The 115,343-nt window shown below is 62.6% G+C and carries 97 protein-coding genes, 1 tRNA gene, 4 pseudogenes and 1 riboswitch (2 of these 103 only partly in view); of the genes and pseudogenes, 65 read left to right on the forward strand and 37 right to left on the reverse strand.

Going from position 1 to position 115,343, the window contains the following annotated elements; all coding sequences use genetic code 11:
• The 26 genes from B0G57_RS15785 to B0G57_RS15905 all read left to right on the forward strand — a co-directional run.
• Window positions 1–666 carry the final stretch of a GMC family oxidoreductase gene (locus B0G57_RS15785; protein ID WP_018441359.1) on the forward strand. Its footprint begins 1,035 nt before the window's first position, so only the last 666 of its 1,701 coding nucleotides appear in the window; its start codon lies off the left edge, out of view; the stop codon is at window positions 664–666.
• Window positions 667–870: 204 nt separating this feature from the next.
• Window positions 871–1,650 carry an ABC transporter ATP-binding protein gene (locus B0G57_RS15790; RefSeq protein WP_020566259.1) on the forward strand — a complete coding sequence of 260 codons (780 nt, stop codon included), beginning with the start codon at window positions 871–873 and terminating at the stop codon, window positions 1,648–1,650.
• Window positions 1,647–2,414 carry an ABC transporter ATP-binding protein gene (locus tag B0G57_RS15795; RefSeq protein ID WP_018441361.1) on the forward strand — a complete coding sequence of 256 codons (768 nt, stop codon included), beginning with the start codon at window positions 1,647–1,649 and terminating at the stop codon, window positions 2,412–2,414. The genes B0G57_RS15790 and B0G57_RS15795 overlap by 4 nt, the downstream gene beginning before the upstream one ends.
• 192 nt (window positions 2,415–2,606) lie before the next feature.
• Entirely contained in the window at window positions 2,607–3,785 is a 1,179-nt protein-coding gene (locus tag B0G57_RS15800) for an ABC transporter substrate-binding protein (RefSeq protein WP_223258589.1), read from the forward strand.
• Window positions 3,786–3,888: 103 nt separating this feature from the next.
• The gene (locus B0G57_RS15805) at window positions 3,889–4,773 is read left to right on the forward strand and encodes a branched-chain amino acid ABC transporter permease (protein WP_018441363.1); all 885 of its coding nucleotides are present in this window, start codon (window positions 3,889–3,891) and stop codon (window positions 4,771–4,773) included.
• The gene (locus tag B0G57_RS15810) at window positions 4,773–5,744 is read left to right on the forward strand and encodes a branched-chain amino acid ABC transporter permease (RefSeq protein WP_018441364.1); all 972 of its coding nucleotides are present in this window, start codon (window positions 4,773–4,775) and stop codon (window positions 5,742–5,744) included. Before B0G57_RS15805 ends, B0G57_RS15810 begins: the two co-directional genes overlap by 1 nt.
• A gap of 45 nt (window positions 5,745–5,789) precedes the next feature.
• The gene (locus B0G57_RS31380; RefSeq protein WP_189595312.1) at window positions 5,790–6,209 is read left to right on the forward strand and encodes a hypothetical protein; all 420 of its coding nucleotides are present in this window, start codon (window positions 5,790–5,792) and stop codon (window positions 6,207–6,209) included.
• A gap of 32 nt (window positions 6,210–6,241) precedes the next feature.
• Window positions 6,242–7,399, forward strand: a complete 1,158-nt coding sequence (locus B0G57_RS15815) for an ABC transporter substrate-binding protein (RefSeq protein ID WP_018441366.1) — start codon at window positions 6,242–6,244, stop codon at window positions 7,397–7,399.
• Between the two features lie 2 nt (window positions 7,400–7,401).
• A complete protein-coding gene (locus tag B0G57_RS15820) occupies window positions 7,402–8,460 on the forward strand; it encodes a branched-chain amino acid ABC transporter permease (RefSeq protein WP_018441367.1) in 1,059 nt (352 codons plus the stop codon).
• Window positions 8,457–10,259, forward strand: a complete 1,803-nt coding sequence (locus B0G57_RS15825; protein ID WP_018441368.1) for a branched-chain amino acid ABC transporter ATP-binding protein/permease — start codon at window positions 8,457–8,459, stop codon at window positions 10,257–10,259. The genes B0G57_RS15820 and B0G57_RS15825 overlap by 4 nt, the downstream gene beginning before the upstream one ends.
• 2 nt (window positions 10,260–10,261) lie before the next feature.
• The gene (locus tag B0G57_RS15830) at window positions 10,262–11,020 is read left to right on the forward strand and encodes an ABC transporter ATP-binding protein (protein WP_018441369.1); all 759 of its coding nucleotides are present in this window, start codon (window positions 10,262–10,264) and stop codon (window positions 11,018–11,020) included.
• 235 nt (window positions 11,021–11,255) lie between these two features.
• Window positions 11,256–13,220 carry a tRNA uridine-5-carboxymethylaminomethyl(34) synthesis enzyme MnmG gene (mnmG, locus tag B0G57_RS15835; protein WP_018441370.1) on the forward strand — a complete coding sequence of 655 codons (1,965 nt, stop codon included), beginning with the start codon at window positions 11,256–11,258 and terminating at the stop codon, window positions 13,218–13,220.
• Window positions 13,217–13,927 carry a 16S rRNA (guanine(527)-N(7))-methyltransferase RsmG gene (gene rsmG, locus B0G57_RS15840; protein ID WP_018441371.1) on the forward strand — a complete coding sequence of 237 codons (711 nt, stop codon included), beginning with the start codon at window positions 13,217–13,219 and terminating at the stop codon, window positions 13,925–13,927. The genes mnmG and rsmG overlap by 4 nt, the downstream gene beginning before the upstream one ends.
• Window positions 13,928–13,999: 72 nt before the next feature.
• Window positions 14,000–14,770 carry a ParA family protein gene (locus B0G57_RS15845; protein ID WP_018441372.1) on the forward strand — a complete coding sequence of 257 codons (771 nt, stop codon included), beginning with the start codon at window positions 14,000–14,002 and terminating at the stop codon, window positions 14,768–14,770.
• Between the two features lie 40 nt (window positions 14,771–14,810).
• Entirely contained in the window at window positions 14,811–15,701 is an 891-nt protein-coding gene (locus B0G57_RS15850; protein WP_026229792.1) for a ParB/RepB/Spo0J family partition protein, read from the forward strand.
• Window positions 15,702–15,777: 76 nt separating this feature from the next.
• Window positions 15,778–16,884 (forward strand): SLC13 family permease, encoded by a 1,107-nt coding sequence (locus B0G57_RS15855; protein WP_026229793.1) that lies wholly within the window; start codon window positions 15,778–15,780, stop codon window positions 16,882–16,884.
• 215 nt (window positions 16,885–17,099) lie between these two features.
• Window positions 17,100–17,633 carry an ATP synthase subunit I gene (locus B0G57_RS15860; RefSeq protein WP_181321766.1) on the forward strand — a complete coding sequence of 178 codons (534 nt, stop codon included), beginning with the start codon at window positions 17,100–17,102 and terminating at the stop codon, window positions 17,631–17,633.
• A 143-nt stretch (window positions 17,634–17,776) separates the two neighbouring features.
• On the forward strand, window positions 17,777–18,625 hold the full coding sequence (atpB, locus tag B0G57_RS15865) for a F0F1 ATP synthase subunit A (protein WP_018441376.1): 849 nt from the start codon (window positions 17,777–17,779) through the stop codon (window positions 18,623–18,625).
• 74 nt (window positions 18,626–18,699) lie between these two features.
• Window positions 18,700–18,969 (forward strand): F0F1 ATP synthase subunit C, encoded by a 270-nt coding sequence (gene atpE, locus B0G57_RS15870; protein WP_007180033.1) that lies wholly within the window; start codon window positions 18,700–18,702, stop codon window positions 18,967–18,969.
• A 140-nt stretch (window positions 18,970–19,109) separates the two neighbouring features.
• Window positions 19,110–19,580, forward strand: coding sequence for a F0F1 ATP synthase subunit B (locus tag B0G57_RS15875; protein WP_018441377.1), 471 nt, complete (start codon window positions 19,110–19,112; stop codon window positions 19,578–19,580).
• A 2-nt stretch (window positions 19,581–19,582) separates the two neighbouring features.
• Complete coding sequence (locus B0G57_RS15880; RefSeq protein WP_018441378.1) at window positions 19,583–20,122, forward strand: F0F1 ATP synthase subunit delta; 540 nt, start codon at window positions 19,583–19,585, stop codon at window positions 20,120–20,122.
• 136 nt (window positions 20,123–20,258) lie between these two features.
• On the forward strand, window positions 20,259–21,800 hold the full coding sequence (atpA, locus tag B0G57_RS15885; protein ID WP_018441379.1) for a F0F1 ATP synthase subunit alpha: 1,542 nt from the start codon (window positions 20,259–20,261) through the stop codon (window positions 21,798–21,800).
• A gap of 73 nt (window positions 21,801–21,873) precedes the next feature.
• Window positions 21,874–22,749 carry a F0F1 ATP synthase subunit gamma gene (atpG, locus tag B0G57_RS15890; RefSeq protein WP_026229794.1) on the forward strand — a complete coding sequence of 292 codons (876 nt, stop codon included), beginning with the start codon at window positions 21,874–21,876 and terminating at the stop codon, window positions 22,747–22,749.
• Window positions 22,750–22,842: 93 nt separating this feature from the next.
• Window positions 22,843–24,237, forward strand: a complete 1,395-nt coding sequence (gene atpD / locus B0G57_RS15895) for a F0F1 ATP synthase subunit beta (RefSeq protein ID WP_026229795.1) — start codon at window positions 22,843–22,845, stop codon at window positions 24,235–24,237.
• 66 nt (window positions 24,238–24,303) lie between these two features.
• Window positions 24,304–24,732: a F0F1 ATP synthase subunit epsilon gene (locus tag B0G57_RS15900; protein ID WP_018441382.1), complete on the forward strand. Its 429-nt coding sequence runs from the start codon at window positions 24,304–24,306 to the stop codon at window positions 24,730–24,732.
• Between the two features lie 195 nt (window positions 24,733–24,927).
• Window positions 24,928–26,658 (forward strand): AMP-binding protein, encoded by a 1,731-nt coding sequence (locus B0G57_RS15905; protein WP_018441383.1) that lies wholly within the window; start codon window positions 24,928–24,930, stop codon window positions 26,656–26,658.
• A gap of 646 nt (window positions 26,659–27,304) precedes the next feature.
• Here B0G57_RS15905 and B0G57_RS15910 read toward each other — a convergent pair.
• Complete coding sequence (locus B0G57_RS15910) at window positions 27,305–28,030, reverse strand: transporter substrate-binding domain-containing protein (RefSeq protein ID WP_083925656.1); 726 nt, start codon at window positions 28,028–28,030, stop codon at window positions 27,305–27,307.
• Between the two features lie 345 nt (window positions 28,031–28,375).
• On the opposite strand from B0G57_RS15910, the gene hemE reads away from it, so the two are divergent.
• A complete protein-coding gene (gene hemE, locus B0G57_RS15915; RefSeq protein ID WP_018441386.1) occupies window positions 28,376–29,482 on the forward strand; it encodes a uroporphyrinogen decarboxylase in 1,107 nt (368 codons plus the stop codon).
• 440 nt (window positions 29,483–29,922) lie between these two features.
• Window positions 29,923–32,145: a primosomal protein N' gene (locus B0G57_RS15920; RefSeq protein ID WP_018441387.1), complete on the forward strand. Its 2,223-nt coding sequence runs from the start codon at window positions 29,923–29,925 to the stop codon at window positions 32,143–32,145.
• A 292-nt stretch (window positions 32,146–32,437) separates the two neighbouring features.
• Here the strand turns inward: B0G57_RS15920 and B0G57_RS15925 are convergent, their stop codons facing one another.
• On the reverse strand, window positions 32,438–32,620 hold the full coding sequence (locus B0G57_RS15925; RefSeq protein ID WP_018441388.1) for a hypothetical protein: 183 nt from the start codon (window positions 32,618–32,620) through the stop codon (window positions 32,438–32,440).
• 490 nt (window positions 32,621–33,110) lie between these two features.
• Between B0G57_RS15925 and putA the strand changes: the two genes are divergently transcribed.
• The 3 genes from putA (at window position 33,111) to B0G57_RS15940 (ending at window position 40,995) form a co-directional block, all read left to right on the forward strand.
• Window positions 33,111–37,082, forward strand: coding sequence for a trifunctional transcriptional regulator/proline dehydrogenase/L-glutamate gamma-semialdehyde dehydrogenase (putA, locus tag B0G57_RS15930; RefSeq protein WP_018441389.1), 3,972 nt, complete (start codon window positions 33,111–33,113; stop codon window positions 37,080–37,082).
• Window positions 37,083–37,167: 85 nt separating this feature from the next.
• Window positions 37,168–38,316, forward strand: a complete 1,149-nt coding sequence (locus tag B0G57_RS15935) for a branched-chain amino acid ABC transporter substrate-binding protein (protein WP_018441390.1) — start codon at window positions 37,168–37,170, stop codon at window positions 38,314–38,316.
• 459 nt (window positions 38,317–38,775) lie between these two features.
• Window positions 38,776–40,995, forward strand: a complete 2,220-nt coding sequence (locus B0G57_RS15940; protein ID WP_018441391.1) for a LamG-like jellyroll fold domain-containing protein — start codon at window positions 38,776–38,778, stop codon at window positions 40,993–40,995.
• Between the two features lie 130 nt (window positions 40,996–41,125).
• On the opposite strand, the gene B0G57_RS15945 is transcribed toward B0G57_RS15940, so the two are convergent.
• From B0G57_RS15945 to B0G57_RS15955, 4 genes are all read right to left on the reverse strand, one after another.
• Window positions 41,126–41,848, reverse strand: a complete 723-nt coding sequence (locus B0G57_RS15945; RefSeq protein WP_018441392.1) for a GlcG/HbpS family heme-binding protein — start codon at window positions 41,846–41,848, stop codon at window positions 41,126–41,128.
• A gap of 607 nt (window positions 41,849–42,455) precedes the next feature.
• Entirely contained in the window at window positions 42,456–42,548 is a 93-nt protein-coding gene (locus tag B0G57_RS32130; protein WP_223258584.1) for a PIN-like domain-containing protein, read from the reverse strand.
• On the reverse strand, window positions 42,545–43,231 hold the full coding sequence (locus B0G57_RS15950) for a DUF433 domain-containing protein (protein WP_020566262.1): 687 nt from the start codon (window positions 43,229–43,231) through the stop codon (window positions 42,545–42,547). Before B0G57_RS15950 ends, B0G57_RS32130 begins: the two co-directional genes overlap by 4 nt.
• A 174-nt stretch (window positions 43,232–43,405) precedes the next feature.
• Window positions 43,406–43,837 carry a VOC family protein gene (locus B0G57_RS15955; RefSeq protein WP_018441395.1) on the reverse strand — a complete coding sequence of 144 codons (432 nt, stop codon included), beginning with the start codon at window positions 43,835–43,837 and terminating at the stop codon, window positions 43,406–43,408.
• Between the two features lie 179 nt (window positions 43,838–44,016).
• Between B0G57_RS15955 and B0G57_RS15960 the strand changes: the two genes are divergently transcribed.
• A complete protein-coding gene (locus B0G57_RS15960; protein WP_020566263.1) occupies window positions 44,017–44,895 on the forward strand; it encodes a LysR family transcriptional regulator in 879 nt (292 codons plus the stop codon).
• Window positions 44,896–45,187: 292 nt separating this feature from the next.
• Complete coding sequence (locus tag B0G57_RS15965) at window positions 45,188–46,147, forward strand: glycosyltransferase (protein WP_018441397.1); 960 nt, start codon at window positions 45,188–45,190, stop codon at window positions 46,145–46,147.
• A gap of 123 nt (window positions 46,148–46,270) precedes the next feature.
• Here B0G57_RS15965 and mnmE read toward each other — a convergent pair whose 3' ends face one another.
• Window positions 46,271–47,674, reverse strand: a complete 1,404-nt coding sequence (gene mnmE / locus B0G57_RS15970) for a tRNA uridine-5-carboxymethylaminomethyl(34) synthesis GTPase MnmE (protein ID WP_026229797.1) — start codon at window positions 47,672–47,674, stop codon at window positions 46,271–46,273.
• Between mnmE and B0G57_RS30900 the strand changes: the two genes are divergently transcribed.
• Together B0G57_RS30900 and B0G57_RS15975 are read left to right on the forward strand one after the other, a co-directional pair.
• Window positions 47,664–47,936 (forward strand): hypothetical protein, encoded by a 273-nt coding sequence (locus tag B0G57_RS30900; RefSeq protein ID WP_146013335.1) that lies wholly within the window; start codon window positions 47,664–47,666, stop codon window positions 47,934–47,936. The genes mnmE and B0G57_RS30900 overlap by 11 nt on opposite strands.
• 148 nt (window positions 47,937–48,084) lie before the next feature.
• A complete protein-coding gene (locus tag B0G57_RS15975; RefSeq protein WP_026229798.1) occupies window positions 48,085–48,507 on the forward strand; it encodes a transcriptional regulator in 423 nt (140 codons plus the stop codon).
• 307 nt (window positions 48,508–48,814) lie between these two features.
• Here the strand turns inward: B0G57_RS15975 and yidC are convergent, their stop codons facing one another.
• The 4 genes from yidC to rpmH form a co-directional block, all read right to left on the reverse strand.
• Window positions 48,815–50,503 carry a membrane protein insertase YidC gene (gene yidC / locus B0G57_RS15980; protein WP_018441400.1) on the reverse strand — a complete coding sequence of 563 codons (1,689 nt, stop codon included), beginning with the start codon at window positions 50,501–50,503 and terminating at the stop codon, window positions 48,815–48,817.
• Between the two features lie 30 nt (window positions 50,504–50,533).
• Window positions 50,534–50,764 (reverse strand): membrane protein insertion efficiency factor YidD, encoded by a 231-nt coding sequence (gene yidD, locus B0G57_RS15985; protein WP_018441401.1) that lies wholly within the window; start codon window positions 50,762–50,764, stop codon window positions 50,534–50,536.
• 32 nt (window positions 50,765–50,796) lie between these two features.
• Entirely contained in the window at window positions 50,797–51,234 is a 438-nt protein-coding gene (gene rnpA / locus B0G57_RS15990; RefSeq protein ID WP_051090050.1) for a ribonuclease P protein component, read from the reverse strand.
• A 74-nt stretch (window positions 51,235–51,308) separates the two neighbouring features.
• On the reverse strand, window positions 51,309–51,443 hold the full coding sequence (gene rpmH, locus B0G57_RS15995) for a 50S ribosomal protein L34 (protein WP_004198824.1): 135 nt from the start codon (window positions 51,441–51,443) through the stop codon (window positions 51,309–51,311).
• A gap of 400 nt (window positions 51,444–51,843) precedes the next feature.
• On the opposite strand from rpmH, the gene dnaA reads away from it, so the two are divergent.
• From dnaA to gyrB, 3 genes are all read left to right on the forward strand, one after another.
• Complete coding sequence (dnaA, locus tag B0G57_RS16000) at window positions 51,844–53,403, forward strand: chromosomal replication initiator protein DnaA (protein ID WP_018441403.1); 1,560 nt, start codon at window positions 51,844–51,846, stop codon at window positions 53,401–53,403.
• A 237-nt stretch (window positions 53,404–53,640) separates the two neighbouring features.
• The gene (gene dnaN, locus B0G57_RS16005; RefSeq protein WP_018441404.1) at window positions 53,641–54,744 is read left to right on the forward strand and encodes a DNA polymerase III subunit beta; all 1,104 of its coding nucleotides are present in this window, start codon (window positions 53,641–53,643) and stop codon (window positions 54,742–54,744) included.
• A 141-nt stretch (window positions 54,745–54,885) separates the two neighbouring features.
• Entirely contained in the window at window positions 54,886–57,357 is a 2,472-nt protein-coding gene (gene gyrB / locus B0G57_RS16010) for a DNA topoisomerase (ATP-hydrolyzing) subunit B (RefSeq protein WP_018441405.1), read from the forward strand.
• A 503-nt stretch (window positions 57,358–57,860) separates the two neighbouring features.
• On the opposite strand, the gene B0G57_RS30905 is transcribed toward gyrB, so the two are convergent.
• Window positions 57,861–58,220: a helix-turn-helix transcriptional regulator gene (locus B0G57_RS30905; protein ID WP_146013334.1), complete on the reverse strand. Its 360-nt coding sequence runs from the start codon at window positions 58,218–58,220 to the stop codon at window positions 57,861–57,863.
• Window positions 58,221–58,382: 162 nt separating this feature from the next.
• Between B0G57_RS30905 and B0G57_RS16015 the strand changes: the two genes are divergently transcribed.
• On the forward strand, window positions 58,383–59,024 hold the full coding sequence (locus B0G57_RS16015) for a hypothetical protein (RefSeq protein WP_018441407.1): 642 nt from the start codon (window positions 58,383–58,385) through the stop codon (window positions 59,022–59,024).
• Here B0G57_RS16015 and B0G57_RS16020 read toward each other — a convergent pair.
• From B0G57_RS16020 to B0G57_RS16040, 6 genes and pseudogenes are all read right to left on the reverse strand, one after another.
• Window positions 59,018–60,154 carry a helix-turn-helix domain-containing protein gene (locus B0G57_RS16020; RefSeq protein ID WP_018441408.1) on the reverse strand — a complete coding sequence of 379 codons (1,137 nt, stop codon included), beginning with the start codon at window positions 60,152–60,154 and terminating at the stop codon, window positions 59,018–59,020. The genes B0G57_RS16015 and B0G57_RS16020 overlap by 7 nt on opposite strands.
• 161 nt (window positions 60,155–60,315) lie before the next feature.
• A pseudogene (locus B0G57_RS32355) lies at window positions 60,316–60,563 on the reverse strand (hypothetical protein); the annotation flags it as partial.
• A 264-nt stretch (window positions 60,564–60,827) separates the two neighbouring features.
• A complete protein-coding gene (locus B0G57_RS16025) occupies window positions 60,828–61,052 on the reverse strand; it encodes a hypothetical protein (RefSeq protein ID WP_102606774.1) in 225 nt (74 codons plus the stop codon).
• A 15-nt stretch (window positions 61,053–61,067) separates the two neighbouring features.
• The gene (locus tag B0G57_RS16030) at window positions 61,068–61,865 is read right to left on the reverse strand and encodes a hypothetical protein (RefSeq protein ID WP_018441410.1); all 798 of its coding nucleotides are present in this window, start codon (window positions 61,863–61,865) and stop codon (window positions 61,068–61,070) included.
• Between the two features lie 4 nt (window positions 61,866–61,869).
• Window positions 61,870–62,451, reverse strand: coding sequence for a PAAR domain-containing protein (locus B0G57_RS16035; RefSeq protein WP_083925650.1), 582 nt, complete (start codon window positions 62,449–62,451; stop codon window positions 61,870–61,872).
• A 198-nt stretch (window positions 62,452–62,649) separates the two neighbouring features.
• Window positions 62,650–63,390: an SDR family NAD(P)-dependent oxidoreductase gene (locus B0G57_RS16040; protein WP_026229799.1), complete on the reverse strand. Its 741-nt coding sequence runs from the start codon at window positions 63,388–63,390 to the stop codon at window positions 62,650–62,652.
• A 121-nt stretch (window positions 63,391–63,511) separates the two neighbouring features.
• On the opposite strand from B0G57_RS16040, the gene B0G57_RS16045 reads away from it, so the two are divergent.
• Window positions 63,512–64,402 carry a LysR family transcriptional regulator gene (locus B0G57_RS16045; protein ID WP_018441413.1) on the forward strand — a complete coding sequence of 297 codons (891 nt, stop codon included), beginning with the start codon at window positions 63,512–63,514 and terminating at the stop codon, window positions 64,400–64,402.
• A gap of 110 nt (window positions 64,403–64,512) precedes the next feature.
• Here the strand turns inward: B0G57_RS16045 and B0G57_RS16050 are convergent, their stop codons facing one another.
• Both B0G57_RS16050 and B0G57_RS16055 read right to left on the reverse strand, forming a co-directional pair.
• Window positions 64,513–66,342 (reverse strand): RecQ family ATP-dependent DNA helicase, encoded by a 1,830-nt coding sequence (locus tag B0G57_RS16050; RefSeq protein WP_018441414.1) that lies wholly within the window; start codon window positions 66,340–66,342, stop codon window positions 64,513–64,515.
• Window positions 66,343–66,519: 177 nt separating this feature from the next.
• Window positions 66,520–67,110: a ParB/Srx family N-terminal domain-containing protein gene (locus B0G57_RS16055; protein WP_018441415.1), complete on the reverse strand. Its 591-nt coding sequence runs from the start codon at window positions 67,108–67,110 to the stop codon at window positions 66,520–66,522.
• A gap of 210 nt (window positions 67,111–67,320) precedes the next feature.
• Here B0G57_RS16055 and B0G57_RS16060 point away from each other — a divergent pair, with 210 nt between their 5' ends.
• From B0G57_RS16060 to B0G57_RS16075, 4 genes are all read left to right on the forward strand, one after another.
• On the forward strand, window positions 67,321–68,205 hold the full coding sequence (locus tag B0G57_RS16060) for a YihY/virulence factor BrkB family protein (protein ID WP_223258588.1): 885 nt from the start codon (window positions 67,321–67,323) through the stop codon (window positions 68,203–68,205).
• A 166-nt stretch (window positions 68,206–68,371) separates the two neighbouring features.
• Window positions 68,372–69,328, forward strand: a complete 957-nt coding sequence (locus B0G57_RS16065) for an alpha/beta hydrolase family protein (RefSeq protein WP_026229802.1) — start codon at window positions 68,372–68,374, stop codon at window positions 69,326–69,328.
• A 420-nt stretch (window positions 69,329–69,748) separates the two neighbouring features.
• The gene (locus tag B0G57_RS16070; protein ID WP_026229803.1) at window positions 69,749–70,219 is read left to right on the forward strand and encodes an excisionase family DNA-binding protein; all 471 of its coding nucleotides are present in this window, start codon (window positions 69,749–69,751) and stop codon (window positions 70,217–70,219) included.
• Window positions 70,220–70,291: 72 nt separating this feature from the next.
• Entirely contained in the window at window positions 70,292–70,798 is a 507-nt protein-coding gene (locus B0G57_RS16075; protein WP_233215982.1) for a PIN domain-containing protein, read from the forward strand.
• Between the two features lie 174 nt (window positions 70,799–70,972).
• On the opposite strand, the gene ilvD is transcribed toward B0G57_RS16075, so the two are convergent.
• Window positions 70,973–72,835, reverse strand: a complete 1,863-nt coding sequence (gene ilvD / locus B0G57_RS16080) for a dihydroxy-acid dehydratase (RefSeq protein WP_018441421.1) — start codon at window positions 72,833–72,835, stop codon at window positions 70,973–70,975.
• 350 nt (window positions 72,836–73,185) lie between these two features.
• Between ilvD and B0G57_RS31750 the strand changes: the two are divergent.
• Window positions 73,186–73,338 (forward strand): annotated as a pseudogene (locus B0G57_RS31750) (DUF4172 domain-containing protein); the annotation flags it as partial.
• Window positions 73,339–73,416: 78 nt separating this feature from the next.
• Window positions 73,417–74,448 (forward strand): histone deacetylase family protein, encoded by a 1,032-nt coding sequence (locus B0G57_RS16090; RefSeq protein WP_018441422.1) that lies wholly within the window; start codon window positions 73,417–73,419, stop codon window positions 74,446–74,448.
• 8 nt (window positions 74,449–74,456) lie between these two features.
• Here B0G57_RS16090 and B0G57_RS16095 read toward each other — a convergent pair whose 3' ends face one another.
• The gene (locus tag B0G57_RS16095) at window positions 74,457–75,047 is read right to left on the reverse strand and encodes a BPSL1445 family SYLF domain-containing lipoprotein (RefSeq protein WP_018441423.1); all 591 of its coding nucleotides are present in this window, start codon (window positions 75,045–75,047) and stop codon (window positions 74,457–74,459) included.
• Window positions 75,048–75,495: 448 nt separating this feature from the next.
• On the opposite strand from B0G57_RS16095, the gene poxB reads away from it, so the two are divergent.
• The 9 genes from poxB (at window position 75,496) to B0G57_RS16140 (ending at window position 88,131) form a co-directional block, all read left to right on the forward strand.
• On the forward strand, window positions 75,496–77,220 hold the full coding sequence (poxB, locus tag B0G57_RS16105; protein ID WP_018441425.1) for a ubiquinone-dependent pyruvate dehydrogenase: 1,725 nt from the start codon (window positions 75,496–75,498) through the stop codon (window positions 77,218–77,220).
• Window positions 77,221–77,367: 147 nt separating this feature from the next.
• Window positions 77,368–77,685, forward strand: coding sequence for a hypothetical protein (locus tag B0G57_RS16110; protein WP_020566268.1), 318 nt, complete (start codon window positions 77,368–77,370; stop codon window positions 77,683–77,685).
• A gap of 386 nt (window positions 77,686–78,071) precedes the next feature.
• Complete coding sequence (locus B0G57_RS32360; protein WP_108912771.1) at window positions 78,072–78,362, forward strand: GNAT family N-acetyltransferase; 291 nt, start codon at window positions 78,072–78,074, stop codon at window positions 78,360–78,362.
• A 146-nt stretch (window positions 78,363–78,508) separates the two neighbouring features.
• Window positions 78,509–78,613: riboswitch (glycine riboswitch) on the forward strand.
• A gap of 318 nt (window positions 78,614–78,931) precedes the next feature.
• Window positions 78,932–80,050, forward strand: a complete 1,119-nt coding sequence (gcvT, locus tag B0G57_RS16115; protein WP_026229805.1) for a glycine cleavage system aminomethyltransferase GcvT — start codon at window positions 78,932–78,934, stop codon at window positions 80,048–80,050.
• 73 nt (window positions 80,051–80,123) lie between these two features.
• Window positions 80,124–80,504, forward strand: coding sequence for a glycine cleavage system protein GcvH (gene gcvH, locus B0G57_RS16120; RefSeq protein WP_018441428.1), 381 nt, complete (start codon window positions 80,124–80,126; stop codon window positions 80,502–80,504).
• Window positions 80,505–80,626: 122 nt separating this feature from the next.
• Complete coding sequence (gene gcvP / locus B0G57_RS16125) at window positions 80,627–83,602, forward strand: aminomethyl-transferring glycine dehydrogenase (RefSeq protein WP_020566270.1); 2,976 nt, start codon at window positions 80,627–80,629, stop codon at window positions 83,600–83,602.
• Window positions 83,603–83,750: 148 nt separating this feature from the next.
• Window positions 83,751–84,899, forward strand: coding sequence for an alginate lyase family protein (locus B0G57_RS16130; protein ID WP_020566271.1), 1,149 nt, complete (start codon window positions 83,751–83,753; stop codon window positions 84,897–84,899).
• Between the two features lie 105 nt (window positions 84,900–85,004).
• Window positions 85,005–86,393 (forward strand): L-serine ammonia-lyase, encoded by a 1,389-nt coding sequence (locus B0G57_RS16135; protein ID WP_018441431.1) that lies wholly within the window; start codon window positions 85,005–85,007, stop codon window positions 86,391–86,393.
• Window positions 86,394–86,433: 40 nt separating this feature from the next.
• A complete protein-coding gene (locus B0G57_RS16140) occupies window positions 86,434–88,131 on the forward strand; it encodes a thiamine pyrophosphate-binding protein (protein ID WP_018441432.1) in 1,698 nt (565 codons plus the stop codon).
• Between the two features lie 99 nt (window positions 88,132–88,230).
• On the opposite strand, the gene B0G57_RS16145 is transcribed toward B0G57_RS16140, so the two are convergent.
• Window positions 88,231–88,632, reverse strand: a complete 402-nt coding sequence (locus B0G57_RS16145) for a type II toxin-antitoxin system VapC family toxin (protein ID WP_018441433.1) — start codon at window positions 88,630–88,632, stop codon at window positions 88,231–88,233.
• Complete coding sequence (locus tag B0G57_RS16150; protein WP_018441434.1) at window positions 88,632–88,871, reverse strand: antitoxin; 240 nt, start codon at window positions 88,869–88,871, stop codon at window positions 88,632–88,634. Before B0G57_RS16150 ends, B0G57_RS16145 begins: the two co-directional genes overlap by 1 nt.
• A 2,574-nt stretch (window positions 88,872–91,445) precedes the next feature.
• On the opposite strand from B0G57_RS16150, the gene B0G57_RS16160 reads away from it, so the two are divergent.
• Window positions 91,446–93,032, forward strand: a complete 1,587-nt coding sequence (locus tag B0G57_RS16160) for a tetratricopeptide repeat protein (protein ID WP_223258586.1) — start codon at window positions 91,446–91,448, stop codon at window positions 93,030–93,032.
• Window positions 93,033–93,057: 25 nt separating this feature from the next.
• Here B0G57_RS16160 and B0G57_RS16165 read toward each other — a convergent pair whose 3' ends face one another.
• Entirely contained in the window at window positions 93,058–93,432 is a 375-nt protein-coding gene (locus B0G57_RS16165; RefSeq protein WP_018441437.1) for a DUF2784 domain-containing protein, read from the reverse strand.
• A gap of 110 nt (window positions 93,433–93,542) precedes the next feature.
• Here B0G57_RS16165 and B0G57_RS16170 point away from each other — a divergent pair, with 110 nt between their 5' ends.
• Window positions 93,543–94,634 (forward strand): phytoene/squalene synthase family protein, encoded by a 1,092-nt coding sequence (locus B0G57_RS16170; protein WP_018441439.1) that lies wholly within the window; start codon window positions 93,543–93,545, stop codon window positions 94,632–94,634.
• Between the two features lie 40 nt (window positions 94,635–94,674).
• On the forward strand, window positions 94,675–95,304 hold the full coding sequence (locus B0G57_RS16175) for a LysE family translocator (protein WP_018441440.1): 630 nt from the start codon (window positions 94,675–94,677) through the stop codon (window positions 95,302–95,304).
• Window positions 95,305–95,592: 288 nt separating this feature from the next.
• Here the strand turns inward: B0G57_RS16175 and B0G57_RS16180 are convergent, their stop codons facing one another.
• Together B0G57_RS16180 and B0G57_RS16185 are read right to left on the reverse strand one after the other, a co-directional pair.
• On the reverse strand, window positions 95,593–95,958 hold the full coding sequence (locus tag B0G57_RS16180; RefSeq protein ID WP_020566272.1) for a hypothetical protein: 366 nt from the start codon (window positions 95,956–95,958) through the stop codon (window positions 95,593–95,595).
• 195 nt (window positions 95,959–96,153) lie between these two features.
• Window positions 96,154–97,233, reverse strand: coding sequence for an oxidoreductase (locus B0G57_RS16185; protein ID WP_020566273.1), 1,080 nt, complete (start codon window positions 97,231–97,233; stop codon window positions 96,154–96,156).
• Between the two features lie 234 nt (window positions 97,234–97,467).
• On the opposite strand from B0G57_RS16185, the gene B0G57_RS16190 reads away from it, so the two are divergent.
• Window positions 97,468–99,558 (forward strand): UvrD-helicase domain-containing protein, encoded by a 2,091-nt coding sequence (locus tag B0G57_RS16190; RefSeq protein WP_026229806.1) that lies wholly within the window; start codon window positions 97,468–97,470, stop codon window positions 99,556–99,558.
• 32 nt (window positions 99,559–99,590) lie between these two features.
• Here the strand turns inward: B0G57_RS16190 and B0G57_RS16195 are convergent, their stop codons facing one another.
• Entirely contained in the window at window positions 99,591–100,523 is a 933-nt protein-coding gene (locus B0G57_RS16195; protein WP_018441444.1) for a c-type cytochrome, read from the reverse strand.
• A 355-nt stretch (window positions 100,524–100,878) separates the two neighbouring features.
• On the opposite strand from B0G57_RS16195, the gene B0G57_RS16200 reads away from it, so the two are divergent.
• The 3 genes and pseudogenes from B0G57_RS16200 to B0G57_RS31755 form a co-directional block, all read left to right on the forward strand.
• Window positions 100,879–100,954: transfer RNA gene (locus tag B0G57_RS16200), tRNA-Arg, on the forward strand.
• 180 nt (window positions 100,955–101,134) lie between these two features.
• Window positions 101,135–101,275: pseudogene (locus B0G57_RS31385) on the forward strand (Arm DNA-binding domain-containing protein); the annotation flags it as partial.
• Between the two features lie 15 nt (window positions 101,276–101,290).
• A pseudogene (locus B0G57_RS31755) lies at window positions 101,291–101,518 on the forward strand (integrase); the annotation flags it as partial.
• Between the two features lie 327 nt (window positions 101,519–101,845).
• Here the strand turns inward: B0G57_RS31755 and B0G57_RS16210 are convergent.
• The 9 genes from B0G57_RS16210 to B0G57_RS16250 all read right to left on the reverse strand — a co-directional run bounded on the left by B0G57_RS16210 (window position 101,846) and on the right by B0G57_RS16250 (window position 111,381).
• Entirely contained in the window at window positions 101,846–102,118 is a 273-nt protein-coding gene (locus B0G57_RS16210; protein ID WP_020566275.1) for a BrnA antitoxin family protein, read from the reverse strand.
• Window positions 102,105–102,383, reverse strand: coding sequence for a BrnT family toxin (locus tag B0G57_RS16215; protein ID WP_018441448.1), 279 nt, complete (start codon window positions 102,381–102,383; stop codon window positions 102,105–102,107). The genes B0G57_RS16210 and B0G57_RS16215 overlap by 14 nt, the downstream gene beginning before the upstream one ends.
• Before the next feature lie 198 nt (window positions 102,384–102,581).
• Entirely contained in the window at window positions 102,582–103,067 is a 486-nt protein-coding gene (locus tag B0G57_RS16220; RefSeq protein ID WP_020566276.1) for a hypothetical protein, read from the reverse strand.
• Window positions 103,068–103,129: 62 nt separating this feature from the next.
• Window positions 103,130–103,330 (reverse strand): hypothetical protein, encoded by a 201-nt coding sequence (locus tag B0G57_RS16225; protein ID WP_018441450.1) that lies wholly within the window; start codon window positions 103,328–103,330, stop codon window positions 103,130–103,132.
• A 198-nt stretch (window positions 103,331–103,528) separates the two neighbouring features.
• Window positions 103,529–103,822, reverse strand: coding sequence for a GYD domain-containing protein (locus tag B0G57_RS16230; RefSeq protein WP_018441451.1), 294 nt, complete (start codon window positions 103,820–103,822; stop codon window positions 103,529–103,531).
• Between the two features lie 196 nt (window positions 103,823–104,018).
• Complete coding sequence (locus B0G57_RS16235; RefSeq protein WP_018441452.1) at window positions 104,019–105,575, reverse strand: methyl-accepting chemotaxis protein; 1,557 nt, start codon at window positions 105,573–105,575, stop codon at window positions 104,019–104,021.
• 103 nt (window positions 105,576–105,678) lie between these two features.
• Window positions 105,679–106,968, reverse strand: a complete 1,290-nt coding sequence (locus tag B0G57_RS16240) for an MFS transporter (RefSeq protein WP_020566277.1) — start codon at window positions 106,966–106,968, stop codon at window positions 105,679–105,681.
• Between the two features lie 107 nt (window positions 106,969–107,075).
• Entirely contained in the window at window positions 107,076–110,108 is a 3,033-nt protein-coding gene (locus B0G57_RS16245) for an FAD-binding and (Fe-S)-binding domain-containing protein (RefSeq protein ID WP_018441454.1), read from the reverse strand.
• A gap of 52 nt (window positions 110,109–110,160) precedes the next feature.
• A complete protein-coding gene (locus B0G57_RS16250) occupies window positions 110,161–111,381 on the reverse strand; it encodes a pyridoxal-phosphate-dependent aminotransferase family protein (protein WP_018441455.1) in 1,221 nt (406 codons plus the stop codon).
• Between the two features lie 149 nt (window positions 111,382–111,530).
• Here B0G57_RS16250 and B0G57_RS16255 point away from each other — a divergent pair, with 149 nt between their 5' ends.
• The 3 genes from B0G57_RS16255 to B0G57_RS16265 form a co-directional block, all read left to right on the forward strand.
• A complete protein-coding gene (locus B0G57_RS16255) occupies window positions 111,531–112,253 on the forward strand; it encodes a GntR family transcriptional regulator (RefSeq protein ID WP_018441456.1) in 723 nt (240 codons plus the stop codon).
• A 247-nt stretch (window positions 112,254–112,500) separates the two neighbouring features.
• Entirely contained in the window at window positions 112,501–113,199 is a 699-nt protein-coding gene (locus tag B0G57_RS16260) for a class I SAM-dependent methyltransferase (protein WP_223258583.1), read from the forward strand.
• Window positions 113,200–113,568: 369 nt separating this feature from the next.
• Window positions 113,569–115,343, forward strand: partial view of a tetratricopeptide repeat protein gene (locus tag B0G57_RS16265; RefSeq protein WP_018441460.1) — the 5' portion only. Its footprint extends 325 nt past the window's final position; 1,775 of the gene's 2,100 nt are visible here — the first part of the coding sequence; the start codon lies at window positions 113,569–113,571; the stop codon falls past the right edge of the window.

The raw sequence follows: 115,343 nt of genomic DNA on the forward strand, positions 1-115,343 counted from the left end.
ATGTCGCCGTCGCAGCTCGGTGCGTTCGCGAAATCTTCGGCCGACGACGAATCGATTACGCGTCCCGATATCGAATATCACGTGCAGCCGCTCTCGCTCGATCGTTTCGGCGAGCCGCTCCATCGTTTCAATGCATTCACGGCATCGGCCTGCCCCTTGAGGCCGACCTCGCGCGGCAGCATTCATATCGAATCGCCGGATCCGCACGCGCCGCCGGCCATTGCGCCGAACTATCTCTCGACCGATTACGACCGGCGCGTGGCGGCCAACGCCTTGCGCCTCACGCGACGCATCGTGGCCTCGCCCGCGCTCGCGCGCTATGCGCCAACCGAGATTCTGCCCGGCATCGAGTTCGAAACGGAAGACGAACTTGTGAGGGCGGCCGGCGCGATCGGCACGACGATCTTCCACCCGGTCGGCACATGCCGGATGGGTACGGCCGACGATCCCGGCGCCGTAGTCGACGCGCGGCTCGTCGTCATCGGCATGGAGGGTTTGCGCGTGGTCGATGCGTCTGTCATGCCGACGATCACATCGGGCAATACCAATTCGCCGACGCTGATGATCGCCGAGCGCGCAAGCGAGATGATTCGCGCGGATCGGCTCGCTCGGACGGGGACTGTCGGAGCGAGCGCGCCAGATGCAATTTCCGCGCCGATTACGTAAAGAAACCTAAGTGCAAATCCCAATGATTGCGCTGCATCAATGGCGAGACAATTCGCGGTGCCGCATGGTGCGGGGCCGACCTTCCCGAAATGATGCACCATGCCAAAGAAAGGGGCGATCCTATCGAAGCCTCGCAACGAATGGCGACGCCGACCGGGCGCGCTCCAACAATGGCATGCTTCGTCACTTCGCATGGAAGGGGACATGATTCTGGGCGACACGATTCTCGAAACGCGCGGCCTTACGAAAGAGTTCAAGGGATTCACCGCCGTCAACGGTGTGAATCTGCGCGTGCGACGCGGTTCGATCCATGCATTGATCGGCCCCAACGGCGCCGGCAAGACGACTTGCTTCAATTTGCTTACGAAATTTCTCGAGCCCACGGCCGGGCAAATTGTTTTCAACCATATCGACATCACGCGTGAAAAGCCGGCGCAAATTGCGCGGCGCGGTATTATTCGCTCGTTTCAGATTTCAGCTGTCTTTCCGCATTTGACGGTTTTGCAAAATGTGCGCGTCGGCCTGCAGCGCACGCTTGGCACGGCCTATCACTTCTGGCGCAGCGACCGTTTGCTGCGGCAGCTCGACGAGCGCGCGAGAGAATTGCTGGGACAGGTCGGCCTGACGGATTTTGCCGATACGCTGACGGTCGAGCTCTCATACGGCCGCAAGCGCGCGCTCGAGATCGCGACGACGCTTGCCATGGAGCCCGAGCTGATGCTGCTCGATGAGCCGACGCAGGGGATGGGCCACGAAGATGTCGATCGTGTGACAGCGCTGATCAAGAAGGTCTCCGCGGGTCGCACGATTCTGATGGTCGAGCACAACATGAACGTCATCGCGGGGATCTCCGATACGATCACGGTCTTGCAGCGCGGCGAAGTGCTCGCCGAAGGCAGCTATGCCGAAGTATCGAAGAACCCGCTCGTGATGCAAGCCTACATGGGCAGCGCCGACGCCGCGTTGACGGGGACGCACGGATGAACGATACGCAACGTGAAAACATCGAGGCGGGCGGCGTGATCGAGGAAGCGCGGCAGGGCACGCCGGCGCTGACGATCGCGGGGTTGCAGGCCTGGTACGGCGAATCCCACATTCTGCACGGCGTCGATCTGACCGTGAACCGCGGCGAGGTCGTGACGCTGCTCGGGCGCAATGGGGCGGGGCGCACGACGACGCTGCGCGCGATCATGGGGCTCACCGGCCGCCGCACGGGTTCGGTGAAGATCGGCGAGCGCGAGACCATCGGGCTGCCCACGCACCGCATCGCGCACTGCGGCGTGGGCTTTTGCCCCGAGGAGCGCGGCATCTTTTCGAGCCTCTCGTGCGAGGAGAACCTGATTCTTCCGCCGATGGTCGGCAGCGCGAAGGATGCCATGTCGATCGACGAGATCTACGAGATGTTTCCGAATCTGAAGGAACGCCGCGCGAGCCAGGGCACGCGTCTTTCCGGCGGTGAGCAGCAGATGCTCGCCGTCGCGCGGATCCTGCGCACGGGCGCGAATCTGCTCTTGCTCGACGAGATTTCCGAAGGCCTTGCCCCCGTGATCGTCCAGACGCTCGCGCGCATGATCCTGACGCTGAAGGCGCGCGGCTACACGATCGTGATGGTCGAGCAGAACTTTCGCTTCGCCGCGCCGCTCGCGGATCGTTTCTACGTAATGGAGCACGGCCGCATCGTCGAGCGCTTCGTCGCGAGTGAGCTCGAAAGCAAAATGCCGGTGCTGCACGATCTGCTCGGCGTTTGAGCAGCATCGGAGGGCACACGCACGAAACGTGCGCTTCGCACGCTGCTCGTACAGGCTGCTGCCTCGCGGCATCTTGCGAGGATTGGCACGTCACCTGTCTTACGTCTCACGTTGCACGCTAGAACCAATAACGCAAAGAAGGAGATACGAATGAAGACGAAGTTCCTCGCACGCGTGGTACGCACTCTCGCAATGACAAGCGCGGCTTGCGCCGTTGCCTTGCCCGTGCAACATGCCGCGGCCGACGAGAACGCAGTCACGATCGGTTTCATCACCGACATGTCGGGCCTCTATGCCGATATCGACGGCAAGGGCGGCGCGACCGCCATTCAGATGGCCATCGACGATTTCGGCGGGAAAGTGAACGGCAAGCCGATCAAGCTGCTGACGGCCGATCACCAGAACAAGGCCGATATCGCCGCCACGACGGCGCGCAAGTGGATCGACACGGAAGGCCTCGACATGCTGATCGGCGGGACGAACTCGGCGACGGGGCTTTCGATGAACGATGTCGTCAAGGACAAGAAGCGGCCGTTCTATGTGATCGGCGCGGGTACCGACGCCCTCACCAACAAGCAGTGCACGCCTTACACCGTTCACTACGCGTATGACACCACGGCGCTGGCCAGGGGCACCGGTTCCGCGATCGTGAAGCAAGGCTTCAAGACCTGGTACTTCCTGACCGCCGACTACGCATTCGGCAAGTCGCTCGACAAGAACACGACCGAGGTCGTCGAGAAGAACGGCGGCAAGGTGCTCGGTCATGCGTTCCATCCGCTCTCAGCTTCCGACTTTTCGTCGTTCCTGCTGCAGGCGCAAGCGTCGAAGGCCCAGGTGCTCGGTCTCGCGAATGCGGGCAACGATACGGTGAACTCGCTGAAGGCGGCGAAGGAATTCGGCATCACGAAGACGATGAAGATCGCCGCGCTGCTGATGTTCATCGACGACGTGCACAGTGTCGGCCTGCCGACGGCTCAGGGTCTGCTGCTGACGGATAGCTGGTACTGGGATCAGAACGACAAGGCGCGTGCGTGGGCGGAAAAGTACATGAAGAAGACGGGCAAGATGCCGTCGAGCTTGCAGGCCGCCGACTACTCGGCAACGATGAACTACCTGAACGCGGTGAAGGCGGCCGGCACGACCGATCCCGACAAGGTGATGGAGCAGGTCAGGAAGACGAAGGTCGACGACTTCTATGCGAAGGGCGAGATTCGTCCCGATGGTGTCATGCTGCACGACATGTACCTCTATCAAGTGAAGACGCCGGCCGAGTCGAAGAAGCCGTGGGATTACTACACGCTGAAAGCGACGATTCCGGGCGATCAGGCGTTCGGGACGAAGGCCGAGACTCAGTGCGACCTTTGGAAGTGATTCGGGGTTGAGGCTTGATGTGCGATCGGAGTCGGCGCGCTTTGGCGTCAGCGCATACTCCGATCCACGCTACATGGTTTGACTTTGACGGCAGGCAGGTTCAATGGATATCTTCGGCATTCCGTTGCAGGCGTTGTTGAGCCAGCTCCTGCTCGGGCTCGTCAACGGATCGTTCTACGCGATCCTGAGCCTCGGGCTGGCGGTGATCTTCGGCATGCTCAACGTGATCAACTTTGCCCATGGCGCCTTGTTCATGCTCGGCGCGATGCTCGCCTGGATGGGGCTCAACTATCTGGGTCTGCCTTATTGGGCGATGATCGTGCTTGCGCCGCTCGTCATCGGCGCATTCGGCATCGTGATCGAACGCTCGATGCTGCGCTGGCTCTACCGGCTCGATCACCTCTACGGGCTTTTGCTGACCTTCGGCCTGACGCTCGTGATTGAAGGCGTCTTCCGCTCAGTCTACGGATCGTCGGGTCAGCCTTACGATGTGCCCGATTTGCTTGCGGGCGCAACGAATCTCGGCTTCATGTACTTGCCGAACTATCGCGCGTGGGTCGTCGTCGCGTCGCTCGTCGTCTGCTTCGCGACCTGGTTCGTGATCGAGAAGACACGCATCGGCTCGTATCTTCGCGCGGGCACCGAAAATCCAAAGCTCGTCGAGGCGTTCGGCGTCAACGTGCCCGTCATGATCACGCTCACCTACGGTTTCGGCGTCGCGCTCGCCGCGTTCGCGGGTGTGCTCGCCGCACCGGTGATCCAGGTTTCGCCGCTGATGGGCCAGTCGATGATCATCACCGTTTTCGCCGTCGTCGTAATCGGCGGAATGGGCTCGATCATGGGCTCGATCGTCACGGGCCTTATGCTCGGGGTCATCGAAGGCTTCACACGCGTCTTTTATCCGCAGGCGTCGGCCACCGTCGTCTTCGTCATCATGGCGATCGTGCTGCTCGTGCGGCCGGCGGGTCTTTTCGGCAAGGAACGGTGATGCAGAGAAAAGCGCTCTACGGCCTTTTGTTCTTGGGCCTTCTCATCGCGCCGTGGGCCGGCGTCTATCCGATCTTCGTCATGAAGGTGCTCTGCTTCGCGCTCTTTGCGGCCGCCTTCAATCTGCTCATCGGGTACACAGGATTGCTCTCGTTCGGTCACGCGATGTTTCTCGCGACGGCCGGCTACGTCACGGGCTTCACGATGCAGTCGCTCGGTCTTGCGCCTATTCTCGGCGTGCTGGCCGGCACGGCGAGCGCGACGCTGCTCGGTCTCGTCGTCGGCCTCTTCGCGATCAGACGGCAGGGCATCTACTTCGCGATGGTGACGCTCGCGTTCGCGCAGATGATCTACTTCATCTATCTGCAGGTGCCTTTCACGCATGGCGAGGACGGCCTGCAAGGCGTGCCGCGCGGGACGCTCTTCGGCCTCGTCAACCTCTCGTCGGACCTCGCGCTCTACTACGTCGTGCTCGTCGTGATCGCGCTCGCGTTCCTGCTCATCGTGCGCATCGTCCATTCGCCGTTCGGCGAGCTCATGACGGCGATCCGCGAAAACGAGCCGCGCGCCACTTCGCTCGGTTACGACACCGATCGTTTCAAGCTGCTCGCGTTCGTGCTGTCCGCGGGGCTCGCCGGTCTCGCGGGTGCGATGAAAGTACTCGTGCTCGGCTTCGAAACGCTCAGCGACGCGCATTGGACGATGTCGGGCCTCGTCATCCTGATGACGCTCGTGGGAGGCATGGGTACGCTGTTCGGGCCGCTGCTCGGGGCCGCGCTCATCGTGACGCTCGAGGACCGGCTCGGCGACATCGGCTCGTTCATCGCATCGATCACGGGCATCACGTGGTTCGGCACGCTCGGCGAATCGACGACGATCGTCATCGGCTTCATCTTCATCGCTTGCGTGCTCGCATTCAGGCGCGGCATCGTGGGCGAAGTCGTCGCACGCGTGCGAACGTTGCGGGCCTGATGCGCTAATTCCGTGCGGGCTTGCACCACTAGGGAAAGTGCTAGGTTGTCGCATCAGACGGGGGCGTTTAATCTTCGTTCCAGTTCTGATGCACCGAATTTGCAGGTGGAGAACGAGGAGACAGTCGAGGCACGAAGTGCCCGCGAGAAAGCGCTGTTGGACGGAATCCAACAGCGCTTTTCTTTTATGCCTTCGATTCGTGCATCCGCCTTTCCCTCCCTCGTATTGCCCATTCTCGAGCGTATCCGGCCCAGCGCTCGTGCGCCGTACAATCCCGGCGATGCTTCCCACGGCTGCACGCGTTCCCGCATTCAGCTTCGTCATTCGCCCGATGAAGCGGCCCATGCTTCGCCTTTTCCAGTGATTTTTTATCCGACCATTGCTGCAAGCAAGGTCGCCTCACGATACGATCTTTCGTTCGGAATCCGAAATAAGTCGGCCGGCATGCTGGCCGGCTACGTTTAACGCTCTGAAAAAAAGCATCTGGAGAATCGAGAATGACGGTAAAACGATGGGTGCGCGGCGGCTTTGCGCTCACTTTGATTTGCGGCGCCGGCGCAGCGTTCGCTCAAGTGAAGATCGGTGTGGTGCTCTCGACGACAGGGCCCGCCGCTTCGCTCGGCATCCCGGAAAAGAACACGATCGAACTGTTGCCGAAAGAGATCGGCGGCAAGCGCGTCGATTACATCGTGCTCGACGATGCGACCGATACGACGAAGGCCGTGCAGGATACGCACAAGCTCGTCGACGAAGACCATGTCGATGCGATTATCGGCTCGACTGTCACGCCGAACTCGCTCGCAATGATCGATGTTGTCGCGCCAGCCAAGACGCCGATGATCTCGCTTGCCGCGTCCGCGAAAATCGTCGAGCCGATGGACGACAAGCGCAAGTGGGTTTTCAAGACGCCGCAAAACGATAGTCTGATGGCTGATGCGATCGCCGAACACATGGCGAAAGCGGGTGTGAAGACGGTCGGCTTCATCGGCTTTGCCGACGGCTACGGCCAGAGCTGGCTCACCGAGTTCAAGCATGCGGCGAGCGTGCATGGACTGAAGGTCGTCGACGACGAGAAGTACAACCGCACCGATACGTCGACGACGGGACAGGTGCTGAAGCTCGTCGCCGCGCGCCCCGACGCGGTGCTGATTGCGGCGTCGGGCACACCCGCCGCGTTGCCGGCGAAAGAGCTGAAAGAGCGGGGCTACAAGGGCAAGGTGTATCAGACGCACGGCGTTGCGAACAACGACTTCCTGCGCGTATGCGGCAAGGATTGCGACGGCGAGATTCTGCCGGCCGGTCCAATTCTCGTCGCCGATCAGCTCCCCGACTCGAATCCCGTCAAGAAGTCCGCGCTCGCGTACGAGACGGCCTATGAAGCGGAGTACGGCAAGGGCTCTGTCGTCACGTTCGGCGGCCATGCCTGGGACGCGGGCCAGATGCTGCAAAAGGCGATTCCTGTCGCGTTGCAGACGGCGCAGCCGGGCACCGAAGCGTTCCGCACGGCGCTGCGCGGCGCGCTCGAAAATCTCAAGGATCTGCCCGTCTCGCACGGAATCATGACGATCACGCCCACCGATCACAACGGCCTCGACAAACGCGCGCGCGTCTACGTGCAGATCGTCGACGGCAAATGGAAGGTCATCGGCGAATAAGCATGGATTTATCGATCGCGGCCATCCTCGCGCAAGACGGCATCACGACGGGCGCCATTTACGCGCTGCTCGCGCTGGCGCTCGTGCTCGTCTTCTCGGTCACGCGCGTCATCTTCATTCCGCAAGGCGAGTTCGTCTCCTATGGCGCGCTGACGCTCGCGATGCTGCAAGCGAACAAGGCCCCGCCGACGGCACTGCTGTTGATCGCGCTCGGCGTGGCCTGCTTCGTCGTCGAGACGATCGGCGTGGTGCGGCGGCCGGAGCGGCGTCGGCATTGGCCGCGAACGCTTGCGCTCAGCGCCGGCCGCTATCTGCTCTTTCCGCTCGCGGTCTACGCGTTGACGGCGCATTTGGCCGCGCTCGCGCTGCCGATGATCGTCCAGGTCACGTTGACGCTTGCCATCATCGTGCCGATGGGGCCATTCATTTATCGGCTGGCTTACGAGCCCATCGCCGAGGCGACGACGCTGTTGCTCTTGATCGTCGCGGTGGCCGTTCATTTTGCGATGGTCGGTCTCGGGCTGCTCATGTTCGGCGCCGAAGGCTCACGTACGACGCCGTTTTCCGATGCGTCGTTCAGCGTGGGCACCCTCTTGGTGGCCGCGCAGAGCCTGTGGGTCGTCGTGACCGCGCTGGTGCTCATCGTCGCGCTCTACGTCTATTTCGACCGGTCGATTTCGGGCAAGGCACTGCGTGCGACGTCGATCAACCGCCTCGGTGCGCGGCTCGTCGGCATCGGGACGGCGCAGGCCGGGCGGCTCGCGTTCACGCTCGCGGCCGGGCTCGGTGCACTCTCGGGCGTGCTCGTCGCGCCGTTGACGACGATCTACTACGACTCCGGCTTTCTGATCGGCTTGAAAGGCTTCGTCGGCGCGATCATCGGGGGGCTCGTGAGCTATCCGCTGGCTGCAGCGGGGTCGCTGCTCGTCGGTCTGCTCGAATCGTATTCGTCGTTCTGGGCGAGCGCCTACAAGGAGATCATCGTCTTCACGCTGATCATCCCGGTGCTGCTGTGGCTCAGCGTTACGCGGCCCCGCGTGGAAGAAGAGGAGGAGGAGTGAAGCGTTTGAGCGCGAACCGTCTCCCATCGCTCAAGAAGCCGTTCTGGCTTTTTCTCGTCGTCATTTTCCTGCTGCCCGTTCTGCCGGCGCCCGTGCGCGTCCCGGAGTACTGGATCACGCTTTTCAACTACATCGGGCTCTACTCGATCGTCGCCATTGGTCTCGTGCTGTTGACGGGCATCGGCGGCATGACGAGTTTCGGGCAGGCGGCGTTCGTGGGTATCGGCGCCTATGCCACGGCCTATCTGACGACGAATTTTGCCCTCTCGCCGTGGCTCGCGCTCATCGCCGGTATCGTGCTGACGGCTGCCATTGCTCTCGTCATCGGCGGCGTGACGATGCGCCTTTCCGGGCATTTTCTGCCGCTCGGCACCATCGCCTGGGGCCTGTCGCTCTATTACATCTTTGGCAACGTAGACTGGCTCGGCAAGTACGACGGCATCAACGGCATCCCGGCACTGTCCTTCTTCAGCCTCTCGCTGGCGTCGGGCCGCGGCATCTACTACCTGATCTGGGCCGTGGCGCTCATGTCGGTCATCTCCGTGCAGAACCTGCTCGACAGCCGGCCCGGTCGCGCCATTCGCGCGCTACGCGGCGCCAGCGTCATGGCGGAGGCGATGGGCGTCGATACGGTATGGATGCGCATCGTCATCTTCGTCTATTCGGCCGTGCTCGCCGCCATTTCCGGATTCCTCTACGCGCACCTGCAGCGAGCCGTCAATCCGACGCCGTTCGGCCTAAATCACGGAATCGAATATCTATTCATGGCCGTCGTGGGAGGCGTCGCGCATGTTTGGGGTGCGATTCTCGGCGCGGCGATTCTCACCGTCCTGCAGGACTACCTGCAGAGCGTGTTGCCGACGCTGTTGGGCCAGAGCGGCAATTTCGAGATCATCGTCTTCGGCGTGCTCATGGTTGTGCTTCTGCAATATGCGAGGCAGGGCGTTTGGCCGTTCGTCGCGCGTTGGTTTCCGCGCGACCCGTCGGCTCGCGCTCCCGCATCCGCCGCGGCTTTGCCGCAGCGCACAAAACCGTCGACGGGCGGAGCCTTGCTTGTTGTCGACAGGGTTCGCAAAACGTTCGGAGGGCTCGTCGCGGTCAACGACGTCAGCTTCGAAGTCGCGGCGGGCGAAATCGTTGCGCTGATCGGACCCAACGGTGCGGGCAAGTCGACGACGTTCAATCTTGTGACGGGCGTCCTGCGCGCGACGAGCGGCACGATTCGCTTCGCCGGCGAGCGCATCGACACGCTCCGTTCACGTGAAATCGTGCGGCGCGGGATCGCCCGGACGTTTCAGCATGTCAAGCTGGTGCCCGGCATGACGGTGCTCGAGAACGTCACACTCGGCGCTCACCTGCGCGGATCGACTGGCATCTCGCGCAGCATCGCTCGGCTGAACGCGGCCGAGGAGGGTCGCTTGCTGGCCGAAGCCGCCAGCCAGCTCCGGCGCGTCGGGCTCGAGCAGCATATGGACGACGAGGCGGGCAGCCTCGCCCTTGGGCAGCAGCGAATCCTCGAGATCGCCCGTGCGCTTTGCTGCGATCCGGTGTTGCTGCTGCTCGACGAGCCCGCCGCGGGGCTTCGGTACCAGGAAAAGCAGCGGCTTGGCGAGTTGCTGCGTAGGCTCAAGGCCGAGGGTATGAGCATTTTGCTCGTCGAGCACGATATGGATTTCGTCATGAACCTGGCCGATAGAGTCGTCGTCATGGAGTTCGGCACACGCATCGCGCACGGTTTGCCGCGGGAAGTTCAAAACGACCCGGCCGTGCTGGAAGCCTATCTCGGCGGAGTGGAGTAGCCATGCACGAAACTGCGACAACGCCGATTCTCGCCGCGTCGGAACTCTCCGTGCGCTACGGGAAGGTCGAGGCGCTGCACGGCGTCTCGCTCGAAGTCTGCCGTGGGCAGATCGTCAGCGTGATCGGGCCGAACGGCGCGGGCAAGTCCACACTGCTCAATGCGGTCATGGGCGCGCTGCCGCCGGCAGGGCTTGCGGTCGGGCATATCCGGTACGGCGGTGAGGACATCGCCGCGCTGCCCATCGAGAAGCGCGTGGCACGTGGGATGTGCCTGGTACCAGAAAAACGTGAATTGTTCGCGTCGATGACGGTCGAGGACAACCTGGTGCTGGGCGCCTATCGCCGCAAGCGCGCAGGCGACCGTAATTTCCTGGATCAGCTCGACACCGTCCTGGAGCTGTTCCCGCGCCTCGCCGAGCGCCGGAAGCAAGCTGCCGCGACGCTGTCGGGCGGGGAGCGGCAAATGCTCGCGCTCGGGCGCGCGCTGATGGGCAAGCCCGACCTCCTGATGCTCGACGAGCCGAGCCTCGGGTTGGCGCCGCTCATCGTCAAAGAGATTTTCCATATCATCAGCGCGTTGCGGCGGACGGGCGTGGCGATACTCCTCATCGAACAGAACGCGCGCGCGGCGTTGCAGATTTCCGACTACGGCTACGTGCTGGAAACGGGGGAAGTGGCGCTGTCGGGCAACGCCGACGCGCTCGCGCATAACCCTCGGGTGGTCGAGACATATCTCGGGCTTGCGAAGAAGACGGCGTGAGCCGGCCGGTAGTTCGCGCGGCACGGATTGGGATAATGCGCACCCACGCTATTGTCCCGCTCGCCCGCGATGCCTGTGTCGCGGAGCGCCCGCTTCGCCAGCGGAAGACGGTTGTTTCACGTGAAACCTCCGTTAGCTGTTTAACGTAGAACACGGCTCCTCCGACGAACCCGCTATAATTTCGCGCATATCCTTTCTCGACAGGCCCGCGCGTATTCTCGTCGCGGGATCCGCAATGCTTTATCCCACAGAATTTGACGTCATCGTCGTCGGCGGTGGCCACGCCGGCACGGAGGCCGCTTTGGCCTCCGCGCGCATGGGCGCGAAGGCGCTGCTGCTGACACACAATATCGAAACGCTCGGACAAATGAGCTGCAACCCGTCAATCGGCGGTATCGGCAAGGGCCACTTGGTCAAGGAAGTCGATGCGCTGGGCGGTGCGATGGCAGCCGCAACGGACGAGGCCGGCATCCAGTTCCGAATTCTCAATTCGTCGAAAGGGCCCGCAGTCCGCGCCACGCGCGCACAGGCGGATCGCGTGCTCTATAAGAAGGCGATTCGTCATCGGCTCGAAAACCAGCCGAATCTTTGGCTGTTCCAGCAGGCCGTCGAGGATTTAATGGTCGAAGGGGATCGTGTCGTCGGTGCCGTGACGCAGGTTGGCATCCGTTTTCGCTCGCGCGCCGTCGTGCTGACGGCTGGCACATTCCTCGATGGAAAGATTCACGTCGGCCTCAACAACTACACGGGGGGCCGCGCCGGCGATCCGGCCGCCGTTTCGCTGTCGGCGCGCTTGAAGGAACTGAAGCTGCCGCAAGGTCGGCTGAAGACGGGTACGCCGCCGCGGATCGACGGTCGCTCGATCGATTTTTCGAAGCTCGAAGAGCAACCGGGCGACCTCGATCCGATCCCCGTATTCTCCTTCCTTGGCCATGTGGAGCAGCATCCGCGCCAATTGCCGTGCTGGGTGACGCATACGAACGAGGCGACGCACGACATCATCCGCGGCGGGCTCGACCGGTCGCCGATGTATACGGGCGTCATCGAAGGGGTGGGGCCGCGCTACTGCCCGTCGATCGAGGACAAGATTCACCGATTCGCGTCGAAGACGTCGCACCAGATTTTCCTCGAGCCCGAAGGTTTGACGACGAACGAGTTCTACCCGAACGGGATCTCGACGAGCCTGCCGTTCGACGTCCAGCTCGCGCTCGTGCACTCCATGCGCGGACTCGAGAATGCACACATCCTGCGTCCTGGCTATGCGATCGAGTACGACTACTTCGATCCCCGTGCGCTGAAGGCCTCGTTGGAGACGAAGGCGATCAAAGGGCTCTTCTTTGCGGGGCAGATCAACGGCACGACCGGCTACGAGGAGGCCGCCGCGCAAGGTTTGCTCGCCGGCATCAACGCGGGTTGCTTCGTGCTCGACAAGGCACCGTGGTCCCCACGGCGCGACCAAGCCTACCTCGGTGTGCTCGTCGACGATCTCGTGACGCGCGGCGTTTCGGAGCCGTATCGTATGTTCACGAGCCGCGCCGAGTACCGTCTCAGCCTCCGCGAGGACAACGCCGACATGCGGCTGACGGAGATCGGGCGCGAGCTTGGCGTCGTCGATGATGTCCGCTGGGACGCGTTTTCGCGCAAGCGCGATGCTGTTTCACGTGAAACAGAGCGCCTGCGGGCGACGTGGGTGAACCCGAAGACCCTTTCTGCCGAGGAAGCGACGGCGTTGCTCGGCAAGCCGATCGATCACGAATACAGTCTCGCGGATCTGCTGCGTCGCCCCGGCGTGACGTATGACGGGATCTGTGGCCTGCGCGGCGGCGAGTGTGGCCCGGCCGAGCCGCTCGCGGACGATCCGGTATTGCTGGCTCAGATCAAGGAGCAGATCGAGATCGGCGTGAAGTACCAAGGCTACATCGAGCGCCAGGCCGACGAGATCGAGCGCAACGAGGCCAACGAGAACACGCGCCTGCCGGAGGGCATCGATTACATGGCGGTGCGTGGACTGTCGTTCGAAGCGCGGCAAAAGCTCAATCAGTTCCGTCCGGAAACGATCGGGCAAGCATCGCGCATTTCGGGCATCACACCGGCGACGATCTCGCTGCTGATGGTTCATCTGAAGAAAGGGCTCGGTCGGCGCGCCGCGCCTCTCACGAACGACGATCATGGCGCGGACGCCGCTTCGGTTGCGCAATGACGGCGCCGCGTCCGAATTCGCGGCAAGCGATCGACCGAAATACGCTCGATGAGCTGTTGCGGGGCGGGGCGGTCGCGCTCGGCATCGCTCTGAGCGACGAGCAGGTGGAGCGGCTCCTCGATTACGTGGCGTTGCTCGCGAAGTGGAACACCGTCTACAACCTGACGGCGATTCGCGATCCGCGCCAGATGCTCGTCCAGCACATTCTCGATTCGCTTTCGATCGTGCCGCATCTCGCGGCGCGCGAGGGGGCGACGATTCTCGACGTCGGATCGGGTGGCGGGCTGCCCGGGATCGTGCTGGCCATCGCGTTTCCCGAGCGGGCGATCACGCTCAACGACATCGTGCAGAAAAAGACGGCTTTTCAGGCGCAGGCCAAAGCCGAATTGAAGCTGGCCAACGTTTCGGTGGTGACAGGGCGCGTCGAAACGCTGCGTCCCGGCATCGAAGTGTCGGGAAAATTCGACGCCATCGTCTCGCGCGCATTCGCAGAGCTCGCCGATTTCGTTACACTTTCGCGGCACTTGGTCAGCGCGCGAGGATCGATCTGGGCGATGAAAGGCGTGCGCCCCGATGCGGAGATTTCACGCCTGCCGACCGATGCGCGCGCGATGCAAGTCGTCCGATTGGCGGTGCCGTCGCTCGACGCGGAGCGGCATCTGGTCGAGGTGATGATCGAACATGGCGAGCCGATCGGCTCGCGCTAACGGCATGCGGCAAGGGCTCACGGCAGAAAAGCGCGGTGAAGAACTGAAGTAGCTCCGAGGATCCAGGAAACGATGGCAAAAATCTTCTGCGTCGCGAATCAGAAGGGCGGTGTGGGTAAGACGACGACGGCGGTCAACCTCGCCGCGAGTCTCGTATCGCAGGAGCAGCGCGTCTTGCTGATCGATCTCGATCCGCAGGGCAATGCGACGATGGGTAGCGGCATCAACAAGGCCGAGTGCGAAAACACCGTTTATGAAGTGCTCGTCGACGGTGTCTCTGTCGCCGATGCGCGCAAGAAGCCGGACGCAGTCGGTTACGACGTTCTGCCGGCGAACCGCGAACTCGCGGGTGCGGAGATCGAGCTCGTCGACGTGGAAAACCGCGAGCGACAATTGAAGGAAGCGATCGCACACGTCGCGAGCGACTACGACTTCATTTTGATCGACTGCCCGCCCGCGCTTTCGCTTTTGACGCTGAACGGACTCTGCGCGGCGCACGGCGTCGTCATTCCGATGCAGTGCGAGTACTTCGCGCTCGAAGGGCTCTCGGACCTCGTCAACACCATCAAGCAGGTGCATGCGAATCTCAATCGCGATCTGAAGATCATCGGCCTTTTGCGCGTGATGTTCGATCCTCGCATCACGCTGCAGCAACAGGTTTCCGACCAGCTCAAGGAGCACTTCGGCGACAAGGTGTTCGACGCGGTGATTCCGCGCAACGTGCGGCTTGCGGAGGCGCCGAGCTACGGCTTGCCGGGCGTGGTATTCGACAGGGCGTCGCGCGGTGCGCAAGCCTATGTGCAGTTCGGCGCGGAGATGATTGAACGCGTGCGCGCGCTCTGACGCGCCGCGCGAGACGAAAAAGCGGAAACGCGAGGAAAGCATGAATGCGGTAGCGAAGAAGAAGGGATTGGGACGCGGTCTCGAGGCTCTGCTCGGTGGTAGCACCGATATCACGGCCGCCGCGAAAAGCGAAGGGGCGCCGAACGTGCTGCCGCTCGCGAGGCTGCAGGCCGGCAAGTATCAGCCGCGCACGCGCATGGATGAAGGCAGCTTGCAGGAGCTCGCCGCGAGCATCCGTGCGCAAGGCTTGATGCAGCCGATACTCGTTCGCCCGGTATCGGCCGAGAAGTACGAAATCATCGCGGGGGAGCGGCGCTTTCGCGCGGCGCATCTCGCGGGCCTCGAGGAAGTGCCGGTGCTCGTCAAGGACGTGCCCGACCAGGCCGCCGCCGCGATGGCGCTGATCGAGAACATTCAGCGCGAGGACTTGAATCCGCTCGAAGAGGCGCAGGGCATCCAGCGGCTGCTCGACGAGTTCCAGTTCACGCACGAGCAGGCCGCTGAATCGGTCGGGCGCTCGCGCAGCGCCGTCTCGAATCTGCTGCGCCTGCTCAACCTTGCGGCGCCCGTGCAGACCATGCTGCTCGCCGGCGATCTCGACATGGGACACGCGCGCGCGCTGCTCGCCGTGGATGCCGCTTCGCAAATCACGCTCGCGAACCAGGTCGTGAACAAGGGGATGTCGGTGCGCGAGACCGAGCGCCTCGTCGCGGCGACGACGAAGGCCGAGCCGGCCGTGAAGGCGCGCGTCAACCATCATGACGGCGGGCGCGACACGCGGCGCCTCGAAGAGGAGCTTTCCGATCTGCTCGCGGCTTCCGTGAAGATCAAGCTCGGCCGCCGCGGGCGCGGTCAGCTCCAGATCGATTTCGGCGATCTCGACGCGCTCGAGGGGATCCTCGCGCGCTTGCGCGGCGGGCCCGCGGCGTGAGCCGCGGCGCACGTCGCCCTCGATCATGACGGCAGCCGACAAGGCGCGGCCCGCCCGCGCGAGCTGGCCGCTTCGCATGCGGCAATGCATTTCGTTCGTGGCGAAGGAGCCGATCCTGTCCGTGCTCGTCGTCGCGCTCGCCGCATTGCAGTGGCGGCATCCACAAGCATGGGGCGAATTGCCGCACCTCGTCGACTGGCCGACCGTCACGACGCTCGCGGGGCTCTTGATATTGACGAAAGCGGTCGAGCTGTCGGGCTTCCTGATGTGGCTCGCGCATCGCGTCGTGCATCGCGTGCATTCGGAACGCGCGCTCGCGTTCTTGTTGATCGGGCTCGCCGCCGTGCTGTCGATGCTCGTCACGAACGATGTCGCGCTCTTCGTCGTCGTGCCGCTCGTGCTGTCGCTGAACCGCCTGACCCCATTGCCCATCAAGCGGCTCACGATCTTCGCGGCGCTCTCCGTCAACGCGGGCTCGATCCTGACACCGCTCGGCAACCCGCAGAACCTGTTTCTCTGGCAGACGAGCGGCGTTTCGTTCGGACGCTTCGTGCTTGCGCTCGCTCCGCTTTGCGCCGTATTGATGGCGATGCTGTACGGCCTTGCGGCGTGCACCTTCGCGGGCCGGCCGCTCGACCTCTCGCGCGATGCGCCGACCGAGCGCGTCGACCGCGCCTATGCGGCAACGGCGGCGCTGCTCTTCGTCGCGTTCGTGCTGCTCGCCGATTCGCACCATCCGGGCATCGGCCTTGCCGGCATCGCGCTCGGCTTTCTCGTCTGGCGGCGCGATGCCGTGCTGAAGATCGACTGGGTGCTGCTCCTCGTTTTCGTGCTCATGTTCATCGTGCTTCGCAGCGTTGCGGCGTTGCCGCCGATACGCGAGACGATCGCGACGTTCGAGCTCGGCAAGCCGCTTTCGGCCTATCTCTCGGCGGCCGTGCTTTCCCAGGGCATCAGCAACGTCCCCGCGGCGATCATGCTGGCCGAGTTCACGAAGGATTGGCGAGCGCTCGCGTTCGGTGTGAGCGTCGGCGGTTTCGGCATTGCCATCGGATCGCTCGCGAATCTGATCGCCGTGAGGCTCGCCCGTGAGCGTGGGATCTGGCTTGGATTCCATCTCGTCTCGATCCCGTTCTGGGTCATCGGCGGGGCACTCGGCGCGTGGTTGCTGACCCTGCGTTGAAAGCCGATCGACAGCTGCGCGGCCCCCGTCGAAAGGACGCTTTCCGGCTCATTTTCGTCGCGGCTAAAGTCTTGAATCGCCTGCAACTATCGCTTACAATCCCCCGGATTTATCAGCTAGGCACCCCGTAAGCACGACGAAAGGCGGCGTGACGGAAGAGTCCGTGCGCGCGATGTAAGCGGCGGGTAGGAAAGGGTCTTTGCAGGATGACGGCGATGGCGGATCAACAGCCGAAAAAGAGGCAGGAGACACGCTCGCCCGACACCGCGCCCACCACCGCGAACGTCGGTCATGCTCGAACTTTCGACGATGCGTGGGATGCCGAGCAGCAAGACATAAATACCGTTCCGCTCACGCGGGCCGAAGCCGAGAAGTTGTTCGGCCCGACCGTGAGCCGTCCATCGCGCGTCACGCCGTTCAAGGTCGTGATGGCGCAAATGGTTTTGTCCCTGGTCGCGACGTTGTGTTGGTGGCTGTTTTACGAGCCGCCGGGCGCTGCTGCGCTGTCGGCGTTCCTGGGTGGGGCGGTTTGTTGGGTGCCGAGCGCGTTGTTCGCGGCACGTCTCAAGAAGGCAGGCGCGTCCGCATCGATCCTCACTTGGATGATCGGCGAAGCGCTGAAGATGGGGGTGACGGTTGCGATGTTCGTCGCGATCGGCTTGTGGTACCACGACGTGCGGTGGCTTCCGCTCATCGTCACCTATCTCATCGCGCTGAAGACGTACTGGATCGCGCTCGCCTGGCATTGAAGCGGTACCGGAAGGATTGAAGGCAGGTTGAAGTCGGCCGTCGCCGCTCCCGAGCGAGCGCGAGGCCGGCCTCTCCAGCGGGGTCGGCCTGTGCCGGCGCTCCGCCCCGAACGATTTTCGACAATTTGGGTGGCATTAACGATATGGCAGCGAACGAAGGCACGCACTTGGATCCGTCCGAGTACATTGCGCACCACTTGCAGAACCTGTCCACCGGACATCAGACGTCGATCATCGACTTCCACGTCTGGAATCTCGACACGCTTTTCTGGTCGATCGTCTGTGGTCTCGTCACGATCGTCTTGCTGAGGCTCGCGGCGCGCAAGGCGACGCCGGGCGTGCCGGGGCGCTTTCAATGCGCGGTCGAGATGCTCGTCGAGATGGTCGAGGACCAGTCGAAGTCGATCATCCACGGCAACCGCACCTTCATCGCGCCGCTCGCGCTGACCGTCTTCATCTGGGTCGCGCTGATGAACTCGCTCGACTTCATTCCCGTCGATCTGCCCGGGCGCATCATCGGCTGGCTCGGCTTGTCGAACGTGATCTCGCATCATCGCATCGTGCCGACGGCGGACCTCAACGGCACCTTCGGCATCGCGCTCGGCGTATTCGTGCTGATGCTCTACTACAACTTCAAGATCAAGGGTCCCGGCGGATTCGCCCATGAGCTGCTCTCCGCACCGTTCGGCGGACATCCGCTGCTCTGGATTCCCAACCTCGCGCTGAACATCATCGAATACGTCGCCAAGACGGTTTCGCTGGCGCTGCGGCTCTTCGGCAACATGTACGCGGGCGAGCTGCTCTTCCTGCTCATTGCGTTGCTCGGCAGCCTCTGGACGTTCGGCGCCGACACCAGCGTGCTCGGCTTCATCGGACACGTGATCGCGGGCAGCGTCTGGGCGATCTTCCACATCCTGATCGTCTTGCTGCAAGCGTTCATCTTCATGATGCTGACGCTCGTGTATATCGGCCAGGCGCACGACAAGCACTAAGCGAAGGCGTGCAAAGCGGATTCTTTTCGTTTCCCTAAATCCAGTTCTAAAAAGTCTTTTACAAAGGAGTGATCATGCAAGCTTTCATCGCCAACATCCAAGGTCTGACCGCCATCGGTATCGGCATCATCATCGGCCTGGGTGCAATCGGCGCCTGTATCGGTATCGGTCTCATGGGCGGCAAGTACATCGAAGCCTGCGCCCGTCAGCCTGAACTGATGAACCCGCTCCAGACCAAGATGTTCCTGCTCGCTGGTCTGATCGACGCGGCGTTCCTGATCGGCGTCGGTGTGGCAATGCTGTTTGCGTTCGCGAACCCGCTGCTCTCGAAGCTCGCGGGCTGACGTTTCCGGGGGGAGTTTGCGCCGCGTCGATTGGGAGCGCGGCGCAGGGGCGAAACGGAATGAGAGGCGCTGATCGATCGCGATATCGATGAGCGCCTTACCGTTTCACTTTCCGTATCAGCAACATTTGAGGAAACACCGTGAATCTGAACGCAACCCTGTTTGCGCAAATGGTCGTCTTCCTGATCCTCGCGTGGTTCACGATGAAGTTCGTGTGGCCGCCGCTGGTCAACGCGCTCGACGAGCGCGCGAAGAAGATCGCAGACGGCCTCGCGGCGGCCGAAAAGGGCAAGACGGAGCTCGAAGCCGCGCACAAGCGCGTCGACCAGGAGCTTGCCTCCGCGCGCAACGAAGGCCAGCAGCGCATCGCCGACGCCGAGAAGCGCGCGCTTGCCGTGGCCGACGAGATCAAGGCCAACGCGCAGGCCGAGGCGGCCCGCATCGTCGCGCAGGCGAAAGCCGATGCCGAGCAGCAAGTCGTCAAGGCTCGTGAAGCGTTGCGCGCCGAAGTCGCCGCGCTGGCCGTCAAAGGTGCCGAGCAAATCCTGAAGCGCGAGATCGATCAGGCGGCCCATGCCGAATTGCTCAATCAACTGAAGACCGAGCTCTGATCATGGCCGAACTTGCAACCATCGCTCGCCCGTACGCGGAAGCGCTCTTCGATGTCGCCGAGCGCGGCGACGTCGCCGCCTGGTCCGCTCTCCTGCAGGAGCTGGCACAGGTTGCGCGTCTGCCCGAAGTGCTGTCGGTCGCCACGAGCCCGAAGGTGACGCGCGAGCAAGTCGTCGAGCTGTTGCTCGCCGCGGTGAAGTCGCCGCAAAAGGATGCGCCCGAGGTCAGGAATTTCGTGCGGATGCTCGTCGATAACCATCGGCTCTCGCTGCTGCCCGAAATCGACGTGCAGTTCGAAGAATTGAAAAACGCTCGCGAAGGCGCGGCGGACGCGCTGATCGTCAGCGCATTTCCGCTCGAAGGTGAGCCGCTCGCCGAGCTCGTCGGGAGTCTGGAACGCAAATTCAAGCGTAAGCTGAAGCCCACAGTCGAGGTCGACGCGTCGCTGATCGGGGGCGTGCGCGTGACCGTCGGCGACGAAGTGCTCGACGGCTCCGTGCGCGCGCGGCTTGCACGCATGCAGGTTGCGCTGACCGTTTGACGGCGCTCGACGCCCATGAGCGGCGACGAACGGCACAAGCGGCGGCGGCCCTGCCGCGACAGACGAACACAGGCGGAACAGGCGACGCGGATAGACGCGCCCGGCATGCAACAGAATTGAACATCAGGAGCGAATAATGCAACTCAATCCCTCTGAGATCAGCGAGCTGATCAAGAGCCGGATCCAGGGTCTTGAAGCGAGCGCCGACGTTCGCAACCAAGGCACCGTGATCTCCGTGACCGACGGTATCGTGCGCATCCACGGTCTGTCGGACGTGATGCAAGGCGAAATGCTCGAATTCCCGGGCAACACGTTCGGTCTCGCGCTGAACCTCGAACGCGACTCCGTCGGCGCCGTGATTCTCGGCGAATACGAGCACATCACGGAAGGCGACATCGTCAAGACGACGGGCCGCATTCTCGAAGTGCCGGTCGGTCCCGAATTGATCGGCCGCGTCGTCGACGCGCTCGGTAACCCGATCGACGGCAAGGGCCCGATCAACGCCAAGCTCACCGACGCGATCGAGAAGATTGCCCCGGGCGTGATCTGGCGTAAGTCGGTGTCGCAGCCCGTGCAGACGGGCCTGAAATCGATCGACTCGATGGTGCCGATCGGCCGCGGCCAGCGTGAGCTCATCATCGGCGACCGCCAGACCGGCAAGACGGCCGTCGCCATCGACGCGATCATCAATCAGAAGGGCAAGGACCTCATCTGTATCTATGTCGCGATCGGCCAGAAGGCATCGTCGATCATGAACGTCGTGCGCAAGCTCGAAGAGACGGGCGCGCTCGATTACACGATCGTCGTCGCGGCATCGGCTTCGGAATCGGCGGCCATGCAGTACCTGGCGCCGTACGCCGGCTGCACGATGGGCGAGTACTTCCGCGATCGCGGCCAGGACGCGCTCATCATCTATGACGACTTGACGAAGCAGGCTTGGGCCTATCGTCAGATCTCGCTGCTGCTGCGCCGTCCGCCGGGCCGCGAAGCGTATCCGGGCGACGTCTTCTATCTGCACTCGCGTCTGCTCGAGCGCGCCGCGCGCGTCTCGGAAGAGTACGTCGAGAAGTTCACGAACGGCGAAATCAAGGGCAAGAGCGGCTCGCTGACGGCACTGCCCGTCATCGAAACGCAAGCGGGCGACGTGACCGCGTTCGTGCCGACGAACGTCATCTCGATCACGGACGGTCAGATCTTCCTGGAAACGGACCTCTTCAACGCCGGCATCCGTCCCGCGATCAACGCGGGTATCTCGGTGTCGCGCGTCGGCGGTGCCGCGCAGACCAAGGTCATCAAGAAGCTTTCGGGCGGTATCCGTACCGACCTCGCGCAGTATCGCGAGCTCGCCGCGTTCGCCCAGTTCGCGTCCGATCTCGACGAAGCCACCCGCAAGCAGCTCGAGCGCGGCCGCCGCGTGACGGAGCTGCTCAAGCAGCCGCAATATCAGCCGCTGCAAGTGTGGGAACTCGCCGTCGCGCTCTTCGCCGCGAACAACGGCTACCTCGACGACCTCGATGTGAAGGATGTGCTGGCGTTCGAGAAGGGTCTGCGTGAGTACCTGAAGACGAGCCATGCCGAGCTCATCAAGCGCATCGAAGACGCGAAGGACTTGTCGAAGGACGACGAGGGCGCGCTCCATGCCGCGCTGAAGGACTTCAAGAAGTCGGGTGCTTATTGATCAGCGAGGCAAATGACCCGAGTCGTGCGCCGGCTGTTACCGGCGGCGCGCGGCTTCGATCAGGGAGCAAGCAATGGCTGGAATGAAGGAAATCCGCGGCAAGATCAAGAGCGTGCAGAACACGCGCAAGATCACGAAAGCGATGGAGATGGTGGCCGCATCGAAGATGCGCCGCGCGCAGGAGCGCATGCGCGCCGCCCGCCCATACGCTGAGAAGGTCCGCGACATCGCTGCGCACATGAGCCGCGCGAACCCCGAGTATCGTCACCCGTTCATGGTGCCGAACGAGGGCGCGAAGGCGGCCGGCCTCATCCTCGTCACGACGGACAAGGGGCTGTGCGGTGGCCTCAACACGAACGTGCTGCGCGCCTCCGTGCAAAAGTTCAAGGAGCTCGAGCAGAAGGGCCAAAAGATCGAGGCCACGGCCATCGGCGGCAAGGGCTTCGGGTTTCTGAACCGCTTCGGGGCGAAGGTCGTGTCGCACGTCGTGCAGCTCGGAGACACGCCGCACCTCGAAAAGCTGATCGGCGCCGTGAAGGTGCAGCTCGACCTCTACTCGGAAGGCAAGCTCTCGGCCGTGTACCTCGCTTACACGCGCTTCATCAATACGATGAAGCAGGAGCCCGTGCTCGAGCAGCTGCTGCCGTTGTCGGCCGAGCATTTCGAAGGCGACGAGTCGACGCCGCGCTCGACCTGGGACTACATCTACGAGCCGGATGCGCAGACCGTCGTCGACGAGTTGCTCGTCCGCTATGTCGAGGCGCTCGTCTACCAGGCCGTCGCGGAGAACATGGCGTCCGAGCAGTCGGCGCGCATGGTGGCGATGAAGGCCGCGTCGGACAACGCGAAGACCGTGATCAGCGAGCTGCAGCTGTCGTACAACAAGAGCCGCCAGGCCGCGATCACGAAGGAATTGTCGGAGATCGTCGGCGGCGCCGCCGCGGTGTGACGCGGCTCTCGCGATGAGCCGTCGTCACGGACGACGCCAGCTCGAGACAGCGCCTTTGCGCGAGTGAAGAATTGAGTATCTAAAGGAAAAGCGATGAGTACAACTGCTTTGGTGGAAGGCAAGATCGTACAGTGCATCGGCGCCGTGATCGACGTGGAGTTCCCGCGCGAGCAGATGCCGAAGGTCTACGACGCCCTCGTTCTCGAGGGGACGGATTTGACGCTCGAGGTGCAACAGCAGCTCGGCGACGGCGTCGTGCGCACGATTTGTCTCGGCGCGGCCGAAGGCCTGCGTCGCGGCGTGACCGTCAAGAATACGGGCAAGCCGATCAGCGTGCCGGTCGGCAAGCCGACGCTCGGCCGCATCATGGACGTGCTGGGCCGTCCGATCGACGAAGCCGGTGCGATCGAGAGCGAGAACATCCGCTCGATCCACCAGAAGGCGCCGCAGTTCGACGAGCTTTCGCCGTCGACGGAGCTGCTCGAGACGGGCATCAAGGTGATCGACTTGATCTGCCCGTTCGCGAAGGGCGGCAAGGTGGGCCTCTTCGGCGGCGCCGGCGTCGGCAAGACCGTCAACATGATGGAGCTCATCAACAACATCGCGAAGGAGCACGGCGGCTACTCCGTGTTCGCGGGCGTGGGCGAGCGTACCCGTGAAGGGAACGACTTCTACCACGAAATGAAGGACTCAAACGTGCTCGACAAGGTGGCCCTCGTCTACGGCCAGATGAACGAGCCGCCGGGCAACCGTCTGCGCGTGGCGCTGACGGGTCTGACGATGGCCGAGCATTTCCGTGACGAAGGTCGCGACGTGCTCTTCTTCGTCGACAACATCTACCGTTTCACGCTGGCCGGTACCGAAGTGTCGGCACTGCTGGGCCGGATGCCGTCGGCGGTGGGCTATCAGCCGACGCTCGCCGAGGAAATGGGCAAGCTGCAGGAACGCATCACGTCGACGAAGACGGGCTCGATCACGTCGGTGCAAGCCGTCTACGTGCCCGCGGACGACTTGACGGACCCGTCGCCGGCCACGACGTTCGGCCACCTCGACGCGACCGTCGTGCTTTCGCGCGACATCGCCTCGCTCGGTATTTATCCGGCCGTCGATCCGCTCGATTCGACCTCGCGTCAGATCGACCCGAACGTGATCGGCGAAGAGCACTACACGACGACGCGCCGCGTGCAGCAAACGCTGCAGCGCTATAAGGAGCTGCGCGACATCATCGCGATTCTCGGCATGGACGAGCTTTCGCCCGAGGACAAGCTGTCGGTCGCGCGTGCGCGAAAGATCCAGCGTTTCCTGTCGCAGCCGTTCCACGTCGCCGAGGTGTTCACGGGCGCGCCGGGCAAGTACGTGCCGCTCAAGGAGACGATCCGCGGCTTCAAGATGATCGTCGACGGCGAGTGCGATCATTTGCCCGAGCAGGCGTTCTACATGGTCGGCACGATCGACGAAGCCTTCGAGAAGGCCAAGAAGATCCAGTAAGGGTCGGGTGTAATGGGGATCTGAGTGAGGCGCTGACGCGCCTGCTCAGGCCGACATGGAGTCGATATGGCAACGATCAAAGTAGACGTCGTCAGCGCCGAAGAGCAGATCTTTTCGGGCCAGGCGAAGTTCGTCGCCCTCCCGGGCGAGGCGGGTGAGCTCGGCATTCTGCCGGGGCACACGCCGCTCATCACGCGGATTCGCCCCGGTGCCGTGCGCATCGAGGCCGAGAATGGCGACGAGGAGTTCGTGTTCGTGGCGGGGGGCATTCTCGAAGTGCAGCCCGGCGCGGTGACGGTGCTTGCCGACACGGCGATCCGCGGCAAGGATCTCGACGAGGCGAAGGCGGACCAGGCGCGCAAGCGTGCCGAAGAGGCGCTGCAGAACTCGGGCTCGAACCTCGAGTATGCGACGGCGCAAGCCGAGCTCGCCTATGCGGTCGCGCAGCTTGCGGCCATTCAGCGCTTGCGCAAGATGCGGACGACGCAGCACTGACCGACGAACCGACGCAAGGTCGGCTACGATGCCGTTCGGCGAACTCGCCGAACGGCATTTTGTTTTGGGGGCTCGGCTGCGGGTTACCCTCGATGCGGGGGCCTGGCGCCGATGGCAGAATCTTCCCGGACGTGCGTGTCTTGAGGGCTGCGAGAACCGCGGCATGAATTCGCGACAAGGAGAGAGGGGACGCCGATGGCTACACCGAATTCCGATAGTGGCGCAATCATCGCGCCTCAAGGCGGGCTTTCCTACGTGCGCGGCTCGACCGACACGCCGCTTTCCGAAGCGACGCTCGGCGAGTTTCTGCTCGATACCGTCCGACGTTTTCCGGATCGGCCTGCTGTCGTGTTCCGCGAGCAAGGCATTCGCTGGACATGGCGCGAGTTCGCCGACGAAGTCGATGTGCTCGCCGCGGGCCTGGCGTCGCTCGGGATCGTCCGCGGAGACCGCGTGGGCATCTGGTCGCCCAATCGGGTCGAGTGGCTGATGACGCAGTTCGCAACCGCTCGCATCGGGGCAATCCTTGTCAACATCAATCCCGCCTACCGGCTCGCCGAACTCGAATACGCGCTGAATAAATCGGCATGCACGGCCATCATTGCGGCGGAGCACTTCAAGACATCGAAGTACCTCGAAATGTTGCAGGCGCTGGCCCCTGAGCTGGCGGATGCCTCGCCGGGGCAGCTGCACGCGGCGCGCCTGTCGCATCTGCGCTCGGTGATTCGCATGTGCGACCAGGAAACGCCGGGCATGCTGACGTTCAGCGAGCTCGTCGAGATGGGGCGCATGGCGCTCGAGACAGTGTCGCTCGACGAGATCGCCGCATCGCTCGACGCTCGCGACCCCATCAACATTCAGTTCACGAGCGGCACGACGGGCAATCCGAAAGGCGCGACGCTCACTCATCGCAACGTCGTCAACAATGCACGCTATATCGCGATGGCCATGCGATTGACGGAAGCCGACTCGCTTTGCATCCCGGTCCCGCTCTATCACTGCTTCGGCATGGTGCTCGCGGTTCTCGCGTGCGTATCGGTCGGCGCGCAAATGGTCTTCCCGGGTGAGGCGTTCGATGCGGCCGCGACACTTGCGGCGGTTTCGGAAGAGCGTTGCACCGCCTTGCACGGCGTCCCGACGATGTTCATCGCGGAGCTCGATCATCCCGACTTCGACAAGTTCGATCTCGGCGCGCTGCGCACAGGCATCATGGCGGGCTCGCCATGTCCGATCGAGACGATGAAACGCGTGGTCGCGCGTATGCATTTGTCGGAGATCACGATCGCCTATGGCATGACCGAGACGAGCCCCGTGTCGTTCCAGAGTTCGACGACCGACCCGCTCGAAAAACGGACATCGACGGTCGGCCGCATCCAGCCGCACCTCGAGGCGAAAGTCGTCGACGAGACGGGACAGATCCTGCCGGTCGGCGCGACAGGCGAGCTCTGGACGAAGGGATACTCCGTCATGTTGGGCTACTGGGACGACGAGTCACGCACGCGCGAATCGATCGTCGACGGCTGGATGCGCACGGGCGATCTCGCGACGATCGACGCCGAAGGCTACTGCAACATCGTCGGCCGCTTGAAGGACATGTTGATACGGGGCGGCGAAAACGTTTATCCGCGCGAGATCGAGGAGTTCCTGTTCCGACATCCGAAGATTCAAAGCGTTCAAGTCTTCGGCGTACCCGACGCGAAGTACGGCGAGGAAGTCTGCGCTTGGATCGTCGTTCGCCCTGGCGAGCGAATGACCGAGGACGAAGTGCGCGAATACTGCCGCGGCCAGATTGCGCACTACAAGGTGCCGCGCTACATCCGCTTCGTCGACGACATGCCGATGACGGTGACGGGCAAAGTCCAGAAGTTCGTGATGCGCGAGCGGATGATCGAAGAGCTCAAGCTCGCGATGCCGAAGACCTGCTGACGTCTACCGTCAAGCCAACGTGCGCATGGAGCGCATCGAGCAAGCAAACGCCGGGCAAAAAAAAAGCGGGCCAGCGGCCCGCTAAAAACCACACGCTACGGGGTTAGCGCGAGGAGACCAATGAAGGAACTGACAGGTGCCGATCAATAACACCAACGACAACCGCACCTGCAACGGCTCCAACAGAGATGTTCCCAGAGAGGAATTCGTTGTTGCTCGCCGATTTTTTGATGCTCTTCAATGTGTTGCGAATTCGGCGATGAACGACATCTGTGTTGAAACCGTTGAGGGGCATTGTGGGCGAATTAGCCCGACGACGCGGTAACAAAGTGTTTCAGGATGTAACGCCACGCCGGACAAGGCTTCGCGGGATTTTTTGCCGTTTCTTATCTGCTGGAATGTCAATGTTTCCGATTCGACAGTTGTTTGAAATCGATTGCATGTAAGCAATCGAATAAACCGGAAATCATTTAATGCGAATATTCCCGTTTTATGCAACTGCTACTCGAAATAAAAGCGAGAACGGCTCGCATCGAGATGATTCGGCAGTGTTCCCCGGCAATCCAAATGTAAACGGGTTCCCTTCAGACACCGTGCCGCCGTGGCGCGAGGAAGTCACCGTGCGGTGCGCGAAGCGGCCTTGAACTTATTTGAGCCACTTGTCGGAGATCGTCTGAAATTCGCCCGTTGCCCTGGCGAGGTGCAACCATTGGTCGACGTACTGCTGATAGACAACATCGCCGCGCGGCAGCATGTAGGCCTTCTCGCCATATTGGAACGGCTTGTCGGGATGGATCGCGCAAAGGCCTGGATTGAGCTTTTGCTGCAGCAGCGTCTCCGAGGCGTCGGTCACCATCACATCGGCCTTGCCGGCCAGAATCTGTTTGAAGATCGTGACGTTGTCCGGATAGACGGTGAGGCTCGCGTGAGGAAGGTACTGCCTCGCGAAGCGCTCGTTGGTGCCGCCCGGATTGACGATGACGCGCGTCGCCGGCTCGTCGATCTGCGCGACCGTCTGATACTTGTCCGCGTCGGCGCAGCGGGCGATCGGCGTTTTTCCATCGACCATGTAGGGCTCCGAAAAGAACACGCGCTTCTGGCGCTCGAGCGTCGTCGAGACGCCGCCGGCGGCGATGTCGCACTTCGCGACGAAGTCGCTCATCAGGTTCGGCCACGTCGTCTTGACGTATTCGGTTTTCACGCCGAGCGATTTCGCGAGCGACTCCGCCATGTCGATGTCGATGCCTTCGAATTTGCCGTCGGCGGCGAGGAACGAGAACGGTTTGTAATCGCCCGTGGTGCACACGCGCAACGTGCCGCGCGCGATGATCGCATCGAGTCGTCCGTCAACGGGGCCCGGCGCCACGGGCATTGCCTGCACGGGGCCTCCGGAATGGGAAGCGGCTGCGGCGTCGTTGCCACCCGGCACGACGTGGCTCGGAACCGAAGCCGGTTGCGACTGAGCAAAAACCCCGTGGGTGCAACTCAAACCGAGGAAGCACACCAAGCCGGCAAGGCGTGCGAGGACGTTCTTTTTCATCGAAGTTGCTCCCGTTCAAGACAAGGCCTGTGTTCGCCCGTCTTCAATCGACAGGCTGCGGCATTTCCGCGCGATCGTAACAGGATCCGCTCAGCAAAACGGCGTGCCGCGCGGGCGGGGCTGTCTGGTCCGGTAGAATGACCGCTCGCAACGCTTTGCCGCCCATTGCATCGAACCGTGGCCTCGACTCTGCTCAACGATACTTTTTTGCGTGCGCTGCTGCGCCAGCCGACCGATTACACCCCGATCTGGCTCATGCGCCAGGCCGGCCGCTACTTGCCCGAGTACAACGCGACTCGCGAGCGCGCGGGGAGCTTTCTCGGCCTTGCCAAGAACCCGGACTATGCGACCGAGGTGACGTTGCAGCCGCTTGCGCGTTATCCGCTCGATGCCGCGATCCTCTTCTCGGACATTCTGACGATTCCCGACGCCATGGGACTCGGGCTTTCGTTCGAGGCCGGCGAGGGGCCGCGCTTTGCCCGGCCCGTGCGCAGCGAAGCCGACGTTGCGCGTCTCGAGGTGCCCGATATCGAGGCGACGCTCGGCTATGTCGTCGACGCGGTTCGCGAGATCCGGCGCGCGCTCACCGACGGCCAGGGTAGGCAGCGCGTGCCGCTGATCGGCTTTTCGGGCAGCCCGTGGACGCTCGCATGCTATATGGTCGAAGGCGGCGGCTCGGCCGACTTTCGCACGGTCAAGACGATGCTCTATGCGCGGCCGGATCTCATGCATCGCATCCTCGAGGTCAACGCGCGAGCGGTTAGCGCGTACCTCAATGCGCAAATCGAGGCGGGCGCCCAAGCCGCGATGATTTTCGATACCTGGGGCGGGGCGCTGGCCGACGGCGTCTTTCAGCAATTTTCGCTTCGCTACATCGAAGCGGTCGCGCGCGGCGTCAAGCGCGAGCACGACGGCGCGCGGATCCCGCTGATCGCGTTCACGAAGGGCGGCGGCCAATGGCTCGAAGCGATTGCCGCCACGGGTGTCGAGGCGGTCGGGCTCGACTGGACCGTCGACCTCGGCCATGCGCGGGAGCGAGTCGGCTCGCGCGTAGCGCTGCAGGGCAACCTCGATCCGACCGTGCTGTTCGCTCCGCCGGCGGCGATTCGCCGCGAAGCTCGCACGCTCGTCGAGCGCTTCGGCAATCACCCGGGGCACGTCTTCAACCTCGGTCATGGCATTTCGCAGTTCACGCCGCCCGATCATGTCGCCGAGCTCGTCGACGAAGTGCACCGCGCGAGCCGCGCCGTTCGGGCAGGACAACGGCCGGCCGAGCCCGCTTAAATATGGACTTAGTGTTGCGATGCAACGAGCTGGGCTCGCGATCTAAGGGCTAACCCACCCCGAATGCGCCGCCGACCGGCGCTTCGGCAATTGTCAAGACTTGACTTATACACATTCCTTTCGTTGCGGCGCGGTAGAGTTCAGGGCGGTTGACTCTGACGTTCAAACGATGTAGCGGAACGCTGTTGGCCTTGTTCGACAAGGGTTTGCGGGCGAAGGCAGAAATGTGCGGTTGCCCACGGAAGGCCGTCGCCACGCCATTCGATGGCTTTTGGCGCGGCACTTGTCAACAAAGTTATCCACAGAAGCGGCTCCCCGCTGAGCAATTCTCAACAAGATCGTGAACTTAGCGGCGAATCTCATGTATTACTTTAAGTCGCACTTGCCAATATTCGGGTCGTATCGCCGCCGCGCTGGTCTTTTCCGCGAGCGCGCGTCGCATGAATGAGGTTTTCGTCCGCATCGCGCTCGATCACCCGCTGCCGACGCTTTTCGACTATCGCTGCGATCCCGCGCTGGCTCCCGAGCCCGGAATGCTCGCGAGCGTCCCATTCGGCAAGCGGCAAGTCGTCGGCCTCATCTGGGAGGTCGCCGCGACGAGCGAAGTCCCGGCCGATCGGCTGCGCGATGTGCGCGCCGTCTGCCATGCCGTGGCTCCGCTCGCGGGCGAATGGCTCGAACTCGTCACGTTCGCCGCCGATTACTACCAGCGCTCACCCGGAGAAGTGGCATTGCCTGCGCTGCCGCAGGCGCTGCGCGAGCCGGCCCGTTGGAGCCGGCTCGAAGAGCCGCCGCGGACTTTTCGCCTGACGGACGAGGGACGGACCGCGCTGCCGGACGCATTGCCGCCGCGTGCGAGCGCGCTGCGGCGGCTGGCGGCGGCGCTTGCGGAGCGCGCGGCGCTCGATGCCGCCGACGCGCGGGCGATCAATGCCAAGGCGCTGTCGGTGCTGAGCGAGTGGGTGGCAAGCGGATGGGTCGAGACGATCGATAGGCCATCGGCCTCGGCGTTGCCGGCCGGGCGCCCCGTGCTGACGGACGAGCAGGCGCAGGCATACGAGACAATCCGGGCCGCGCGCGGTTTCGCGCCGTTCCTGCTGCACGGTGTGACGGGAAGCGGCAAGACCGAGGTCTATTTGCATGCGCTCGACGCGCTCTTCACGGAACGGCCCGACGCCCAGGCGCTCGTCCTCGTTCCCGAGATCAATCTGACGCCGCAGTTCGAGGCCGCGTTTCGCGCGCGTTTCGCGGCACTGCACGGACCCGCGTCGGTCGTGACGCTGCACAGCGGCATGGCCGACGGCGAGCGAGCGCGCAGCTGGCTCGCGGCGCATCGAGGCCACGCGCGCATCGTGCTCGGCACGCGCCTGGCGGTGCTGGCTTCGCTGCCGCGGCTTGCGCTCGTCGTCGTCGACGAGGAGCACGATCCGGCCTACAAGCAGCAGGAAGGACTGCGCTACTCGGCCCGCGATCTCGCCGTCTGGCGCGCGAAGCAACTGTCGATTCCGGTGGTGCTGGGCTCCGCGACACCGTCGCTCGAAAGCTGGTGGCACGCGGGGCAAGGCCGCTATCGCCGGCTCACGCTCGCGCGCCGCGCCGTGGCCGACGCCGCGCTGCCGGCGGTGCGGATGATCGACCTCGAAGACGAGCGCCGGCGCGGCAGGGCAAGCGTCGACGGGCTCTCCGGGCCGCTCGTCGGCGCATTGAAGGCGCGAGTCGAGCGCGGCGAGCAAAGCCTCGTCTTTCTCAATCGGCGCGGCTACGCGCCCGTGCTCGCGTGCGACGCCTGCGGCTGGGTGGCCGGCTGCCCGCGCTGCAGCGCCTACGTCGTGCTGCACAAGCCCGAGAGCGCCATGCGCTGCCATCACTGCGGCTGGGAAACGCGGATTCCGCGCGCCTGCCCCGACTGCGGCAACGTCGATCTCGCGCCGCTCGGACGCGGCACGCAACGCGTCGAGGAGACGCTCGCGGCGCTCGTGCCGGGGGCGCGCGTCTTGCGCATCGACGCGGACAGCACGCGTCGCAAGGGCAGCGCGCAGGCACTTTTTTCCGACGTTCACGCGGGCGAGGTCGACATACTCGTCGGCACGCAGATGATCGCGAAGGGACACGACTTCAGGCGCGTCTCGCTCGTGGGTGTGCTCAATGCCGATGCGGCGCTTTTTTCGCACGACTTTCGAGCGGGCGAGCGGCTCTTTGCGCAGCTGATGCAGGTCAGCGGGCGCGCCGGACGCGCGGGCTTGCCCGGCGAGGTGCTCGTGCAAACGCGGTACCCGCGCCATGCGCTTTACCAGGCGCTTTCCCGTCACGACTACGTGGGCTTCGCCGACGCGACGCTCGGCGAGCGTCGCGACGCGCGGCTGCCGCCTTTCGTCTATCAGGCGCTGCTGCGCGCCGAAGCGCGCACGCTCGAGGGGGCACTCGCGTTCTTGCAGCAGGCTTGCGTCGCACTCGCCGAAATCGGGACGGCCGACCGTGTCACTGTCTACGACCCTGTCCCGATGACGATCGTCAAGGTCGCGAACGTGCATCGCGCGCAGTTGCTCGTCGAGAGCGGATCGCGTGCCGCGCTGCTCGCGACGCTGCGTGCGTGGCAGCCGGCGCTGCGTGCGACGAAAGGCGCGTTGCGCTGGAGTCTCGAGGTCGATCCGCTCGATATCTGATCCGCCGGCCGGCTGGCGAACCGGACAAAGCGTTGCGCGCCGAGCCCGGGCGTTATCGCAAGCGGTTGCGCGCCGCGCGGGCGCGCGCGCGGACCCCGATCGCGTAGCTGGAACCGTAGGTACCGCTCGACGGGCCGCAGGCGACTCGTCTCGCGCTGGCCGGAGTGGCCGGCCGCCGCCGCTGCGGCAGTTGCCGACAATATCGCGCCGAAGACCGGCTTTCGTGGCAGCAAAGCATGTGAGCCTCGCGTGTTGCTTTTATCGCGCTTTTTGCGCGCGGTGGTCTCGGAGGTCAGCGCTCGCTGGCTGCAGTGGTCTCGCGCGCGTTCCCCGCTTCTCTGTGCTTCAGCCGCCTTTCGCGCGAGCGCGCCATGGCGAGCGCCCGGTTGCGCGCCGGCGAAGCGCCGCGGATGAACAACGTGAGGCACACCATCGCCAAGAGCCAGATACCGCCGACTATGATCCACATCTCCATTTCGCGCTCCTTCCCTTCCGCGCTCCGTGCGGTGGGGCGCTCAACGGGTTTACGGCAACCGGAAGCGCCTTCTGCAGCGGTGTTGTAAGGAGGTCGCACGCACATACGGCCTCCGACTGACAGCGATTATTCGCGTCGGCGTGGAATGATGAAGCATCGATAAAGGCGGGGAAACTGCCGCACTTCGCCCGATCGAGGAGCGACGCGGGTTCGATGCGGGGTCGAAGCCCGCTCTAGGTCGCCTCGAAGCGGGCTCGACGCGCCGATGGGGGGCGTCGGAACGCATCCGCCTCGACGACACCAATCAGGGAAAACACCGACCGCAACCGGCCGCGCCCCGCCTGTCGCGATTCGCCGGAAATCGTTGGGCTGAAAGGCCGTAGCGGCGGGTGCAACCGATGCGGGTAATCGGTTGCACCGTTTAATTTGAAAGCGTACGATTCGGCCACCTTTTGGTCATTTGCCGGTGCTTGACCGGCGTCGAAGAAACATGGCGAGTACCACCCTTGGCGTGAAGGTCGACGATCTTCTTCGCTCGCGGCTCAAGGAAGCCGCCGCGCGTCTCGAGCGCACCCCGCATTGGCTCATCAAGCAGGCGATCTTCGCTTACCTCGAGAAGATCGAGCATGGGCAAGTGCCGCCCGAACTGTCGGGCGCGGCCGGTATCACCGAGTTCGCTGACGGCCATGCGGCCGACTCCGAGGAAGAAGGCGCGCCGCATCCGTTTCTCGATTTCGCGCAGAGCGTGCAGCCCCAATCGGTGCTGCGCGCGGCCATCACGGCGGCCTACCGCCGCCCGGAACCCGAGTGCGTGCCGGTGCTGATCGGCGAGGCACGGCTGCCTGAAACGCTCGCGGCGCAAGCGAGCAAGATGGCGGCGGGTCTCGTCGAGACGTTGCGTGCGAAGCGCACGGGCGGCGGCGTCGAAGGGCTCATTCATGAATTTTCGCTGTCGAGCCAGGAAGGGGTCGCGCTCATGTGCCTGGCGGAAGCGCTTCTGCGGATTCCGGATCGCGCGACGCGCGATGCCTTGATTCGCGACAAGATCAGCAAAGGCGACTGGAAGTCGCACGTCGGTCACGCGCCGTCGCTCTTCGTCAATGCGGCGACGTGGGGCTTGATGATTACGGGCAAGCTCGTCACGACGAACAGCGAAGCGGGCCTGTCGTCGGCGCTCACGCGCCTCATCGGCAGGGGCGGCGAGCCGCTGATCCGCAAGGGCGTCGATATCGCGATGCGGCTGATGGGCGAGCAGTTCGTCACGGGCGAGACGATCTCGGAGGCGCTCGCGAACAGCCGCAAATACGAGGCGCGCGGCTTCCGCTACTCGTACGACATGCTCGGCGAAGCGGCCACGACCGAGGAGGACGCGCAACGTTACTACGCCTCGTACGAACAGGCGATCCACGCGATCGGCAAGGCGGCGGGCGGCCGCGGCATCTACGAGGGGCCGGGCATCTCGATCAAGCTCTCCGCGCTGCATCCGCGCTACTCGCGCTCGCAGCACGAGCGCGCGATGAGCGAACTGCTGCCGCGCGTGCGCTCGCTCGCGCTGCTCGCGCGCCGCTACGACATCGGGCTCAACATCGACGCGGAAGAAGCTGACCGGCTCGAGATTTCGCTCGATCTACTGGAGGCGCTTTGCTTCGATGCCGAGCTCGCGGGCTGGAACGGCATCGGCTTCGTCGTCCAGGCTTATCAGAAGCGTTGCCCGTACGTGATCGACTACGTCGTCGATCTCGCGCGCCGCAGCCGTCATCGCATCATGGTCCGGCTCGTGAAGGGCGCCTACTGGGACAGCGAAATCAAGCGCGCGCAGATCGATGGGCTCGAAGGTTATCCCGTCTATACGCGCAAGGTCTACACGGATGTCTCGTATCTCGCCTGCGCGAAGCGGCTGCTCGCGGCACCGGACGCCGTCTATCCGCAGTTCGCGACGCACAACGCGCATACGCTTTCAGCGATCTATCATCTGGCCGGCCAGAACTACTACCCCGGCCAATACGAGTTCCAATGCCTGCACGGCATGGGCGAGCCGCTTTACGAAGAGGTGACGGGGCGCGACAAGCTCAATCGCCCTTGCCGGATCTATGCCCCCGTCGGCACGCATGAGACGCTGCTCGCCTATCTCGTCCGGCGTTTGCTCGAAAACGGCGCCAATACCTCGTTCGTGAATCGCATCGCCGACGAGACCGTGCCCGTCGCGTCGCTCGTCGGCGACCCGGTGGAGGAAGCCTCGAAGATCGCGCCGCTCGGCGCGCCGCATGCGAAGATCCCGCTGCCGCGCGAGCTGTACGGCGCCGAGCGCGTCAACTCGATGGGGCTCGATCTCTCGAACGAGCATCGCCTGGCGTCGCTCTCCTCGGCCTTGCTCGCAAGCGCTCATCACGGTTGGCGCGCGGCGCCGATGCTCGCCGACAATGCTCCGCTCGCGGCGAGTGCACGTGCCCCGGGCGCGCGCGAGGTGCGCAATCCTGCCGATCATCGCGACATCGTCGGCACCGTCCTCGAAGCGACGCGCGAGCATGTCGACACGGCACTGGCCAACGCTGTCGCCGCCGCCCCGATCTGGCAATCGACCCCCGTCGAGGCGCGTGCTGACTGCCTTGCGCGCGCGGCCGACTTGCTCGAAGCGCAGATGCATACGCTGATGGGTCTCATCGTGCGCGAGGCGGGCAAATCGCTAGCGAACGCGATTTCGGAGATTCGCGAAGCCGTCGATTTCCTGCGCTACTACTCGGCGCAGATCCGCGCGGAGTTCTCGAACGATACCCACCGGCCGCTCGGCCCTGTCGTCTGTATCAGTCCGTGGAATTTTCCGCTCGCGATTTTCATGGGGCAGGTCGCGGCGGCGCTAGCGGCCGGCAATACGGTGCTCGCGAAGCCGGCCGAGCAAACACCGCTGATCGCCGCGCAGGCCGTGCGGCTTCTGCGCGAGGCCGGCGTGCCGCCGGGCGCCGTGCAACTGCTGCCGGGCGATGGGGAGACCGTCGGTGCGACGCTCGTCGCCGATGCCCGCACGCGCGGCGTCATGTTCACGGGCTCGACAGAAGTCGCGCGATTGATCGACAGGACGCTGGCCAATCGTCTCGACCCTGAGGGCAAGCCGATTCCGCTGATCGCGGAGACGGGCGGGCAGAACGCGATGATCGTCGACTCGTCAGCGCTCGCCGAGCAGGTTGTTGCCGACGTCATGCAGTCCGCGTTCGACTCGGCCGGCCAGCGTTGCTCCGCGTTGCGCGTACTTTGTCTGCAAGAGGAGATCGCCGATCGGACGCTGAGGATGCTGCGCGGCGCGATGAGCGAGCTCTCCGTAGGCAACCCGGATCGCCTCTCGACGGACGTCGGCCCTGTCATCGACATCGATGCGAAGCGGACGATCGAAACGCATATCGCCGCCATGCGCGAAAAAGGCCGTGAGGTGACGCAACTGCCGCTCGCGGACGCCTGTTCGCATGGGACTTTCATCGCGCCGACGCTGATCGAGATCGACGGCATCGCGGAACTCAAGCGCGAGGTGTTCGGGCCCGTGCTGCATGTCGTGCGCTTTCGCCGCAGCGAGCTCGACAAGCTGCTCGAAGCGATTCGCGCGACGGGCTACGGGCTCACACTCGGGATTCATACGCGCATCGACGAGACGATCGCGCATGTCGTCGGCCGTGCGCATGTCGGCAACATCTACGTCAACCGCAACGTGATCGGCGCCGTCGTCGGCGTTCAGCCGTTTGGCGGCGAGGGTCTGTCCGGCACGGGGCCGAAAGCGGGTGGCCCGCTCTATCTGCAGCGGCTGCTAGCCAAGCGCCCCGCTGGCTTGCCGAAAGCGCTGTCGACCATGCTCGTGGCCGATACGCAGCCGAGCGACAAGAACGGCGGCATGAGCGGCGACGCGAGCGGCATGCCGACTCCGCGCGCGGCGCTCGTTGCGCTGCGCGAGTGGCTCATTGCCGAGCGCGAGCCAGCGCTCGCGGCGCGTTGCGACGGGTATCTGTCGAATCTCCCGGCCGGCGCGACGGCCGTCTTGCCCGGACCGACCGGGGAACGCAACACGTTCACGCTCGGCGCTCGCGGCACGGTATGCTGCGTGCCTTCCACGGCGAGCGGCGCCCGAGCGCAATTCGCGGCGGTGCTGGCAACGGGCAACCGCGCGTTGTTCGCGGGTGCGGCCGGCGAGGCGCTCGTCGCCGCGTTGCCGGCACCGCTCAAGCACTTCGCGAGCACCCGAAACGGCGCCGACGCGCCGTTCGACGCGGTGCTCTTCGAAGGCGACAGCGATGAACTGCTTGCGCTCGTGAAGGAAGTGTCGAAGCGCAACGGGCCGATCGTGTCGGTGCAGGGCGTGGCGACGAATGCGCTCGCGAACGGCGACGAAGACTATGCGCTCGAGCGCCTGCTCACGGAGCGCTCGGTCAGCGTGAACACGGCCGCGGCGGGCGGTAACGCGAATTTGATGACGATCGGCTAAGCGACCCTCGGCCGATGGTCTCAAAAAAGGAAGCGGCATGGCGAACCCTGAAGCCGCTCCATTTCTTTGGTACCTAGGAGAAGCTATGCAACACAAGATGAAACAGCTCGCGGGCGCAGCGCTCGTTACGGCAATGGCGATGGCGGGGACGGCGCATGCGCAGCAGGCCGATGAGGTGAAGATCGGCTTCGCCGGTCCGATGACCGGCGCGCAAGCGCACTACGGGGCTGATTTCCAGAATGGCATCGTTCTGGCGATCGAAGACATCAACGCGACGAAGCCCGTGATCGGCGGCAAGCAAGTCCGCTTCGTGCTCGACGCGGCCGACGACCAGGCCGACCCGCGCACCGGCACCACCGTCGCGCAAAAGCTCGTCGATGACGGCATCAAGGGCATGCTCGGCCACTTCAATTCGGGCACGACGATCCCGGCTTCGCGCATCTATGCGAACGCGGGCATCCCCGAAATCGCGATGGCGACGGCGCCCGAGTACACGCAGCAGGGCTTCAAGACGACGTTCCGCATGATGACCTCGGACACGCAGCAAGGCTCGGTGGCCGGCACGTTCGCGGCTAAGGACCTCGGCATGAAGAAGATCGCCATCATCGACGATCGCACGGCGTACGGGCAGGGTCTTGCCGATCAGTTCGTGAAGGCGGCCAAAGCGGCCGGCGCAACGATCATCGATCGCGAGTACACGAACGACAAGGCCGTCGACTTCAAGTCGATCCTGACGAAGCTGAAGGGCAGCAATCCCGACCTGATCTATTTCGGCGGCGCGGATTCGCAGGCTGCTCCGATGGTCAAGCAGATGAAGTCGCTCGGGATCAAGGCGCCGCTGATGGGCGGCGAGATGGTTCATACGCCGACGTTCCTGAAGATTGCCGGCCCGGCCGCGGAAGGCACGATCGCTTCGCTCGCGGGACTGCCGCTCGACGACATGCCCGGTGGCAAGGAATATGTCGAAAAGTACAAGAAGCGCTTCGGCAAGGATGTCGAGACGTACTCGCCGTACGCGTACGATGGCGCGATGGCGATGTTCAAGGCGATGGAGAAGGCCAACTCGACGGATCCGGCGAAGTACCTGCCGCTGCTCGCACAAACGAGCATGCCGGCGGTTACGACGAACCACCTCGCCTATGACGATCGTGGCGATCTGAAGAACGGCGGCATCACGATCTACAAGGTCGAAAACGGCCAGTGGAAGGCATTGCAGAGCCTCGGCGGCAAGTAATCGTCGCCTGACAGCTCGAAGCGAGGATTGGCCGCGGCTGCGCAATCGCACCGCGGCGATCCTCGCTTTTCTCATCCCACCATGCGTCAGCCAAGCTTTGCCGGTTGGCGGACCTTTCGATTATTCCCCGCGAGTGTTCGCGCCTGATCGCCCTTCCTGGCGCGCGATGCAGCCGCGAGGGCCTGGCTAGGGCTTTCCTTACGTCAGATTCCGTAAATCCTCACACGAATTTCTGTGCGCCGGCGGCCGTCGCGTTCCGTTAACGCAGCAGGCCCTGCCGCGAACACCATCCACTCGCTCCTTGCGCAAACGTTTGCGAATCCCTGGCAACGCCGGTTAGTTCGCGCGGTCCGGACAGGCGAGAAGTCGACAGCGAAAGGGCCAGTGGGCGGCGGCACGCGCGTATACGCCTGCCCTTCGAGCACTTCCAGCCACCGGTCATCGACGGAGCGACGACATATGGACGATAAAAAGCACAACGAGCAACAAGCGGGGATTTCGCGGCGTACATTCCTTTATAGCCTCGGCGCGCTCGCGCTTTCCGCATGTGGCGGAGGGGGCGGCTCGGCCGATGCGGCATCGGTGAGCCGGTCCTCGACGACCAGCTCGACGTCGAGCGCGGCGCTCGCGCATGTTGCGACGGGTGCAACCGACGTCACGACGAGCGGAGCCTTCGTTCATCCGGGGCTGCTCCATACGCAGACCGATTTTGATCGGATGGTGCAGAAGGTCGCGGCGCAAGTGTCGCCTTGGTTCGATGACTGGAACGTGCTGATCGCCAACAGCCACGCGAGCCTTTCGTGGACGCCGCGGCCTTTGGCCATCGTGTATCGGGGCGGCTCATATCCGCAGAACTACCCGAACTTATACAACGACATTGCAGCGGCCTATGCCTGTGCGCTTCGATGGAAGGTAACGGGCAACACGGCATACGCGGATAAAGCGGTGCAGATCATGAATGCATGGTCGTCCACGCTGCAACAGATCAGCGGCGACTCCAACGCCGACCTGGCGGCCGGCATCTATGGCTACGAGTTCGCGAACGCCGGCGAAATCATGCGCGGTTACTCCGGTTGGGCCGCGGCCGATTTCACCGCATTCCAGTCGATGATGAGCAACATCTTTTATCCGATCAACATCGACTTCCTCAATCGCCATAACAACACCCAGATCACGCATTACTGGGCGAACTGGGACCTTTGCAACGTCGCTTCGATCATGGCGATCGGCGTGCTCTGCGACGATCACACGAAGTTCGATACAGCCGTCAACTACTTCCTGAACGGTCCCGGCAACGGTGCGATTGCGCAGGCGGTCTACTACGTTCATCCGGGCAACCTCGGACAATGGCAAGAGACGGGCCGCGACCAGGGGCACAACACGCTTGGCATTGCGCTCGGTGGTGCCATTTGCGAGATGGCCTGGAATCAGGGAATCGACCTGTACGGCCACGACAACAACCGCTTCCTGATGGGAGCGGAGTATGTGGCGAAGGCCAATTTGCAGCAGGCCGACGGGACGTATCTGACGGTGCCGTACGTGACCTATTCGAACGTCGACGTGACGCAATCGGTGTTCTCGACGGCGGCGCAAGGGACGATCAGGCCATGCTGGGCGCTCGTCTATAACCACTATGTGAACCGCCTGGGGCTTGCGGCGCCTTGGTCGCGGAGCTTCGCGGCGAAGATCCAGCCGGAAGGCGGCGGCGGCAACTACGGCTCGACGAGCGGCGGCTACGATCAACTCGGCTACGGCACGCTCACCTGCACGCGCGATGCGGTCGCGGCGGCCGTTGCGCCGAGCGGCGTGACCGCGTGGCCGACGGCTGGACAGGTGGTGCTCTCGTGGTGGGGCGTGGCGAACGGCACGAGCTATAACGTCAAGCGCGCAGCGAATTCGGGCGGCCCGTATACCGCCGTGGCAACCGGCATCGCCGATCCGCTGACTTATACCGACGCGCCCGGTGCGGGCACCTGGTACTACGTCGTGAGTGCGCAGACGCCGGCGGGTGAAAGCGCGAACTCGAGCGAAATCGTGGCGGTGACCGCGGTGCAATTGCATACCTATCTGACGTTCGACGAGTCGAGCGGCACGAGCGCTGCCGATTCGAGCGGCAATGGTCATGCGGGTACCCTCGTCGGCGGTGCGACACACGTGGCCGGTAAGATCGGGAATGCCGTTTCGCTCGACGGTTCGAGCGGCTACGTGAGCTTGCCGAACAACCTCATGGCCGACGTGTCCGATTGCACGATCGCCGCGTGGGTCAACTGGAATGGCGGCAATGCGTGGGCGCGCATCTTCGACTTCGGCGCGGGCACGGGCCGCTGGGTCATGCTGACGGCGAAAAATTCAGCCGGCGTGATGCGTTTCGCGACGACGGTCAACGGGTACGGCGATTCCCAAGTCGATGGCAATGTCGCATTGCCGACGGGCCAATGGGCGCACGTGGCGGTCACGCTTTCAGGAGCGACCGCGACGCTTTACCTCAATGGTGCCGTGATCGGCACTTCGAACAACGTCGTCCACGCGCCGTGGCGCATCGGACCCACCGCGCAGAATTGGATCGGACGTTCGCAATATTCGGCCGATCCGTATTTCAACGGAATGATCGACGACTTCCGCATCTATCGAAATGCGATGACGGCCGATCAGATCACGGCGCTCATGCAAGGGGCGTAGCGCGCGGCTCGCGGGGAGGTCCGGAGCGCGCGCGCTTCTGGAGTCCCCCGCGTGCTCAGCTCATGAACCCTTCCAGGCCAAGTCAGCGCGGCGATCCAGCGCACGGATCGACGGGCGGTAGTCTGCCGCGCTATGGCGTCTCGATTTTCGATGGACTCAAGTCCGAAGGAAAGCAATGCGGGTGCTCGAATCCTACCGGCACTGAATTGGTGGCATAAATGATGTTGTCAGTCTTGTCCGGGGCGACGCCGCCCGGGATGCCGGCCAGACCCGCGAGCTTGCGCATGCGAAACGCGATGGCATGGTCGGCGCAAGCGCTGTCCCCGCTGACGCCGAGACCGCCGATGACTTTGCCCCCCAAGTACAACGCAACTCCGCCGCCGAACGTGACGACCCCACCGAGCACGCGTCCTTGGCCTGTTCCATTGGCGAGAAAGCGAGCGTCGAACGGATTGGTATTGTTGAGACCATAGAGCGAGCCGCCGGGCTGAGTGGGGGCATAGAGGTTCGCAGTCGACAGAGCGAGTGCATCGTTGCTGAATCCGTTGGCCGTGTAGGCCTTCGCGATCGCGATGGCTCGGCTTCCAGGCCAGGCATCGCCCGTCTTGATGACCGAGCAAAGGTGCCCATCCCGATCGACCACGGCGGACCACATGCGGTTAGGCTTGAAGATGCCGCCGTTGGCATCGCTCAAATTGACGACGACGGCGAGTTGCTTTTGCACGAGTGCGACGGTTCCCGCGGGCATCGTGCAACCAACGACATTGCCGCCGTCATCGTCGGCGAATGCGGACGTCGCGCCAACGACGGTCAATAATGCGGCGAGCAACTTAATGCAGCGTTTCGCGTTCATGATGGATGGCCTCCAAAGATGCGTATCTCCGTTCGGCAATCGCCTAACGGTTCCGCGCCGCACAGCTAAAGTCGTGACTCGCGATAGCTCGACGTCAATCGTCGAATGAACGTCAAGCGCGAGACAAGTGCATTAGTTTTTGTTTTCGAGCCGAAAACTTCGACGAATCGAATCGGGGCTGCGGCTATCAACGAGCAGCGACGACACGCGCGCGAGGCCCGCGCCAAAGGGTGTTTGGACGTTTGAAATGAAGACGGACCGAGTCGATGCAAAGAGGGCGCACCGGAGTTGCCAGACAATATCGCTTCAGGTTGTTTTCAATTGCATTGCACGACGGATCGTAGGTCGCTGCCGCACATGGCGGCGGACAAATGAATGGCGGAATTTGACGCCGCGGGCCATGCCGAATCCCCTCACGAGGTCGTGTCTGTTGTTACCTGACGACGAGAGGGTGCCCCATGAAACCCGGCTCGCGAGCAGATACGCCCGAGCGGGACGATGACGAGGACAATCGAGATCAACGGGAAGAGCCGCATCGGCAGCTCCTTCAGGTGGTTATGCAATGCCGGTTCCGCAGTAGCAAGAGCGCAGTTCTGGGAACAGTTTTTTAATGAGCAACTGAATGCCCCAGCGGCTCGTACAACGCGTGTAATGCCCTTGCCAGGGCCGGTGGCAAGTTGTTGTCGACAAAGAACCTCACGCCGTTGCCAAGCTTTCTTCGAAGGCAATCGCTGCGTCGACAGCCGCAACCGGCACCTCATAAAGCTTCGCAACAAAATCCTTGTCGCCCTCCACGGCAAACGCGTCATAGAGGATCGAAGTCCTGACGGCGCCATCCGCGACGATCGGCTTTCCGAACGCGATTTGCGGATCGAGTACAACCGCTCTGCTCCGCGGAGACGGGTACCACCGCGCGGCCAACTGATTCCCATCGAACTCAATACCGCCATACAGCGACGGTTCGATGATTTTCCGGAATGCATACTGCCGCTGCACGAGATCGAGTAACTCCGTCTCCCCGGCTTCCTTCATGGCGGAGGCAAAAATAGTGCGGCCGTCAGTCCTGAATTTGCGGGAAGTAAACGGGTAGTCCGTGGCAAATAGTTCACGTGCTCGCTGGCTTGCCAGACGGATCGTCTGCAGGCTGACCCCATGCTGGCGAAATGCTCGCACGAACCGGACTTCGAGGAGATCGTGGAAGCTGATGCCATCTACCTCATCATCGAACTCAGTCTCCCAGAGGGGAGGAACTTCTACTGATGCTTCGCTCCTCTTGTCTCGGTAGGAGTAGCCGCACAACCACCGGCGCAGGTCTCGCAACGGGATCTTTGTAATTCGAGCCGCCTGATGGAAGGTGTATAGGCCGACGCCTGTAAGCTTCATGCGCACCTCCCTCCCAAATGTTGGCCGTATCCGATAGACGCACGATTTTACCTAATTCGGCCGGCCTCCTTCCGGCGAGTCGTCCAGTTGCAGTGCAATCAACCGGCGCGGCGTCACTATGACGCAGCGCACGCAACTATGCGCGCTGCGCCGTTGCAGCAACCGCGAATCGGCTTACTTCGCGAACAGCGACTCCATGTTCGCGAACGCCTTCAATTCGAGTGCATTACCCGACGGATCGAGGAAGAACATGGTCGCCTGCTCGCCGACTTCGCCCTTGAAGCGGATATACGGCTCAATGACGAATTTCACGCCAGCGTCGGCCAGCTTCTTCGCGGATTCCTCCCACTGAGCCATCGATAGGACCACACCGAAGTGCCGCACCGGCACGCCGTGACCGTCGACTGCGCTCGTCGCGCGATGGCCGACTTCCTCGGGCGCGTAGTGGGCGACGATTTGGTGACCGTAGAAGTTGAAGTCGACCCAATCCTCGGCACTGCGGCCTTCGGGACAGCCGAGCAGATCGCCATAGAACTCGCGTGCCGCAGCGATGCTGTGGACCGGGAAGGCAAGGTGGAAAGGGGGCAGGCTGGTCGTCGAGTCCATGACAGCTCCGTTATCAGTAGGGGGGGCGCCGGCAGGTATGGCCTCAAGGCGGGGCGGTGCCGGCTTTGTCATACGTGGCCGTCGGGTCACGCGATCGAAAGCAGTTTACGAACGATGAAAGTAGTTTAAAAGCGATATATTTTCGACCTTAGCACCAAAATTTTCGATTGATCGATACCATGCTGCGTGAGCTTCGTACCTTTCTTGCCGTTGTTCGCTATGGCACTTTCGCGAGTGCGGGCTCGCACATCGGCCTCACGCAGTCGGCCGTCAGCGCGCAGATTCAGCGGCTCGAAGAAGAGTTGGGATTTGCGCTGTTCGACCGTACCGGACGGTCAGCGACGCTCAATGCGGCCGGCCGGCAGGCGGTGGACGTGGCCGAGGAACTTCTCTCGGTCTACGCCCGGCTCTCGGATCGCGGCCGCGGCGCCGACCAGTCGGGACTATTGCGGGTCGGGTCGATCGCGTCCGCGCAGAGTTCGTTTCTTGTCGGCGCGATCCGGCGCTTCCGCGACAAGGCACCGGGCTGGCGCATTCGCGTCGTGCCGGGTGTGTCGCTGAACCTGCTGGCGCAGGTCGATTCGGGTGAAGTCGATGTCGCCGTGATCATCAAGCCGCCGTTCGCGCTGCCAACCGAGCTCAAATGGCGGACGCTGGCGATGGAGCCGTTCGCACTGCTCGTACCGCGCGACTTGGCAGACAGGCCCTGGCGCGAACTGCTGAAATCGGAACCCTTCATCCGCTACGACCGCAATTCGTTTGGCGGTCGACTGGTCGACCGCTTCCTGCGTCGGATCCGCGTGAGCGTGCACGACGTAGTCGAACTGGACGAGTTGCAGGGGATTGTGGGTCTAGTCGCGCAGGGCGTCGGCGTAGCGCTCGTGCCGCTGGCGGCGGGACTGTACCTGCCCAAGAGCACGATTGCTTTGCCGCTTGGCGACGATGCGTTTGCGCGCGAGATCGGTCTCGTCGAGCGCGGTGCGCGGGGGCGGCAGCCTGCGGCGGAGGAATTCGCCGACTGCGTGCATGCGGTCACGGAGGAATTGCGGGGGCGCTGAGGGTACTTCCGATCCTATAGTCTGATTCGATCGGTAGCGAGGGCTACCGGGTCGATCGAGACTCGTTTATACGGGCATTCGCAAGTCGCGTCAGCCGCATGCGAACACGGCCAGTCACAGACTGGGGTGCATCGGCGGCCGATGCCAACTCGTCCACTTCCCTTGGTCCGAAAATTCCGACGCAGCTCAGTCGTAGCTAAGGGTACTGCTTACCGTGTAGCTGGGCCGACGTTCGACGAACGCCGGTCTTCACATGGCCGTTAACCGCAAACCAATACTTAGCGTGATAGCGATGATGACTGATTTTCAATTTGATATCGGCGAATCAAGTGAAGCTGCTCCGCCGGATGCCTTTGTGTTGTGCACGCCCAAAGGGTGGGATTCATATATTTCGCGCGAATTTCATGAGATTCAACAGAACCTGGCATCTCTTGGTTGGACGATGATGGTAGTCGACGAGACGGATGACGAGCGGTTGCTCGATGTAATTCGCCGAGCGCGGTTGGTGCTGCTCTGGGAATGCTATGAAATCCTAGAGCGCTTGGCCGATTCGTTCGCCACGCTCCCGAAACACATTAGACGTCACTGGGCAGACTTGATTTTGGCCACTTATCCGAACAAATTGATCGAATGGTTTCCTGACGTAAAGAAGCGCATCAAATGGACACCGCATTCGGCCGCGTCCGCCTTTTCGCCCTTCTTCGCCCCTGTCTTTGATCGCGTCTTGTTGTCGGGATCGCGGACGTGGCCGTATCCCTTCCGTCAATTTTGCGCGGCGAAGCTACCGGACGCCGTATGCAACATCGTGGATCACCCCGGCTATCCCGGATATCCGGGTGACCGGACTAACCAGATGCGAGCCGATTCCAACGCGCTTGCGACTGTCGGGGGGCCACGTTATGCGACGCTGTTGCGCCGTCACCCAGCGATGCTGGTATGTGGCTCGATATTCAATTATCTGGTCGCGAAAGTGTTCGAGGGCATGGCGACAGGCTGTTTGGTCATTGCGGATCGGGAGTCGCTCGGAGCTCAACTCGCGGCGTTGGGATTCGTCGAACGAGAGGACTACATCGGTACGGACATTTTTCACGTCATCGAAGACGCGGCGGAGGTCCAGCGGCTATTCCTGAATGACGTCCGGCGCTGGTCGGCGATTGTTGAGCGCGCATCACTGAAGGTTGCCAAGCACCACACGACAAATGTTCGTGCCAGAAATATCCATGCACTGTGCTTGCAGGAGGTGGCGACGTGAACGGCTGCGGGCGATCTCGCGCTTTTGATATGGTCGTTCAGCGCGTCAGCAACGCTCTCGGCGTATCGTGCGGTAGCTCTATGTTCGTCTTCGGAGCGCGGACGGCTCCGTGGTCGGGCGGGCCTATTTGCCAATACAGAACCGACTAAAAATCACCCCGAGCAGATCGTCGGAGGTGAACTCCCCAGTGATCGAATTGAGCTCCTCCTGCGCGAGCCTCAATTCCTCGGCAAACAGATCGAGCGATCGATTCCCCAGTTCCGCATGCTCGGCCGCGAGCGAGAGATGTTCTCGCGCCGCTCGCAGCGCGATGAGATGCCGCTCGCGCGCGAGATAGACGCTCTCCGTCCCCGCTTGCCAACCGGCGATACGCAGCAATTCCGCACGCAGCAAGTCGATCCCTTCGCTCTTCTTGGCCGAGAGCCTTATCTCGCAGATCCCACTGTCACCATCGGCCGCAACCAGCCGACTGACCTCCGGCCCGACATCGGTCAAATCCGTCTTGTTCAATACCCGCACAACGGGCATTCCCGTCGGAAATCGTGCCGCGATCAGCGCATCTTCAGCCGTGACCCCTGCCCGGGCATCGAGGAGATGCAGGATCACGTCGGCTTTCTCGATTTCGCCCCAGGTGCGTGCGATGCCGATCTTCTCGACTTCGTCCTCCGTCTCGCGCAACCCGGCCGTATCGATGATATGCAACGGGATGCCCTCGATCTGTATGGTTTGCGCGACCTTGTCGCGCGTCGTCCCGGCGACCGGCGTGACGATGGCGAGCTCGGCGCCGGCCAGCGCATTCAATAGCGACGACTTACCGACGTTCGGCTGTCCCGCCAGGACGACGGACAACCCCTCGCGCAGCAATGCCCCCTGCCGTGCCTCGATAAGGACGCGATCGAGCCGTTCGTGGATATGCGCGAGCTTGCCATGCGCGTCGGCGGCCTCCAGAAAATCGATTTCCTCTTCCGGAAAATCGAGCGTCGCCTCGACGAGCATGCGCAACGCGATCACTTCATCGACGAGCGCGCGAATATCCTGCGAGAAGGCTCCTTCGAGCGAACGGCCCGCCGAGCGCGCGGCCGCTTCGGTGCTCGCCTCGATCAGATCGGCGACGGCCTCGGCTTGCGCGAGATCGAGTTTGTCGTTGAGGAATGCGCGCCGCGTGAATTCCCCCGGCTCTGCGAGCCGCAACGCGAATGCCTTTCCCGCTTCCAGGCAGCGCTGCAATACGAGTTGCAGCACGACGGGCCCGCCGTGTCCTTGCAGCTCGATCACATGCTCGCCCGTGTACGAATGGGGCGCGGGAAAGTAAAGCGCGATTCCGCGATCGAGCACGGCACCGCCCCCATCCACGAACGCGACGTAGCTCGCGTGACGCGGCGGGAGCGTCTGCCCGCACAGCGCCCGCATTAGGGCCTCGGCGGCGGCTTCTCCACCGCGGCCGCACGATATCCGCACGACGCCGATACCCCCCCGCCCCGGCGCGGTGGCAATGGCGACGATCGGATCGGAATCGATGGAAAGCATGACGGTGATAGCGGTGAATGCGGTCGAAACTGCGGCCGACGACTTCGCCAAAAAAGGAATCGGCGGCGCGGCCAGTGAATCGGATCGAGAAAGTGCGTGCCAGACGGTTGACGCCCGGCATTGTAGCGCGCTGCGCCAACCGACTTCTCACGCCACCGTTCGCGGTTCACGGCGGCGCCTACCACAAATTCGATTTATCTCAATTGAGATAGTGTATTCTTCGGACGACGAGAAGGGGAAACCGCCTCAATCCAGTCACTGAGCGGCGGCTGGCTTGGCTTTCCGCTATCCAGGCGTGCTTCGCGATCCGGTGCAAAGGCGGCGCACACCCGCTAAACCGGTTCCCGAGCGGGCTAAAGCTGTCCTGCCTGGTTGTCTCCTTCGCGTTGGCTCAATTGCACAATTTTGCGATGCCAACCGCCGAAGAGAAAGCGGCGTTCTCCGAACGCCTGAAGTTCGCCCTCCTGCGCAGCCCCGAAAAGGTGACGGGCGGGACGCAGCTTGCGTTGCATTTCAATTTGCGCCACCACGGCGAACATCCGGTGTCCCCGCAAACGGCACACAAATGGCTGACCGGGCGCACGATTCCAACCGATGACAAGCTGCAGACGCTGGCGGAGTGGTTGCGCGTCGATCTGCATTGGCTCCACTACGGGCCGCCGCCGAACGCGACCGCGAGCGCGACCCCAAAACCGCTGCCGCGCGACGAGAAGTATCCGCTCACTCCCGAAACGATCGAACTGGCATCGAAGATCGAGGCACTTTCTCCGCACCATCGCTACTTGGTGCAGGAGCTGGTCGCGCAGTTCTACGGCGACCGATCGGAGCGCTGAGGCAGCGAGTCGGCGGCAGCTGTCAACCGATTACCGAGAGTGGCGCGATTCGCCATGTCGTTGGCGCGAATGTGGCGCGAAAACACGAATCGCGCCAACGCGCCATCTTTGTGGCGCGATTCCGGTCGCGAGTGGGGCACGCGGGCACGCCGCACCGGACAGGCAACCGCCTCGGTTCTCTTTGCCGCCGAAAAAGCACAACGCCCCAGTATCCACTGGGGCGTCAGTGCGGCAAATGAGCCTACGAGCTCAACGCTTCAGAAGCGTGGCCAAGGCGGAAGCGAGACTAGCGTCTTCTCGCGCCGACTCACGCCGGCTTGCTCTTCTTCTGCGTACCCATCATTCGCGTGATGTAGTACTGCTGAGCGATCGAGAGCACGTTGTTGACGACGTAATACAGCACGAGCCCCGACGGGAAGAAGAAGAACATGACCGAGAACGCGATCGGCATGAACATCATCATCTTGGCCTGAACCGGGTCGGGCGGCGTCGGGTTCAGCTTCGTCTGGACGAACATCGAGACGGCCATCAGCACCGGCAGGATGTAATACGGGTCCTGTTGCGACAGGTCGTGAATCCAGAGAACCCACGGCGCACCGCGCATTTCAACCGACGACAGCAGCACCCAATAGAGCGAGATGAACACTGGAATCTGGATCACGATCGGCAGACACCCGCCGAACGGATTGACCTTCTCGGTCTTGTACAGCTCCATCAGCGCTGCGTTCATCTTCTGCGGATCGCTCTTGAACCGCTCTCGCAGCGCCTGCATGCGCGGCGTGATTTCCTTCATGCGCGCCATGGACTTGTAGCTCGCCGCCGACAGCGGGAAGAACACGGCCTTGATGAGCAGCGTGAGCAGCACGATCGCCCAACCCCAGTTCCCGACGAAGCCATAGATTTTCTCGAGCAACCAGAAAAGCGGCTTGGCGATGATCGTGACCCAGCCATAGTCCTTCACGAGATCGAGGCCGGGCGCGACGCCTTCGAGGATGCGCTCTTCCTCAGGGCCCGCGAAGAGGCGTGCCGACACATCGACCGATTGCCCCGGCGCGACCGTCGCGACGGGCTCCGTGATGCCGACGCGATAGAGCGTCGGATCGATCTTCTCGACATAGATGTCGCGCTTCGCGCCTTCCCGCGGAATCCACGCCGACGCGAAGTAGTGCTGCACCATCGCGATCCAGCCGCTGTTCCCGGAAGTCGCATACTCGGCCTTGTTCTTGTCGATGTCGCTGAAAGAGATCTTTTGGAAGTGATGCTCGTTCGTATAGACGGCCGGCCCGAGGAACGTGTGCGAGAAGCGCGGCGTGTCGACGGGCGTGCTGTCGCGCACGAGCTCCATATAGACGCTCGGCGTGACGGGCGCCGTGCCGACGTTCTCGATCTTGGTGTCGACGCCGATGACGAAGCTGCCGCGCGTGAACGTGTACGTCTTGACGACCTTGACGCCCCCCTTGACGGGTGACTCTAGACTGATCTGGAAGGACTTCTGATCGTCGGTGAGCGAGCGCGGGCCGGGCAATGCCGTGAAGACGTCGTTGTGATTCGGGAAGTCTCCGCCGATCAAGCCCGTTCGCGCCAGATACGTATGGTTGGCCGTGCGGTCGAACAGCGTGATGTTGAGGTCGCCTTGCTTCGGATCGCTTTTGCGCGTGAGCGTGAGCTTTTCGAGCGTGCCGCCGCGCGTGTCGATTTCACCGTCGTAGACGTCCGTGCTGAAATGGATCAGCTGAGCCGCCGGAGCCGGTTGCTGAGCAGGCGTTCCCGGCGCGGTCGCCGCCGTTGCCGGCGCCGTGTTCGAAGCCGGCGCGGCGACCTCCGAGCCCGTGCCCGAAGCACCGGGCGCCGACGTGGCGGGCGCCGATGCGCTGTGCGTGGCCGCCGGGTTCGGGAAGAACATCGACTGGCGTCCGTGCTCGCGCTGCCAGTTGTCGAACAGCATGATCGCTGACACGAAGAAGATCGCCCATAGGACGGTGCGTTTGATATCCATGCGTGGTCTCGGAGTCGAGGGAGCGGCGCTTCAGCGCTTTTTCGCGGTAGGGGGCGGAACGAGATCGATCCCGCCCGCGGAAAACGGATGACAGCGACACAAGCGTTTCACCGCGAGGTAAGTGCCTCGCGCGGCGCCATGATACTGGATTGCTTCGCGTGCGTAGTCGGAACAGGAGGGATAAAAGCGGCACCGGCTGCCGAGCAGGGGGCTCACGGCGACCTTGTAGAAACGCAGTAGCGCAATCAGTACCGTTTGCATGGCGGTTGATTCGGCGACGCAAAACCCCATATTCAGTCATGAGCCGTGCCGTTGTGCACGGGCGCCGACTGGCGGCGGGCGATCTCGCGCGCCGTTTTCGTGAGCAACTCCTCGATCTCGGTGCGGCAAAGCGCCTTCAACAGCGGCGACGCAGCGCTGGGAAACGCCGTTTTGTCGAAACGGGCGTGCAGACGCAGCAGGATGTCCCATCCGCCAAACTCGGCGCGGCGCACCCGAAAGGCCTCGCGCGCAATGCGCCGGACGAGGTTGCGCGTCGTCGCGCGCGGCGCGAACTTCTTTCCGATGACGAGCCCGAGCCGCGCTTCGTGGCCGGTGGGCCGTGCGTAGACGACGAAGTGCGCCGATCGGCGCCACGGGCGTAAACGAAAAACGGATGAGAATTCATCCGTCTTGAGAAGCCTCGCGGCTTTGGGAAAGGCGGCTTGCGCTCGCAACGGATCGAGCCCGATGGCGGCGTGCGGCGGATTGCGCGTCGTCGCGAGCGACGGCCGCGGCGTTTGCCCGTCCAGCCTGCTCTTCCGGCTTAGATGGCGAGGCGCTTGCGGCCCTTCGCACGGCGGGCGTTGATCACTTTGCGGCCGCCGGCGGTCTTCATCCGCACGCGAAAGCCATGGGTGCGCTTGCGGCGCGTGACGGAAGGTTGGTAGGTACGTTTCATGTCTTTCTCACAGGAGAGGGGACCGCGTGCGCATTGGCTTGCCGACGGGGCCGAACAATGGTTTTCGCTTTCGCGAGAACCCGCTATTTAAACTGCTTTTCTCTTGGTCGTCAATACCTTAGAAGAGGACGGAGCGTGCATCGGCGGCATGGCGGAGGCCCTGCTGCACGCATGCGGTGCACGATCCGGCCCTGTGGATAACTTCCTGGCCGGGGTGTTTTGGCGGTAGAATCTCGCCTTGTCTCAAGAATCCTGCACGCCGCTCCGAGTCAGCCCTTCGTGCCTAAGTACTTGTCGCACAAGGGTTTCGTGGCGGGCTTGTCCGACCAGTTCGGGTCCTTGGCGCGATGAGCGCGAAGGTGGCGGCGAGTGACCGTGCACTAAAAACGACGCCACCTTGATGAACGAATTCTGGCAACACTGTTCCGCACTGCTGGAGCGCGAATTGACGCCCCAACAGTTCGTGACGTGGATCAAACCGTTGGCCCCGGTCGCCTTCGACGCCGCCGCGAACACGCTATCGATCGCCGCGCCGAACCGCTTCAAGCTCGACTGGGTCAAGAGCCAGTTTTCGGGCCGCATCTCCGATCTGGCGCGCGATTTTTGGCACGCGCCGATCGAAGTTCAGTTCGTCCTCGATCCGAAAGCAACGATGCGCGCGGGCCCGCTGGGGTCGAGCGTCAACGTCCCGCTGCCGCGCGGGCCGGCGTCGGCCGGAACGGCGGCATCGCCTGTGGAGACAGCGAGCGGCAAAAGCGCAACGTCTGCCGATGCTCAACCACGCGGCGCCGACAAGAGCGCAAGCGCGGCGGGCGCGATGGACGACGGTGCCGATATCGATCTGCCGAGCGTCGATGCGACCGAGGCCGCGGCGGCGCGGCGGACCTGGCGCCCCGGCGCGATGGCGACAGGTGGCGCCGAGGCCGATTCGATGTACGAGCGCTCGAAGCTGAACCCGGTGCTGACGTTCGACAACTTCGTTACGGGCAAGGCGAACCAGCTTGCGCGCGCGGCCGCGATCCAGGTGGCGGACAACCCGGGCATCTCGTACAACCCGCTTTTCCTGTACGGCGGCGTTGGGCTCGGCAAGACGCACTTGATCCACGCGATCGGGAACCAGTTGCTGCAGGACAAGGCCGGCGCTCGAATTCGCTACATCCATGCCGAGCAATACGTCTCGGACGTGGTGAAGGCGTATCAGCGCAAGGCGTTCGACGATTTCAAGCGCTACTACCATTCGCTCGATCTGCTGCTCATCGACGATATTCAGTTCTTCTCGGGCAAATCGCGCACGCAGGAGGAGTTCTTCTATGCGTTCGAGGCGCTCGTCGCGAACAAGGCGCAGGTGATCATCACCAGCGACACGTACCCGAAGGAGATTTCGGGCATCGACGACCGGCTCATTTCGCGCTTCGATTCAGGCCTGACCGTGGCGATCGAGCCGCCCGAGCTCGAGATGCGCGTCGCAATCTTGATGCGCAAGGCGCAGTCGGAGGGGGTGAGTCTTTCCGAGGATGTCGCGTTCTTCGTCGCGAAGCATTTGCGCTCGAACGTGCGAGAGCTCGAAGGCGCGCTGCGCAAGATCCTCGCGTACTCGAAGTTCCATGGCCGCGAGATCACGATCGAGCTGACGAAGGAGGCGCTGAAGGACCTGCTGACGGTGCAGAACCGGCAGATCTCCGTCGAGAACATCCAGAAGACCGTCGCCGACTTCTACAACATCAAGGTCGCGGACATGTATTCGAAAAAGCGTCCGGCTAATATCGCGCGGCCGCGACAGATCGCGATGTATCTCGCGAAGGAATTGACGCAAAAGAGCCTGCCCGAAATCGGTGAGCTTTTTGGCGGGCGCGATCACACTACCGTGCTGCACGCGGTGCGCAAGATCGCCGACGAGCGCGGCAAGGACGCGCAGTTGAACCACGAACTGCACGTGCTCGAGCAGACGCTGAAGGGTTGACGGGGTGCGACGGGCGTGAGCGAACGGGTGAGCCGCGCGCCGCTACAATGCCCCTCGCTTTGGCGGAAATCGTTTCTTTTTCAGGCACAATAGTGGTTTAGCCGCCCTGGCTGCGCGGGCGGTGGAAAGTGCAGGGCAGAAGGAAAAAGCGCGGAAAGATGCGGGGAGTCGACAGTTTCGTCGACGAATCTGCGCAGCGAGTCGGCAAGCGCGCCGTGACATCAACGAAGGAACCCTATGCAACTGGTCAAGACCGAACGAGACAACCTCTTGAGGCCGCTCTCAACCGTAAGCGGCATTGTCGAACGGCGCCATACGTTGCCGATCCTCGCAAACCTGCTGATTACGAAGAACGGCGCCGATGTGTCGTTTCTGTCGACCGATCTCGAATTGCAGATCACCACGCGGGCGGACTTCGGCGTTGGTGGTGAATCGGTGGCGACCACGGTGGCGGCGCGCAAGCTGCTCGACATTTTGCGCGCGATGCCCGACGGGCAGGTGAGCCTGACGTTGGCCGACAAGCGGCTGACCGTGCAGTCGGGCAAGAGCCGCTTTGCGTTGCAGACGCTCGCCGCGGACGAATTCCCGACCGTCGCGCAGGCCAAGGATTACGGTGCGAGCTTGTCGGTGCCGCAAAAGACGTTCCGTCAATTGCTCGGTATGGTCCATTTTGCGATGGCGCAGCAAGACATCCGTTACTACCTGAACGGGATGCTGCTCGTCGTCGATGGCGGACGGCTCATGGCTGTCGCGACCGACGGTCACCGCCTCGCGTTTTCGTCGATGAAGATCGACGGCGAGTTTGCCCGGCAGGAAGTGATCATTCCGCGCAAGACGATTCTGGAGTTGCAGCGGTTGCTCGAGGACATCGACGATCAGTTGAAGATCGATATCGCTTCGACGCAGGTGAAGTTTACGTTTGGCCAGGTGGAGCTCGTTTCGAAGCTCGTCGAGGGCAAGTTCCCCGATTTCCAGCGTGTGATCCCGAAGGCGCACAAGAACTCGTTTGTGATCGGGCGCGACGAATTGCAGCGTTCGCTGCAGCGTGCCGCGATTCTGACGTCGGACAAGTTCAAGGGCGTGCGCTGCGTGATCGAGCCGGGCCAGTTGAAGATCATGTCGACGAACGCGGACCAGGAAGAGGCGCAGGAAGAACTCGAGATCGCCTATCAGGGCGACACCATCGACATGGGCTTCAACGTGACTTACCTGCTCGATGTGCTCGCGAACCTGAAGGTGGACATGCTGCAGGTGAGCGTGGCCGACGCGAGCTCGAGCGCGTTGATCACGATACCCGAGAACGACGATTTCAAGTACGTCGTCATGCCGATGCGCATTTGATCCGAAGCGGAAAAAACAAGAAGACCAAAGGGGGCGCAGCGCCCCTTTGGCGTTTCTTTAGTGCTCCGAAATTTCGCAAGCGGAGTTTTCGGAAGCAGCGATAGTAGTACTCAGCAGTAGATGCGGAACCGGAACATACCCATGAGTGAACAGCACAACACGCAGCCCGACAACAGCTATGGCGCCTCGTCGATTCAGATCCTGGAGGGTTTGGAGGCCGTGCGCAAGCGACCCGGGATGTACATCGGCGACACGTCGGACGGCACCGGTCTGCATCACCTCGTATTCGAAGTGCTCGACAACTCCATCGACGAAGCGTTGGCCGGGCATTGCAACGACATTCAAGTCATCATTCACGCGGACAATTCGATTTCCGTGACCGACAACGGCCGCGGTATCCCGACCGGCGTCAAGCTCGACGACAAGCACGATCCGAAGCGCAGCGCCGCCGAGATCGTGATGACCGAGCTTCATGCGGGCGGCAAGTTCGACCAGAACAGCTACAAGGTGTCGGGCGGCCTGCACGGCGTGGGTGTCTCGTGCGTGAATGCGCTGTCGAAATGGCTGCGCCTGACCGTGCGGCGCGATGGCAAGAAGTACTTCATGGAGTTTCACCGCGGCGTGACGCAAAACCGCATCATCGAGGAAGTGAACGGCGAGATGGTCTCGCCGATGCAACTCCTCGGCGAGACGGAAAAGCGCGGCACCGAAGTGCATTTCATGGCCGACGAGACGATCTTCGGCAATGTCGAATATCACTACGATATTTTGGCGAAGCGGATTCGCGAGCTGTCGTTCCTCAATAACGGTGTGCGCATTCGCTTGACCGATCAGCGCACGGGCAAGGAAGACGACTACGCGTTTGTCGGCGGCGTGAAGGGATTCGTCGAGTTCATCAACAAGACGAAGACGGTGCTGCACCCGACGATTTTCCATGTCATCGGCGAGAAGGAAGGGGTGGGTGTCGAAGTGGCGATGCAGTGGAACGACAGCTACAACGAGAACGTCCTTTGCTTCACGAACAACATTCCCCAGCGTGACGGCGGGACGCACTTGACGGGCCTGCGTGCCGCGATGACGCGCGTCATCAACAAGTACATCGCCGATCACGAGATCGCCAAGAAGGCGAAGGTCGAGACGTCGGGCGACGACATGCGCGAGGGGCTTTCGTGCGTCTTGTCGGTGAAGGTGCCCGAGCCGAAGTTCAGCTCGCAGACGAAGGACAAGCTCGTTTCGTCGGAAGTTCGAGCGCCTGTGGAAGAGGTCGTGGCCAAGGCCCTCGAGGAATTTCTGCTCGAGACGCCGAACGATGCGAAGATCATCTGCGGCAAGATTGTCGATGCGGCCCGTGCGCGCGATGCCGCTCGCAAGGCGCGCGAGATGACGCGGCGCAAGGGCGTGCTCGACGGCGTCGGCCTGCCGGGTAAGCTCGCGGATTGCCAGGAGAAGGATCCGGCGAAGTCCGAGATCTACATCGTCGAGGGCGATTCGGCAGGCGGATCGGCCAAGCAGGGACGCGATCGAAAGTTTCAGGCGATTTTGCCGCTGCGCGGCAAAGTGCTGAACGTCGAGAAGGCGCGGTACGACAAGCTTCTGTCGTCCGAGCAGATCGTCACGCTGATTACGGCGCTCGGGTGCGGGATCGGCAAGGAAGATTACAACATCGACAAAGTCCGCTATCACCGGATCATCATCATGACCGATGCGGACGTCGACGGTGCGCATATTCGCACGCTGCTGCTCACGTTCTTCTATCGGCAGATGCCGGAGATGATCGAGCGCGGGTATATCTACATCGCGCAGCCGCCGCTTTACAAGCTCAAGGCGGGCAAGGACGAGCGGTATCTGAAGGACGATGTCGAGCTCAACGCTCATATGCTGCGGCTCGCGCTGCAAGGCGCCGAGCTGTTGCCGAGCGAGGGCGCGCCGCCGATCGCCGGCGATGCGCTTGGCGAACTCGCGAGGTCGTATCTGCTGGCCCAGGCAGTGGTCGATCGGCTGAGCCGGCTTTACGACGCGAACGCGCTCGAGGCCGTCATGGATGGCGTCACGATCAATCTCGGCAGCGAGGAGTCGGCGGCGGCTACGGCGCACTCGCTCGAGGTCGCGCTGCGCAACGATCCGCTGAAGCCCGAGGTCAGCGTATATCCGATGTATGACGCGGCGCGTGAGCTGAGGTCGCTGCGTGTCGAGCGGCGTCATCATGGCAACGTCAAAGTCTCGGTCATCGACGAAGAGTTTCTGCTGACCGCGGACTATCAGCAGCTTCTCAACACGGCGAATACGTTCAAGGGATTGATCGGCACCGGCGCGGTGATCAAGCGCGGCGAGCGCAGCATGGCGGTGACCGACTTCAAGAGCGCCATGCGGTGGCTGATTTCCGACGCGGAACGCAATGTCTCGAAGCAGCGGTACAAGGGGCTCGGCGAGATGAACCCCGAGCAGCTTTGGGAAACGACGATGGATCCGAACGTGCGGCGTCTGCTGCGCGTTCAGATTGAGGACGCAATTGCGGCCGATGGGATCTTTACGACGCTGATGGGCGATGAAGTGGAGCCGCGGCGGGCGTTTATCGAGTCGAATGCGCTGCGGGCGGGGAATATTGATGTTTGATTGGCTGTGTAGCAGGCGTAGGGCGCCAGAGTATTGCGACTGGCGCCACAGTTGTGGGACTACGGGACTAAGTTGGGTGCGACTGGCCTACGAGGGTGGTAACTTCGAGGCATGCTCGGCTGTGCCGCTGTAGGGTGCAATAACCCTGTCACCCGGCGCGGTACGTCGGTCAGTACAATGTTGCGGATCAAAGACCTGCCGGCGCTTGGTGGCTCAGTGACCGCCGTTCACCCTGATGTGGTGCTTGCGGCCGGTCTCGGGCCCACTGCCGCCGGTCGAGCCGTCAGAGGTCAAACGGCAGGTATCAGAGTCGAGCAGTCGCTCGGTACAGGCGGTCGCGGCCAATAATTCGGCCCTTGCCGACATTCAGGGGGGCGGCGTTGGCGAGGCGGCTACAAGGCGCTTTCCAATGGGATGGACGCCCACACGTGCAAAGCATCAGCGCGCCAAAGCGGAGTTGGCCTATCAACCATCATCTACAACCATTGGCATCGCTCGTTGGGCTACACCTTTTCGTCCAGCCGTTGTACTAGGCGGTTCAGCAAAGCAACCGCAGTGCGCGGTACTGTATCGACTTGCTTCGGAGGAAATAACAATTCGAGCGCTACCACGCGATCAAAGGCAGCAACTATCTTGATGAACGTTGCCAGCGAGTCGCACTCGCCAAGCTCAAAGCGCTTGTAAGTTCGGAGAGGAATTTGGCACCGGCCAGCAAACTCCTGTTGGGAGAGTTGTAGCTTTCGGCGCTCTGCCCGAACACGATCGGCGATGCGCCTGCAAATCTCTTCAGCAGACGAGTTTCTCGCGTTTTCAAAGCTTGGCATTGAAGTGTGAGTCAGCCGAAGTGCCGAAATTGGCACCATATCTGTGGATAACTTCGTGTTTTTTGACCGAGGGGCGGATCTAGGTGCCGCGAAACGCTATAATGCAACCGGATTCTTTCTGTGGCAATGGATGGGTGTCCGAGACCCCGCTCATGGGCCGCGCGGAGCGGCATATATTTTATTGAGGGTGGTATTGGGCAAATGGATGACGGCATCGAGCAAGAGTCACGATTGTTGCTGGTCGACACTAACTGCTTTCTGCGAATTTACCATTCCTCGTTGCGTCCATTTTTGGGAACGGAAGTTGGGGGCTTTCGAATTTTGACTTTGGGCTCGCTGCTTGAAGAATTTCGTCGAAGCCCGCGATTGGACCGCGAGTACGCATGGCTAGTTGCGGATCTTGCTTTCGAAGAAGCGAACGGGGTTTTGCCCGAATTGCCGGATCACGACCGCGACGACGTCCGCAACGAAATCCGGCAGCTCAGGCCGTACGCCAAGGCTTTTCTCGAGAGGCATTGTGCCAGAGAACGTATCTCGCCCAAGAGCCTCTCATCGAGAGATTTGGAGCTTCTTGCGACTGCGGCAGTATTCAATGCTGTAATCGCTAGCGACGAGTGGCCCCTCAAGCTCATCGTCGAGGATCTGACTTGCGAAGACGATTACGAGATCGGAATCATCACCAGCTTGCATGTGCTACACCTGCTGGAGCAAGCAGGTAGTCTCGATGCGGACGAGCGGAGGAGTACAGTTTTATCGTGGCTACGCTGTGACGAAAAATTGCCTCGAGACTGGCGGCGGCTCTACGAGAACTTGTTCAATGAGCGTGCGCCGACGCTTCAGTGAGAGCAGTGAGTCACTAGGTAGCGGGAGAGCTCGACTGCGTCCTCGAGGCTCGTATTGAGTGCGGCCGCAATAAAGGATGGCGATCGGCCTCCTTCATGCTGCTGCCAACGAGCGAGCGCTTGAAATATTGGCGTCCCGAATACTCTTTCGCACTCGCACACGTAAGTGGCGAGGTCGAGCTTTTCGGTTCCAAATAGTGCGTGCCCGACGGTGGGAATATTGGTGCGGTTTGCGTTCCAGTGTTCCCAAAATTCGTCCGTCTCGAGTCCTGACGAAGCGACGCCTAGTTGGTTAGCGACGCGATCAACTTGCCGGATGACCGTGACAATCGAGATGTCATGTGCTTCTGCGTAATATTGTGCTCGTTCCATTCGGGACGGGCTTGAGCAAATATCTGTAAGTGCAGCCGCCGCAGCAGCATGAGGGAACAGGAGCTCTTGGGCGAAGCGCTCGGAGAACGCCTCTCCATCATCTCCCTGGATGGCGTGCAGCGTATAGCAGTGAGCAAGCTCGTGCGCGAGCCAATAGTTGAAGTCGTCGTTACGGGCATTCAAGCTGAATACAACGAACGACGTCTTTGATTCTGGTAAATAGACGCTCAACGCGTTTTCGTGACCAAACTTGGCCTCCCCCCATAAGACTGGGACCAGAATCGAGCCGAACGTGCGATGGAGGCCAATTAGCTGCTCTCGTGTTAGTGGAGCAACGTCAGATATGCCAATGCGCTGTCGGGTTTGTTGGGCTGCACAACGAATGTAGTCTTCTTCCAGCGAAGGTGACTGGAGTACAGGGGGCGAAAACAAGCTGCAGCTCTGAATGAATGGCACCAATTCTCGCAAATGGCATGCGACGTCCGATGCCACTTCTAGAGCCTCGTTGCTAGCGGGGCGATTCTTTTTCGTGCGGTAAGCCACAACCGGCGATGGCAACACGCCCTCACCCGATGTTAGTACATCGATCTCAAGCCCGAGTGTCTCTGAGAGGGCGCGAAGCTTCTTCGGGCGCGGAATCGATTCGCCTGACAGCCAGTTCGAAACAGCTTCCTTGCTTACCCCACAACGTTCTGCGACAGCAGCTTGTGTGAGGCCGAGCTCGGCCATCTTGGCTTGAACGGATTTGAGATTGAGCATAGTCGGCGAATGGTAGCTAACCAGGCAAGGTCCGTCAAGTTTTGTCAAGTTTTACGTTAGCAAAAGCACGCGTGAATTTCCAGTCAAAATTTAGGGTGCGGTGAACTCACCCAGCTCCGCGCGCTTGTTCCACCACGCATTTTTGGCCAAGGTCCGCGCTGCAGGTTCGAGATAGTCTGGCTCTTACCCGTCCCTGGTGGGGCTTCGATGACAAGATTCTTGCCTTCCGCAGCGACGCAAACGGCACTGAAATGAGTCCGATAGCAACGGCGTAAACAGGTCTTGCGGCCTGAACTTCTCCATCCGGGGTACTGGGCTCGAAGCCAGTCGCGAGCTTCAGGCTGAGGCCTTGCTGCAAATTTTGCAGCAGCGTCGGATTCACGAGTGCGTCGTCGTCGTGACGAGCCAAGGACCCTACTTTTCACAGACTGGCGATCGGCCGATGAGTCTGACCCGTCTTATGGCAAGGTATGAACGCGGGAGCAGGCGATGAAATCGATCTGGCTACGGGCAAATTCGGCGAAGTCGGTGGCCAATCGGCTACCCCCAAAAGCAGACGCGGGAAAGAAAGATAACCGGCCCGCACTTGTCGCCGGACCCTAAGAACCGTTTTCGCACCACGAGCCCGAGCGACATCGGCGCGATGTATTGTGTTCACGTCGATGGCCCTCATTCAGCGGCGTACCAGCAGATACGTAATGAAGGTGCCGATGAGCACCGCCCCAGCGCCGTAGAATACGGGCTTGGTCCGGAGGGCGTCGAGCTTGGACGCAGGAGGTTCGTTCTCCCCGTCGAGGTCCCAGTAGTCGATGCCCGGGTCACCCGTGAGATTGATAATAATCACAAAGGCGGCGCAGACGAAGAGCACGAAAAGAACCACGAACATTGGCGTCGACATTTTTCGGCGTTCCGCTCAGTCGTTCATCCAGTGCATAAAAACAGGCAGCTCTTCCTGGTAGATGTCGTTTCCGACTTCGGCGGCCATGCCTCCCAGGTTACTCCCGATGAACACAAGCGCGATTGCGCAAGCGGGTTCAGCGGGGCCGCAAACGAACGAAACAGCGAGCCCTGCGAGGCTTCCGCCAATCATCCCGCCTGCAATGATGCTCCCCTGTCGGGCAGCCTCCTTCACTTTGTCCTTGGCGCCGACAACCTCGCCGGTCGCGATAATGGCCGTGAACAAGATTGCGACTCGGGCGCTCGCCTGCAAGCGGCGGACCTTGGCTGAGACATTGGCATTGGCGCCCCCTGCTTTGTTCAGGACCGTATAGTAGACAGCGCTACGCTCGTCATTCGTCAGCGCGTCAAAGTTCTTGCTGAACTGGGCCTGAGCATACTTGTTCAGGTAATAGTCGAATCCTCTCGATTTGAGCTTGAGTGCTTCTGCCTTCGCGACTCCGACGGCGGACGTGTACTTTCGATACTCGACGAAAAGCTTCTCGCGCAGTTGGCTGCAATATTCTGCCCCTTCTTTTACGGTCATGTTGCCGCTGGCAACCTCCTGCCTCACCTGGTCGGAGATTTCCCTAATGTGCTTGCTGTACTGCTGGCGAACCTTGTCATCGCTGATTGCATTGACGGCGAAGGTCGTCGCGATTGCTTCGTAGTCCGCGATGGCTGCTTCCAGCAGGCCACTCTTGATGTCATGAACCTGCTGAGTATTGAATGAACCACTGGCGACCGTGTTCTTGCTTGCTGTCGTATCCGTCATCTCTTCACCCCACCATCGCCATCAGAATGTTGCTCATCACCGACTGGCCGCTGTTCTGGCCGCCGTCGACCACCACATCGACCCGCTCGCAAGTGGAGGCGTTGGGGCGGTCGAAATGAACTTTGTTGTCGGCGTCGAAGATACCTTCTTCAACAGAGCCATCGGCGAAGTGGGCGCGGCAACGCAAGCCTTCGCAACTGCCAGCATCGTTCAAAGAGAACCGAATCCAGTGCTCGCTTGCCGGCTCGTCGGCCAAGTAGTTGCCTCCTGGCCCGTAGCCCATGCTTGCCAGTTCATGGCTCTCGAAGCTCTCATACATATCTGACTGGGAGGGAAGCATTACCGGCGGGGGGGTACACTTGCATACGCAGATGTCCCCTTCCAACGCAGGCTCTTTGCCCATCATCGACCCAGGCCAGCGCGGGCCTTTCGCGACGATGTGGCCCACCGATTTGCAGGCTGGACAAACGACCCGCGCCCCGATGAAAGTAAGTTCAGTGCCGCAATGCGTTGCCTGCGGTATGCCTTCGGTCACAGTTCCGCCGGCCGACGATTTATCGCCCATTTTCAGATAGCTACGTCTCATTTTGTTAACGCCCTCGGTAGTTTTATGTTTTGAGGGGCGAATAGATACCACAAGCGTAACGCGGGGAGAAAGAAGGCGGTCCGAATCGGTTCGAATGAGAAATGGACAGGGAGGTCTAGCCACGGTCCGTTTTCTTGATTTCGAGAAGCGCTCTGCAGCTGCCCAGAGGCAGCTCGTAGAGGCGAGTAGTATCGGGCTTCACACCTGCGCAATCCCCCCGTCATTCATTAAATCCGCGCCCGTCATGTAGGAACTCTGCTCGGAAGCCAGGAAGAGCGCTGCATTCGCCATCTCCTCGGCCCGCGCAAGCCGGCCAAGCGGGACCATGCTCTTGTACATGTCGATCAGATGCTCGCGCGGCGCCGACTGAGCATCGAGAATCGGCGTGTCAGTGACACCAGGGCTGAGCATGTTGACGCGAATGCCGCGATCCCTGAATTCTGCGGCCCAGGTGCGGGTATAGGACCGCAACGCGGCCTTGGTCGCTGCATAGGCGGTATGTCCGGGAATGCCCATGAGGTGCATGGCCGACGACACCAGGATGATTGATCCACCGTCCGTCATCATGGGCAGCAGCTTCTGCACAAGAAACACCGGACCGCGCGCCATCAGATTGAACGCCTTATCGAAATGCTCGGGCGTGATGGTGTCGATCGTGGCCTGCTCCGTATAGCCCGCGTTCGACACGATGATGTCGACGACACCTTTTTCGGCCTTGACCGCCGCTGCGACGCGATCGAGGTCATCGAGATCCGCAGCATCAGCCCGGATCGCAGTGACGTTGCGTTCGATCAACCTGGCCGCTTCATCGAGCTGGGCCTGCCGACGGCCGAAGATAAAAACGTGAGCGCCTTCGGCAACGAATCGTTGCGCAATCGCCAAACCGATACCCGTTGTGCCGCCGCTGATGACGGCGACCTTACCTGCGAGCGTGGACATGAAATCCTCTGTCTCTTCATGGATGGAACAGGCATCGTAATTACGGCCCAGAAAAATGATAATCGCCGCGATTGTCATAGAATCTATTCGCCGTGGGAATATATCGCGGAGGACAAGCGCAATGGACCGGTTTCATGAATTGAGCGCCTTCATCGCCGTTGTCGAAGCGGGGGGATTTTCCGCTGCGGCGCGGAGAACCGGCGAGTCACAATCCGCCATCAGCAAGGCGATCGGCGCGCTGGAAAAGCGTCTGGGCGTGCTGCTGTTCAACCGGAGCACGCGCAGCGTGACCCTGACGGATCAGGGGCGGAATTATTACGAGCGAACGAAGCCGCTGTTTGAGGAAATCGAGGCGGCCGACAGCGAATTGACCAGCAGCACGCTGAATTGCTGCGGCCTTGTTCGTATCGCCTCTGCCGCGACATTCGGCCGCCTCCATGTGCTTCCGCTCATCCCTGAACTGCTCTCCCGCCATCCCGGTCTTCAGGTCGATCTTGTGTTGTCGGATTTCGCGCGCGATTTGGTGGATGACCGGATTGATCTCGCGATTCGGGTGGGTGTTGTCAACGAACCGGATTCGATTGTGAAGCGAATTGCCAGCACTCCGTTGGTCTGTGTCGGATCGCGTCGCTATTTCGAGCAGCACGGCATTCCGAAAGATCCCTCGGAACTGGTCAATCACAATTGCCTGGTCTATGGCGGGTTGCTGGAATCAGCGCAGTGGCCATTTCACGGGCCTCGCGGCAAGTTCAGCGTCCCGGTGCGAGGCAACTTGTCGTCGAATAGCGTCGAGACACTACGATTGGCCGTGCTCGCGGGCGTGGGCATCGGTCTGTTCGCAAAGCTTTCTCTGGTCGACGAACTCGAGCATCCTGACGTCATGACCGTACTAGACGAATTCATTCGGGATGCACGCGATGTCAGCATCGTCTGGCCGACGCGCCGTTTCGTGCCTCCGCGCGTGCGTCTGGTGACTGACTATTTTGCTGCCGAGATCCCGTCGCGTTTGTAGAGGCTCGACACCGCGACGCGCTTCAAACGCAACCCGGATCTTAGTGGAGCTTTTGCTGGTGCCATCGGTCCCGACGTTCCCGTTGGCAGGTTGGGGATGCGCGATAACGGTTACACGACGGCGCTTCCTTGCCCGGCGCCAGCATCGCCGTCCTGCGACGCGGGTGGCGGCGCACGCTGCACGCGATCGCCAACGAAAGTGCGCACGCTTCCATCGGGGAATCGGATGGCCACTTGCTCATCGGTCGACATGACCACTTCGCCGATGCCAAAGCGAGCGACCCGGACGCTTTCCCCGCGTGTCCATCCATGCCGCTCCTCGGTCGTGCGCTCCATGCGCCGGTGCGCGATCGCCGCGGCTGAACGGGGCTCAGGCAGCGGCTCCACGTGCGGCGGATGCATGCAATTGTCGCAACTGCCGCAACGTTCGATTGTCGCGTCTTCCTCGTAGTAGTCCAGCATCAGCCGCCACCGGCAACGCCCGCTCTGCGCATAGTCGACCATCTGCTGCAACGCGATGTGGTCGCGTTCCCGCATGCGTTGAAACTGTTCCGCCGCACGAGGCACCGCATCTCGCAGTTCAGCCGTCGCTGCCCCTTTGCGCAGCCGGTAACGATGCTGCCTATCCCGTTGAACGATCCGCGCGTCAACCAACATGGCGAGCGCAACATCCACTTTGCCTGCCGCCAGGTCCGGCAGCACGCTCGCGAGCGCTTTCGCGGACACCGGCGTCCGGCCGGATGCGTCGGACCGCGACTGCCGTTCGTCGTGCGCCTCTTCTATCCCGCCCGCAATCGCATCGAATACCTGCAGCACCTGCCCTGTGTCCGGATATCGCCCGGCCAGAAAGAACTGCTGAATACGTCGATCGTTGAGATCGAACAGAAGTACGCAATCCGCCAGCTCACCGTCGCGCCCGGCCCGTCCGGTCTCTTGATAGTACGCATCCAGGTTGCCCGGCACTTGATAGTGAATGACGAATCGCACATCGGGCTTATCGATGCCCATGCCGAAGGCATTCGTCGCGACGATGAGACGCGAGTGCCCGTTCATGAACCGGTCCTGCTCCTCGCGGCGCTCGTTCGCCGGCAAGCGGCCATGATAGTGCGCCACGCTTTCTCCGGCCGCGGCAAGCCATGCGCGTACGCGTTGCACGTCGCGCAACGTCGCGACATAGACGATCCCCGCGCCCTTCAGTTCGCCGATCAAATCGAGCAGCTGTTGCTGCTTTAGCGCGAGCGCTCGGGCCGCTTCGCGACGGCCATGCCCAGCACCCGTGTGCACGACGCGATACCGTAGGTTCGGCCTGTACGTGCCGGTGCGTACGATTGTCGGTTCACGCAGCCGCAGCGAATGCACGATATCCGCGACGACCTCGCGCGTGGCGGTTGCGGTGAGCGCAAGAACGGGCGGTGCGCCGATGGCCTCGACCGCATGAGCGATGCCGAGGAATGCAGGACGAAAATCGTGGCCCCACTTCGAGACGCAGTGAGCCTCGTCCACGACCACGAGCTCCACGGGACGCCGGGTGCAGCCCGCGAGAATATCGACGAAAGCGGGCTGCGCGAGCCGCTCGGGCGTCACGAACACCATGCGTTTGCGGCCCTCTCGTAACGCATTGAGAACGGCCTTTTCATCCTTGCGTTTCAGCGTGCTGTTGACGAGCAAAGGCTCGAGGCCAATGGCCCGCAGCTTGTCCGCTTGGTCCTTCATCAGCGAGATCAGCGGCGACACGACGAGCGTCATGCCTTCGAGATGCAACGCCGGTAACTGGTAGCACAGCGATTTGCCTGCGCCCGACGGCATCGTCGCGAGCGTGTCGCAACGCGCGAGCACACTACGGATGATCTCCTCCTGGCCTTCGCGCAGGCGTGCGATGCCGAATCGCTCGCGCATCGTCCTGCGCAGCTCGCGCAGCCGCTTATCCGCGGTCATATTCATCCCCGGTAGTCATGGCGACGACGCTTGCGCAAGGGCCATGCCGTGAGAGAGACGGCGAGGCGGCGCACGGCGCCCACCGCCCATGCAATACACGACGGGGCCAGCGTCCTAGTACCGTCCGTGGACTCCGATTCAGATGGCCATCCGGGAGGAGCGTACTGTGGCAACCTCCGAGCGCTACTCGCCTCCGATGTACCCGGGCAAGTCAGCGGCGTCCTTATCGCGAGCGACGCGCATCGCCTCGAGCAGCGCGAGGCTGAACGCGCCCGGACCATCCGAATCGATCTTGACACGGTCGCGCATGTAGTTCGCCCACACGAACGAAACGTAGGCCCGCTTCGGCTTGCGGTATGCTCCGGCGCGGCGCGCCAAGGCAGCGAGGCTGTGGTAGGGATCGTCCTGCATGCCGTCGAGCGAGTTCGGCAGTGCGTCGAGTTCGCATTTCTGCCCGCGCTCATCGAACAGATGCAACCATCCGTGTTTGCGCATCAGTATCCAGAAGTCGTTCTCTGCAACGTCGCGATAGTCTTTCTGCACGCGCACGGGCGCCTCGACGATGCCGAGGCGATGCCAGGCATACGCCCAGTGGTGGTGATCGACGATATACGTGCCCTCGGGTCCGCGGACGACACGAATTGCGTGGGCCTGCATGAACGGCTGAAGCGTGCGTCCGCCGTGCCTTCGCGTGATGATGGATTTGACATCGACATAGGCGAAGCCGACTGTCATCTGCGTCGGACGTAGTGAGGACAGAAGCATGGTCTCCATTGGATGCTGCCCATTTATCGAGATATGGGATCGCGCAGCAACGCGCATGCCACTGTTCTCATTGCCGGCGTGGGGCACGGCACGGCGCCGCTTGCGGTTTGCGTCCGTTCGCCGCGGCATAGCGATTGCTCGCTTATCGCATCACCGGGCTCGCACGCCGTATTTGGATGGAGATGCGTGATGTCGGGAGTTGGCCCGCGACGGTTCGCGATGCGGGCGCTGAACGTCAAACCTGTTCGTTTCGGGCTGGATGCGGCAAAGCGCTTTTCGTCGGACCGATGCACGATGATGGGCGCGGGCATCGCCTTCTACTCCGCGTTTTCGCTCGCCCCGACCCTGCTCCTGGTGCTCGCCGTTGCCGGCTGGTTTTTCGGCGAGGCCGCGGCGCGCGGCCAGTTGTTCTCGGAGATCAAGAACGTCGTCGGCAGTGACGCGGCGCGTGCGATGCAGGACATCGTCACGCACGCGCATCACTCGGCCGGCGGAGGCTTCGCGACGCTGGCATCGATCGTCTTGCTGATCGTTGGCGCGTCGGCCACATTCACGTCGCTCAACACGGCACTCGATGCGGTGTTCGACACCGAGTCGCCGCCGGGCATCAAAGGGTTCGCGCTGTTGCTGCGCGCGCGGCTGATGTCGTTCGCGCTGGTGCTTGGACTGGGGTTCCTGCTCGTCGTGTCACTGGTGCTCGATACGGCAATTCAGATCGCCGCGCGCGCCATCTTCGGCGCCAGTCCGATCGTCATCATTGCCGCGATTCTGCAGTCCGCCGTCACACTCGCGATTCTCACGGTGGCGCTCGCCGCGCTGATCAAATGGCTGCCCGATACCCGAATACGCTACGGTCACGCAGCAATCGGCGCTTTCATCGCCGCCGTCCTTTTCACGGTCGGCCGGCACCTGTTCGCGCTTTACCTCTCGCATGCGGGCACAGCGACCACTTTCGGCGCCGCGGGATCACTCGCCGTTCTGATGATGTGGCTGTACTTCTCTTCAGTCGTCTTCCTGCTCGGCGCCGAAGTGACGGCCGCGGTTCGCGCCGACCGCACCCACGCGTCCGACCGGGCGAGAGCGGGTGCAACGTCGAACAGGTAGACGATCGCGGCCAATTAGCACGGCGTCCAATTCGTTGATGCGGTTGGGCGCTTACCAGTCTGGCGCTCTTATAGTCATGGCTTCGCGCTATCATCCCGCTGCCACGGGCATTTCCGGCTCGCGCGCTCGATCACTGACGGCCCGCTTCGTTAAGAAAAACAACATCATGAGAAAACTCATATCCATTGCGCTGTTCTGCTTATCGACGACGATCTCACAGGCTGCGGGAATAAAGCTCGTGAACATTCCGCCCGACGCCAACGGCCCAGCATTAAGGGCGATAGTGTGGACGCCATGCGCGGCTGCGGCACGGGAAATACCGATCGGTCCGTACGTCCTGTCAGGAAGACGCGACTGTCCGACCGTCGGCGCAAGGTTGCCGTTGATCGTGATTTCACACGGTCACACCGGATCGTTCCTTAATCACCACGATATTGCCGAGAGGCTTGCCGACGCCGGCTTTGTCGTGGCGGCGATCAATCATCCAGGCGATTCGTTCTCCGATAAGAGCCGTCAGGCCGACATATCCGTATTCGTCGAGCGTCCGACCGACATTACGCGTCTCATCGATTACATGTTGGACAGGTCGCCGGACGCTGCCAAGATCGATCCCGAATCGATAGGCTTCTTCGGCTTTTCGCGTGGCGGCTACACCGGTCTCGTACTGGCTGGCGGTAACCCGGACTTCCTGGACGCCAACGTTCCATGCCCGGACCCGAAGCTTCCTATTTGCCAACAGATCGAGCGCAAAGAGGTCCCAACGGGACCCTTGGCGCATGATGCGCGGATCAAAGCCTATGTGCTGGCGGACCCGCTCGACGAGTTTCCCACATCGGCTAGCCTGAAAGACGTGAAAGCGCCGATCCAGCTCTGGGCTTCCCAGTTCGGTGGAGACGGCGTGCTGCCCGAAACCATGCCGGCGCTTGCCCACGCGCTCCCCCAAAGCCCTGAATTCCACGTTGTCCCCGGCGCGGCGCATTTCGCTTTCCTCGCACCTTGCCCTAAGGAATTGACAAAGGATGCGCCCGCGCTATGCGTCGACGCGAAGGGATTCGATCGCGTTGCCTTTCACGAGCAATTCGATGAGAAGGTGCTCGGCTTCTTTAGAGCCAAACTACATTGAGCGCCGATGACACTGAGGGAAAAAGGCTTTGACGTAAGCGCCCAGAGTAGACGGTTGACGCTGATCGGCGCTTTCGTCGATCAGCGGCGGCGATGACCGGCACCGGAGGCATACTCGCGGCCCCGATCGCGTGACTGCGATGGAGCCGTGCTACATCACTTCCGCTTCAGCTGCGAGATATCGCGCACCGCGCCGCGGTCGGCCGAAATGGCCGCGCTCCGGAACGCTCAGCGCTCGCAGGCAGATGACGGGGTTCGCGCCGCTGCAATGAGGGGCTTATGCCAGTCCGAGGTGCCTAGCGGAATACGCGGCGGTTGCATATAATGCAGTCGTTGCATTTAATGCAGATATCCGCCTACTCTCCTTGCCCAACAAGGAGCAAGGCATACCTCGCATCTCCGCAACAAAAAGGGGACGTATATGCCTACCGTAGATCGACTTCACGAAGTGACTCCGCCACCGCTTACAGATGCGGAACTCGAAATGGCGCGTGTTGCACAGCGTTGCATCATGGAAGCACTCGACCATTCGCGGGCGGCGGCCATCACTCTCACTACCGACAAGGGTGAACATCCATCCGTCCAGGTGCCACCCGCCGCATTGAAGCTCATTGGTCAACTGCTCGGAGCCATGAGCGAAGGCCGGCCCATTACTCTCATCCCGGCCAAACGAGAATTCACGACCGTCGAGGCTGCGCATTTTCTGAACGTGTCGCGACCGTTTGTGATTAAGGAAATAGAAGCAGGGAGGCTCCCACATCGGATGGTGGGTACGCACAGGCGAATTGGCTTCGACGACTTGGTGGCTTATGCCAAGAAGATGCGCGAGAAACAGATATCTGCACTGGAGCGCATGGCGGATAACGCGCGTGAATTGGGATTGGACTACTGATGGCGGGTAACGCACGTTACACGGCGCTGTTGGACGCCTGCGTTCTCTCCGATCGCCATGGCGGACTCACTGATGAGTTTGGCCACCGCAGGACTTTTTGCCGCGAAATGGTCCGTGAGAATCGAGCGGGAGTGGATTGCCGCGCTCGAGGAGCTTCGACCCGACCTGAAAAATAAGTTGGTATTCCGCCGGGACTGCATGCGCGAGGCAGTGCCGGACTGGGAGGTGCCAGAAATTGCGTTGGCGCCGCTGATTGCAACGTACGAGCTACCTGATCTGAACGACAGGCACGTGCTTGCCGCAGCAATTGCTGGACACGCAGATTGCATTGTGACCGCCAACCTCCGAGATTTCCCCGTCGAAGTGGTGAGAGCGTACGGTATTGAAGTGCTCCACCCGGACCGCTTCATTGTCAACCAATGGGATCTCGATCCGGTCGCGGCGATGGTCGCCTTCAAGCATATGCGTACTCGAAGAAGAAGCCCGCACACGACGGCAGAGGAATTCGCACAGGCGCTCGCGCGAGGAGGGTTGCCTGCAACAGCCGAGCGGATACGTGAAGCGGCCGAGTTGATCTAGCTGCGTATCGCAAAAAGACAGAGCAGCGTCGATGCGATGGCGACTATGGAGTCGTTGCACAGGGTAGGCGGTTGGCGCTGATCGGCGCACTTGCGATCAGCGCGTCGATCACCGGCACCGGCGCTCGCCATACTCGCGGCCCCGATCGCGTGACTGCGACGGAGCCGTTCTATATCACTTGCGCTTCAGTTGCGAGATATCGCGCACCGCGCCGCGGTCGGCCGAAGTGGCCAGCGCCGCGTAGGCCTGCAGCGCTTGCGACACCACGCGTTCGCGATCCGTCGGCATCCACGCTTTGTCGCCGCGCGCTTCCATCGCTTGCCGGCGGCTCGCCAGTTCGTCATCCCGCACCGCCAAGTGGATCTTGCGCTTGGGGATGTCGATTTCGATGACATCGCCATCTTCCACGAGACCGATCGTGCCGCCCTCGGCCGCTTCGGGCGATGCATGTCCAATTACGAGTCCTGACGAGCCGCCGGAGAAGCGACCGTCGGTAAAGAGCGCGCAGCTCTTGCCGAGGCCCTTCGACTTCAAATACGACGTGGGGTACAGCATTTCCTGCATACCCGGGCCGCCTTTCGGTCCCTCGTAACGGATCACGACGACGTCGCCGGGCACCACCTTGTCGCCCAGAATGGCTTCCACAGCTTCATCCTGGCTTTCGAAGACGCGGGCGCGTCCCGAGAAGACCCATTGCGATTCGTCGACACCCGCTGTCTTGACGATGCAGCCTTTCTCGGCGAGGTTGCCGTAAAGCACCGCGAGGCCGCCGTCTTGCGAGTACGCGTGCGGCTTGGTGCGAATGCAGCCGGTTTTGCGATCGGTATCGAGCGACGCGAACGTCGCTTCCTGGCTGAACGCAACGGTCGTCGGGATTCCGCCGGGAGCCGCGCGGAAGAATCTCTGCGCCTGCTCGCCCGCGCCGCCGGCGATGTCCCACTTGGCAATCGCTTCGCCAAGCGTGCCGCTGTGCACGTTACCGCAAGACAGGTCCACGAGATCGGCCCTTGCCAGCTCGCCGAGGATGCCGAGGATGCCGCCGGCGCGATGCACGTCTTCGATATGGTACTTATCGGTTGCCGGCGCCGCCTTGCAAAGGCACGGCACTTTGCGCGATATGCGGTCGATGTCGGACATCGTGAAATCGACACCGGCTTCCTGTGCGGCTGCCAGCAGGTGCAGCACTGTATTGGTCGAGCCGCCCATTGCCACGTCCAGGGCCATGCCGTTTTCGAATGCCTGCTTGGTGGCGATGCTTCGCGGCAGCACAGAGCTGTCTTCTTCTTGATAGTAACGACGGCAGAGCTCGACGACGAGGCGGCCAGCCTGTTCGAATAGGCCCTTGCGCCATGCGTGCGTGGCGACGAGCGTGCCGTTGCCGGGCAACGCAAGGCCGATCGCCTCCGTCAGGCAATTCATCGAGTTCGCCGTGAACATGCCCGAACAGGAGCCGCATGTCGGGCAAGCGCTGCGCTCCACTTCAGCCACTTCGGCATCGCTAACTTTCGGATCGGCGGCCTTGATCATCGCGTCGATAAGGTCGATCTTCGCGATGACCTGGCCTCCCGTCGGCGATGTGACTTTGCCCGCTTCCATCGGGCCGCCCGACACGAACACCACCGGAATGTTGAGGCGCATCGCGGCCATCAGCATGCCCGGTGTGATCTTGTCGCAATTGGAAATGCAGACCATCGCGTCAGCACAATGCGCGTTGACCATGTACTCGACCGAATCGGCGATCAGCTCGCGCGAAGGCAGCGAGTACAGCATGCCGCCATGACCCATGGCGATGCCGTCGTCCACTGCGATGGTGTTGAATTCCTTGGCGACTCCGCCTGCCGCTTCGATTTCCTTGGCGACCAGCGCCCCGAGATCGCGCAAATGCACATGACCCGGCACGAACTGGGTGAACGAGTTCACGACGGCGATGATGGGCTTGCCGAAATCGCCGTCTTTCATTCCGGTGGCGCGCCACAGGGCGCGGGCGCCGGCCATGTTGCGGCCATGCGTCGAAGTGCGTGATCGATAGTTCGGCATCTGTATTCCTTGGGTAATGCTTTTTCGAAACGGTGTCGCGCCCGGGGGCCGGTGGACATTGCGGGGTTGGCGGCACGCCGATAGCCGCGCGTAGGCTCGCGGCATGGCATGGCGTGCGCTCTGAGGTGTGAATAGTGCGAGAGCACCCGTCAGACGTCAAATATATTTTTCTGACGGGATTAGGTCGTACAACATATCAATCGGCACGGCTCGCCGCGGACCGGAAACCGCGGGTTCGGTGCGGGGCGGCTATACCCGATACGGGCGGCACGATGTGTGAGGCGGAATCCTGTGCGGGAGTGGTTGCACAGGACCCGCATGCACCCGTCAGCATTACTTGCCGAAGTGACAAGCTGACCAGCAGCAAGTGGGCCTCGATCGCGAAATGCTCCCCGGATACCGCGCTGCGCGACATTAGCGAGCTTGTTTCACATGGGGCGTTGCGAAGGTCCGCTGCGGGCGGTCGCAGCACGAGCTACGAATTACCCGACCTGAACGTTTAGGCAATCCGCGGCCTTTGGCGTTGAGCTGCAACCTATCCGATACGATGATGGCTGCAAAAATCCAATGTCATTGCCAGCATGCTTACCATTTACAGCACCGATCATCGTTTGCATCACGGCGTCGAACTGAAGGACGGCAAGATCGCGCCTTCCTTCGAGAAGCCGGAGCGCGCTGAAACGATTCTTGCCCGCGTTCATGCAATGGGCCTCGGCAACGTCGTCAGCCCCACCGTCTATGACGTCTCGAGCTATGTGGGCGCGCATTCGCAGCGCTACATCGATTTCCTCGCGACCGCATGGGATGAATGGAGCGCAACGGGAAAGACGACCCAAGCCCTACCGCTCGTCTGGCCAGTAAGAGGCTTGCCGAGCATCGCGGAGCCGATGTTCGTCGACGGCAAGCTCGGCTTCTATTCGATGGACGCCGGCTCGCCGATCAACGCCGGCACGTGGGACGCGGTGCGCTCGAGCGCGAACTGCGCGCTGACCGGCATCGACGCGCTAGCGAGCGGCAAGCATGCGGCATTCGCCCTTTGCCGTCCGCCGGGCCATCACGCCGGCAGGGAATACATGGGCGGTTATTGCTATCTCAACAACGCGGCCGTCGCCGCCCAGCATTGCATCGACGGCGGCGCGAAGCGCGTGGCAATCCTCGATGTCGACTTTCATCACGGCAACGGCACGCAAGACATTTTCTACGATCGCGCCGATGTCTTGTTCGTCTCGATCCATGGCGATCCGGCGGTCTGCTACCCCTATTTCGCGGGGCATGCGGACGAACAGGGCGTCGGCCTCGGCGCAGGGCTCAATGTGAATCTTCCGCTCGCAAAGGGCACATCGTGGGACGGCTACAGCGAGGCGCTGCATCACGCGGGCAAGACGATCGCACGATATGCCCCGGAAGTCCTCGTCGTCTCGTTGGGCGTCGATACGTTCGAAGGTGATCCGATCAGCCACTTCCGCCTGCGCACGCCGGACTATCTACGCATTGGGGAAACCATCGCAAGACTCGAGGTTCCAACGTTGTTCGTCATGGAAGGCGGATACATGGTGGACGAGATCGGGATCAATGCCGTCAACGTCCTCCTTGGCTTCGAAGGGGAAGCGTAAACGCGCCCTTAGATAAGAAGACGCGAGATCTTCGTCCCTTCGAGCGAAACACCAGCCATGAGTCCCGCGTTCGTCAGCACGAAGGCCTCGACGGGATTCATCGCCGTCGACGTATCGATGTTGCCGTTTGCGCCGACCTTCACGACCGCGACGGTCGCATCGACGCCGGCCGCCCAGCCCTGGCTTCGCACGAACTTGTCAAGCGCTTCCTGCGTCATGAACAGCATGATGATGGCTTTGGATTGCGCGCCGATTTGCAGCCCGAACGATGCGGCTGCGATGCTGTAGTAGCCCCGCGTCTCTTCTCCGACGCGCAGCGCGCCCTGGCCGTACTGGCCACCGAACCAGAAGCCGGCCGAGATGACCGATGGGAACACGAGGACCCCACGCGCCTGCTGGACGAGCTCGCGCGAGCCATGAACCGTGTTGTAAAGGCGCGCGAGCGTTTCGTTGACATCCGCGTCGATCGATTGCCGTTTCCCGGCGTTTGCCTCGGCGGAGGAGCCCGACGAGATGGGTGTCGTCGTGCAACCGGTCAGGGACAGTCCTGCCGACGCAAGTGCGGCGCTGGTCATCGTAATGAATCGACGGCGTTGCATGTATCCTCCCTGTGATCGATGGATGGCAAGGCATTTTGCCTCAGGTGCCGCGCGCAATGCGAAGGTTCGCGGGTGTTTGCGTTTGGCGGCACGCAGAAGCACGTCGGGACAGTCGACGAAGTCGGCAATATTCGGGTTCTTTGTCAGGCCTTGTTCGTTACCGCCGTAATTGACCGCCGCCGATCGGCGTTAGTTGCATAAGCGATGTAACCGCTGGTAAAAAAATTACAAGAGCGTCGGCATTCAGACACTGACGAGCGCGCTGACATCGATTTGTCACGGGCGCGTCTTAGCCGCCCGGCAGGGGCGCGCCGACGCACGTTCCACGCTGCGTCGACAAGTGCGCACTTTACCGACGGCTCCGACGACAACCTCCTATCATTGGTTTGAGTTTGCGCTGACCGAGCGTCTTCCTGGCGGTCAACCCGACACTACCAAGGAGCATCCGATGGCCAACATCACCGTAGCGGAGCAACTGGCGAAAACGCTCGAGCAAGCCGGCGTCAAACGTATTTGGGGCGTGACGGGCGATAGCCTGAATGGTCTCTCCGATGCGTTGCGTCGCATGAAGACGATCGAGTGGATGCACGTGCGACACGAAGAAGTCGCCGCATTCGCGGCCGGCGCCGACGCGGCCGTCACGGGCCAGCTCGCCGTTTGCGCGGGCAGTTGCGGTCCCGGCAATCTCCATCTGATCAATGGGCTCTTCGACGCGCATCGCAATCATGTGCCGCTGCTTGCGATCGCGGCACACATCCCGTCGTCGGAGATCGGCCTCAACTATTTTCAGGAAACGCACCCGCAGGAGCTGTTCAAGGAGTGCAGCCACTTCGTCGAGCTCGTGACGAATGCCGCGCAGATGCCGCACGTTCTGCATCGCGCGATGCGCACGGCGATCGCCAAGCGAGGCGTCGCCGTCATCGTGCTCCCCGGTGACGTCGCCCTGCAGGAGGCTGCATCGGTGGGCACCCGCTGGACACCGCCCCTTTCCGCCAGCGTCGTGCCCGACGACGCCGAGCTGATTCGCCTTGCGAGTTTGCTCGACGCCCACGAGGCGATCACGTTGCTTTGCGGGAGCGGATGCGAGGGCGCGCACGATCAGGTCGTCGCGCTGGCGGACAAGCTCGGCGCTCCAATCGTGCATGCGCTGCGCGGCAAGGAGCACGTGGAATGGAACAACCCATTCGATGTGGGGATGACGGGGCTCATCGGGTTCAGCTCCGGCTACCAGGCGATGCTCAACTGCGACGTGCTCGTCATGCTCGGTACGGACTTCCCTTATCGACATTTCTATCCGGGCAATGCCAAGATCGTCCAGATCGATATCAATCCCGACGCGCTGGGGCGCCGTGCGCAACTGGAGCTTGGAATCGTCGGAGGCGTCGCCGAGACGATCGAGGCATTGCTGCCGAAGCTGCAGCGCAGAGCCGATCGCCGCTTTATCGGTGCGGCGCTCAAGCACTACGCCGATGCGCGTCAGGGGCTCGACGATCTGGCTCACCCATCGCCCGCGGGCCGGCCGATCCATCCGCAATATCTGACACGTCTCGTGAGCGAGTTGGCGGATGAAGACACGATTTTTACCGCCGATGTCGGAACCCCCACTGTCTGGGCGGCGCGCTATCTGAAAATGAATGGCCAGCGCCGGCTGCTGGGCTCGTTCAACCACGGATCGATGGCCAACGCGATGCCGCAGGCGCTCGGCGCGCAAGCCGCATTTCCGGGGCGGCAGGTCGTTTCGCTTTCCGGCGATGGCGGCTTCTCGATGCTCATGGGCGATTTCATCTCGCTCGTTCAACTCGGATTGCCCGTGAAGGTGATCGTCTATGACAACTCGACGCTTGGGTTCGTCGCCATGGAGATGAAGGCGAGCGGCTACCTCGATACCGGTACGGATCTGACGAATCCCGACTTTGCGGCGATGGCTAACGCGATGGGGGTACTTGGTCTGCGCGTCGAGCAATCCGAGGAACTCGAGGGCGCGCTGCGGCGCGCGTTTTCGCACGACGGGCCGGTGTTGGTCGATGTGGTGACGGCCAAGCAGGAGCTGGCGGTTCCGCCCGCGATCAAGCTCGAGCAGGCGAGAGGGTTCAGCCTTTACATGCTGAAGGCCATCATCAATGGTCGCGGCGACGAGGTCATGGAGCTCGCCAGGACGAATCTGCGGATTTGACGGATCGGCGGCCTGTTCTTCACTCTGCAACGCGGTGACGGAGCGGGCTGCCGCGAGATCGTCGTGATCGTCGTCAACCGGAGTGGCCCGCCCCTCGTTATGGGCATGTGAAGCGCCTCGTTTCACGCCACTAAGGAGGGGTTGGTCATGTTCAAACGATTTATCGCGGTAGCAATCGCCGGTCTGTTCATGGCAGGAATGGCCCATGCGCAAACGTCGGCATCGGCACCCGCCGCCACGTCGGGCAACACGGCCATGTCGGGCTCGAGCTGCGAGGCGAAGGCCGTCGACAAGAACGGCAAGCCGCTCGCCGGTGCAGCCAAGAATTCGTTCGTGAAGAAGTGCATGAAGACCGAAGCGAAGGCCAGCTGCGAATCCAAGGCCGTCGGCTCGAACGGCAAACCGCTCGCGGGCGCCGCGAAGGCCTCGTTCGTGAAGAAGTGTGAGGCGACGGCCGGGAAATGATCCACGTTAAGTAGAAAGAAGTAGAACGTCTCAAAGCAGGCTGACCTTCGTCAGCCTGTTCTTTTCCTGCGGCGATCTCGTCCAAAGGGCGCCGTACAACAACGCTACCCAGTCCAGCCAGTCGCGCTCTCATTGCCGTCAGTCGAGCGGCAGGGGCAGTGCACGCTCCCAAGTCCCCGATGTCAATGCCGTATCCGGCATGCTTCTTTTGTTACAACTTCCGTTCGTCCGAAAAAACGATGAAAACGCAGATCGGAAGAGGCCGCTAGATAGCATTCCTTCGCGCCTGCAGGGCCCTGTTGCGCACCTCTTTTCAAACTGTGTGAGGCTGAAGTCAACTACCCCGCCCTAAAGGGCGGAGCTTGTAGGCGTATCGCAAGCTCGGGTTGACCAGACCAAGCGCCGAGAGGCGCTACGTTGCGCAGAAGAGCGCAGACCCACCCTGGGCGTGCTTCCTTACCGAGGTTTGCGTTCATCCGGACGTCCAGAGGCAACGTGTCGGAACCGCTCTCGTCGAGGCCGTCGTTCGCCGCTTTCAGCATACCGCCATCTTTACTGAGGCTTTTGAGGGAAGTGAAAAGTTATTCGGTGCTGTCGGAATAACGCCGAAACGTAAGCTCGTCGCCTGCAGCAGGGCACCAGGGCCGCTTGAAATGCAACGGGACGTTTGCGAGTGATCCCGCACACCTGTATCAGCGACGCTCAGCGTGCTTCGAGCATCGACGCATCGCTGATGAAAGTCGGCGAACCCGGCGGAGGAGGCATTTAGCGCCACCAGCGTGCGAGCCCCGTTTGACAAGCCCCCCACCAACGCGTAAATTGCGGCCACGCGTCGGGAGAGCGCGTCCGCGACGGATTTTTGTCCGCCTGCGACGCCGCCGAAGGGGCACACCCACAAACTCTCAGGCAAAAGGACCGACCGCGTCGAAACGCTCCGTATTGCTCGCGGCGTTTCGCACTCTGGAGAGCGGCAGTAGCCCGTCGGCCCAAATTGGTCGAGGCGGCCGATCGCAACCCACCGCGCAGGATGCGTGAAGGGATGCAAGGCCCGGGCAGGCTGCCCACCGAAGGGGCGCGCGTTCAATCGCGAACGAAAGAATCAGTGCGTTCGCGGCAGCGCAATCTCTCAGGTACCGAGGACAGAGGGGCATGCATGATTTGCCGCCGCCACCCCATCGGGTTGGCGCGCAGCGTGATCGGCATGGCCCTTTTTTGTTTTCGCGATACCGTAAGCGCCGAGGCCCCGATGACCGATTTGAAACGCACCCCCCTTCACGCCACCCATCGCGCGCTCGGCGCACGCATGGTCGATTTCGGCGGCTGGGACATGCCCGTCAACTACGGCTCGCAGATCGAAGAACATCAGGCGGTACGCGGCGACGCGGGCATGTTCGACGTCTCGCACATGTGTGTCGTCGATTTCACCGGCCCTCGCGCCCGCCCGTTTTTCGAATTCGCGCTCGCCAACAACGTCGCCAAGCTGCAAACGCCTGGCCGCGCCCTTTATTCTTGTCTGCTCAATGATAACGGCGGCGTCATCGACGATTTGATCGTCTATTACTTCGCCGACGATTTTTTCCGCGTCGTCGTCAACGCCGGCACGGCCGAGAAAGACATCGCCTGGTTCAATCGCCTCAACGCCGAACGCGGCTTTGCGCTCACCATCACGCCGCGGCGCGATCTGGCGATCGTCGCGGTTCAAGGGCCGCATGCCCGCGCAAAGGTCTGGCAAGCCGTGCCGGCCGTGCAGCAGGCCACGGAGGCGCTCCAGCCTTTCAATGCCGCGCGCGTCTTCGCGACGCCATTCGGCGATCTGACGGTCGCGCGCACCGGCTACACGGGCGAGGACGGCTTCGAGGTCATCGTGCCCGCCGCGCAGGTCGAAGCGTTCTGGCAGGCGTTGCGCGAGCAAGGCGTGCGGCCGTGCGGCCTCGGCGCTCGCGATACGCTGCGCCTCGAGGCGGGCATGAATCTATACGGGCAGGACATGGACGAATCGGTGTCGCCGCTCGACGCCGGGCTGGCGTGGACGGTCGATCTGTCGGCTCCGCGCGACTTCGTCGGCCGCCCGGCGCTCGAAGCGGCCGGCTCCCGGCGCGCGTTCGTCGGGCTCGTTTTGCGCAAGGAAAACGGCAAGGCGGGCGGCGTGCTGCGCGCGCATCAGAAGGTGCTGACGGCGGCCGGCGAGGGCGAGATCACGAGCGGCACGTTTTCGCCGACGATGCAGGAATCGATCGCGTTCGCGCGTGTGCCGAAGGAAGTGCAGCCGGGCGACACGGTGCAAGTTGAGATCCGCGACAAAACGTTCAACGCAAGCGTGGTAAAACTGCCGTTCGTGCGCAACGGCAAGGTGCTCGTCGCTTGAGGGCCGGCGCCGCTCGACGCGCGCGTCAAGCGTTTGTTTTACGACGTATTTCTTCCATTCTCAGGAGCATCCGATGAGCAACGTTCCGGCCGATCTCAAGTACACCGACGAACACGAGTGGTTGCGCACCGAAGCCGACGGCACGCTGACGGTGGGCATTACCGATCACGCGCAAAGCACGCTCGGCGACATCGTCTTTCTCGAACTGCCGGAAGTCGGCAAGACGGTGACGGTCGGCGACGCGGTCGGCGTCGTGGAATCGGTGAAGGCCGCCTCCGATATCTACTCGCCTGTCTCGGGTGAAATCGTCGAAGTCAACGAGTCGATTCTCGATACGCCCGATGCCGTCAACAACGACGCTTACGCGAGCTGGCTCTTCAAGATCAAGCTCGCTCCCGGCGCCTCGACCGAGAAGCTGCTCGACGCCGCCGCTTACTCGAAACTGATCGACTGAATTTCCTTGTCACTGCCCGCGCGGCGCATTGCCTTTTACGTCTCGTTCGTTTCCGTTTCGCGCTCGTCGGAAACGGCTCCTCGAAAAGGCTGCCGCGCGCACTAAGCTAGAACCCTGCCAACATGAAGCTCGAACACCCGGATCGCCTGATGAATCGCACCCCCGTTTCGCTTGCCGCGCTCGAAGTGCATGACGCCTTCGCCGAGCGGCACATCGGCCCGGACGCTGTCGATCAGCAGAAGATGCTGGACGCGCTCGGATTCGCGTCGCGGGCCGCGCTCGTCGATGCGGTCATTCCGCCGGCGATCCGCCGCACCGAGCCGCTGCCGCTCGGCCCGTTCGCCGAGCCCAAGAGCGAGGCCGAGGCGCTCGCGGCGCTGCGCGAGCTCGCGAGCAGGAATCACGTGTTTCGCTCCTATATTGGCCAGGGCTACTACAACACGCACACGCCAACGGTCATCTTGCGCAACGTGCTCGAGAATCCGGCGTGGTACACGGCCTATACGCCCTATCAGCCCGAAATCTCGCAAGGCCGCCTCGAGGCGCTGCTGAACTTCCAGCAGATGGTGACGGATCTGACGGGGCTCGCGATGGCGAATGCCTCGCTGCTCGACGAGGCGACGGCCGCCGCCGAGGCGATGACCCTGCTGCAGCGCGCGGGCAAGCCAAAGTCCAACGTTTTTTATGTCGCCGACGACGTGCTGCCGCAAACGATCGAGGTCGTGCGCACGCGTGCGCAGCCGGTCGGCATCGAGGTGCGGGTCGGCCCGGCGGACGCCGCGGCTCAATCGGATGCATTCGGCGTGCTCTTGCAATATCCGGGCGTAGACGGCCATGTGCGCGATTACCGTTCGCTCACCGAGCAGATCCATGCGGCCGGCGGGCACGTCGTCGTTGCAGCCGATTTGCTCGCCTTGACGCTCTTGACGCCGCCGGCTGAGTGGGGCGCCGATGTGGCCGTCGGCAACTCACAGCGCTTCGGCGTGCCCGTCGGCTTCGGCGGACCGCACGCAGCCTATCTCGCCGTGCGCGACGAATTCAAGCGACAAATGCCGGGACGACTCGTCGGCGTGACCGTCGACGCGCAAGGCAACCCGGCCCTGCGCCTCGCGCTGCAAACACGCGAGCAGCATATCCGCCGCGAAAAGGCGACGTCGAACGTCTGCACGGCGCAGGCGCTGCTCGCCATCATGGCGAGCATGTATGCGGTCTATCATGGCCCGCACGGTCTCAAGGCGATCGCGCAGCGCGTGCACCGGATCGCCGCGCTCTTTGCCGCCGGCGTCAGGCAACTCGGTTATACGATCGTCAACGATACGTTCTTCGATACGCTGACGATCGAAACGGGCGCGCGTACCGCGCTGGTCCATGAGGCGGCGCAGCGTTCGTGCATCAACCTGCGTCGCATCGGCGATTCGCGTGTCGGGGTATCGATCGACGAAACGACGACGCGTGCGGACCTCGCGGATCTGCTCACGGTGTTCGCGAACGCGGCCGGCGCGATCGACGTACCGCATATCGATGCGCTCGACGCGGCGCTTTTCCGTGCCTCGGCGGAGGGCAGCCAGGGCGGGCGGGCAGGCGAGGGCGAAGCGACGCCGCTGCCCGAAGCGCTTCTGCGCACGAGCGCTTACCTCACGCATCACGTCTTCAACCGGCATCATTCGGAGACCGAAATGTTGCGCTATCTGCGCAGCCTCGCGGACAAGGATCTGGCGCTCGACCGCTCGATGATCCCGCTCGGCTCGTGCACGATGAAGCTCAACGCGACTTCGGAGATGCTGCCTGTCACATGGCCCGAGTTCAGTCGGATTCATCCGTTCGCCCCGGCCGCGCAAACGGCCGGCTATCGCGAGATGATCGATCAGCTCGAGCAGATGCTCGTCGCCGCGACCGGCTACGCGGCGGTTTCACTGCAACCGAATGCGGGCTCGCAAGGCGAATATGCAGGACTGCTGATCATTCGCGCCTATCACGATTCGCGCGGCGAAGGTCACCGCGACGTCTGCCTGATCCCCGCTTCGGCGCACGGCACGAACCCGGCGTCGGCGCATATGGCCGGCATGAAGGTCGTCGTCGTGGCATGCGATGAAGAAGGCAATGTCGATATCGACGATCTGAAAGCGAAGGCCGCCGAGCATGCGGCCCAGCTTGCGGCGATCATGATCACGTATCCCTCGACGCACGGGGTGTTCGAGCAGAACGTACGCGAAATTTGCGAAATCGTTCATGCCCATGGCGGACAGGTTTACGTCGACGGCGCGAACATGAACGCGATGGTCGGTCTGACGGCCCCGGGGCAATTCGGCGGCGATGTCTCGCACCTCAATCTGCACAAGACGTTCTGCATTCCGCATGGCGGCGGCGGCCCGGGCGTCGGTCCGGTAGCGGTAGGCCCGCACCTCGCGCAATTCCTGCCGAATCAGACGTCCACCGGCTATCGCCGCTCGGAAAGCGGCATCGGAGCGGTGTCGGCGGCGCCTTACGGATCCGCGTCGATTCTGCCGATCTCGTGGATGTACATCGCGATGATGGGCGCCAAGAACCTGACGGCGGCGACCGAGGTGGCCATCCTCAACGCGAATTACGTCGCGAAGAAGCTGAGCCCCTACTACCCCGTGCTGTACTCGGGTGCAGGCGGCCTCGTCGCCCACGAATGCATTCTCGATTTGCGCGCGATCAAGGACACCAGCGGCATTACGGTCGACGACGTGGCGAAGCGCCTCGCCGATTTCGGCTTTCATGCGCCGACGATGAGCTTCCCGGTGCCGGGCACGCTGATGGTGGAGCCGACCGAGTCCGAATCGAAGGAGGAACTCGATCGCTTCATCGAAGCGATGATCGCGATCCGCGAGGAGATCCGCGCCGTCGAACAGGGCCGCGCCGATCGCGAGGACAATCCGCTCAAGCATGCGCCGCATACGGCGGCCGCCGTAACGGCGAACGAATGGAAGCATGCGTATTCGCGCGAAACGGCGGCTTACCCCCTGCCGTCGCTCGTCGCGAAGAAATACTGGCCGCCGGTCGGCCGCGCGGACAACGCTTATGGCGACCGCAATCTCTTCTGCTCGTGCGTGCCCGTTGCCGATTACGCCTGACGGTTTTGCCGGGTGTCTGTCGTCCGCCGCGCCCCGGTCACTTCGCGCGAACCGGGCGCATTGGCCGGATGCTGCTTTTTTATGCGTTACGCGCCCCCAATACCGGCTAACATCTGTCACCGCGATGAAGCTAGAGAAGGAGCGACGCATGGTGCGACAGGTGCCGACGACGACGCGTAGGGTGGGCAAACCCGGCGAGCCGGCCCGATGGGAATCGAGCAAACGCGGATCGATCTGGCTCTGGTTTCTGGCTTGCGTGGCCGCCGCGGCGCCGGCCGGCGCGGCGCGCGCGGCGATGAACTTCTGCGCGGCGCCGGCGTTGCAGACGAGCGAACGGGCGAACGCGGCACCCGCCGTCGCAACGCTGATGAAGCGCGTCGCGACGCGGCTCAACGACGCGCCGAAACCGCTCGCGCGATTGCACACGGAAGGCACGCTGCCGCATGAAGGCATCTCCGACGAAAGCGTCGAAGCCGAGCAAGACCTCGACCTGATGCGCGACGCGGCCCTCGTCTGGCGCGCGACGGGCGACGAGCGTTACCTGAGGCTCGTCGATCGTTTCCTGAGCGCATGGGCTACCACATATCGCCCGAGCTACGACCCGATCGACGAAACGCATTTCGGCGCGATGATCCTTGCGTACGATTTGACGGCGAGCGCATTGCCCGTCAAGACGCGCAACACCACCGGCGCATTCATCGCGGCGCTCGCGAACGGCTATGTCGCACGAATCGATGCGCAGCCACGTCCTCTTTCCGACACGTACCGCAACAACTGGGAGAGTCATCGCGTCAAGCTCGTGGCGATGGCGGCCTTCACGCTCGACGATCGCAAGCTCATCAACGCCGCTCAGCGTCTCTTCGTCGAGCAGATCACGAACAACGTCTCATCCGATGGAACGACGTTCGATTTTACCGAACGCGATGCGCTTCACTACGTCGCCTACGATCTCGAACCGCTCGTGTACGCCGCCTTGGCCGCGCGCCGACACAGCCGCAATTGGCTGGTCGAGCGAGGCAAGAACGGCGCTTCGCTCGCGCTGGCACTGAATTGGCTCGTGCCTTATGCGCTCGGCGAGAAGACGCACGAGGAATTCGTCGGCTCGCGCGTTCCGTTCGACGCCAAGCGGCGCGAAGCCGGCGTGCCGGGTTTTTCGGGGCAATGGGACCCGAAGGACGCGGCTGAGCTCTTTCATCTCGCGGCGCGGTTGTCAGGACGCTACGCGCCCGTTGCGCAGCGCTTACAGCCGCAGCCTCCGGCGTGGCTCGCCGTCTGCTTGCCGTTGGCGGCGCGCTGAGCGAGCGTGGTTCGATGTTTCCGCCCTGAGCTTTGCGCCTTTGATTCTTTGATTCTTTGACTCTTTGACTCTTTGATTCGAAACGGCAGTTTTCCGGAGCAGTAAATGGCAGTCAGCGTTTTCGATCTCTTCAAAATCGGCATCGGTCCTTCCAGCTCACATACCGTCGGGCCGATGCGGGCCGCGCTCCTTTTCGTGCAGGGGCTCGAGCGTGACGGGCAGCTCGAATCGACGGCTTCGGTCAAGGTCGAGCTCTACGGCTCGCTCGGCGCGACAGGCAAGGGCCATGGCACGGATCGCGGCGTCATGCTCGGCCTTATGGGCGATGCGCCCGATACAGTCGATCCCGATACGATCGGCGCGCGGCTCGAAGCGGTCGGCAAGTCGAGGCGTCTTGCCCTCATCGGCAAGCACGAGATCGACTTCGTGCCGAAAGAGGCCATCGCGTTCTACCGCCAGGCTTTGCCCGAGCATCCGAACGGTCTGAAGCTGCGTGCGCTCGACGCGGCCGGCGAGACGCTGCGCGAAGGCACGTACCTTTCGGTTGGCGGGGGCTTCGTGGTGACAGCAGGTGCGCCGAATACCAAGGTGCTGTCGGCTGTCGATGAGCTCGCCCACCCGTTTCGCACCGGTAACGAGCTGCTGGGGCTTTGCGCGTCGACGGGCAAGACGATCGCGCAATTGATGTGGGAAAACGAGCGCGCCTGGCATACGGACGAAGAGACGCGCGCCGGTCTGTTGAAGATCTGGAACGTCATGCAGTCTTGTGTCGCGCGCGGCTGCGGCATCGGCAATCCCGATGCCGACGGAACGCTGCCCGGGCCGTTTCAGGTCAAGCGCCGCGCACCGCAGCTTTATCGGGCACTGACGGCGAGTCCCGAGCAGAGCTTGCGCGATCCGCTTTCGATGGTCGACTGGATCAATCTCTACGCGATCGCCGTCAACGAGGAGAACGCCGCGGGCGGGCGTGTCGTGACGGCGCCGACAAACGGCGCGGCCGGCATTATTCCCGCCGTGCTGCATTACTACACGCGCTTCGTCGCGGGCGCGAACGAGCAGGGCGTCATCGATTTCCTCATGACGGCCGCCGCGATCGGCATTCTCTATAAGCTCAATGCGTCGATCTCGGGCGCCGAAGTCGGCTGCCAAGGCGAAGTCGGCGTCGCGTGCTCGATGGCGGCGGGCGCGCTCGCCGCCGTCATGGGCGGTAGTCCCAAGCAAGTCGAGAATGCGGCCGAGATCGGCATGGAGCACAACCTCGGGCTCACTTGCGATCCGGTCGGGGGGATGGTGCAGATTCCATGCATCGAGCGCAATGCGATGGCGTCGGTGAAGGCCGTCAATGCCGCGCGCATGGCGCTGCGCGGCGACGGCAGCCATTACGTTTCGCTCGATTCGGTCATCAAGACGATGCGCGAGACGGGAGCGGATATGAAGACGAAGTACAAGGAGACGTCGCGCGGCGGGCTGGCCGTCAATATCGTCGAGTGCTGAAGACTCAAGCTACCCAAACCATTCAGGAGGTTGCCGCATCATGCCGAACGCCGCCGATACCGCCACCATGACGGGAGCGCGTCTCCTCGTCGATGCCTTGCTCACGCACGGCGCCGATCGTGTTTTTTGTGTGCCGGGCGAGAGCTTTCTGGCCGTACTCGATTCGCTCCACGACGTGAGCGAGCGCATCCAGACCATCGTCTGCCGCCATGAGGCGGCGGCGGCCAACATGGCCGAGGCGACGGGCAAGCTGACCGGCCGGCCCGGCATCGCGTTCGTGACGCGCGGCCCGGGTGCCACGCATGCCTCGATCGGCGTGCATACGGCGTTTCAGGATTCCACGCCGATGATTCTTTTCATCGGCCAATGCGCGCGCGACCATCTGGACCGGGAGGCGTTTCAGGAGATCGACTATCGCCGCATGTTCGGGCAGATGGCGAAATGGGTCGCGCAAATCGACGACGCGCGCCGCATTCCGGAATATCTCAGCCACGCGTTTCATACGGCTTGCTCAGGACGGCCGGGACCCGTCGTTCTCGCGCTGCCGGAAGACATGCTCTCGGACCCGTGCCCGGCCGTTCCGGCTGCGCCCAGATACCGGCGCGTGGCGGCAGCGCCGGCGCCCGCGCAGATCGACTCACTGCGAGAGCTGCTCGAAGCGGCAAAGAAGCCGATGGCGATCGTCGGCGGCAGCGGATGGAACGAGCAGGCATGCTCCGATTTGCGTGGTTTTGCCGAACGGTGGCAGTTGCCTGTCGGCTGCGCGTTCCGCTATCAGGACACGCTCGACAACGACCATCCGAACTATGCGGGCGACGTGGGGCTCGGCATCAATCCCGCGCTCGGGAAACGGATCCGCGAGGCCGATCTGTTGTTGGTGATCGGGCCGCGTCTGGGCGAGGCGACCACCGGCGGTTACACCTTGCTCGATATCCCCAAGACGAAACAGACGCTTGTGCATGTCCATCAGGGTGCGGACGAGCTGGGGCGCGTCTATGCGGCCGACCTGCCGATCGTCTCGGGCATGCCCGAGTTCACGGCCGCGCTGGCCGCGCTCGATCCGCGCGCGACGCCCGCCTGGGCGGGCAGCGCCGACGAGGCGCATCGCGAATACCTCGAATGGCGCCGTCCGCGACCGATGCTCGGCGACGTTCAACTCGGCGAGATCATGGCGCAATTGCGCAAGCGGTTGCCGGCCGACGCGATCGTGACGAACGGCGCGGGCAACTATGCGATCTGGCTGCACCGCCACTTCGCCTATCGGCGGTTCAAAACGCAGCTCGCACCGACGAGCGGCGCGATGGGTTACGGCGTGCCCGCCGCGCTTGCGGCGAAAGTTTGCCACCCGGAGCGCATTGCCGTGGCCTTTGCCGGCGACGGCTGTTTCATGATGGCGGGGCAGGAGCTTGCAACGGCGATGCAGTACGGGCTCAATGCGATTTTCATCGTCGTCAACAATGGGCACTACGGCACGATCCGCATGCACCAGGAGCGCCACTATCCGGGCAGGCCGCACGGCACGGGGCTGACGAACCCCGATTTCGCGGCGTTCGCCCGTTCGTTCGGCGCGCATGGCGAGACGGTGGAGAGAACTGCCGACTTTTTGCCGGCATTCGAGCGCGCGATCGAAAGTGGGCTCCCCGCACTGATCGAGATTCGCGTGCCGCAGGAAGTCAGCACGCCCAATGCGACGCTCGAGCAGATTCGGGAGCAAGCGCGAGCGACGCGCGGGCAGTGAGAGCGGCTGATCTCCATCGCCCTCTGGAAGGTTCGTCGAGGAAATGCGTTGCTGCGCACTAAGCCGATCGTCATAGACAATCCTGAGATTCGAGGCGAACTACCGAACCCAATTCTCCAAGGGCAGGTTAGGTACGCGGGCGAACTCATCGGTGTTGTCGGTTACGAGCACGGCATCGATCGCCAACGCGTGTGCGGCAATCAACATATCGTTCGCGCCGATCAGCTTTCCACGCCGCTCTAGGTCTGCGCGCAGATGTCCGTAGTACCGATCTGCCTCGCCGTTGAGCGCCATGACCGTTAGGCTCGCCAGGAAAGTGTCGACGCGATCCGAGAGTGCCGGTGAGCCTTTCTTTTCAGCGCCAAAGCGTAACTCCGCGGCGACAACGATCGATGTGCAGAGGCGCTCGGGCGGCATTTCGCGGATGCGCGCGGCGCAGCTTCCGCGCGTATTGCGAATTGCGTCGGAGACGATGTTTGTATCGAGTAGGTAAAGGGTCACTATAGGTCCACCGGTTCCGCGGGAAGGTCACCGATATCGGGGAAATCATCATCGAGCGGTTCCCACTGGGCCAGGAGCTCTCTCAGCGGAAGAGTCTTTATCGGTTCGATGATGAGGCATGCACCTTCCTTCCTGATGATGACCTCATCACCGGGAAGTTCGAGTTCACGCGGAATGCGAATGGCTTGATTGCGCCCATTGCGGAATATCCGGACATGCCGGCCTTCTAGTGTCGTCACGATAATCTCCTTGGCATATGCCTAAGCCTATGCCAAAATCGGCAGCGTTGCAACGCATACTTGAGGCGCGGCCAGGCTAGCTCGCCCGGCTGTTCGTCAGCGCGGCGTTGCGTGCGGTACCGATGTTGATATCGGCGAGACGGTCGCCGGGCGGTGCATGGGCACCGAGCGGCTGATCGGTCGGCGACGATCGTCAATCGCCCGCGTATGCTCGCGACGACAGGCCGACCGGCACTGTAGACGATCAATGCCCTCGATAGAGCTCGACCTGCATTTGGGACAACTGTGTGCGCCGTCTTTCGGCGGCCGGCATTTGGAACAGCCACCGTGGCCTTAGCGTCGTGAAAGAGGGCGTATCGAATTGCTGAGGTGCCCGCGGCGGCGTCTCAGCCACAGCTAGCGTGCGACGGTGCGTCCGACGGATAGGATGCCTTGGCGCGGCCGAAGCCGCGTGCTCGACAGGGCGCTTTCTCACGCTCGGTTTGCCGGCGGCGGGGCGCGAAGGCGACGCGTCTTCGTCGCGAGCATCTTGCTCGACCGATCCGGTCGAACTTCTCGCTGTTTCGTCCTCGCTGCGCGGCTCGCTTTGTGAATTGGCAGCGGCGGCAATTGTTTCGCATTCCGAACTATCTTCGGCGTTGCAGCCCTCCGAGGCGGCGCGCGTTGGTGCGGGTGCCGCCGCTGTTTTCGCGGTCTCGTCTGGCTTCGCCGATGTCGTCGACCCGGGTCCCGGCTCGGCGTCGCGCGCGATAGCCGACTCTTGCGTTGCCGTCGGTGAAGCTTCTGTCTGCGTCTGAGCCATTGGCGAAGTGAGCGGTCGCTCACTTGATGGGGAATGAGCCGTGGTTGTCGCCCGAGGCTTTGCGTGGGCCGACGGCGGCGATCTGTGTTGAGCGCGTGGAGGCGTCCGAGACGTCGGTTTCGCAGAAGTCGACAGCGGCGCCGTGGGCTGAGCACTGGCCGGCTCGCCGGTTCGCTCATTGGCAGGTATTGAAGAAGAATGCGGCGAAGTAGGCGCTTCCATCGCCGCTATGATCGCCGTTGAGGGGGCGCTGGCGAGCGCCGGCGGTTTTGCCGTGATGGCTGCCTCGGCGGCCGCGATCGCTTCGGATTGCTGAGTTTGCTTGCTGGGTGCCGGCTTCGGTTCGTGGGCGGCCGTGAGGTTAGTGGGCGCTTGCGTCGGCGCCGTTGCTGGCGGTCGAGGCGGTGCCGGCTCATGCGCGGAGGGCTTCGGCGCTTGAGCCAGTACCTGATCGTGCAGAGGCTGTGCCGGCGTTTGGGCTGGTGCGGGGCCGCTCGCCGCGGGCCTCGGCGTTTGCGCCAGTGCGGGAGCGCTCGCCGCGGGCTTCGGCGTCTGCGCCAGTGCGGGCGCGCTTGCCGCGGGCTTCGGCGTCTGCGCCAGTGCGGGCGCGCTCGCCGCGAGCTTCGGCGTCTGCGCAAGTGTGAGTTCGCGCGCCGAGGGCTTTGGCGCTAGCACTGCCGCCGACTCGCGCGCAGGCGGCTTGGGCCGCGCCTCGGTCGTGCTTGTCGCAGGTGCGGTGGGCAGCGGCTTCACGTTCGCTGCAAGCGGCGTCTGGGGCTGCGCGGGGGCCGGCGCGCTCGGCGGTGTCCGACGCTGCTGCGCGGTGGAACGGTTCGGGTGCTTGGAATCGCCTAGCCTCGTCGCATCGCTTGTATCGTCCGTGCGTGCGCTCTCGATCTGCTGCTGCAGCAGCGCGACGAGCGAGTCGGACGTCCTCGCCGGGTGAGGCAAAGCCGAGTCGTCCCGCGCTTCGTCGGTTTCGGGATTGCGAGCATCGCGGCTCGCTTGCTCGGCATACCGGCCTTCGACGTTGCGCCACATCTCCTGCGCATTCTCGTGTTCGGTGATGGCCACGTAGCTGCCGAACCCGGCGGCGAAGCCGAAAAGAATCACAGCCACGCTGGCCGAAACGCCCCAGCGTCGAGCGCCGTTGGCATCGGCGGGAGCGAGGCGTCGCGGCAGCGCCGTGCGCGTTCGCGCGGGTGGGCGTGCGGTCCGATGAAGCACAGGGAGACCCGGCGGTTCGCGCGTCGTCGCGGGCGAGTGCGAATCGTCTGAGATGGCAAGCCCAGCGTCGAACCGCAAAAGCACGCGCTGCCCGCATCGCGGGCAATTCGCGCTCGTCGCTGCCAACGCCGATCCGCAGCGCGGGCACTGCAACGGCTGTGCCTCCTTCGTCGCTTCCCTCTGCATAGGCCCTCGGGGATGAAGCCATCCCCAATATATGTGCCTCGTCACACGAAAGATCAATAAAGGATGGCGCGCGGATGTTCGCTACTTAACATACGAAAGCGAACGCGGTACCCCAAACGCGCTTTCCGTTGGGGACTTCCCCATCCTTGCCGTGTAACATCGTTTCGAAAGCCGGCCATTGCGGCGGGGACCCCATGAGCGAAAGACAAATGCGCGCCCGGGTCGCGAGTATCGCGATCGCTTCGGCCGTCGCGTGGTCGTGCCATGCCGGGGCCGCGCCCGAAGCTTCCGCACCGGACGCATCCACGAGTCGTTGCTCCCCGGCGTTTTCCGAACGCGACGTGGAGCGAGGCCTCGTGATGCACACCAACTGTGGCTTGCCGGCGCCTGTCGTCGAGCGCCTCGTCGACGAGCCGAACCGTGCCGCTCAGCGTGCCGGACTTGCGAGCAATCAGCGTGCCGCGCTTGCGCGCGCCGCCAACATCATGCTTGCCGCGGTGCGCGAGGAAGCACTCGAGAATGCCGCGCCGGTGCTGGCCGCGCTCGCGGCGATGGCGCAAAGCCATCCCGACGTCGATTTCGTTGCGGTGGCGCAGCAATGGAGCATGCGGTATCGAAAGCTGCTCCACGAGACATCGGTGACGCGAACGTCCGATCCGACCGAGCTCGATGTCGATCGTGCGGTCGGCCATTTGGAGCTCGGCGCCGCCGCCAAGCTTCTCGCGGGACAACTACGCGAGGACCAGGTCCCCTCCGCGCTCGCCGCGGCGCGCCGGCACGAGGCGTCCATCGTCGAATGGCTCAGGTTCTCCCCCGAGCGCGCGCTCGGTTATGCCAAGGCGGCTCACGCGCTGCAGCCCGACGATATCGAGCTGTCGGAGACTTACGCCGACATGCTCGACGAGCTCCGCCTGTTCGAGCAGGCGGAGCCGATTTACGAGTTGCTGCTCGTCCGCTATGAGTCGCTCGCGCAGGATCGGCCCACCGTATGGCGTCCGCGAATCGGGCGGCTTTTTTTGAAACTTGGCGGTCTTTACGCGGCGCTGCAGTTGAGGAAGGATGCGGAGGGTGCTTACCTGCGCGCCCTCGGGATCTTCTGGGGACTCGCGCGCGGCGAGCCCCTCACGTACGGTCCGTCCGTCGCCGTCGCATTCGCCGATCTCGGCATGCTCTACCGCGATTCGGACCGGCCCGAAGACGCGCTCGAAGTCTATGGCGAAGCGCTCACGCTCGATCGCGCGCTGGCGCAACACGACAAGAGCGCTTACGAACCCGACGTTGCCGCGACGCTCAACGATCTCGGCGTGCTTTACCAGACGATGCATCGCAACGACGACGCCAACGGCGCTTATGGCGAGGCGCTGGCAATCGATCGCCGGCTCGTGAGCGAGAACCCCGCGGCCTACCGCCCGGTACTCGCGCGAACGCTGAACAATCTGGGCAATCTCGACAGCGACATGGGCAAGCGGGACGACGCGTCCCAGGCCTATCGCGAAGCCTTGCAAATACGACGTCAGCTCGCGCGCGAAAGCTTCGTGCTGAATGGCGGCGACGTCGCACGCACGTTGTCGAATGTGGGCGCGCTGTATCGGGCGCAAGGCCGCTCGGCCGAGGCGCAACAGAGTTACATCGAGGCGCTGCGAATCTATCGAAGGCTGCGCGGCCGCGCGCCAACCGACTATCGGCCCGACGAAGCGCGCACGTTCAACAATTTAGGGGTCCTATACAGCCGGACCCATCGACCGCGCGAGGCCGAGGATGCGTTCCGCCGATCGATCGCGCTTTACGATTCGCTGTCGAGAGCGGATCCCTCATCGCATCGCAAGGATTTCGCGCGCGCTTTGAACAACCTCGCGCAACTCTATGGTCGGACGGGTCGTCCCCAAGAGGCCGATGCGGCCAGACGCAAGGCCGCCAAGATGCTCGAGGCCGCCAGCGAGCAGTGATTGGCCGAGCGCGTCCTCTCGAGGCTTAACGACGCCTGCGCGGAGGAACGAAGCGCCACGTGCAGAGGACGAGCAACGCAAACAGTGAATAGGCCACTGTGAAGACCCAAGGCGGAAAGTCGTAATAGATCAGGCGTTGCAACCAGTACTCGACGAAACCTTGGCTCGACGTCGCGCCGTGACGCAGCCAGGTCTCGAGCACGGTCAGCGGACAGGGGATGTCGGCGACGGCGAGCAGTGCGACGATACCGATCGCGCCCAGATGCAAAAGCCGGAAAACCGGATTGCGCACCCATTGCCAACCTAGCGGCACGCCGACCCATATCGCCGCGAAGCCGCCGACGATGAACGAAACGACGAGTGCGTGAAGGATGAGGACGATGTCGGCCCAGGCGGTCATGGGCACAGTTTACCGTCTGGGCAGGGCCGCGATTCTCTCGGGGTTGGGGCTCGCGCTCCCGGATACAATTCGGCAGCACCGCATCCACTCGACACGAGGCGAATTGATCCATGCGTAATTCCGACCGGGCGTTCCTGCTCGGCCCGTTATTGAAAGGCGTTTCGCGTTCCTTCTACCTGACGCTGCGCGTGCTGCCCAAGGGCATGCGCGAGCCCGTCGGTCTCGCCTATTTGCTTGCGCGAGCAGCGGACACGATCGCCGATACGTCGTTGATCGAGCCGGCGCAACGGTTGTCTCTGCTGCACGAATTGCGTGAGCAAGTGAACGGCGCATCGGATGATGGCGCATTCGCCCGTCGTCTTGCCGGCGAAGTCGCGGCGCGGCAAACGCAATCCGATGAGAAGGTCCTGCTCGAATCGCTCGAGCCGGCGTTGCATCTCTTGGCGCAATCGAAGGAATCCGACCGTGAAGCGGTGCGCGGTGTCGTGATGACGCTGACGAGCGGGATGCAGTTCGATTTGCGCACGTTTCCGGACGAGCGCTCGGGCTCCCTCGCTGCGCTTGCGGAACCGGCCGACCTCGATCGCTACACCTACCTCGTTGCGGGGTGTGTCGGCGAGTTCTGGACGAAGATGACGTACGCGTATGCGCCGGGCTCGCTCGCGGGCGATCCGGCTCTGGCGATCGAGCGCGGGGTGCGATTCGGCAAAGCGCTGCAATTGACGAACGTGCTCCGCGATTGCGCAAAGGACCTGCGCATCGGCCGCTGCTATCTGCCGACGACGATGCTGAGCCGCTACGCGATCACGCCCGAGGATCTGAAACTACCCGATGCTTCGGCGCGTGCACGACTGCTCATGCTCGAGTTGGTAGGCATTGCCCTCGGACACTACCGCGCGGCGCTCGACTATACGTTCGCCATTTCCGCGTCGTCCATCCGATTGCGGCTCGCGTGTCTCTGGCCGATATTCATCGGTCTCGAGACGCTGCAATTGCTCGTCGATAACGAAAACTGGCTCGATCCCGCCAAGCCTTCGAAAGTGCCGCGCGCTCGCGTCTACGAGATCATGGCTCGCTCGACGGCGACAATCGCATGGGGGAGGGCGCTGCGCGGATGGGCCGACGGCATCATCGACGCGATCGAGGCACGCATTGGAGAACGCGCAGCCGTTGCGCATGCCGAGGGTCGAACCGTGAAATAATGGGCCGGTCCGCACGCCTCGCGTCGAGGGAGCCCACGAAATGCCCACATCCAGTTCACTGCTCGCGTTTGGCCTCGTCGCGCTCGGCATGGCGCTGACGCCCGGCCCCAACATGATGTATCTGGTCTCGCGCTCGATCTGCCAAGGCCGCACCGCCGGCATGATCTCGTTGGGCGGCGTGGCGCTCGGGTTTCTGTTCTACATGTTGGCGACGGCGTTCGGCATCACCGCCTTGCTTTTCGCCGTGCCGCTCGCTTATGACGCATTGCGCTTCGGCGGTGCGCTCTATCTCGCCTACCTTGCCTGGCAGGCCCTGAAGCCGGGCGGCCGATCGCCGTTCCAGGTGCGCGCGCTGCCGCCCGACAGTCCACGCAAGCTCTTCGTGATGGGGTTCTTCACCAATCTGCTCAATCCGAAGATCGCGATGCTCTATCTGTCGCTGCTGCCGCAGTTCATCGATCCACATGGCAGCGTGCTCGCGCAGTCGATGACGCTGGGCAGCATGCAGATCGTCGCGAGCCTTGCCGTCAATTCCGTCGTGGCGATCATGGCCGGTTCGATCGCGTCGTTCTTTTCGGGGCGTCCTGCGTGGCTCGTCGTACAGCGTTGGCTGATGGGTACGGTGCTCGCCGGGCTTGCGCTCAGGATGGCGACGCAGGCGCGGCGTTGACCCCGATTCAATCACGAACCCGGACTGCGCAAGCAGGAACGCCGGTTTCAATGCCTGCTCGGATGCTTCGGAATGGCTCATGAACTTGCCTCCTCAGGATCGACGGTAAGTCGGGCAGAACCGGATGCCGTACCGCGGCACGGCGGGCATGGTGCTGTCCCCGTTCCTACGACGAACGACCAGGGGCGAAATCGACACGGCGGCGCAGCTCGTGATCGGTCGGGAGTCCGAACGAACGATTGGAAGACCCCCGGCCGACGCTTGGCCGAGCGATCGCGGTGGCTTGCTTTATTCGCCGATGGCCCGCGCGGCGCCGTCAAGCTCCTGATTCAGCACGTGCTGCTCGTCCCCCGACAGTCCGCCGCCATGCTGAGTTGCCATGTCGCGCGCTTCCTGACGGATGACATCGAGCCGGTGATGCAGTGCGCCGCCCTGCGGGGGCGGATAGTAGCCCTGATTGACGTGCCAGTCGATGCGCCGGCTTAGGTTGTCGATGCGATCGCCGATCTGATCGAAGCGTTGCAAGGCGGCCTCCCGCGGATTCGGCCGCGGAGGGGGCGGGGCGCTCACTCGCTGCGGCGGCGGAGTCACCACGCAGGCGGTCAACGATGAAATCAATGCAGCGCACGCGAGCGCTCGAATCGTATGTGGCATTCCCATTCTCCTTGTATTGGCGTTGTCGTTCACGGTGTTGCTAGCGTTGCGATCCCCGCGCGCAGCGCGATGTCGCGATGTCGCAATTCAGGCGACATCGCAGAAACGGCTGAAGTAATCGCCGCGATGACATCGCGGTCGCGAAAGTTGTAACGGAGTCTTCGGCCGGCGGGCCCCGCCTTTCGTCGCGCGCTTTCAGGCGGTCTCGCGAGCGAACGTCAGGCGTCGGCCCTCGCGCGCGCTGCGCTCGGCCAGCTCAATGATCGTCATGACGTCGACCGCATCCTGCGGCGTAACTGGAAACGGCGAGCCATGCCGGATCGACGACGCGAGCGCTCGATAGAAATCGACATAGGCACCCTCCTTCGTCGGTAGCGGGCGCTCGATTTCCTGACCGTCCGAGATCGCCCGCAGCGTGCCGGCCGCGTTGCCGCCGCCGAAGCCCGCGTCGCCCGGGCGCAGGCCGGCCTTCAATTGATCCTCTTGCGTATCGAGGCCTGCTTTCACGTAGCTGCCGAGCGTGCCGTGGATTGCGAAGCGCGGAGGCTCGAGGGCGGACAGCGCGCTTGCATGGAGCACCACTTCCTTGTCGGCATAGCCGAGCAGCAGGTGCACGTAGTCAGGGGCCGTCGCATGATCGCGGTGCGTCTTCACGCTCGCGTAGACCGTCTCCGGCGCCCCGAACAGCACGAGCGCCTGATCGATCAGATGGGGACCGAGGTCGAAGAGCAGCCCGCCGCCGCGCGATGCTTCCTCGCGCCAGCGTTGGCGGATCTGCGGACGAAAGCGATCGAAGTGCGACTCGAAATGGACGATGCGGCCGAGCGCCTGGCTGTCGATGAGTTCGCGCACGGTAAGGAAATCGCCGTCCCAGCGCCGATTGTGGAATGGCGCGAAGACGAGGCCGCGATCGCGCGCGAGCCGGGCGAGGGCGAGGGCGTCGGCTGCGCGCAGCGTGACAGGCTTGTCCACGACGACATGCTTGCCGGCCTCGAGCGCCGTTGCCCCCATCTCGAAGTGCGTATCGTTAGGCGTGGCGATGACGACGCACTCCACTTCGTCGAGCGCGAGCAGCGCTTCGAGATCGGGGACCGTCTTCGCCTGCGGATAGTCGGCGAGCGCTTGTTCCGGCTTGCTCGTCGCAATCGCCGCGATGCGTGCGATGGGTTCGCGCGGATCGTCGGCGGCATGGCCGCAGCGCTCGATGACAGGTGCGTGGAACGTCGCGCCGGCGAAACCGTATCCCATCAAGCCGATTTTCAGCGATGAAGTCATCTGGGCTTTCCGAAAGCTTTCAAGCGGGTTGGCGCGTCGCAGCCTCACGAGGCTAGTCGTGCGCGAAGTCGGCATTTTGGCACGAGGCGACGCAAGAGAAGCGGTAGCCGGAGCGCTCACTTGGTTGGCGCATGGAGTCGCAATTCGTTCGTGTTAACATCGCGCACTCGCCCTCAGCTTTCCATCTGGCTCGAATAAGCGCTGAAGCGCCCACTCGCCAACTCCACGAACAAGATGTCCGCAGCAATGAATGCCGCCCAAAGCGAGGCGGTTCGCTACTTCGACGGCCCATGTCTCGTGCTTGCCGGCGCAGGCAGCGGGAAGACGCGCGTCATCACGCAGAAAATCGCCTATCTCATCGAGCAGAAAGGCTTCGAGCCGCGCCATATCGCCGCTGTGACGTTCACGAACAAGGCGGCGGCCGAGATGCGCGAGCGTGTCGGCAAGTTGCTCGAAGGCAAGACGCTGACGGCGCCCGGCAAAGAAGGGCGTAAGGTGCCCGTGAACCAGTTGACGGTCTGCACGTTCCACTCGCTCGGCGTGCAGATTTTGCGGCAGGAAGCCGAGCATCTGGGTCTCAAGCCGCAGTTTTCGATCATGGATTCCGACGATTGCTTCGCGATGATCCAGGAGCAGGTCGGCTCGACCGACAAGGGATTCATCCGCAAAGTCCAGTCGATCATCTCGCTTTGGAAGAATGGCCTCATCGATCCCGAGGGGGCGCTCGCTGGCGCATCGAACGAAGACGAACATCAGGCTGCCATCGTCTACCGCAACTATGTCGCGACGCTGCACGCCTATCAGGCCGTCGATTTCGACGACCTGATCCGGCTGCCGACGGAGCTTTTCGCGCAAAACGAGGGGGTACGCGACAGGTGGCAAAACAAGCTGCGATATTTGCTCATCGACGAGTATCAGGACACCAACGCGTGCCAATACGAATTGCTGAAGCTGCTGGCAGGGCCGCGCGCGGCGTTCACGGCGGTGGGCGACGACGATCAGGCGATTTACGGCTGGCGCGGCGCGACCCTCGAAAACCTCGCCCAGCTCGGCAAGGATTTCCCGAAGCTTCACGTCATCAAACTCGAGCAGAACTACCGCTCGACGGTGCGCATCCTCACGGCCGCGAACAACGTCATCGCCAATAATCCGAAGCTGTTCGAGAAAAAGCTGTGGTCCGAGCACGGAATGGGCGATTCAATCACCGTGACCGGCTGCAACGACGAAGAGCATGAGGCCGAATCGGTCGTATTTCGACTCTCCGCGCACAAGTTCGAGCGGCGCGCGCAGTTTCGCGACTATGCGATCCTTTATCGCGGCAATTTTCAGGCGCGGATCTTCGAGCAGGTATTGCGGCGCGAGCGCATCCCGTATGTTCTTTCGGGGGGCCAATCGTTCTTCGATAAAGCCGAGATCAAGGACATCTGCGCCTATTTGCGCCTCATCGCCAATCCCGACGACGACCCCGCGTTCATTCGCGCCGTGACGACGCCGCGGCGCGGCATCGGCAACACCACGCTCGAAGCGCTGGGCTCGTTCGCGGGACAGGCGAAGGTGTCGCTCTTCGAGGCGGTCTATATGGGCGGCATCGAAGCGCGCCTGTCGGCGCGGCAAGTGGAGCCGCTGCGCGTGTTTTGCGATTTCATTCAGCGCATCGGCGAGCGGGCGACGAAGGATGCGGCGACGACATTGATCGACGATTTGATGGAGGCCATTCATTACGAGGCCTACCTCTACGATACGTTCGACGAGCGGCAGGCGCAGTCGAAGTGGCAGAACGTCCTCGAGTTTCTGGAGTGGCTCAAGCGCAAGGGGACCAAGCCCGAGCGCGAAGAGGCCGAAGATGGCGAAGCGACGGGCTACGACAACGCCGACGGGCTGGCCGACGAGGGCAAGAATCTGCTCGCGCTCATTCAGACAGTAGCGCTGATGTCGATGCTCGACGGCAAGGACGAGGATCCCGATGCGGTACGCCTGTCGACCGTTCATGCATCGAAGGGGCTCGAGTACCCGCACGTGTTTCTCGTGGGCGTCGAGGAGGGGATCATGCCGCACCGCGGCGGCGCGGACGACGAGCCGATCGACGATGCGCGCATCGAGGAAGAGCGGCGCCTGATGTACGTGGCGATCACGCGGGCGCAGCGCAGCCTGCATCTGAACTGGTGCAAGAAGCGCAAGCGCGCGAGAGAGACGGTGGTCTGCGAGCCTTCGCGGTTCATCGCCGAGATGGGGCTCGACGAGGCGCCGCCGCCCACGCCCGAGGAGGCGCCGATGACGCCGAAAGATCGGCTCGCCAGCCTCAAGGCATTGCTTCAGAAGTCCTGAACATCAGAACTCCTGAATATTGGCGGTGCTGATTATTTCGCCGCGCTGACCATATAGTCGACGGCGGCTTTCACGTCCGCATCGGACGCCTGCGATCCGCCTTTCGGGGGCATGTTGCCCTTGCCGTGCAGCGCGTAGTTGTAGATCGTGTCCATCGGATCCTTGAGGCGCGGCGCCCAATCGGCCTTGTTGCCGAACTTTGGCGCGCCGAGCACGCCGGCCGCGTGGCAGGCCTGGCAAACCTGCTGGTAGAGAGCCTTGCCGGCCTGGTTCGCGTCGGCGCTCGCGGTGGTCGTGGCGGGAGCCGATGCGGGTTCGGCCTTGGATGCCGAGTTGAGCGCGGCCATTGCGGCGGCGGCTTGCTGACCTGCCGCTTGGGCGCTGGCGTCGGCTGGCGATTGTGCCGAGGCGCCCGACGCTCCTGGGGCGGCTTGGGCCGTCGCCGTTGCACTTGCGCCCTGCGCCGGTGCGGCCGGCTCGGGGAAATTCGCCCCGCCGTGATCGGCCATGTAGACGACAGCGCGGGCGATCTCGTAGTCGCTGTAGTCGTCGGGCGATGTACCGCCGCGCGGCGGCATCGCGCCTTTGCCCGTCAATGCCGTGTGCAGCAATGTGTCGTAGCCTTGCGCGATGCGCGGCGCCCAGTCCGCGCTGTTGCCGAACTTCGGCGCTCCCGCGGCTCCGGTGCCGTGGCAGGTGACACAGACGGCCTTGAAGACTTCCTCGCCTGTCTTATAGACGTGCGGCGCGTTGGCATCGCGAACCGTGACCTGCGCGATCGGGGCGATGCGCTTCGCGACGGCGGCATCGGCGAGCTCGTCGGTGCCGGCGCCCGTGCGTACCGTCTCGTTGACGTTGTAGGCCAGCAGCCAGATGATCACGATCGGGATCGCGAACGCGGCGACGACCGCCGCAATCAGCTGGCCCGGCGTTTTGATCGGGGCTCCGTGTGGTGCTTCGCTCATGCTTGTCTCGTCTCCCGGTGAATATTTGTTCGTGAGCGGTACAGCGTGACGGCAACGACGACTACGGCAACGACTTACTTCATTCCATCGACCACGGACGATTATAGACGGAAGGTTTTGGCGTCGGCGAGATGGCGCTCGGATGGTATGGGGCGCGTTTACCCGCAATTGTTTGCGGTGGGTTTCCGCGCTTCGAGCGGTCGTTTGGGGGCGCGGAGCGAGGCAGGGCGGGCGTTGCCCGGTATTCGGGGGCGGATCGGGGGCGGGGCGAAGGTGGACGCGTCACGCGAAACAAGGTATTCTCTTTGTCTTGCTCGGCGCTGCGCCCCACCGGCCGCGGCGCCTTCGCATTGAAGCGCCCGTAGCTCAATGGATAGAGTACTGCCCTCCGAAGGCAGGGGTTGCTGGTTCGATCCCAGCCGGGCGCGCCATCTTGTTTTCCGTAGAAATCCCCTGAAGTCCAGTCCTGAGAAGCCTTGCCGGATAAGGCGTTGCAGGAAATTTGCGTCCGGGAAACGCCAGAGAATTCCCGGGAAATCCGCCGTTTGCATGTCCCTCAAGTTGTACGCAAAATGGTTGCTCCTCGATTGTGCCTTGTTGGGTACAAGATCATGGGACAGCTCACCGACTTGCAGGTCAAGAACGCGGAGCACCGGACGAAAGAATACTTTCTGGCGGATGGCGATGGGTTATACCTTCGCGTTCGTCCGACTCGTAAGGTCTGGGTTTATCGCTACATGCGAGATGGAAAAAACATCAAGCTGAAGGGGCCAATTTTTCGTCGTGTAGCCAAGCGCTCCGAGGCGACGCGCTACATGAGCTAGAACACGATCAACAGTGCGCTGCGTACGCTGGGCTACGACACCAAAGAGCAAATTACTGGTCATGGTTTCCGTGCGACGGCCCGTACTCCGATCCGGGAATATCTCGGGTGGGATAAGGAGGTGATTGAGCGTCATCTAGCTCATGTCTCGAGCGAGGAACTGGGCGATAGCGCTGCACCATCTTCATCGTTTCCCATCCTCCAAGGTCGGCCTGCGGAATCTGCGCATCAGAAGCGGTAGCTTTGCTGCATTTGATGATTGATCGAGTCTCCGCGATATTCCAGTTTCGGGTCATGCGTAATCAACATTTCGATGATTGCGAACAGCCCAATTACCTGAAATTCCGAATTCGTAGGTAACATGCTGAGCGAGTGCGCACATTAAGCCCTTGAATTCCTTGGTGGCGTGTGGTGACTCGAACACTCGACCTACGCATTAGAGACCGCCTCCCTGGCGCGTGAGAAGCTCAGAATGTAACGGGCATGCCCGATGGCCTGCTCAACGCATCATGCCATGCGACTGTGCCCACTCACGCAATGCTTGATTCATCCGCGTCTGCCAGCCTTCTCCCTGCGACTTGTAGGCTTCGATGATGTCAAGATCGATGCGCAGATTCATCTGCGCTTTCTTAGCGCCGGGTGGGCGACCGCGCCCGCGTTTCACGAGTACGCCGGCGAGGTGCTCGTCTGCCTGCTCGAAGAATTCATCGCCGAGCTCTGGAATTTCCTCATAGTCTGCCGGCTTGACGCCGCGGGCGTCAGCCTTCGCCAAGTCGCTCTGCAAAGCGCTTTTCCTCGCGTTCATTTGCCTTCCTCATCGAAATAACGTGGCGAGCGTCGCCCCGTTGTGTCCATACCACGATAACCATGCGGCCCCCCAAGCGCCCGACAGTAACGATCCGCTCTTCACCGTAGTCGAAACGGTCATCGACCATATCGAGTGTGTTGCCTTCGAAAACTGTTGCGGTGTCTTCAAAGGCGAGTCCGCGGTCCTGGAACGTCGCATCACGCTTGGCTCGATCAAAGGTTATTCTCACTATTTATTGTATCCCCAAAAAATGAAGAGCGCCAATGTTTTTTTGTATCCCCAGCAATGTTGAGGATACGTCGTGGAAGTGAGTATGTAGATCGAGCTACGGCGCGCGTCGACTTGAGACGAAAGATAGGACAAATGCCCACTGGAGGCGCATCCGTTTCGGCGCCTCCGGTGGCGCGGCGCTGTTCGATCGGGGCGGTTAAGCCTTGGCGCGAAGCATGCGGCTGGTCGTCGATGCAATCACGCCCCCGACTAGCGCGAGACCTAACCAAATCTCGCACCATACCTCGTAGCCGGCGGCGTCATATGCAGATTCTCCGTCGAGACCGAATCGTGCGCCCAGTACGCCTAAGACAAGGTGATCGAGGAGCGGCGAAGGCAAGCTGCGCAATAATACGGTTGTGAGGACGTTTATTGCAGCGGCGCCAGAAAGGATCGCGAACAGTATGCGAAGCTGCTTGCCTCTTAACTTGTTCGCCAGCGATGCGATGGCAATGCTGCAGAGAAGCAGCAGTATCAATCCGCCGCCGGTGTATAGATCCTCACGCGGCGCCGGCAGCAAGAGGATGAATGGCGCAACGTCGAATAGTGCCAGGACGCCAGCCAGCAGGCTATTAGTAGCGGCTGAATTCGGTTTGCGCATTGTGCTTGAGTTGACCCGAAAGTTTTCTTTGGGTTCGGCCATGACTCAGTGGACCACGACGTCTTTTGGCGTGATCGCCTCCGTGTCGCTGGCGTGCGAGTACATCACCGCAGCAACTCAGCCACACCGAGCACGGCGCCTACGAACGCCGTCGCCCATATCACCGGGTACCAGCGCGCGTCGCGCTGCAGCTTTGCGGTTTCGGCGCGAAGCTTCGCGCCTTCGTCAACCAACTTCATCGTCTCGGCCATCATCTTGGCAATGTTGGCCTCGATCATGGCGACGTCCAGTTTTCCTTCTTCCATCTTTCGATGTCCCGAGCATTCAGTGTTCGCGCCCTGAATGGGCGGCCGCGAGCATTGTGCATCGGCTTCAGCGCGCGATTGTCGATCCCCGGGGCAAATCAGACACCGCTCCCGTCGTCCGCGAACCGCAAAGGGCGGGCGGGAGCGGCTTCCCCCTTGGGACGCTGACGCGTCAAATGCCATCAGCAAACTGATCGATCAAGGCAGCTTGCCGATCATCGACGCCAGTTCGTTCTTCGTGAACGCGCGCAAAGACTGCGTACGCACGTTGCCGGCGGAGCTCATAGCCAGGCCGAAAGTCGTGAAGCTCTCGTCGTCGGGAGCCTCGATAACCGCCACGATGTCATATTGGCCGAGCGTCCAGAAGACTTCCTTCATTTCGCAGCCAAAGCCCTTGGCCATTTCCGCTACCTGGCTAGCCCGTTGCGGGCTGTTTTTGATGTTGCGGATACCCTGATCAGTGAACTGCGCAAGCACGATATAAGTCGCCATGACGATTCCCCTTACGATTCGACGTGTCGGGACTTCCGCGCGAGCGCTGCCGCGCGGGTGCACGGCAACGGTCCGCGCGCCATTTCATTCTAGGCGACGCGAATCGGCCGTTTCGGCGCTATTGCAAGCACTGCGGCGCCAGGGGAATCGCCGCGATTTTGCTCCGGCAAAGCGAGCCGCGAGGAGACGTCCGAACTCAAGCAGTCCTGAATATCGCAACCGCCGCCGAGAGCCGCCGAGCCTGATCCTCGAGTGAATTCGCCGCGGCGGCCGCCTGCTCGACGAGCGCGGCGTTTTGCTGGGTCACCTCGTCCATCTGCGATACGGCCCGGTTGACCTGATCGATCCCCGTGCTTTGCTCGATCGCTGCCGACGCGATTTCGCTCATGATCGAGCTCACGCGCGTAATGGCCCCGACGATTTCGCCCATCGTCGACCCGGAGCGCTCGACGAGCTGCGCGCCCGTCGTGATCCGCCCGGTCGACTCGTCGATCAACGTCTTGATTTCCTTGGCCGCCGCGGCGCTGCGCTGGGCGAGCGAGCGGACCTCGCTCGCGACGACGGCGAAGCCTCGCCCTTGCTCGCCGGCACGCGCGGCCTCGACGGCCGCATTCAGTGCAAGGATATTCGTCTGAAACGCGATGCCCTCGATGACGCCGACGATGTCCGCAATCTTGTGCGAATCGCCGACGATCGCCTGCATCGTATCGACGACCTCGCGGTTGAGCTCGCCGCCCTGCGCGGCGAGACTCGAAGCGCCTTGCGCGAGCTCGCTCGCATGCTTCGCGTTGTCGGCGGTCTGCTTCACTGTCGAAGTCAGTTGCTCCATGCTGGCCGCCGTCTCCTGCAACGATGCGGCTTGCTCTTCGGTGCGTTGAGAGAGATCGGCGTTCCCGGCCGCGATCTCGCTCACGCCCGTATCGATCGCCTGGGTTCCCTGCCGCACGACGTCGACCGTGCCGATCAGCGCTTCTTGCATCGTCCCGAGCGCCGAGGCGAGTTTGCCGACTTCGTTGTCGCTTTCGGCAGCAATGCGGCCCGTCAGGTCGCCACGCGCGATACGATCGAACTGCTCGATAGTGGCATCGACCGGATGCACGATCGCGCGCATCAATATCGCGCGCGCGAACCAGGACAACACGAGCGCAAGCCCGATGCCGACGGCCACCGCGGCGCTCACGAAATGAAAGCGCTCGTGCGCGTCGCGGTAGCGCTGCTCCCCGCTGTCGACATGCAGGCGTTCGAGCGCCAGCATCGCCTTCTCGTAGCCGTTATAGAGAAAGGGCAGCTTATGAGACTGCAGTTCGAGGAACGTATTGCGGTCTCCGGCTTTCAGTGCGGCCATTGCGGGCTCGACGCCGTCGTGTAGCAGCGCATCGCGCTTGTCTTTCATGTCTTGCAAAAGACGCTGCACATTGTCGTCGTCGCCCGCGATGCTCACATAATGAGCGAGCAATTTATTCGATAGCTGCAGGTATTTGTCGAATCGCGTTAGAACCGCTTCGGCGCCTTTCTGATCGTTCAAATCGGTCAGCGACGCATAAGTCGCCAGTGCGAGCCGCAGGCGCAGCAGCTGTCCAGCGCTGCCCTCGAGGTCCGCAACGGCGGGCGTGTCCACCGTATACATCCGCTGTAGCGACTCGTTGCTCGCGCGCAGCGAGAGCAACCCCGCCGCGGCGCCGATCAGCAGAACGATCGCAAAAAAAGCGACTAACGCCGTCAAGCATGCGCGAATCGACAGCTTCTTCAACATCGGTTATCTCCCGTAATCTCTCAGTGGCCCCGGCAGGAAACACTGCCTCATGAATTACGGCAGATTCAGGAAAAACTTAACCGAGTTAAGGAAATTCCTACGATTACACGAGCTTGCGCACCCCTTCGGCTTTAATGTCGCGCTCGTCGACATCGAGCGTGCGATTCGGCTGCATCGTGAACGAAAGGACGATGCCGAGCGCCATCAACGCCATCGAAATGATGAACGGCAGGTTCCAGTTTCCGGTGCGGTCGATGAGGAAGCCGCCCACGACGGGGCTCACGATCGCCGCGAGCGCCGAGCCCGTGTTCATCACGCCGCTCGCAATTCCGGAGTGCTTCGGCGCGATGTCCATCGGCACCGCCCACATCGGCCCGATCGTCATTTCGTTGAAGAAGAACCCCGCGCTGAGGCAGCACGCGGCGAGCGTGATCGACAGATCGGACACGAACATGATCGGCGCGAGCGAAAGCAGAGTGAGGAACATGCAGATGCCGACCATCAGATTGCGCGCCATGCGCACGTTGCCGCTCTTCTTGAGGATCGCGTCGGTGAGGGAGCCGCCGAGCCAATCGCCGAGCACGCCGGCGAAGAAGACGCCCGAGGCGAAGATCGCCGACTTCGTGAGCTGCATGTGATAGTTGTGCAGGAAGTACTGCGGAATCCAGCTCAGGAAGAGCCACAGCACCCAGCCGTAGCAAAAGTAGACGGCGGTGACGGGCGCCATGCGGGCGAAGAGACGCCGCCACGGCGTCGCCGGGCGATTCTTCGCGCCCGAGTAGGTCGGCAACGCGGCGCATTCGTCTTCGGTGATGCGCGGATGCTCGCGTGGGTTGTCGCGGAAATACCAGATCCAGGCGATCGCCCAAAGGAAGCTCAAGATGCCGGTGATGATGAACGCGCCGCGCCAGTTCGTCGCGATCATGAGCCAGCCGATGATCGGCGGCGCGACGGCATTGCCGATGCGCGACGCCGCGTGCGTGATGCCCTGCGCCATGCCGCGCTTCTCGGGCGGCATCCAGTTCGACATCGCTCGCGTGGCCGTCGGGAACGTCGCCCCTTCGCCGAGACCGAGCAGCAAGCGCGCGACCAGCATCGACGCGAGCCCGCCCGCGAGCCCGGTCAGCACTGTGGCGCCCGCCCAGATGATGCCGCAAAGGGCAAGCGTGCGGCGTGGGCCGAACCGGTCGCCCACCCAGCCGCCGATGATCTGGAACACGAGATACGGGTAGGCGAACGCGGAAAACACGAGGCCGATCTGCGTATGCGACAGGTGCATCTCCGGACCGAACGCGCTCGCCGCGGTGCTGACGTTCACACGATCGACGTACGTGATGAAGTACATCACGCATAGAAGCAAGAGCACTCGCATCGTGGCACGACGAAACATCATGGTCTCCTTGCTAAGTAGTGCTGCGTTCATGAGCTTCAATTCAAACCGCCGAATCCGACTACGACTACGACTTCATTCGTTGCGCTCGTCGCCGCACGCGCATTGCTTCAATCGTCCGGCAACGCCTGCGCCAGGATGCGTGCCACATGCAGTGCTTCCCTTTGCGCGCCGTCGGCGATCTGATGGCGACAACTCATGCCGTCTGCGACGATGAGCGCATCGCCCGCTTCACGCACGGCCGGCAACAGCGACAGCTCGGCCATTGCCATCGACGTTTGATAATGCTCGGCCTCATAGCCGAAGCTGCCGGCCATTCCGCAACAGGACGATTCGATCGTGCTGACTTCGAGCTGGGGAATCCAGCCGAGCACGACCTGAGCAGGACGCAATGCATCGAACGCTTTCTGATGGCAGTGACCGTGCACGAACGCTTTCGCATGCGAGAGCGGCTTCAGATCGAGCGCGAGGCGCTGCGCAGTCTTTTCGCGTACGAGAAACTCTTCGAAGAGAAACGATGCGGCGGCAAGACGCTTCGCCTCGTCGCCGAAGCCGTAAGCGAGGAACTCGTCGCGCACCGTCAGCAGGCAAGACGGTTCCAGACCGACGATCGGTATACCCCGGTCGATGTAAGGCATGAGCGCGTCGAGCGTGCGTCGCGCTTCAGCTTTGGCCTCGTCGACACGCCCCGCTGACAGGAAGGTCCGCCCGCAGCAAAGCGGGCGCTCGCCGTCTCTCGCGTTGAAGTGCACCGTATAGCCGGCCGCCTCGAGCACACGCCGCGCCGCCCGCGCATTGTCGGGCTCCATATAGTTGTTGAATGTATCGACGAAGAGCAACACCTCTTTGCCGCGGCTCACTGGCCGATCGCTTAGGACTCCCGACGAAAGGAACGGGCGAGTGAAGCGAGGGAACGCGCGCGACGGGGCGAGGCCCAGCCGCCGCTTGACGGCGCGCGCGAATGCTGGCGCTTTCTCGATCGCGGCGACGAGCGCGGGCGCGCGGCTCGCGATAGGCGCATAGCGCGGGAGGAAGGCGACTAGCCGATCGCGCAGCGTCGTGCCGTGCTCCGCATTCCATGCGGCACGCGCCTCGATCTTGATCCTCGCCATATCGACGCCGGTAGGGCAGTCGCGCTTGCAGCCTTTGCAAGAGACACAGAGGTCTAGTACTTCCTTCACGTCGCGGCTCGCGAGTGCGTTGTGCCCATCGTCCGCGAGTTGGCCCGAGAGCGCGAGCCTCAGCGTGTTCGCGCGGCCGCGCGTCAGATGCTGCTCATCGCGCGTCACGCGGTAGCTCGGGCACATCGTGCCGGCGTCGAACTTGCGGCAATGGCCGTTGTTGTTGCACATTTCGACGGCTTTCGCGAGACCACCGCTCGCGTCGCCGCCGGAGCCGGCCGGGCCTTCGTCGCCCGTGAGCGGATCGCGCGTGACGTTCCAGTGCGACCAGTCGAGCCGAGGCTGCCATGCGCTTTCGCGATAGCTCGGCGAAAAGCGAAACTTGACGGGATCGTCCATGCGCGGCGGATCGACGATCCGGTTGGGACTCATCCGGTTTTCGGGATCGAAGAGCACCTTGATCTCGCGGAACGCCGCGTTGATGCGCGGCCCATATTGCCAGGCCACCCACTCGCCGCGGCAGAGACCGTCGCCGTGCTCGCCCGAATACGCGCCCTTGTACTCGCGCACCATCGCGGCGGCTTCTTCGGCGATCGCGCGCATTTTTCCGGCGCCGTCGCGACGCATGTCGAGAATCGGCCGCACATGCAGCGTGCCGACACTCGCATGCGCATACCAGGTGCCTTCGGTGCCGTGCTTATGGAAGACTTCGGTCAGCCGGCGCGTGTACTCGGCCAGATGTTCGAGCGGGACGGCGCAATCTTCGATGAACGAGACGGGCTTGCCGTCGCCCTTCATGCTCATCATGATGTTGAGCCCGGCCTTGCGGACTTCCCACAATGCTTTTTGCTGTGCGGCCTCCGGCATCTCGACGACCGAGCCCGGCAGGCCGAGATCGCCCATCAGTTCGACGAGGCGCGCGAGCTGCGTCAACTGTGCGGCTCTGTCATCGCCGGCGAACTCCACGAGCAAGACGGCTTGCGGCGAACCTCTCAACGCCTTTTCGATGACGGGGCGGAACGCAGCGTTCGACATCGACAGGTCGATCATCGTGCGATCGACGAGCTCAACGGCCGACGGCCCGAGCTTCACGATGTGCTGCGTCATGTCCATCGCCGCGTAGAACGTCGGGAAATTCACGACGCCGAGTACTTTGTGTGTGGGCAGTGGAGCCAGCTTCAGCGTGAGCTGCCGGCTGAACGCAAGGGTGCCTTCCGAGCCGACGAGCAGATTCGCGAGATTCGGCTCGCCGTCGCGGCTGTAGGGCAGCGGGTTCTGGCAGTCGAAGAGATCGAGGTTGTACCCCGCCACACGCCGTAGCACTTTCGGCACGCGCTCGCGCAACTCGTCGCGCTCGCGCTCGGCGATGCGGCGCACGCCTGCAATCAGTTCGCGCGTGCGAGCATCGTTCGACATCTTCGAGAGCGCGGCGAAGCGTGTCTCGTCACCGTTGGCCAGCATTGCGTCGATCGCTTCGACGTTGTGCACCATGATGCCGTACTCGATCGAGCGGGAGCCGCAGGAGTTGTTGCCGGCCATGCCGCCGATCGTGCATTGAGCGCCCGTCGAAACGTCGACGGGAAACCAGAGTCCGGAGGGCTTGAGCCACGCGTTCAGATGGTCGAGCACGATGCCGGGTTCGACGGTGACGGTGCGCGCGTCTCGGTCGAAATCGACGATCCGGTTGAGCCATTTGCTCGTATCGACGACCAGCCCTTCGCCGACCGTTTGACCGCACTGGCTGGTTCCGGCGCCGCGTGCGAGTACGGCGGCCTTACTGTCGCGCGCGATTTCGAGCGCCAGGCGCAGGTCGGCCTGGTCCTTCGGGACGACCACGCCGATCGGCATGATCTGATAGATCGACGCATCGGTCGCATATCGGCCCCGCGAGGCTCGATCGAACAGGACGTCGCCCTTCAGTTCTTTGGCGAGCCGAGCCGTAAGCGGCGTCAACGCGGCACGCGCGGAAGCGGGCATCAGTCGGATCGGTTGGACGAGTCCCGGCGAATGATCTTTGCGCATCGATATCACGATCGGTTGAGTCAGGCGAGGGCCAGCTCGGTAGACATGACGATTACGCCGCGACCTTCAGCTTCGGCTTCGCGACATGCTTCACGAGGTAATCCATCGCTGCGGCCACACCGCTGCCGGCGAGCTTCACGCCGGCCAGCTGCAAGCCCATTTCGCAACCGGAGAGCGTCGCCATCAGCGTGAGATCGTTGCATTCGCCGAGGTGGCCGATGCGGAACATTCGGCCCTTGACCTTGCCGAGCCCCGTGCCGAGCGACATGTCGAAGTGCTCATAGATGAGCTTGCGCACGGCGTCCGCATCGACGCCCTCGGGCATGATCACACCGGTTAAAACGGGCGAGTAGACAGCCGGATCGGCGCACTGAATCTCGAGCCCCCACGCGGTGACGGCCACGCGGCATGCCGCCGCGAGCCGCTGATGGCGCGCGAAGACGTTCTCGAGCCCCTCCTCGAGGATCATGTCGAGCGATTCGGACAGCCCGTAGAGCAGGTTCGTGTTCGGCGTATAAGGCCAATACCCCTGCTTGTTCATTTCGATGATCTCGGACCAGCCCCAGAACGCACGCGGCAGCTTTGCGGTGCGGCTCGCTTCGAGCGCTTTCTTCGAGACGGCGTTGAAGCTGATGCCGGGCGGCAGCATCAGGCCTTTTTGCGAGCCGGACACCGTCACGTCCACGCCCCATTCGTCGTGGCGATAGTCGGCCGATGCGAGGCCCGAGATGGTATCGACGATCAGCAGCGCCGGGTGCCGGGCCGCATCGATCGCGCGGCGCACGGCCGCGATGTCGGAGGTGACGCCCGTCGATGTCTCGTTGTGCACCACGCACACCGCTTTGATCGCATGGGCCGTGTCGCCTTTCAGGCGAGCTTCGATCATCTCGGCCTGCACGCCGCGCCGCCAACCCTCGATGCCGGGCAATCCGAGAAACTCAGGCTTCAGCCAGAGGTTTTCGGCCATCTTCTTCCATAGCGTCGCAAAGTGGCCGGTTTCGTACATCAGCACCGCGTCGCCAGGGGAGAGCGTGTTGCACAGCGCCGCTTCCCACGCCCCTGTGCCCGAGGCCGGATAGATCACCACGGGCTGCGTCGTTTTGAAGATCGTCTTGATGCCTTCCAGGACCTTGAGCCCTAGAGCGCCGAACTCCGGCCCGCGATGGTCGATCGTCGGATAGCTCATCGCCCGCAGGATCCGGTCCGGAACCGGGCTCGGGCCGGGGATCTGCAGGAAGTGGCGGCCCGCGGGATGGAAGTCGAGCTTCAACATGGTGCAAGATCCTTTGAATTTTGCATGCAAAAAACTTTAGCCTACGATGGAGGCGAAGGAAAGCGATGTGTGGCCTAGGGAAATCCCTGGCCGCGTGGCCGTACCGGCCAGTGCGTAAAATCCGGATCAAAGTCATCGCGGAGTAATGTATGCAAGAGGTGGACACGCCGCGCGGCAAGGTAGTGGTGCCCTTGTTGCCGAAAGTCGAGCGTCAGCGTTTGCATGACATGGTGGTCGAGCATCTTCGGACCTTCATCGTCGAAGGCGTGCTTGCGCCAGGGATGAAGCTCAACGAGCGCGAGCTCTGCGAGCGGCTCGGCATTTCGCGCACGCCGCTGCGTGAGGCGCTGAAGGTGCTCGCGGCCGAGGGGCTCGTCGATATTTCACCGAATCGCGGCGCCACGGTCTCGAGCATGACCGAGGGCGAGATTCGGGAAATGTTCGAGCTGATGAGCGGTCTGGAGGCGTTCTCGGGCGAGCTTGCCTGCGAACGGATCACCGCGGCAGAGCTGGCGACCATCAAGGCGCTTCATTACGAAATGCTTGCCTGCCGTGAGCAGAACGATCTTTCGGGGTATTACGCGCGCAATCAGGCCATTCATGATCGGATCAACGAGGCGGCGCGCAATACGGCGCTTCGGCAGGTGTATGTGTCGATGAATCGGCGGTTGCAGGCGCTACGCTTCCGGTCGAACTTTTCGACGGCGAAGTGGGACAGCGCGATTCATGATCACGACGAGATGATTCGGGCGCTCGAGGCCCGGGATGGGAAGCGGATGGGGGCGATTCTGCGGGCGCATTTGTTGGCCAAGCGGGATGCGGTGTTGGCGCAGGAGGCGGCGGCAGGGGGCGCGCCGCGATTTGCAGAATAGACCTATGTTCTCACGTTAATTCGCCGTTTAGAGCGCGACCGATCTGAACGATACTTGGCCCCATTGGACATTGCTCCAGCCCGACGGGGCGCCCAGGCGTTGCTTGCGCGTCCATGCGAAGCTCCAAAGCTGCATCAGGCAATCGACGGCGACTGCATACCGCTTCGAAGGAGACGCCGTCAACGGATGAAAGAGGCCCCCAATGACACGATCCTTCGACGGGATTGGCTACGACGATTTCCGTCGCATGGCGAGCGACGAGTCGCTCAGCCTGCATGAGCGGATCGGCTTTCCTGATTCCTACAGGGAAGGGTACGAGGCCGCGATATTTGCCGATATCGCCAGCAAGCTTTCCAATCTAGACGGCGCTTCGAAGAAGATTCTCGATATCGGCCCGGGTTGCGCCGGCTTGCCCAGCTTGCTCATCGAGCACAGCGTTGCACGTGGACATGAGCTGGTCCTCGTCGATTCGGCGGAGATGTTGGCGCATCTGCCGGACGGCGAGCGCGTGATCAAGGTGCCAGGCTTCTTCCCTAACTGCGAAGCAGCACTCGACGAGTGGAAGGGAAAGTTTGACGCGATCCTCTGCTACAGCGTGTTCCATTACGTCTTTGTGGAGGCAGCTTTCTGGCGGTTTCTTGATTATTCGATCGAGCTGCTGTCCGATGGCGGGCAGATGCTGATCGGCGACATTCCGAATGTTTCGAAGCGCAAGCGCTTCTTTGCGAGCGATGCCGGTATTCGATTCCACCAGTCGTTCATGAATTCCAACGACGTACCCGAGGTGAATTTCCGATCGGTCGAGAGAGACAGGATCGACGACGCCGCCATTCTCGCGGTCATCATGCGCGCCCGCGCCCAAGGCTGCGACGCCTACTGGTTGCCGCAACCAGCGACGCTTCCGATGGCAAACCGACGTGAGGACATCCTTATCGTCAAGCCTTGAGGCGCCTGCACGCTGCGCCGCCAGCCTTGGATGCCGAGTAGGCCGAGAACCTCGCGCTCGAGGCCGAGGGATAAGGCGCGTCATCGATAGCGCCGGCTCATGGAATTGACGCCAAAAATCCAGCCTGTTTCCACAATTGAAAGCCAAAAGGGTCTATTAGACTGCGGCATCGTCAAAACGCGCTGTGTCGTCTGGCGTTCGGTGTCCACTGTGGCGTCGTTCTTTCCGTCGAGCAGCGCTTACAACGGAGCGCCGTAATGTGCTTTGTCGGTATTTCGGTTTCGCTCTCCTACGTGCGCGGCTCTTTGCGCGGTCACTGCGGTCCGCTCGTCGCGAACGACGCTTCGGACTGCGCGGTCGAGGTCTGACATGACTGCCGTTGAAGAATGGCTTCAGCTTGGCCTGGAGCATCACCGGGCCGGCCGTTTGCAAGAAGCGGAGTCCTTGTATCAGCAGGTGCTCCAACATGATGCGAATCACACGGATGCGCTGCACCTGCTAGGCACGATAGCCAGTCAAGTCAGCAAATTTGATATCGCACGCGACCTGGTCGGCCGTGCACTCGCACTTCGACCCGACGTCGCGGCCTATCATGCAAGCTTCGCGAACGTGCTGTCGAGAATTGGCGCGCTCGAGGAAGCCGGTGCCCACTACGACAAAGCGCTTGCGTTAAAGCCCGACTTCGCCGAGGCCCACAACGGCCTCGGCCAACTGAGGCTAGCGCAGGGGCAGATCGATTCTGCAATTGCCTGTTTCAGGCGTGCGATCGCCAGCGAGCGAGCCGATGCGCAAGCGCACCACAACCTCGGCAACGCGCTTGCGTTGCAGGGTGACTTTAGCGCGGCAATCTTAGCGTATCAGGCTGCTATCGCGCTCGAGCCCGTATCCGTCATGCCCTACGCCGATTTGGCCAAGGTGCTGGCGGCGGCCGGTCGGACGTTTGATGCAATCGACGTCTGCCTCGGCACAATTGATCCGCAACAGGGCTTGGGACATGAGCAGCGCCAACGCGCCGCAGCATCGCAAGTCAGTGCTGTCGCCGTCGATGCTTCCAGTCACGGTGCGAGCGGGACTTTCTTCTCGACGACGGACGAGTTAATTGCCGAACTCGACCGGCGCAGTCTTACCGGCGATATGGAGGGAGCCCTCGGCCTGATTCAGCGCTTTGTGCGGGCTTGCGTATTCGATCGGCGTGCCGTGACGAAAGTGTTCGCTGACTCCAGGCTCGACGAACGTTGCCGGCGCGTCGGAGAAGCGCGCCTTGCGCAGCTCTGCGACGCGGGCGGAACTGTCGTCGATGATCAGGTGGACTGCGTGATACTCGCGACCGAATTGTATCGGCTCGGAGGCCATACCGCCGTGATCGGGGATCTGCTCAAGACGCAGCGCTTTGGCCCGCGCACCGTCGTGATGCTCACCGACGCATTCAATTCGGCCGACCCATCCATCATCGGCGAACGCTTCGGCTCTGCGGCAATAGGCGAAATCGCGCCCAAGGGCGGCTTAGCCGAGAAGCTCACGTGGACGTTAAACCGTCTGCGAGCGCGTCGCCCTCGCCGGCTGATACTCATGAACCACCACAACGACGCAGTGGCCATTGCCGCCGCACAGCCTTCTCTTGCCGAGGAGACAATCTTCTATCACCACTGCGATCACCAACTCTGCCTTGGCGTCACGCTCCCGCATACTGTGCATGTCGATCCGCACCCCATGGGTTTTTACAATTGCCGCGACGTTATCGGGGTGAGCAATGTCGTGTATTGGCCGTTTGCCGCAGACGACCTTGGTGGACGGACGGAGTCGGCCTGGAAGGCCGACGGACGCATTCGTACATGTTCCAGCGGATCGAACAATAAATTCGAGTCCCCATACAAGTACATGTATGCGGAAATCATCCCCCGCGTCATGGCTTGCACGGGCGGTGTTCACGTCCATATCGGTCCGCTGTCCGTGGGAACGCTGGCAAAAATAAGAAAAGCACTCATGCAGCTAGATGTTCCCCCTCAGCGTTTCGTTCATGTGCCATGGGTGCGCAGCGTTTGGAAAGCTCTGCAGTCGTTTCACATCGACATCGTGCTCGCGTCCTTCCCCCAGGGCGGCGGCAAGGCGCTCATCGAGGCGATGGGCGCGGGAATACCCGTGAT

The organism is Trinickia symbiotica, assembly GCF_002934455.1.
GTDB lineage: Bacteria > Pseudomonadota > Gammaproteobacteria > Burkholderiales > Burkholderiaceae > Trinickia > Trinickia symbiotica.

Bases quoted from the DNA above. Each gene is read 5' to 3' on its own strand.
- B0G57_RS15790 (WP_020566259.1), top strand. From the start codon at position 871: ATGATTCTGGGCGACACGATTCTCGAAACGCGCGGCCTTACGAAAGAG.
- B0G57_RS15795 (WP_018441361.1), top strand. From the start codon at position 1,647: ATGAACGATACGCAACGTGAAAACATCGAGGCGGGCGGCGTGATCGAG.
- B0G57_RS15800 (WP_223258589.1), top strand. From the start codon at position 2,607: ATGACAAGCGCGGCTTGCGCCGTTGCCTTGCCCGTGCAACATGCCGCG.
- B0G57_RS15805 (WP_018441363.1), top strand. From the start codon at position 3,889: ATGGATATCTTCGGCATTCCGTTGCAGGCGTTGTTGAGCCAGCTCCTG.
- B0G57_RS15810 (WP_018441364.1), top strand. From the start codon at position 4,773: ATGCAGAGAAAAGCGCTCTACGGCCTTTTGTTCTTGGGCCTTCTCATC.
- B0G57_RS15815 (WP_018441366.1), top strand. From the start codon at position 6,242: ATGACGGTAAAACGATGGGTGCGCGGCGGCTTTGCGCTCACTTTGATT.
- B0G57_RS15820 (WP_018441367.1), top strand. From the start codon at position 7,402: ATGGATTTATCGATCGCGGCCATCCTCGCGCAAGACGGCATCACGACG.
- B0G57_RS15830 (WP_018441369.1), top strand. From the start codon at position 10,262: ATGCACGAAACTGCGACAACGCCGATTCTCGCCGCGTCGGAACTCTCC.
- mnmG (WP_018441370.1), top strand. From the start codon at position 11,256: ATGCTTTATCCCACAGAATTTGACGTCATCGTCGTCGGCGGTGGCCAC.
- rsmG (WP_018441371.1), top strand. From the start codon at position 13,217: ATGACGGCGCCGCGTCCGAATTCGCGGCAAGCGATCGACCGAAATACG.
- B0G57_RS15845 (WP_018441372.1), top strand. From the start codon at position 14,000: ATGGCAAAAATCTTCTGCGTCGCGAATCAGAAGGGCGGTGTGGGTAAG.
- B0G57_RS15850 (WP_026229792.1), top strand. From the start codon at position 14,811: ATGAATGCGGTAGCGAAGAAGAAGGGATTGGGACGCGGTCTCGAGGCT.
- B0G57_RS15855 (WP_026229793.1), top strand. From the start codon at position 15,778: ATGCGGCAATGCATTTCGTTCGTGGCGAAGGAGCCGATCCTGTCCGTG.
- B0G57_RS15860 (WP_181321766.1), top strand. From the start codon at position 17,100: ATGGCGGATCAACAGCCGAAAAAGAGGCAGGAGACACGCTCGCCCGAC.
- atpB (WP_018441376.1), top strand. From the start codon at position 17,777: ATGGCAGCGAACGAAGGCACGCACTTGGATCCGTCCGAGTACATTGCG.
- atpE (WP_007180033.1), top strand. From the start codon at position 18,700: ATGCAAGCTTTCATCGCCAACATCCAAGGTCTGACCGCCATCGGTATC.
- B0G57_RS15880 (WP_018441378.1), top strand. From the start codon at position 19,583: ATGGCCGAACTTGCAACCATCGCTCGCCCGTACGCGGAAGCGCTCTTC.
- atpA (WP_018441379.1), top strand. From the start codon at position 20,259: ATGCAACTCAATCCCTCTGAGATCAGCGAGCTGATCAAGAGCCGGATC.
- atpG (WP_026229794.1), top strand. From the start codon at position 21,874: ATGGCTGGAATGAAGGAAATCCGCGGCAAGATCAAGAGCGTGCAGAAC.
- atpD (WP_026229795.1), top strand. From the start codon at position 22,843: ATGAGTACAACTGCTTTGGTGGAAGGCAAGATCGTACAGTGCATCGGC.
- B0G57_RS15900 (WP_018441382.1), top strand. From the start codon at position 24,304: ATGGCAACGATCAAAGTAGACGTCGTCAGCGCCGAAGAGCAGATCTTT.
- B0G57_RS15905 (WP_018441383.1), top strand. From the start codon at position 24,928: ATGGCTACACCGAATTCCGATAGTGGCGCAATCATCGCGCCTCAAGGC.
- B0G57_RS15910 (WP_083925656.1), bottom strand. From the start codon at position 28,030: ATGCCCGTGGCGCCGGGCCCCGTTGACGGACGACTCGATGCGATCATC.
- B0G57_RS15920 (WP_018441387.1), top strand. From the start codon at position 29,923: ATGAATGAGGTTTTCGTCCGCATCGCGCTCGATCACCCGCTGCCGACG.
- B0G57_RS15925 (WP_018441388.1), bottom strand. From the start codon at position 32,620: ATGGAGATGTGGATCATAGTCGGCGGTATCTGGCTCTTGGCGATGGTG.
- putA (WP_018441389.1), top strand. From the start codon at position 33,111: ATGGCGAGTACCACCCTTGGCGTGAAGGTCGACGATCTTCTTCGCTCG.
- B0G57_RS15935 (WP_018441390.1), top strand. From the start codon at position 37,168: ATGCAACACAAGATGAAACAGCTCGCGGGCGCAGCGCTCGTTACGGCA.
- B0G57_RS15940 (WP_018441391.1), top strand. From the start codon at position 38,776: ATGGACGATAAAAAGCACAACGAGCAACAAGCGGGGATTTCGCGGCGT.
- B0G57_RS15945 (WP_018441392.1), bottom strand. From the start codon at position 41,848: ATGAACGCGAAACGCTGCATTAAGTTGCTCGCCGCATTATTGACCGTC.
- B0G57_RS15950 (WP_020566262.1), bottom strand. From the start codon at position 43,231: ATGAAGCTTACAGGCGTCGGCCTATACACCTTCCATCAGGCGGCTCGA.
- B0G57_RS15955 (WP_018441395.1), bottom strand. From the start codon at position 43,837: ATGGACTCGACGACCAGCCTGCCCCCTTTCCACCTTGCCTTCCCGGTC.
- B0G57_RS15960 (WP_020566263.1), top strand. From the start codon at position 44,017: ATGCTGCGTGAGCTTCGTACCTTTCTTGCCGTTGTTCGCTATGGCACT.
- B0G57_RS15965 (WP_018441397.1), top strand. From the start codon at position 45,188: ATGATGACTGATTTTCAATTTGATATCGGCGAATCAAGTGAAGCTGCT.
- B0G57_RS30900 (WP_146013335.1), top strand. From the start codon at position 47,664: ATGGAAAGCATGACGGTGATAGCGGTGAATGCGGTCGAAACTGCGGCC.
- mnmE (WP_026229797.1), bottom strand. From the start codon at position 47,674: ATGCTTTCCATCGATTCCGATCCGATCGTCGCCATTGCCACCGCGCCG.
- B0G57_RS15975 (WP_026229798.1), top strand. From the start codon at position 48,085: ATGCCAACCGCCGAAGAGAAAGCGGCGTTCTCCGAACGCCTGAAGTTC.
- yidC (WP_018441400.1), bottom strand. From the start codon at position 50,503: ATGGATATCAAACGCACCGTCCTATGGGCGATCTTCTTCGTGTCAGCG.
- yidD (WP_018441401.1), bottom strand. From the start codon at position 50,764: ATGCAAACGGTACTGATTGCGCTACTGCGTTTCTACAAGGTCGCCGTG.
- rpmH (WP_004198824.1), bottom strand. From the start codon at position 51,443: ATGAAACGTACCTACCAACCTTCCGTCACGCGCCGCAAGCGCACCCAT.
- dnaA (WP_018441403.1), top strand. From the start codon at position 51,844: ATGAACGAATTCTGGCAACACTGTTCCGCACTGCTGGAGCGCGAATTG.
- dnaN (WP_018441404.1), top strand. From the start codon at position 53,641: ATGCAACTGGTCAAGACCGAACGAGACAACCTCTTGAGGCCGCTCTCA.
- gyrB (WP_018441405.1), top strand. From the start codon at position 54,886: ATGAGTGAACAGCACAACACGCAGCCCGACAACAGCTATGGCGCCTCG.
- B0G57_RS30905 (WP_146013334.1), bottom strand. From the start codon at position 58,220: ATGGTGCCAATTTCGGCACTTCGGCTGACTCACACTTCAATGCCAAGC.
- B0G57_RS16015 (WP_018441407.1), top strand. From the start codon at position 58,383: ATGGATGACGGCATCGAGCAAGAGTCACGATTGTTGCTGGTCGACACT.
- B0G57_RS16020 (WP_018441408.1), bottom strand. From the start codon at position 60,154: ATGCTCAATCTCAAATCCGTTCAAGCCAAGATGGCCGAGCTCGGCCTC.
- B0G57_RS16025 (WP_102606774.1), bottom strand. From the start codon at position 61,052: ATGTCGACGCCAATGTTCGTGGTTCTTTTCGTGCTCTTCGTCTGCGCC.
- B0G57_RS16030 (WP_018441410.1), bottom strand. From the start codon at position 61,865: ATGACGGATACGACAGCAAGCAAGAACACGGTCGCCAGTGGTTCATTC.
- B0G57_RS16035 (WP_083925650.1), bottom strand. From the start codon at position 62,451: ATGAGACGTAGCTATCTGAAAATGGGCGATAAATCGTCGGCCGGCGGA.
- B0G57_RS16040 (WP_026229799.1), bottom strand. From the start codon at position 63,390: ATGTCCACGCTCGCAGGTAAGGTCGCCGTCATCAGCGGCGGCACAACG.
- B0G57_RS16045 (WP_018441413.1), top strand. From the start codon at position 63,512: ATGGACCGGTTTCATGAATTGAGCGCCTTCATCGCCGTTGTCGAAGCG.
- B0G57_RS16050 (WP_018441414.1), bottom strand. From the start codon at position 66,342: ATGAATATGACCGCGGATAAGCGGCTGCGCGAGCTGCGCAGGACGATG.
- B0G57_RS16055 (WP_018441415.1), bottom strand. From the start codon at position 67,110: ATGGAGACCATGCTTCTGTCCTCACTACGTCCGACGCAGATGACAGTC.
- B0G57_RS16060 (WP_223258588.1), top strand. From the start codon at position 67,321: ATGCGGGCGCTGAACGTCAAACCTGTTCGTTTCGGGCTGGATGCGGCA.
- B0G57_RS16065 (WP_026229802.1), top strand. From the start codon at position 68,372: ATGAGAAAACTCATATCCATTGCGCTGTTCTGCTTATCGACGACGATC.
- B0G57_RS16070 (WP_026229803.1), top strand. From the start codon at position 69,749: ATGCCTACCGTAGATCGACTTCACGAAGTGACTCCGCCACCGCTTACA.
- B0G57_RS16075 (WP_233215982.1), top strand. From the start codon at position 70,292: ATGAGTTTGGCCACCGCAGGACTTTTTGCCGCGAAATGGTCCGTGAGA.
- ilvD (WP_018441421.1), bottom strand. From the start codon at position 72,835: ATGCCGAACTATCGATCACGCACTTCGACGCATGGCCGCAACATGGCC.
- B0G57_RS16090 (WP_018441422.1), top strand. From the start codon at position 73,417: ATGCTTACCATTTACAGCACCGATCATCGTTTGCATCACGGCGTCGAA.
- B0G57_RS16095 (WP_018441423.1), bottom strand. From the start codon at position 75,047: ATGCAACGCCGTCGATTCATTACGATGACCAGCGCCGCACTTGCGTCG.
- poxB (WP_018441425.1), top strand. From the start codon at position 75,496: ATGGCCAACATCACCGTAGCGGAGCAACTGGCGAAAACGCTCGAGCAA.
- B0G57_RS16110 (WP_020566268.1), top strand. From the start codon at position 77,368: ATGTTCAAACGATTTATCGCGGTAGCAATCGCCGGTCTGTTCATGGCA.
- gcvT (WP_026229805.1), top strand. From the start codon at position 78,932: ATGACCGATTTGAAACGCACCCCCCTTCACGCCACCCATCGCGCGCTC.
- gcvH (WP_018441428.1), top strand. From the start codon at position 80,124: ATGAGCAACGTTCCGGCCGATCTCAAGTACACCGACGAACACGAGTGG.
- gcvP (WP_020566270.1), top strand. From the start codon at position 80,627: ATGAAGCTCGAACACCCGGATCGCCTGATGAATCGCACCCCCGTTTCG.
- B0G57_RS16130 (WP_020566271.1), top strand. From the start codon at position 83,751: ATGGTGCGACAGGTGCCGACGACGACGCGTAGGGTGGGCAAACCCGGC.
- B0G57_RS16135 (WP_018441431.1), top strand. From the start codon at position 85,005: ATGGCAGTCAGCGTTTTCGATCTCTTCAAAATCGGCATCGGTCCTTCC.
- B0G57_RS16140 (WP_018441432.1), top strand. From the start codon at position 86,434: ATGCCGAACGCCGCCGATACCGCCACCATGACGGGAGCGCGTCTCCTC.
- B0G57_RS16160 (WP_223258586.1), top strand. From the start codon at position 91,446: ATGCACACCAACTGTGGCTTGCCGGCGCCTGTCGTCGAGCGCCTCGTC.
- B0G57_RS16165 (WP_018441437.1), bottom strand. From the start codon at position 93,432: ATGACCGCCTGGGCCGACATCGTCCTCATCCTTCACGCACTCGTCGTT.
- B0G57_RS16170 (WP_018441439.1), top strand. From the start codon at position 93,543: ATGCGTAATTCCGACCGGGCGTTCCTGCTCGGCCCGTTATTGAAAGGC.
- B0G57_RS16175 (WP_018441440.1), top strand. From the start codon at position 94,675: ATGCCCACATCCAGTTCACTGCTCGCGTTTGGCCTCGTCGCGCTCGGC.
- B0G57_RS16180 (WP_020566272.1), bottom strand. From the start codon at position 95,958: ATGCCACATACGATTCGAGCGCTCGCGTGCGCTGCATTGATTTCATCG.
- B0G57_RS16185 (WP_020566273.1), bottom strand. From the start codon at position 97,233: ATGACTTCATCGCTGAAAATCGGCTTGATGGGATACGGTTTCGCCGGC.
- B0G57_RS16190 (WP_026229806.1), top strand. From the start codon at position 97,468: ATGTCCGCAGCAATGAATGCCGCCCAAAGCGAGGCGGTTCGCTACTTC.
- B0G57_RS16195 (WP_018441444.1), bottom strand. From the start codon at position 100,523: ATGAGCGAAGCACCACACGGAGCCCCGATCAAAACGCCGGGCCAGCTG.
- B0G57_RS16220 (WP_020566276.1), bottom strand. From the start codon at position 103,067: ATGGCCGAACCCAAAGAAAACTTTCGGGTCAACTCAAGCACAATGCGC.
- B0G57_RS16225 (WP_018441450.1), bottom strand. From the start codon at position 103,330: ATGGAAGAAGGAAAACTGGACGTCGCCATGATCGAGGCCAACATTGCC.
- B0G57_RS16230 (WP_018441451.1), bottom strand. From the start codon at position 103,822: ATGGCGACTTATATCGTGCTTGCGCAGTTCACTGATCAGGGTATCCGC.
- B0G57_RS16235 (WP_018441452.1), bottom strand. From the start codon at position 105,575: ATGTTGAAGAAGCTGTCGATTCGCGCATGCTTGACGGCGTTAGTCGCT.
- B0G57_RS16240 (WP_020566277.1), bottom strand. From the start codon at position 106,968: ATGATGTTTCGTCGTGCCACGATGCGAGTGCTCTTGCTTCTATGCGTG.
- B0G57_RS16245 (WP_018441454.1), bottom strand. From the start codon at position 110,108: ATGCGCAAAGATCATTCGCCGGGACTCGTCCAACCGATCCGACTGATG.
- B0G57_RS16250 (WP_018441455.1), bottom strand. From the start codon at position 111,381: ATGTTGAAGCTCGACTTCCATCCCGCGGGCCGCCACTTCCTGCAGATC.
- B0G57_RS16255 (WP_018441456.1), top strand. From the start codon at position 111,531: ATGCAAGAGGTGGACACGCCGCGCGGCAAGGTAGTGGTGCCCTTGTTG.
- B0G57_RS16260 (WP_223258583.1), top strand. From the start codon at position 112,501: ATGGCGAGCGACGAGTCGCTCAGCCTGCATGAGCGGATCGGCTTTCCT.